This window comes from Pseudomonas psychrophila (genome assembly GCF_001043005.1).
GTDB lineage: Bacteria > Pseudomonadota > Gammaproteobacteria > Pseudomonadales > Pseudomonadaceae > Aquipseudomonas > Aquipseudomonas psychrophila.
Window position 1 is genome coordinate 1 of sequence record NZ_JYKZ01000003.1, and the last position, 113,274, is coordinate 113,274.

A 113,274-nucleotide genomic window follows, 5' to 3' on the forward strand; every position below is an offset into this window, starting at 1 on the left:
GTGAAACGATGCATCGCCGATGGTAGTGTGGGGTTTCCCCATGTGAGAGTAGGTCATCGTCAAGATTAAATTCCAAACCCCCTGTCTGCTAACGCAGACAGGGGGTTTGTTTTTGTGGCGAGAAAAGTATTGGCAGGTTTAAACCGCTTGCATCCTGCCTGTAGCTTTTTTCAAGGCAAAAAAAACCACCCATTCAGGTGGTTTTTTGGCGCAATTGACTCAGTCACCGTAGTAGATGCAACCACTGGTGCAGGTTTCATGGATTCGGATCGCGGATAATTCTGGAAGCAAAGGCTTAAGCTGTTGCCAGATCCACTTGGCCAGCACTTCGCTGGTTGGATTCTCCAGGCCAGGAATATCATTCAGATAGTTGTGATCAAGCAGCTCATAAAGTGGTTTGAAAATCGCCTTGATTTCTGAGAAGTCACGAATCCAGCCGGTTGCCGGATCGATATCACCGCTTAAATGGATTGCCACCTTGAATGAGTGACCATGCAAGCGGCCGCATTTATGGCCTTCAGGAACGTAAGGCAGGCGATGCGCAGATTCGAAGGTAAACTCTTTGAAAATTTCCACAATATTTATAGCTCTTGAAAGGTGACTATCGCCTGAGCGATGAATACAGGGCGGCAGTTTAGCAGTTAACGCCCAGCGCAGGTGTATACCTCCCGCAATCAGAGGGCGAGGGTTAGCTGATTCAGTTTCAATTAAGCCAATACGTTTATGCTCCCTGTTTTTGATATCGCAAAAATGACATTGAACGGAGGCCGCAAAGGCAAGTGATGACAGTGAACCTACGAGTAAGTGGATTTATCGTGCTGGTGTTCTCTGCTTTCTGTTCTATGGCTATTGCGCGAGACTTGGGCCCGGACGAGGCCCTGCGTTTGCGTGAGCAAGGCTTGATCCAGCCGCTGGAGCAGCTGCTTCAAAAAGCCCTTGAGCGTCACCCTGGTGCAAAGTTGCTGGAGGTAGAGCTGGAGGAAGATGACGACGTTTATGTTTACGAGGTTGAGTTGCTGACGACCAGCGGCGTTGTGCGCGAGATCAAGCTGAACGCCAGCAATGGTCAATTGCTTAAAGATGAGGTAGATGATTAATGCGGTTGCTGCTGGTAGAAGATCACGTTCCTTTGGCCGATGAACTGATGGCCGGATTAACACGCCTTGGTTATGCAGTTGATTGGCTTGCCGATGGCCGCGATGCCCTTTATCAAGGACAAAGTGAACCGTATGACCTGATTATTCTTGATCTGGGGTTACCGGGGATGTCCGGCATCGATGTTCTCAAACAATGGCGCACACAAGGGCTGGCGACGCCTGTTCTGATTTTGACGGCCCGCAGCTCTTGGTCCGAACGCATAGATGGCCTTAAAGCCGGTGCAGATGATTATGTGACCAAGCCTTTTCATCCTGAAGAACTGCAATTGCGGGTGCAGGCGCTGTTGCGTCGTTCTCACGGTCAAGCGAATCAGCCTTTATTGAAATCTGCTGGGCTTCATTTGGATGAAGCACGTCAATGTGTAATCAGAGAGGGAACCGAGGTGCAGTTGACCGCAGCCGAGTTTCGCCTCCTGCGGTATTTCATGTTGCATCCCCAACAGATCCTCTCCAAGAGCCATCTGGCCGAACATCTTTACGACGGCGAAACCGAACGTGACTCTAATGTTTTAGAGGTTCACGTGAACCACTTACGTCGCAAACTGGGGCGTGCAGTGGTCGAAACTCGTCGCGGTCAAGGCTATATTTTCGGCGCTGTCGGTCAGTGAGATCCATTCAGAGGCGTTTGAGCCTGGGTTTGGTCAGTGTTCTGTTGGTCGCGGGTCTGGTGGTAGGTCAAGTCAGCCTCTGGCTGTTTGAAAATGGCCTCCAGCGTTATCTGGAATCAGGCCTGAAAAACGATAGCGAGAACTTGCTGATAGCGTTAAGTCGCGGCCCTCAAGGCTTGCAGCTGGATGAACGACGGTTGTCGCCTGCTTATCAGCGGCCATTTTCCGGGCATTACTTCAGTATCGAGTTTGGCGATACTCATTGGCGCTCTCGTTCGCTATGGGACGCTCAATTACCGCGCCCCAGCCAGCCCGGGTTGAGCAGCGAACTGCAACCTGGTCCAGAAGGGCAGATGTTGCTGGTCATGCGCAGTGACTACCAGCGCCTAGGCCAAGCGGTCTCCATCAGTGTTGCCCAGGACTACACCCCCATACGTGAAAGCTTTAAACAGGTTCAGCAGATTGGCCTGGGAATGGGCGTCTTTGCCCTGGTAGTTATTTTACTGTTGCAGCGCGTTACTGTTCGCCGTGCTCTACGGCCATTGGAGACGGCGCGTAAACAAATCGCTCAGTTGCAATCAGGTCAGCGCTCGCAGCTTGATTCGAGAGTCCCCCTTGAGCTTGAACCCCTGGTCACGCAAATAAACCACTTGCTGGCCCATACCGAAGACAACCTTAAACGCTCGCGTAATGCGTTGGGTAATTTGGGGCATGCATTAAAAACACCGCTGGCAGTTTTAATCAGTCTTGCCAGTGACTCGCGACTTGCGGCCTATCCCGAGATACAAAAAACACTCCGCGAACAGTTGGAGCACATTCAGCAGCGCATGAGTCGGGAACTCAATCGTGCCCGGCTGGCAGGTGATGCCTTGCCAGGTGCGCAATTTGACGTTGATGCCGAGTTGCCGGGGCTACTGGCGACTCTTGGGATGATTCATGGTGAGCATCTGGAGCTGTCGCTCAATGCTTCACCGGGGCTGCATCTGCCTTGGGATCGGGAAGACATGCTCGAATTGCTCGGCAATCTATTGGATAACGCCTGTAAATGGGCCGACGCCCAGGTAGACCTGAGCGTGAGCCAAACTCCAGACGGATTTCTGATTGAGGTACAGGACGATGGTCCCGGTATTCCTGAGGCTAAACGTGATCAGGTGTTCAGCCGGGGCACGCGTCTGGATGAACAAACCAGTGGCCATGGCCTTGGCTTGGGCATCGTGCGAGACATTGTTGATGTCTGGGGTGGTGAGATGGCGCTTGAAACGGGCTCATTGGGTGGGCTGATGGTAAGAATCAAGCTCCCCGGGCGTACGCAAAAGGCGACGACGGCGTAAAGCCGTCATCGCACGACGGATCAAACCCTAAATTGATCCATCAATTTTTGCTGCTGGTTAGCCAGTGAGTTCAGGGCCTGGCTCACCCTGGCAGACTCATTGGCCTGTTCAGACAAAGACTCTGTGACATCACGAATAGTCGAAACATTGTTGTTGATCTCTTCTGCCACGGCACTCTGTTCTTCAGCCGCGCTGGCAATCTGCAAGTTCATGTCAGTAATTACCGTCACGGCATCACCGATTTGCTGCAAGGCCGTCACCGCTTGTCCTACCTGCTCCACGCTGCCCTGAGCCTGGCGATGGCTGTTGCTCATGGAGCTCACCACTTCCTGAGTTCCCGCTTGCAGGTGTTCGATGACCTGGCGGGTTTCCTCAACCGATTCCTGAGTCCGGCGTGCCAGGTTGCGCACCTCGTCAGCAACCACGGCAAACCCGCGCCCGGCTTCGCCTGCCCGCGCCGCTTCAATCGCCGCATTCAAGGCGAGGAGGTTGGTCTGTTCGGCAATGGCACGAATGACTTCCAGTACGGAGCCGATTTTTTCGCTATTGGCAGCCAGCCCTTCAACTTGCGCCATGGCCACACTCATATCGGCAGCCAGATGATCAATGCTGGCAGTCGTACGGTCTATGATCGTGAGTCCCTGGCGCGTCGCCTGATCAGCATCACGAGCGGCTTGAGCGGCCTGTGCAGCGCTGCGAGCGACATCCTGCGCCGTTGCACTCATTTCATGGGAGGCTGTGGCCGCCTGGTCGACTTGACGGTACTGCTGCTCCATGCCCGCGCTAGTCTGGGTAGCAATGGCCGCCGATTGATCGGCCGTACTGCGGGCGTCCTGCACCGAGCGTTTGACCTCGGCGATGGTCGGTTGCAGCTTGTCGAGAAACCGGTTGAACCAGCTGGCGAGCTGTCCCAGTTCGTCTTGTTTGTCATACGCCAGGCGACGGGTCAGATCACCTTCTCCACTGGCAATGTCTTCAAGCATGTTGGCCACGCCCAGGATCGGGCGCGTGACACTGCGGGCCATCAACCACACCAGCAGAAGCCCGATAATGGCGGCCAGAGAGCCCCAGGCCATCTCGGTCAAGGCTCCGGCTTTATTGCGTTCGTCCAGTTCTGCCTGCAGGGCCTGGGCAGGCCCGACCAGTACGGCTTCAGGCACGTCGAGCAATACGCCCCAGGGCTTGCTGCCCGGGATCGGCTGGAAAGGCGTCAGGATTTTCAGGCGTTGCTGGCTGCGAATGCTCTGCGCCTGATTGCCTGTGGCCATTATGCGGATCAGTTCAGCGCCATCGCTGGCGTCTACCTGATCAAGGCGCTGGGCAAGTTTGCTGGCGTCAGCGCTGAAACCGGCCAGAATGGCGGCTGAGCTGATAATGCCGACGCGTGTTTGCCCGTCGTACAGCTTCTGACTGGCTTGGACGGTGATGGCTTGCAAGCTGTTGAGGTTGATATCAACCGACAGTGAAGCAATGACCTTTCCGTCAACAATCAGCGGGAAAACGATACTGGTCAGTAGTATGTTTTGCCCGTCGATTTCATAAAAGTAGGGTTCAATAATGCACGGTTTGCGCGTGGTGCGAGGGCAGGTAAACCACGCGTTATTGGCCTGGCCGCTGGGGCCAGTACTGGTGTCGGCCATATCCGATTCGGGCAGGGCCATCGAGCTCAGCTTGCCCGGTGTCGGTTGCGACCAGTAAAGGGCAAAACGCCCTTTATCATTGCTGCCCAGCTCTTTTTGATGGTCGAAGAGTGAATCCTTGCCATCCAGTGCGTTGGCTTCAAATACCAGCGACAGCCCCAGCAAATCCGGATTGGCCTGCAATGCCGCTTTTACCTGTCGTGTCAGGTCTTCGCGCAGGTCGAAAGCATCCAGGAAGCGTTTCTCGGATTGCTCACGTAAAAACAGGACTTGTCGGGCGAACCCGTTGCCGTACTGATAGGCGTCCATAAACTGGCGACTGATTGCCAGTGCCTGGGCTTCACCCTGAGCCTCAATGCGGGCTTGCGCAGACTCATTTAGCATCTGTGAGCTTGAAGCCTCCACCATGTCGGCGGTGTGATCCATGCGATAGAGAGAAAGCCCCACCAGCAAGGTAACAACGCCCAGCAGGCAAAGTCCGGCGAGGAGGGTGATTTTCCATTGGATGGAAAGCTGTCTGAGCGACATGGATACATCCTTAAAAGGGGCTTTCATCGTTAGCGGCCACGCGGCTTTTTTCTTTACGTAAAAACCGGAGTTTTTAGTGTTTTGCCCGGTCTTTAAAAAGCTTATTTAGCCCTTTAAATACTAGGGATAAGGCCGGTTGGGGAAGATTGTCTGGATGCCTTGGGCCTGCGCTTTGACAAGGCGCGGGAGGTGCTGCAAAGTGTGCGCCCTCAAAAAGGTCCACCCTTCCAGATCCGGCGATTGGAACAGTCGTCTTTTGCCCGAAATTTTCCGCTTTACGGTGTTTTATCGTGGTGCGCGCTATGAGGTTGTAATGATGAATGCAGTAATTGCCGCGGTCGGCATCATGCTGGTGCTCAGTTTGTCCCGTGTGCACGTGGTAATTGCACTGATAGTGGGGGCCGTTGTGGGCGGTCTCGTTGGCGGGCTGGGCATCGAGGCAACGCTCAATGCTTTCAACGGTGGATTGGGCGGTGGTGCTCAGGTGGCGTTGTCCTATGCCATGTTGGGTGCATTTGCCGTAGCAATAGCCAAGTCGGGCATGGCCCATGCCCTGGCGGACAAAGCGTTGATGATGGTCAACAAGCAGCATGCGGTCGGTGGCAACAGCGTTAAATGGTTACTGATCGGTCTGTTGTTGGTTGTGGCTGTTTCTTCGCAAAACATTGTGCCGATTCATATCGCTTTTATTCCTTTGCTGGTTCCCCCCCTGTTGTATGTGCTGACCAAGCTGAAAATTGACCGGCGCTTGATCGCTTGTGTCATGACCTTTGGTTTGATCACGCCGTACATGTTTTTGCCGGTGGGCTTTGGCAATATCTTTCTTAATCAGATATTGCTCGCCAACGTCAGCAAAAGCGGCGTGGACATCAGCCAGGTCAATGTCACCCACGCAATGGCAATCCCGGCATTAGGGATGTTGTTCGGTTTGTTGGTGGCAGTTTTTATCAGTTACCGTAAAAAACGCGAATATGACCTGGCCAAGATAGAACAGGTTGAGCAGGTTGCCGTCAGTTATAACCCGCGCACACTGCTGGTAGCCGGTGCTGCCATTGCCTCGGCGTTTATCATTCAGCTATGGCTGGGCTCCATGATCATTGGTGCGCTGGCAGGTTTTCTGATTTTTTCGGCCTCGGGGATCGTGCGTTGGCGCGAGACTGATGATTTGTTCACCGAAGGCATGAAGATGATGGCCATGATTGGTTTCATCATGATCGCAGCGTCGGGATTTGCTGAGGTCCTGAAAGCCACGGGCGAAGTCAAATCACTGGTTGAAGCCTCTGCTGGCTGGATCAACCACAGTAAGGGCGTCGGCGCGCTGCTGATGCTGCTGGTTGGATTGCTGGTGACCATGGGTATAGGTTCGTCATTTTCCACTGTGCCGATTCTGGCGGCTATTTTTGTGCCGCTCTGCGTACAGCTGGGTTTCAGCCCAATGGCCATCGTCTGTATCGTCGGTACAGCGGGCGCCCTGGGTGATGCGGGCTCTCCTGCGTCCGACTCCACGCTGGGGCCAACGTCCGGTCTGAATATTGACGGCCAGCATCACCATATCTGGGACACCGTAGTGCCCACGTTCCTGCATTATAATTTGCCGTTGCTGGCCTTTGGCTGGGTGGCGGCAATGGTGTTGTAAGGCATCTGCGGGCTGGGCTTCAAGGCAGTTCGATACGACCGGTTTCTCCAGGTACTGTCGGCCAATGTCCTGCGGCCCAGCGAGATCGGGCCTGCTCGATCAGGGCGGGATCGCTGGCGACGAAGTTCCAGTTCATGCGGCGCGGACCATCGAGCGCCGTCCCGCCGATTATCACCATATGGCTGTCACTCATGGCACCCAGGGTCATGGCTTCGCCGGGCGGCAACAGTACCAGGCAGCGGGGCTCGATCGTCTGACCTTCCAGTTGCACTTCACCTTCGAGCACATACAGTGCGCGCTCCGGGTGTTCAGCAGGAACCAGCAGCGTAGTGGCTGTCTGCATCTGCACTTCGGCATACAGGGTCGGTGAGAGCACCGGTACCGGTGAGACCAAGCAAAAACCCGTGCCCGCAATCAGGCGAATCATCACGCCCAGACCCTCACTGACCGGCAGGCTGTCCGCATCATGATGGCTGTAGTGGCTTGCGCCTTGTTCATGCTCCTTGGGCGAAGCCAGCCACACTTGCAGCCCGTGCAGGCTAGAACCGTGCGCCAGAATTGAGGCGGGTGTACGTTCAACGTGAGCAATGGCCGCGCCTGCGGTCATCCAGCTGACGTCTCCAGGGCCAACCTGCTGGTCAGAGCCCAGGCTGTCCTTGTGTTGCAGTTGCCCTTCGAACAAATAGGTCAGAGTGGACAGACCGATGTGCGGATGCTGTCTGATATTCATCCCGTGGCCGGGTGGATAGTGGGTAGGCAGCATGTGGTCGAAAAATACAAAAGGCCCGACGCTGCGGCATTTGGCCGAGGGCAGGGAGCGCAAGATCGGCTGGCCTTCGACATCCTCGGCGCGTGGCCGAATCATGGTCAGTGTGAGCATTTGAAGGTCCCTGCAATGGAGAAGCGTTGAGCATAACCCAACGCTTCGCAGGCCTGCAGGTAGAACCGGTGCGTTACTGGCTGAAGGCACCTTCAGACAAATGGGTTTCGATGGTGACCTCGGCGGTGGTCATCAATTTATGCACCGGGCACTTGTCGGCCACATTGTGCAGTTCATCGCGCTGGGCATCGGTCAGTACGCCTTTGAGCGTCAGTTTGACGTGCAGGGCGTATTTACCTTTCTGCTCTTCGCTGGCGTCGTGCTTGACTTCGACGGTCACGCCGGTGAGCGGGATGTCCTTTTTTTGCGCATAGAGCTTGAGTGTCAGCGCCTTGCAGGCGCCTAGGGCCGCATCGAAGTAATCATGGGGGGAGGGAGCGGAGCTTTCGCCTCCCATGGATTTAGGCAAGTCAGTAAACACCTCGTGATCGTCGATTTTAATGCTGTGACGAAAACCTTCGTGGGACTCGGTATTAACGGTAACAGTCATGGCAAACCTCGGAGTGGCAGTGATAAAGGTCCTGATCTTTATAGAGCATACGGCGAGTCATGCGTTCCCTTTGATCCCAAGCTGAAACCTTGCGTGGCCTCGCAGGTCTACTGGAGTCAATAAAACAGGAGGTGGCAGGTGCGATTGAAACACTGCGTTCTGGCGTTGGCCCTGGCGACTTCCGGTGCTTGGGCCCAGTCCCGTGACTACGCCTACAGCGATGCACATCTGCATTACGTCGATTTCTTCCAGGAAACGGCGGGAATGGACAAGTTGCTGGCGGCTATGGCGCAAAACCGTATCGAGCACGTCATGATCTCCGGTATTCCGGTTGCCAAGAAGTGGCATGAAGACGAGCCCAAGCGGCCACGCTACTACGCGGGTGATGATGCGGATGCCTATTGGTTCAGTGCCACGGATGTATGGGTGGCTGCGGCGGTCAAAGGTTTGACTGCAGAGCAGCGTCGGCACTTTCATCCGTTTCTGTCAGGGTTTAATCCCAATGACAAAAACTCGGCGGCACATATCCAGCGCATGCTCGATCTCGACCCCGGGCTGTGGCAAGGCATCGGCGAGGTGTTTACCCGGCATGATGATCTGACAGCTCTGATCGCCGGGGATACGCCGCGAGCCAACAATGAAGCCATGAACAAGATTTACACCTTGGCTGGCGCACATGATTTGCCAGTCTTGCTGCATTCCAACATCACGTCGAAACGTGAGAGGAACCCGCTGTATCTGGCCGAGCTGGAGGAACCCCTGGCTCGGCATCCCGATACCCGCTTTATCTGGGCCCACGCTGGCACCAGCGCCGAGATTCATCGGCATCAAACCCAAATGCCATTTTTGTTGCCGACCCTGGAACGGTTGCTGGCCACTTACCCGAATCTGTACGTAGACCTATCCTGGAGCATGCTCAGGCCGTATCTGCTGGATGAGCAGGGCTTGGCAAGGCCTGAGTGGGTTGCGTTGGTAGAGCGCTTCCCCGGGCGTTTTATGCTGGGCTCGGATGTAGTGGGGCGTTTCGACAATTTGGGTCAGGAATTGCGCAGCTTTGATCCGTTCCTAGATGCATTGCCCCTCAGCGTGGCGCGCCAAGTCGCCAAGGACAACTTTTTGGCGGTATTGCCGAAAAAGCAGCCATGACGCTTTATTCAGGACAAAAAAATGCCCCGGATGTCCGGGGCATTTTTTATCCTGCGAGCAGCAGGCTTATTCAGCCCAGCGCTTCAGTACCAGAGTGGCGTTAGTGCCACCGAAGCCGAAGCTGTTGCTCATCACATTGTTCAGAGTGACGTTCTCGCGGGTCTTGGTCAGGATCGGCATGTCGGCAACGACCGGATCGATTTCATCGATATTGGCCGAACCAGCGATAAAGTTACCTTCCATCATCAGCAAGCAGTAGATCGCTTCGTGAACGCCGGCGGCGCCCAGAGAGTGACCCGACAGGCTCTTGGTAGAGCTGATGGCTGGCGCCTTGTCGCCGAACACCGCGCGAACACCTTCCATTTCCTTGGCGTCGCCTACTGGAGTAGAGGTGCCATGGGTGTTGAGGTAGTCGATCGGGCCGTCAACGGTAGACATTGCCATCTGCATGCAGCGGATGGCGCCTTCGCCGCTTGGAGCAACCATGTCGTAGCCGTCGGATGTCGCACCGTAGCCGACAATCTCAGCGTAGATTTTGGCTCCACGAGCCAGAGCGTGCTCCAGCTCTTCAACCACAACCATGCCACCACCACCGGCGATGACGAAGCCATCACGGTTTTTGTCGTAGGCACGGGACGCTTTTTCAGGCGTGTCGTTGTATTGAGTGGAAAGCGCGCCCATGGCGTCGAACAGGAACGATTGGCTCCAGTGTTCTTCTTCACCACCGCCCGCGAAAACGATGTCTTGCTTGCCCAACTGAATCTGCTCGACCGCAGTACCGATGCAGTGAGCACTGGTGGCGCAGGCAGAGGAAATCGAGTAGTTCACGCCCTTGATCTTGAAGGGAGTAGCCAAGCAGGCAGAAACGGTGCTGCCCATGGTCCGCGTAACGCGGTACGGGCCAACGCGCTTGACGCCTTTTTCGCGCAGGATGTCCAGCGCTTCCATCTGGTTCAAGGTCGACGCGCCACCCGAGCCGGCGATGAGGCCGGTACGCGGGTTGGAGACTTGCTCCTCGGTCAGGCCCGAATCAGTGATGGCGTCTTTCATGGCCAGGTAGGCGTAAGCCGCTGCGTGGCCGACGAAGCGATAGATCTTGCGATCGATCAGCTCTTCGAGAGGCAGGTCAATGGAGCCGGAAACCTGGCTACGCAGACCCATTTCGGCATATTCCGGGTTGAATCGGATGCCAGGGCGACTTGCACGCAGGTTAGCGGAGACGGTCTCTTTGTCATTGCCCAGGCACGAAACGATGCCCAGACCAGTGATAACGACGCGGCGCATGCGGATAACCCTTAAAAGTTGTCAGTGGAAGTAAATACGCCGACCCGAAGGCCTTCGGCAGTATAAATCTCGCGACCGTCGACAGTGACCGAACCATCGGCAATGGCCAGGTTCAGCTTGCCCTTGAGGACGCGCTTGATTTGAATGTTATAGGTGACTTTCTTGGCGGTCGGCAAGACCTGGCCGAAGAACTTCACTTCGCCGGAACCCAGGGCACGACCGCGGCCTGGCAGACCTTGCCAGCCCAGATAGAAGCCGACCAGCTGCCACATGGCGTCGAGGCCCAGGCAACCTGGCATCACCGGATCGCCTTCGAAATGGCAGGCGAAAAACCACAGGTCAGGGGTGATATCCAGCTCGGCGACCAATTCACCTTTGCCGTACTTGCCACCCTCTTCGCTGATATGGGTGATGCGATCAACCATCAGCATGTTAGGGGCGGGCAGTTGCGCGTTACCTGGGCCGAACAGCTCGCCACGGCTACAGCGCAGCAAATCTTCCCGAGTAAAGGCGTTTTGTTTGGTCATGCGAGCTCCTCAATAATCCCATGCGGCAGGGTGGGGCAAATCTTCCCGACCAACTGAAACATACGAGTTCCAGTTCGCCAGCCTACACATAGACTATTGCGTTGTAGTGAAAGTCACAGCGCAAAGGGCAAGAATGTACACTTGTGCACTGAAAATTTAAATCGGGCCGGTTCAGTGGCCCATTCGGGTGCCTAAGACTGCCGCACTTTTGTGTTTAACGCCAGTCGCAGGTGGCCTTTTAGCCATAAGTTACTGGACCCAGCGCAGCAGAATTTGTTCCAGATCAGCTCGTTTGAACGGCTTGGCAAGGTAATCGTTCATTCCGGCTTGCAGACAGGTTTCCCGATCACCCTGCAACGCATTGGCGGTCAGGGCAATAATGGGCAGGGTCATGCACCCGGGCAGTTGACGAATTTGCCGGGTGGCTTCGTAGCCGTTGATGATCGGCAAGCGACAGTCCATCAGAATTGCGGCAAAGCGCTCGGTGTTGGCGAAGTGAATGGCCTGTGCGCCATCACTGACCATGCTCACTTCATATCCCAGGCTGCTCAACATGGCTTCAATGACGGTCTGATTGACCTGATTATCTTCCACCAACAGAATTTTACGCCCTGGCGCGCACGTCGTTTCCGGCTCCAGTGCAGGTCTTTGACTGTGCTCTGCGGGCTGATGCAGTTCCAACGGGATTTCCAGGGTGAACACTGAGCCCAGGGTCTCTTCGCTGGTGGCATGCAACGTGCCGCCCATGCGTTCAGCCAGCGTGCGGGCGATGGGCAGGCCCAGCCCTGTGCCACCGTAGCGCCGCGAAATCGAGCTGTCAGCCTGCTGGAAAGCGGTGAACATGGAATCCAGTTTTTCGCTGCTGATACCAATACCGCTGTCGCGCACGACACAAGTAAACCAGATCAACTCATGATCCAGCCTTTGCCAAAGCGGTTCGATGCTGATCTGGCCATGCTCGGTAAATTTCAAGGCATTGCCGATCAGGTTGACCAGAATTTGCCTGATCCGTGTCGGGTCCCCCAGCACGTGCAAGTCCTGCAAGCCCTCGGGGATTGTCAGTTGCAAGTGCAGGCCGCGTTGCACGGCGCTGTGCTGGAAAGCCTGGGCGCAATTGCTGACCAGCTCTGCGAGGTTGAAGGGGATGCGCTCCAGTTCAAGGGCTGACCGTTCGATGCGCGAGAAGTCGAGGATATCGTTAATGACTTTGAGCAAATGCTCGGTGGACTCAGACGCTAAAGCGGCATATTCAGCCTGCTCTTCAGTCATTTCCGTGGTTTCCAGCAGTTGCAGCATGCCTAGCACGCCATTCATCGGCGTACGAAGCTCGTGGCTCATCATGGCCAAAAAGTCGGTTTTGGCACGGTTGGCCCGTTCGGCTTCTTCACGTGTCTGAATCAGTTGGGCGATGGCGGCATGTTGCTCCCGGCTGGCCTGTTCAAGGCCATCGGCCAGATTGTTGATGTGCTGGGCCAGACTGCCCAGTTCGCCATCGTCGACGACCGGCAGGGGCGTTGTGTAGTCGCCCTGCTGGATGGCCTTGACCGCATTGCTCATATCACTGATGGGCTTGGACAGGTTGGATGCCAGGCGTCTGGCCAGCAGGTAAGTGAAGCCCAGGGCAAACAAGGCGAGAATCACCGCCTTGAGCAGGATTTCTTGCTGGCGGGTGCTGAACGCCTCACCGGACATGCCAACCAGTACCCGTCCCAGATAGTCTTCTGTCGGTGCAGGCGTCTGGTTACTGCTGAGCAAAAAATAATCCCCCGAAGGGTTCTTCTGCAATCTGACGGAAGCCTGGAACACTTCAACCTGCGAGCCCTGCTCATTGCCGGGCGGGGAGTGCTCGGCCTGTGCCAGCACTTCATTGGTACGATTCTGTACCTGCACAAACTGTACGTGTGGGATGTTCAGCGAGGCGTTGATCAGGGGTTCCAGGACGTGGGTATTCCCCGTGATGAGCCCGTACTCGGTAGCGGGTGCCAATTGGTTGGCGATCAATTGGCCGGTGTGCTTGAGTTCCTGACGTAAATCCTGAATGCGTACGAACGTGAAAAAACTGATCAACAGCAAGGTCAACAACAAGGCCGGGCCAAGACTCATCATTTGTGTACGGGTGTGAATATCCCACCGGCTGCGAGTCATCATGGGAACGTGTCTCCGACAGAAACTCTGCGCCCAGCGAATACATCTCCCATATACGTTGTCATCCTTGACCTGCAGTCGTTCATTTTGAAGTGCAGCGAAGCTGCCTCTTGAAGGTGAGTACCTGAGCGGCATGTTAACTGAGGTCTTGCACTTTTTCAGTCAAAGCCATCTATATGCCATAGGGCTGGTCGCGGGGGATGTGCTCCGTATAATGCCGCCATTGCCACTGCTAGATGGAAAACGGGATTGCATATGACTGAACAGCACGCTATTGCGGTCTTGGGAGGCGGAAGCTTTGGCACCGCCGTGGCCAACTTGCTGGCAGAAAACGGTCATCGTGTGCATCAGTGGATGCGCGACCCCGAGCAAGCCGAGGCCATTCGCCTCAATCGCGAAAACCCGCGTTACCTCAAGGGCATCAAAATCCACCCCGCAGTTGAGCCGGTCACTGACCTGCAAGCGACGCTCGATGCCTGCGAGCTGTGTTTTGTAGCCTTGCCGTCCAGCGCCTTGCGCAGCGTTCTGGCCGAACACGCCGAGCGCTTGAGCGGCAAAATGCTGGTCAGCCTGACCAAAGGGATCGAAGCCCACAGTTTCAAGCTGATGAGCGAAATTCTCGAAGAAATAGCCCCTCAAGCGCGTATTGGCGTCTTGTCAGGGCCCAACCTTGCCCGCGAGGTCGCTGAGCATGCGTTGACTGCCACCGTGGTCGCCAGCGCCGATGAAGACCTCTGCAACCGCGTTCAGGCGGCACTGCATGGTCGTACATTCCGGGTCTATGCCAGTGCTGACCGGTTTGGGGTAGAGCTGGGCGGGGCGTTGAAAAACGTTTACGCAATCATCGCCGGCATGGCCGTGGCGCTGGGCATGGGTGAAAACACCAAGAGCATGCTGATTACCCGTGCCCTGGCTGAAATGACCCGATTTGCCGTGAGCCAGGGCGCAAACCCGATGACGTTCCTCGGCTTGGCAGGTGTAGGTGATTTGATCGTTACCTGCTCATCGGCCAAAAGCCGCAACTACCAGGTGGGGTTCGCCCTGGGGCAGGGGCTCAGTCTGGAAGAGGCCGTCACTCGACTGGGGGAGGTCGCCGAAGGCGTTAACACCCTCAAGGTGCTCAAGGCCAAGGCGCAAGAGCTGAACGTGTACATGCCGCTGGTGGCTGGCCTGCACGCGATCTTGTTCGAGGGTTACACCCTGGATCAGGTCATCGGGCAGCTGATGCGCGGCGAGCCCAAGACGGATGTCGATTTTATCTCCACCAGCGGTTTCAACTAAGCACGACAGGAGCAGCACATGAACGACACTAAAAACGCACCCAAGTACGAGTCCCTCGTTTTGCGCGTGCTGTGGATGCTGGTTTTCTTGCTGGTCTGGCAGGTTGCGCAATTGGTGCTTGGCGGGCTGGTGCTGGTGCAACTGATATACCGTGTGGTTTACGGTGCTCCCAATGGCGGCCTGATGAACTTTGGGGATAGCCTGAGCCTTTACCTCGCACAAATAGGTCGATTTGGCAGCTTTCACACCGAGCAAAAACCCTGGCCGTTTGCCGATTGGCCGGCCCCGCGTGCACCAGAAGGTGAAGCTCCCTACGCGCAAACCGCCAAGGGCGAAGAGACCAAGCCATGAAAATCTGGATTCTGCGTCACGGCGAAGCCGAGCCTCACGCCCGGCGTGATGCCGAACGCGAGCTCACAGCCCATGGTCGTGAGCAGGTGCTGCGCAGTGCAGCCCTGTTGATTGGCCAGCCGCTGGACAGCATTCTGGTCAGCCCTTACGTGCGGGCGCAGCAAACCGCCGAGCTGGTGCGCAAGGCACTTGGTTTTACATCCGGCCTCATCACCGTGCCCTGGCTGACACCCGAAAGTGAGCCCAAGTTTGCGGTCAGCAAACTGCCGGACAGCGGTAATGTACTGCTGGTCAGTCATCAGCCGTTTGTGGGCGAGTTGATCAGTCTGCTGGTGCATGGTCATGTGCGTCAGCCCCAGCCGATGCAGACGGCCAGCCTGGTGGAGCTCGAAGGTGAGTGGCCGCTGGCTGGCAGCATGACCCTGCTCGGTGTTCATCACCCCTGATCATTGCAGCGGTTGCGCATTCCGGTCGTAGTGAAAGATAGTTGGGGCGGATCAATGGCATTTTTGCGGCTGCATTGCACGTCAATGACGCCGCCACCAACACTCACAGACCAAGGAATGACTGCATGATTTCGTGGATCACACCGCCCGACCTGGCGCGCCTTAATGAGCTGCGCAAAAACACCATTTGCGACGTCCTGGACATCACTTTCGATGCCTTCGATGACCACTCCATCACGGCGAGCATGGTGGTCGATCATCGTACCCACCAACCTTTCGGCCTGCTGCATGGCGGGGCGTCAGTGGTGCTGGCCGAAACCCTCGGCTCGATGGCCAGTTTTATGTGTGTCGATACCCAAAAATTTTATTGCGTGGGCCTTGAGGTCAACGCCAATCACCTGCGTGGCGTACGCAGCGGCCGGGTGAGCGCTGTGGCCCGCCCGGTGCACATGGGTCGCACGACCCACGTCTGGGATATCCGCCTGAGCGATGACAGCGGCAAACTCAGTTGCATTTCCCGCCTGACCATCGCCGTTGTGCCCCTGGGCGAAACACCGCCGGCCCGGTGATCAAACGGCCAGATAATGGCCGTATTGTCGCCACTCATGGCGCATACGGTCATTGATATGAAGAATCTTCCTGCAGACAATACGGCATACCTCCCGCATCTGGACGCCTTGTATGTCTCGGCAGATTTTTTTCGCCCATGCCAACGGCTTCCCTTCAGCCACGTATGGCAAGTTGTTCAGTGCCCTTGCCCCGGACTTCAGCGTGACTCACCTGCCGAAGCACGGGCATGACCCCCGTTACCCGGTGGACAACAACTGGCATAACCTCGTCGATGAACTGATTTTCCACCTGCAACAACAAGCTGGGCCCGTACTGGGTGTTGGCCATTCCCTGGGCGGGATGCTGCACCTGCATGCCGCCATCCGTTGCCCGCACCTGTACAGGGGCGTGGTCATGCTGGATTCGCCGGTGCTGACACGTACCGATCAGTGGGTGATTCGTGCGGCCAAGCGTTTTGGCCTGATCGATCGCCTGACCCCGGCGGGTCGCACGCTGGGGAGGCGCGAAGAATTTGCGGACCGTGAGTCGGCGCGCGCCTACTTTGCGGGCAAGTCGCTGTTTCGCAGTTTTGACCCTGACTGCTTTGAGGCTTATCTGGAGCACGGATTACAACCGGTTAATGACCGGTTGCGGTTGAGCTTTGATCCGGCGACTGAGATCGATATCTATCGCGGCGTGCCCCACACCAGTCCCGGCAAGGCCTTTCAGTTGCAGGTACCGCTGACCGTTGTGCGTGGGCGCGACAGTCGAGTGGTCATGAACCATCATGCCAAGGCCGTTTCGCGCATGCCCAACGGAGAGTCCCTGAGCGTACCGGGCGGGCACATGTTTCCGCTGGAGCGACCGCAGGACACCGCCCGCCTGCTCAAACAGATTTTTGCCCGCTGGGAGCTTCGTCATTCCGACCTTTAAAGAGCACTTTGCATGAGTCCTGTGGTTGAAGAAATTCGCCTGAGCCTGCCGCATATCGAGCTGGCTGCGCACATTTTTGGTCCAGAGGACGGCCTGCCCGTGATAGCGCTGCACGGTTGGCTGGACAACGCCAATAGCTTCGCCCGGCTGGCGCCAAAGCTTGCCGGGTTGCGCATCGTGGCACTGGATCTCGCCGGACATGGCCATTCGGATCACCGCCCACGAGGGGCAGGGTATGGGTTGGCGGACTATGCCTTCGATGTGTTGTGTGTGGCCGAGCAATTAGGCTGGGAGCGATTTGCGCTGCTGGGGCATTCGCTGGGGGCGATTGTGTCAGTGGTCATCGCCGGATCGTTCCCGGAGCGAGTGACCCGGCTGGCGTTGATTGACGGCATCGTAGCGCGCAGTGGCCCCGAAGGGGATGTGGCTGAGCGCATGGGCCAGGCCTTGCAGGCGCAACTCGACCTGACGCATAAGCGTAAATCGGTGCATCCGACCCTCGACCGCGCCGTGGAAGCGCGGATGAAAGGCCTGGTCGCCGTCAGTCGGGATGCCGCAGAACTGCTGGCTCAGCGTGGCTTGATGCCGGTCCCCGGTGGTTACAGCTGGCGTAGCGACAGCCGACTGACATTGCCGACGCCGTTGCGCATGAATGACGAGCAGGCCATGTCTTTCATTCGCCGGGTGAGTTGCCCGACAGCGTTGGTTGTGGCGGAACAGGGCATGCTGGCCAGCCATCCGGAGCTACTGGATCGACTACCCTTCCACCTGGAGCGGTTGCCGGGTGGCCATCATTTGCACCTGAATGACGAAGCGGGAGCGATCCTTGTTGCAGACTGTTTCAATCGGTTCTTCGCCGTTCCTTGACTTGCGGCGACCAACTGTCGAGGCTTGGCGGGTTGAAATGGGAGACGACCATGATAGATCTCTACACCGCTGCGACCCCGAAAGGCCATCCGGTCTCTATCGTGAGGATGCTGAGCCACACGCTATCTCTCGGTGAAGTACGCCGATGAAAATACCCAATCGTTATATCCTGGCCTTGAGCCTCAGTTGTTTTAGCCCGTTACTCTGGGCCAGCGATGTGCCCGGTAGCCAGGATTTGCCTGACGTACCGCGTCTCGCGGATGCGCAAATTGTCGACTACGCCGTCAAGCCTGACGTCGAACGTATCTATCCGATGGGCTCGATCCGCAAGATCAGCGGCCGCTTGCGATTTGAGGGGCAGGTCAACACCCGTGGTCAAACCACGGCCATCACCTACGAGTTACCCGCCGAACACTCGGCGACTGAAGCCTTTACCGCTGCCCGTGAGGCATTACAGGAGCAGGGCGCAGAGCTGCTGTTCTGGTGCCAGGCCCGTGACTGTGGCGAAAGCAGCCTGTGGGCCAATGAGGTTTTCGGCAACGCCAAGCTGGTCGGCTCCGATGAGCAACAAACCTATTTGCTGTTGCGTCGGGCAGCACCCCGGGAGAACCAGCTGGTTGCCCTGTACGGGATCAATCGGGGCAGTCGCAAAGGCTACCTGCACGTCGAGCAACTCCAGGCGAGCGCCGATCTGGGTGAACTGTTGCCTACTTCGGCTACCTTGCAACGCCAGTTGAAAAGCACGGGTGAGCTGGACTTTCCCAAGCTTGCAGATGAGCCGGATGCACAGTGGCTGACGTTAATCTCCAGGGCATTGAACCTTGATTCAACTTCCCGAGTCAGTTTGACCGGTGCCAAGGCTTCTGCCTGGCGCGATGGGTTGATCAGCAAGGGTGTACGGGCCGCCCGACTGGAGCTGGGTGACAGCGATGCCAAAGGGCTGCGTATCGAGTTACTGCGCTAGCATCTTGTAAACGACGGCTACACTCTGCGTAGTCGTCGTCCTTCTTTGATTTCTGAACTTTCTGTGGAACACACATGCTCAATAACGATCGCCTGCTGGTGCAGATTCTGCTCCTGGTGTTGTTCGGTGCCAGTCTGTGGGTGATGGCACCATTTTGGTCGGCCTTGTTCTGGGGCGCGGTGCTGGCATTCGCCAGTTGGCCCCTGATGCGCCTGCTGACACGCGTGCTCAGAGGGCGCGAGTCGCTGGCTGCGGGCATCCTGACCCTGGGCTGGATGCTGCTGGTCGCCGCGCCCCTGGTGTGGCTGGGGCTCAACCTGGCAGACCATGTGCGCGATGCCACTACCTTCGTCAAAGATGTTCAGCTCGAAGGTTTGCCTGATGCGCCGACCTGGCTGGCCGGTATCCCTATCGTCGGCGAGCGTTTGGTCGGCATCTGGAACACTATCGACGAGCAGGGCGCTGCGCTGCTGCTGGCAGTCAAGCCTTACCTGGGGCAGGTGGGGAACTGGTTTTTGGCCCGCAGTGCGCAGATTGGTGGCGGCATCCTTGAACTGACACTGAGTATTGTCTTTGTGTTCTTTTTCTACCGTGACGGGCCGCGGCTAGCGAGCTTCGTCCATGGCCTGCTTGAGCGGCTGATTGGCGACCGTGCCGATTACTATCAGGAACTGGTGGCGGGCACCGTACAGCGTGTGGTCAACGGGGTGATTGGTACCGCTGCCGCTCAGGCGCTGCTGGCGTTGATCGGCTTCCTGATCGCGGGAGTCCCCGGCGCACTGGTGCTGGGGCTGGCGACGTTCCTGCTCAGCCTGATCCCGATGGGGCCGCCGCTTATCTGGGTCCCGGCCACGGCCTGGCTGGCCTGGAAAGGCGACTACGGGATGGCGGTCTTCCTAGGTATCTGGGGCACGGTGATCATCAGCGGTGTCGACAACGTGCTCAAGCCTTACTTGATCAGCCGAGGCGGCAACCTGCCACTGGTGATTGTTCTGCTCGGCGTGTTTGGCGGGTTGATAGCCTTTGGTTTTATCGGCTTGTTTATCGGACCTACCTTGCTCGCCATTGCCTACAGCCTGCTGGTGGACTGGAGCTCCAGCCAGCAGAACAAAGGCAAGGTCTAGCCGAACTTGGGGCCGGAGCGGGTGTTATTGCCCTTGGCCAGTCGGTCGTAAAGCACCACATTGACCGTGGCTGCGAGGTTCATGCAGCCATTGGTCGGGATGTAAATCACGTCTTCGCACCACTCCAGCACGTCTTTGCCCAGCGAGCCGTCTTCTGGGCCGAAAATATAGATCGCCCGGTCCGGATGCGTGTACTCAGGCAAGGAACGTGCGCCCTCGACCATTTCTACCGCGACCGGAATACAGCCCAGCGGAATGATCTTCTTCAGGTCGTCAATGCCGATCAAAGGGATGTCCTGATGGACTTTCTTGGTGTCGGTGACAAAGTCGCGAGCCCGTTCGTAACGCTTGCCGGTGTAAAACACCGAGGCAACGCTGTAGCAACCAGCCGCACGCATCACCGAGCCGACGTTTTCCGGCGATTTTGGGTTATACAAACCAATGCAGCTGTACCGTTTGTTTGCCACTTGCCCGAGCCCTTGCGAAAAAAAGACGCGAGTATACCTGTGTTGTCCCTAACTCCGTAGCAGCTGCCGCAGGCTGCGTCCGGCGACGTAGTCGTCGTAAAACCTGAGCCATGCGGCCTAAGAGTGAAGTCGCGTGCTCTGATTTTACGATCGCTTCGCAATCGGACGCAGCCTTCGGCAACTGCTACGACAGCGAGGCGCTACTCGTCTTTCTTCATCAAGCCGGCCAGTGCCGCGAACGGGTTGTGGGTGGCCTTGGCAATTTTCGGGCTGCTGGTAGAGCCTTCCGCAAAGTACTGCTGGTCGGTGTAGCGCGAGTGCTCGTTGTCGTGGCAGTACAGGCACAGCAGCTCCCAGTTTGAGCCGTCTTGCGGGTTATTGTCGTGGTTGTGGTCGCGGTGGTGAACGGTCAGCTCGCTCAAGCGCTTGCCGGCAAATTCACGGGTGCAACGGCCGCACACGTGGGGGTACATTTTCAGGGCCTTGTCGCGATAGCCCATTTCACGGTCACGCTGGGCATCAGCCAGAATGCGGTCCAGTTTGGCGGTGTGGGAGGGTGGATTCACCGAACTCATGGGTTCACCTTGTAAGACAAATGACGGTTATGTCGTTAAGTTTAGCTGTTGATCAGCCTTTGATTTTTTCTGCAATCCAGATGGTGTGTCGGGTGCCCTTGTTGCCGTGGGCAAACACCTGGACTTCTTCAGCCTTGAAACCGGCTTTGCGCAACTTGTCCGAAAACTGTTTGTCGGCGCTGGCAGACCACACGGCCAGCACGCCTTTGGGGCGCAGGGCCTTGGCACATGCACTCAGGCCTCCCGCCGAATACAACCAGCTATTGGCTTTTTGGGTCAGGCCTTCGGGGCCGTTGTCGACGTCGAGCATGATCGCATCAAACCCGTTGGGTTCGACTTGCAACACCTTGGCCACGTCTTCCATGCGGATCACGGTACGCGGGTCTTGCAGCGGGTTACCGGATTTTTCGCCCAGCGGTCCGCGATTCCATTCCACCACGCCGGGTACCAGCTCTGCGACCACCACTTCGGCCGTCTTGCCCAAGTGCTTGAGTGCCGAGGCCAGGGTGAACCCCATGCCCAGACCGCCGATCAGTACCCGCGACTGCGGCCGGCCGGCGACTTTCCGGCAGGGGATTTCTGCCAGCGCGTCTTCCGAGCCGTGCATGCGGGTGTTCATCAACTGGCCGCCATCACCGCCCTGAATCTTGATCACGAAGTCTTCGCCATACTCGAACAGGCACAAGGCACCGCCGTTTTCGGGGATCGGAGTGGTGTCGAGCAAAACAAAACGTTTCATGGAAATCTCATTGAAGGGGGCAAAAACCGCAGGTTACGAGTAGCCTGAGGGCAGACAAGCCGGTCTGGCAACGGAGTGATTGATGAAACGCACTATTCTAACGGCCATTGTAGGGAGCGCGCTCTTGATAAGTGCAGCCCAGGCAACGGAATTGACGACTGTTCCGAGTGCCCCCGTGACAGCCGCACCGGGTTCGCCGGGCACTGCCACGCCAACCCCGTACCCGCAAATCACTCCGAGAGCAGTGCCCAAGCCGGTTGCCGGAAGTGGCAGCTTGATCCCGCTGCCACCGATTGATCTGCCGCAACCGCCCAAAGACCAGCCGCTGCCGGGGCTTGAGGTTAAAGACTTGAAGGGCAAAATCCCCCAGGATTGATTGTTCATCCTTGCTGTGGATGCTTCAAGCCCCCCGTGGGAGCGAGCCTGCTCGCGAATGATCTTCGCGAGCAGGCTCGCTCCCACGGTTGAAGTATCTCTAGCCGCCGAAAAGGGGAGTTATCGCGGGGCTGTCAAATCCCCAGTACCTTGAACACAAACGCATATTCCAGTGCTACGTCGCGCAAACCCTGATAACGCCCGCTCATGCCGCCATGGCCAGCCTCCAGCTCAGTCTTGAGCAGCAGCAGATTGTCGTCAGTCTTGGTGGCGCGAAGTTTGGCCACCCACTTGGCCGCTTCCCAATACTGCACGCGGCTGTCGTTGTAGCCGGCAATCACCAGCATCGCCGGATACGCTTGCGCCGTGACGTTTTCGTAGGGTGCGTAAGCCTTGATCCGTTCATACACTTCGGGCTCTTGCGGGTTACCCCACTCGTCGTATTCGGTGACGGTCAGCGGCAAGTCCGGGTCGAGCATGGTGTTGAGCACATCCACAAACGGCACTTCGGCAATCGCCGCCTTGAACAGCTCCGGGCGCTGATTGAGCACTGCGCCAATCAGCAGGCCGCCAGCACTGCCACCACTGATCACCAGCTGTTCGCTACGGGTCAGGCCCTGGTCGATCAGGTGTTCGGCGCAGGCGATAAAGTCGCTGAATGTGTTGTGCTTGTGTTCTTGCTTGCCGGCGCGGTACCAGGCTTCACCCAGCTCACCGCCCCCGCGTACGTGGGCGATGGCAAAGGCTACGCCGCGATCCAGCAGGCTCAGGCGGGCGTGGGAAAACCACGGATCTAGGCTCTCGCCGTAGGCGCCGTAGCCATACAGGTAAAGCGGCACAGGCTTGCCCAGCACGTCGCGCTTGACCACCAGGCTGATCGGCACCTGAATGCCATCGGGAGCGGTGGCCCACAGGCGATGGCTGACATAGTCATCGGCATTAAATGTCCCCAGCACCGGGGTTTCCTTGAGTACGACTTGTTCGCCAGTGTTCAGCGTCAGTTGCCGTACTTGCGCAGGACGATTCAGCGCCTCATAGCGCAGGCGGATGTGCGTGCTGTCAAATTCCAGGCTGTCTTGCACATACAGGCTGTAGGCTGCGTCCGGCAATTGCACGCGATATGACGGCAAACCGTTGGGGCGGACTTCGATGATCGGCAGGCCACCTTCGCGCAGGCTCAGGCACAGGGCCTGGGCGTTCAAACTCAAGCCTTCCAGCATCACGCTGTCGCTATGGGCGATCAATCGCTGCCAGTCATTGCGTGTCGGCACCTCGCCAAAGGCGTAGTAAAGCGCAAAGTTGATTCCGTCCTGATTGGTGCGAATAAACCACGACCATTGCCCCTCGTACAGGCCGTGATCGACGCTGTAGTCGTGCCCCTCAACCCTTTGCGCCAGGCAGCTAAAAGCCTGCTGCGGCTGATTGGCGTTCAGCACCCAGCTCTCACTGGTAGTTTTGCTGTTGAGCAGCAGAATCAGCTGGCGCTCAGAACTCGAACGATAGCAATGCAGGAAAAAACGTCCATCCGGCTCATGAAACACCTCGTGGACGTCTGCCTCGCCCAAGGTATGGCGCAACAGTTTGTGCGGGCGATGGGTGTCGTCCAGTTCGGCAAAAAACAGTGTCTGGCTGTCGTTGGCCCACGTCATGCTGCCATCACATTCTTCAAACGGCAGCTCGGTGACTGCGCCGGTGCTCAGTTCTTTGACAAACAGGCGATAGGTTTCTTCGCCACTGGTGTCCAGGCTATAGGCAAGGCGCTGGTGATCCGGGCTGATACTGAAGGCACCCAGAGAAATAAAACCGCCCTCGGCCAAGGCGTTCGGGTCCAGCAGCAAGTGCTCGGCGTTTTCGTCGACCTGCTGGCTGTCATCGGCCGGGCGCGGGCAGCGGTAATGGCGAGGGTATTCGTCACCGGCGTTGGTGCGGGTGTAATACAGATACGGCCCCCAAGGGGAGGGCAGCGACAGATCAGTCTCGCGAATTCGGCCCTTGATCTCTTGAAACAGCGTCTCACGCAATGTGGCCTGGTCGGCCAACTGCACTTCCTGATAGCTGTTTTCAGCTTTTAGGTAGTCTAGAACCTCTTCGCTATCGCGATTTTGCAACCACGAGTAGGGGTCTGAACCCTCTGCTTTATGTGCGATAGGGGCGCTATTTGCGTAGGCTGATTCGGTCATTGAGTGTTCTCTGAAACCTGCATGAAAAAGAAGAGGGGCTGACGGCGTTGCAGCCGCACTGTCTAAAAGCCGTTATCATAGCGTCTCATTGCCTGCCGACCATGGATACCATGACCGAGAACGACTATCTGATCGCATGGGGCCTTTACGCCTTTGCCGCTTTGGGCTGCCTGCTCGTATGGTGCCGAATGACCCGCTTCATGTGGCGCTGGTTGCGCGAACCGCTGCGTGTGCTAATGGCCGTGCTGCTGTTCAGTCCCACCATCATTGATCCCGTCAAGGAGCAGTTTGCACCCGCGGTGGCGATTACCGCCCTGGACCTGGCCTTTAAGGTTGGCAACAACGCCTGGCGTGCCGTCTCTGATTTGTTGATGTACGCCATCATCGCATTTTGTGTGTACGCCGTATTTGCGCTGATCCGCTGGCCCATCGAGCGCGCCAGCACGGCCCGCAAGGCGCAAGCCGACGCAGCAGCACGCGCCGATAAACACGATCCTGAAGACGACCAGCCGTTCGGCTCGGCGGGCAATGATCGTTATGTGCCACAAAGCGCGTCGCGAACATCGGCCCCGTCCCGGGTCGAGCCGCGGTTGTAATCCTATTTCGTCGAGCCTGAATGCGAGAGTGCGAGCGTGTGTGAATTATTGGGCATGAGCGCCAACGTCCCGACCGATATTGTGTTCAGTTTTACCGGGCTGATGCAGCGTGGCGGGCGTACCGGCCCGCACCGCGATGGCTGGGGCATTGCCTTCTATGAGGGCCGTGGCCTGCGCCTGTTCCAGGACCCGGCCGCCAGTTGCGACTCTGAAGTCGCCTTGCTGGTGCAGCGTTACCCGATCAAAAGCGAGGTGGTCATCGGGCATATCCGTCAGGCCAACGTGGGTAAGGTGTGTCTGTCCAATACTCATCCGTTTGTTCGCGAGCTGTGGGGTCGCAACTGGTGTTTTGCGCACAATGGCCAACTGGCCGATTTGTCGCCGAGCACCCGCTTTTATCGACCCATTGGCGACACCGACAGCGAAGCGGCGTTCTGTGATCTGCTCAACCGTGTGCGCGAAGCATTCCCCGAGCCGGTTGATGTCGAACGCATCCTGCCGGTGCTGGTAGCAGCCTGCGCCGAGTTTCGCAGCAAGGGCGTGTTCAACTGCCTGCTCAGCGACGGTGACTGGTTGTTTTGCTACTGCTCGACCAAGCTGGCGCACATTACCCGCCGTGCCCCGTTTGGTCCGGCGCGCCTGAAAGACGTCGACGTGATCGTCGATTTTCAGGCCGAAACCACGCCCAACGATGTGGTCACCGTGATCGCCACCGAGCCTTTGACCGAAAACGAAACCTGGACGCGCTATGAGCCGGGTCAATGGAGCCTGTGGCGACGCGGCGAATGCGTCAGCCAGGGCACAACCGAATAAGGATGGGCACACATGTTCTTGAGCTACCTGCGGTTGGTGTTGTTTACCATTGGTTTGTTGATGGGTGTGCAAGTGCCAGGCTTTATCAATGACTACGCCAATCGCGTCGAAGCTCATCTGATCGAGGCCCAGACCGGGCTGGTGGGTTTCCAGAACACCGCCAACCAGTTTTTCAAGGGCGACCTGCACGCGTTGGTGGCGCATTACCAGGCCAGCGACGACCCGGTCTTTCGCAGCGATGCCACCAGCCTGGGCACCTTGCTGAACCGCCAGCGTCTGCTTGATGAACAGTTCCAGGCCATGCAAGGCCCGTGGTACATGCGCGCCCTGCAGGTGGCCTATGCCGCTGACCCGGCCATCCGCCAGGAAACCGCCGACAGTTACACCTATCAGGTTTTGCTGTCCCCGAGTGCTATCGGCTGGGCCATGGCGGGCGCCTTGTTGTTCTCCTTCATCATTGAAGGGTTCGTGCGGCTCGTGGATTGGGTCGTGCTGGGCGGCAAACGCCAGCGCGAACGCATTGCCCGCCGCGAGCGCAGCTTTTAGGCGTTGTGGGAGCGAGCCTGCTCGCGAAAATCCCCGGCGACTTTCGCGAGCAAGCTCGCTCCCACAGAAGCAATCAACTTTTTTTTATGCCCGAGTCCGGCTTTTATTAGTTGGACGAACGGCGTGCGCCTGTCGAAAAATGGCTCACACCTAAACTATAAAAAGACCACAGGAGCATCATCGTGAGCCGCCTGTTATTGAATTGCGACATTGGTGAGAGTTTCGGCAGCTGGACCATGGGCCTGGATGCCGACGTCATGCCGTTTATCGATTGCGCCAACATTGCTTGCGGTTTTCACGCCGGCGATCCGAGCATCATGCGCAAAACCGTAGCGCTGGCCCTGGCGCACAACGTGAAAATCGGTGCCCACCCGGCGTATCAGGACCTGGCCGGCTTCGGTCGCCGCTCGATGGCCTACTCGGCGCAAGAGCTGCAGGACCTTCTGCACTATCAGATCGGTGCACTGGACGGTATTTGCCGTGCTCAGGGCGCGCGGGTCAGCTACGTCAAACCGCATGGCGCGATGTACAACGACATGATGGCCAATCCCGCGCAACTGCGGGCAGTGATTCAGGCCCTGGCCGCTTATGACTCAACGTTGCCGCTGATGCTGATGGCCACGCGGGATAACAGCGCCGCGCAGGCCATCGGTGATGAGTTCGGCGTGACCCTGTGGTTCGAAGCTTTTGCCGACCGGGCTTACGACAGCGCCGGGCGTTTGGTCTCCCGACAGTTGCCGGGTGCCGTGCACCACGAAGCCGATGTCATCGTGCAGCAGGCCCTGACCATCGCGGCGGGCAAGGCTCTGGTTGCCAGTGATGGCAGCGCCTTGCACCTGCACGCCAATACTCTGTGTGTACATGGCGATAACGCCAGTTCAGTGGCTGCGGTGCAGCGTATTCGCGATGCCTTGAGTCAGCAGGCGCAGGCATGAAGCCGCGTATCGAAGTGGTGGCGATCGATTGCTTGATGCTGCGTTTGTTCGATGAGATTGCCGAAGCCAACATGCCCTGGATGCTGGCGGCCAGCGAGCGCCTGCGGGCCAGCTTTGCCGGAAACCTGATCGATCTGGTGCCGTCCTACACCACCCTGATGGTGCATTACGACGGGCTGGCGCTGAGCCCGGTTGAGGCTCGCGAGTTGATCGCCCAGGCGCTGACGGACCTGCGCCCGCAAACCCAAAACCTTGGCCAGTGCCATGTTCTGCCGGTGTGGTACGACTTGAGCGTGGGCCCGGAGCTTACGTTACTGGCCCAGCGCGCAAGTTGCCCGGTAAGTGAAGTTATCCGTCGTCACAGCGCGCATGAGTATCAGGTGTTTGCGCTGGGTTTTGCCCCGGGTTTCGCCTTTATGGGCCTGGTCGAAGAAGCCCTGGCCGCGCCGCGCCTGAATACTCCGCGAAAACGCGTCGCCAGCGGAAGCGTCGGCATTGCCGAGCGCCAGACCGCGGCCTATCCGGCGCAATCCCCCGGTGGCTGGAACCTGGTGGGGCGTACACCCAGCGCACTGTTTGACCGCGAGCGGGATGGCTACAGCCTGATGCAACCCGGCGACACGGTTCGGTTTGAGCCTGTGTCCCGCGCTGAATTCATCCGTCTGGGCGGCGATGACACCCCTCAGGAGGCACTGGCATGAGCCGTTTACTGATTAAGGCCAGCACCCCGTTGTGTCTGTTGCAAGACTGCGGGCGGTTTGGCGTGCGGCATTTGGGCGTGACCCAGGGCGGTGCCGCGGACTGGCTGTCGATGGCGTGGGCAAACTGGCTATTGGGTAATTCGCCGGATGCGGCTGTGATCGAAATCACCCTGGGTGGCTTGAGCCTTGTCGCGCAAGACGATTGCACTCTGGCACTGGCGGGCGCCGACCTTGCGGCCACTGTGGACGGTCAGGTGCTGAAGCCTTGGCGCAGTTTTGCCCTGAAACAAGGCCAGACCCTGACATTAAGCCAGCCGCTGCTCGGTGCCCGGGCTTATCTGGCCGCTCCTGGGGGGATTGCAGCGCCTCAAGTATTGGGCAGCTGCGCCACTGTGGCCCGCGAACAACTGGGCGGACCGGACGGCTTTGGCCGTGGGTTGGCGGCAGGCGATGAACTGAGTTTTAACGGGCATGCGCAGCCGTTGCGCGAACTGGCCAGTGAGCAGCAACCCGTGTTCAGTCCCAACCCCGGGCTGGACGTGGTATTGGGGGCGCAAATCGGTGCCTTCAGTGGCCAAAGTACGTTTGATGCCTTCAACAGCCCGTGGACACTGGACACCCGTGCCGATCGCATGGGCATCCGTTTACTGGGCCCCGCACTGGTCTATCAAGGTGCACCGATGATTTCAGAAGGGATACCGCTGGGCGCGATTCAAGTACCGCCCGATGGTCAGCCGATTGTGCTGCTCAACGATCGCCAGACCATTGGGGGTTACCCGCGACTGGGGGCATTGACGCCATTGGCGCTGGCGCGACTGGCCCAGTGCTTGCCGGGGGAGGGCGTGGCCCTGCGCCCGACCACGCAAGAGGCTGCGCAGCGTCAGATGGTGGGGTTTATGCAACGGTTCGGCTGAATCACTTTGTAGATACTCTGTTCCAGGTCAAGCCCCAGTGGGAGCGAGCCTGCTCGCGAAGATCATTCGCGAGCAGGCTCGCTCCCACGCTTGAAGTATCTCTGTAGCCGCTGCGCTGCGCTGCCCATCGCAGCCTGCGGCAGCGGCTTGTATGTTGGCGCTAAACCGTTTTTCGTAGGGTTCTGTGACGTCTGCGATGCATTTTGCTTTTGCTGGAGCCACACGAATGTCCAGACGACGCGAATGCCCAAGACAGTGCCGGAGTGAGGGAACCACCGAGCCTGGGCGAGGCGGCCTACAGGCCGACCTGTTTAGCGAAGCACATTTCTCTAAACAGGCCGGTTGGCAACAGAGTATCTACAAGGTTCATTACTTCGCCAAAAACCGCATCCCGTCTCCCAGCCCCTCAAGGGTCAGCGGGTACATACGGTCTTCTATCAGGTCACGCACGATCCCGATCGAGGCCGTGTAGTTCCACGTGTCCTTGGGATACGGGTTGATCCAGACCAGTTTTTTGTACTTCTCCATAAAACGCTGCATCCACGTGTAACCCGGCTCTTCGTTCCAGTGCTCGACACTGCCCCCGGCGTGGGTGATTTCGTATGGCCCCATCGCTGCGTCGCCGATAAAAATCACTTTGTAATCGGCCCCGTACTTGTTCAGCAGATCCTGGGTCGAGATGCGCTCAACCTGGCGGCGCTGGTTGTTCTTCCACACCGACTCATAAATGAAGTTGTGAAAGTAGTAGTACTCCAGATGCTTGAACTCGGTCTTGCAGGCCGAAAACAACTCTTCGCAGATCTTCACATGGGAGTCCATCGAGCCGCCGATGTCGAACAGCAACAGCAGCTTGATGTTGTTGCGCCGTTCGGGGCGCATCTGAATGTTCAGCAGGCCAGCGTCCCGTGCGGTGTGGTCGATGGTGCTGTCGATATCCAGCTCCTGCGCCGCGCCCTGGCGGGCAAACTTGCGCAGGCGCCGCAACGCGACCTTGATATTGCGCGTGCCCAGCTCGACCTGATCGTCGAGGTTCTTGTACTCGCGCTGTTCCCAGACTTTGGCGGCCTTGCCCTGTCGCGCACCCGCATCCCCCACGCGTATGCCCTCAGGGTGATAGCCACCCGAACCGAACGGGCTGGTGCCGCCCGTGCCGATCCATTTGTTGCCACCGGCATGGCGTTCCTTTTGTTCCTCAAGACGTTGCTTGAATGCCTCGATCAGCTTGTCCAGCCCGCCCAGGGACTGGAGTTGCGCGCGGTCCTCGTCGCTCAGCGAGCGCTCGAACTCCTTGCGCAGCCAGTCTTCGGGGATCAGGGCCTCAAGGTGCTCGTTGAGGTTTTGCAAGCCATTGAAGTAGGCGCCAAAGGCCCGGTCGAACTTGTCGAAATGGCGTTCGTCCTTCACCAGAATCGTACGCGCCAGGTAATAAAACTCGTCCATGTCGGCGAAGGTCACGCGGTTTTTCAGGGCGTTGATCAGGTCCAGCAGCTCACGCACTGAAACCGGCACCTTGGCCGCACGCATTTCATTGAACAGATTAAGCAGCATGCTTATCGCCTTCTTGAAAAATCAGCGATTGGGGCGACGGCTCATAAACGCCAGGCGCTCAAGCAATTGCACGTCCTGCTCGTTTTTCACCAGCGCACCGGCCAGGGGCGGAATGGCCTTGGTCGGATCGCGTTCGCGTAATACCGCTTCGCCGATATTGTCGGCCATCAGCAACTTGAGCCAATCCACCAGCTCTGAGGTCGAAGGTTTTTTCTTCAAGCCAGGCACTTTGCGTACGTCGAAAAAGACGTCCAGGGCTTCGCTGACCAGCTCTTTCTTGATGTTCGGGAAGTGAACATCGACGATTTTTTGCAGCGTGGTGCGATCCGGGAAGTTGATGTAGTGGAAGAAGCAGCGCCGCAAGAAAGCGTCCGGCAGCTCTTTTTCATTATTGGAGGTAATGATGATGATCGGGCGCACCTTGGCCTTGATCGTTTCATCCGTCTCGTAAACGTAGAACTCCATCTTGTCGAGTTCTTGCAGCAAGTCGTTGGGGAACTCGATGTCGGCCTTGTCGATTTCGTCGATCAGCAGGATGACCCGCTCTTGGGCCTCGAAGGCTTCCCACAACTTGCCCTTTTTCAGGTAATTGCGAACATCGTGCACCTTGTCGACGCCCAGTTGCGAGTCGCGCAGGCGGCTGACAGCGTCGTACTCATACAGGCCCTGATGGGCCTTGGTCGTGGACTTGATATGCCAGGTGATCAGCTTGCAGCCAAAGGATTCAGCCAGTTGCTCGGCCAGCATGGTCTTGCCGGTACCAGGCTCGCCCTTGACCAACAGTGGGCGCTCCAGGGTGATAGCTGCGTTGACCGCCAGCTTCAGGTCATCGGTGGCCACATAGGCGCGAGTGCCTTCAAACTTCATTTGCTATTCCTCAAACCATGACCCGGGCCCTGCAAGGGGCAGGGCGGGAGAACTGAAAAGTATGTCCGACTATAACGCGCCGCCCGCCGAACTTGAACGCAGACGCACCATTCAGTCTCTGAATGAAGCGTCACGTCATGACTGGACGCATGGGAACGTGAGGCCTACCCTTGGGATCTTCCCAAAAGGTGCATAAGGACCCCGCCATGAGCCGCATTTTTGCAGATAACGCCCAATCCATCGGTAACACGCCTTTAGTGCAGATCAACAGCATTGCACCGCGTGGCGTGACTATCCTGGCCAAGATCGAAGGCCGTAACCCGGGCTATTCGGTGAAGTGCCGGATCGGCGCCAACATGATCTGGGATGCCGAAAGCCGGGGCTTGCTCAAACCGGGTATGACCATCATCGAGCCGACCTCGGGCAACACCGGTATCGGCCTGGCGTTTGTGGCGGCGGCGCGGGGTTATAAAATGGTGTTGACCATGCCTTCGTCGATGAGCATCGAGCGGCGCAAAGTGCTCAAGGCGCTGGGCGCCGAGTTGGTGCTGACGGAGCCCGCGAAGGGCATGAAAGGCGCCATCGAAAAGGCCACCGAGATCCAGGCCAGCGATCCCGCGCAATACTATATGCCACAACAATTCGAAAACCCGGCCAACCCGGCGATTCACGAGAAGACCACCGGCCCGGAAATCTGGAACGACACCGATGGCGGGGTTGATGTGCTGGTTTCTGGCGTCGGTACCGGCGGTACGATTACCGGCGTTTCGCGCTATATCAAACACACCCAGGGCAAGCCGATCCTGTCGGTTGCGGTCGAGCCTATCACCTCGCCGGTGATCACTCAGTCGCTGGCAGGGGAAGAAATCAAACCTTCTCCCCACAAGATCCAGGGCATCGGCGCCGGTTTTGTACCGAAAAACCTCGACCTGTCGATCCTCGACAAAGTTGAACTGGTCAGCGATGACGAGTCCAAGGCCATGGCCCTGCGCCTGATGCAGGAAGAGGGCATTTTGTGCGGTATCTCCAGTGGCGCGGCCATGGCCGTGGCGGTACGTCTGGCAGAGACCCCGGAAATGCAAGGCAAAACCATCGTCGTGATCCTCCCCGACTCGGGTGAGCGCTACTTGTCGAGCTTTCTGTTCAGCGACATGTTCAGCGAACAGGAGCTGCACCAGTAACACACTACGCTGTAGCCGCTTGCGCCAGCGGCTACAGTTTTTGGCTGACCCACATCAAGCCTCTTTCTCACGGCTTATGCTAAAAAAGCGCTGTTACGTATTACTTAAGACTGATTGTTGGAATACGCGGGTTTTGTCCTGCGCCGGTAGTGTTTATCATGGCCGGCTGCCACGTCGGGCTATTGGTGCCGCACGGTATTTTCGAGGAGTTGTTGCATGACCTTATCCTTCGCCATCAAGGCCGGGCTCATACTGCTGTTTGTCGGCAGCATCCTTTACGTGCATTTTCGCGGCAAGGCACGGTTGCCGGTGTTACGTCAGTTCGTCAACCACTCAGCGTTCTTTGCACCCTACAACGCCTTGATGTACCTGTTCTCCGGCGTGCCGTCCAAGCCGTACCTGGACCGCAGCAAGTTTCCCGAGCTGGATGTCCTCAAGGACAACTGGCAAGCGATCCGCGAAGAAGCCATGCATCTGTTCGATGAAGGCTATATTCGCGCCGCAGAAAAAAACAACGACGCCGGCTTTGGCTCGTTCTTCAAAAAAGGCTGGAAGCGTTTTTACCTCAAGTGGTACGACAAAGCGCTGCCATCGGCCGAGTTGCTGTGCCCGAAAACCGTTGAGCTGGTCAACAGCATCCCCAATGTCAAAGGCGCAATGTTTGCCTTGCTGCCGGGCGGCAGTCACCTCAATCCGCACCGTGACCCGTTTGCCGGATCGCTGCGTTATCACCTGGGGCTGTCGACTCCCAACTCGGATGCCTGCCGTATTTTCGTCGATGGCGAGGAGTACGCATGGCGCGATGGTGAAGACGTGATGTTCGACGAGACCTATGTGCATTGGGTCAAGAATGAAACCGACATCACTCGGGTCATCCTGTTTTGCGATATCGAACGACCGCTCTCCAGCCCCTTCATGACCCGCGTCAACCGCTGGGTCAGCGCACAACTGGGCAAAGCCACGGCGCCGCAGAACCTCGATGACGAGCGCGTAGGCGGGATCAACAAGGCCTATGCCTGGAGCAAAACCTTCAGCGACCGCTTCAGCGGCGTGGTCAAGCAGTGGAAGCGCCGTAATCCCAAGCTGTACCGCATCGCCCGCCCGATCCTGGCCGTGCTGGTGCTGGTAGTGCTATGGCGGTGGTTGTTCGGTTAAGTCGTTGCAATTTGTATCGGGCGCTGGTTATAGTCGGCGCTCGTTAATCCTCTTCAAAAAGATCAGCCCATGCCGGTTTCCTTTGCACATAGCGTCGTCGATTCAGCAGTCACTGCTGGCGTCGTGCCGTGCGGGAACCAACAGCCTGCGCAGATCAGTCACTACCCCCCTCCTGTCAGCCGCACTGTGGCGTACGTCGCCGTATCGCCACCGGGTGTTGTTGCGGGCTGAGCTGATCGTTCGGCTGCCCGTACCCGTCTAAAAAACCATTGAACTTCAGCTTCGGCTGAGTCGGCTTTTTTGGCCTGATGACAGGTGCTTTCCATGTTTTTGATTTCTAAAGAGTCCGCGATGGCGGCTGCTTCCACGTGTCTGTTCGTACTGCTGTGGAGCAGCGGTGCGATTTTCTCCAAGTGGGGGCTGGCTCACGCCTCGCCCTTTGCCTTTTTGTTGATGCGTTTCGCCATCGCCCTGATGGCATTGGTGCTGATCATTCCGTTGATGAAGTTTCAGATGCCCCGTGGCGTCAGGGCGATCAGTTATGCCATGGCTACGGGTGTGGTGTTGCTGGCCGCTTACCAGATCTTTTATCTGCTGGCGCTGGACCTGAAAGTGACCCCCGGAGTGATGGCCACCGTTATGGGCGTGCAGCCGATTCTCACGGCTGTGATCATGGAGCGTAAACACTCCTTCAGCCGTTCCCTCGGGTTGTTGCTGGGGCTTGCCGGGCTGGTTCTGGTGGTGTACCAGAGCATCGGTCTGGCGGGTTTGTCGTGGGCCGGGATGTTGTTTGCCCTGTTGGCACTTGCCAGCATGACGGCAGGGACTTTGATGCAAAAACGCATCACCCAGAACCCGCTGGGCACGCTGCCGTTGCAATACCTTGCCGGTTTGCTGGTGTGCGCGGTGTTTGTGCCGTTCCAGCCGTTTCACTTCGAACACAGTGCGGGCTTTGTGGTGCCGGTGTTGTGGATGGGGCTGGTGGTGTCGGTGCTGGCAACCTTGCTGCTGTACCGGATGATTGCCAGGGGCAATCTGGTCAACGTCACCAGCCTGTTCTATCTGGTTCCCGCCGTGACCGCGATCATGGACTACCTGTTTTTCGGCAATAAACTGGCAGCGTTAAGTGTGCTCGGGATGGCCATGATTATCGTCGGGCTGATGTTTGTGTTCCGTAAAACCCGCTGAGTAAACCAAGACCCGTAGCAGCCTTCGTACCTCGGCAGCTGCTACGGGTGGAAAGGCTCAGGCTGGTTGTCTGGCCGCAGGCTTGAGCACCAGCCACAGCGCCACAGCGATCAGCAGCCCGCCATACAGGTGGGCCATCGACAGCGGCTCACCCAGGAACAGCGCGCCCCATAGCACGCCAAACGGCGGGATCATGAACGTCACGGTCATGGATTTGACCGGGCCAATGCTGGTCAGTAAACGGAAGTACAGGATGTAGGCAAACGCCGTACACACCAGGCCCAGCCCCAGCAACGATAACCACACACTCATTCCGCCCCAGCTCACGGGTGGCTGATTCATCACGCTCAGCCCAAACAGCGGCAACAGGAACAGGGTTGCACCCAGCATGCTGCCCAGCGCCGAAAGCCGTGGGTCAAGACCGCCTTGCTGATCCAGCCAGCGGCGCGCCAGAAAACCGGCAAAGCCATAAAAGGTGGTAGCCAGCAGGCAGGCGAGGGCGCCCATCAGCAAGTCCATATTGAAAGCAACTGGCCCGGCCCGGGTCAAAATACCGACACCGAGCAACCCCAGAAATACCCCGGCCATTTTGGTCAGGGTCAGTTTTTCGCTGAAAAACAGCCCGCCAATCAACACGCCCATCAACGGGGTGGTCGCGTTGAAAATGGACGAGTAACCGGCAGGCAATACCTGAGCCGCCACTGAATAGAGGGTGGCCGGAACCCCGGAGTTGATCACCCCCAGAATCAGAATGACCTTGAGCTTGCCACCGAAATCCCAGCGCACGCGCATCAGCGCCAGAATAACCACCAGGCCGGTAGCGGCGATGGAGACCCGAAAGAATGCGGTAGGAATAGTCCCCAGTACTGGTGCAATGATCCGCATAAACAGAAAGCTGGCGCCCCAAATGCCTGCCAACGACAGCATGCGCACCAAATCGACAAGTCTCACGGGATTTTCCTTACAAGGTTTAAGCCGCGCAGTGTAGGGGATGCTGCGCGCAAGGCAATGGTTGCGCCTGCTAACAATTGGCCACTAAGCTCAGGCGTGTAACAAAACCCTCACCGACAGCTGTGCAGAGGTTCCACCATGCCCCACTCCTGGCCGGCGGCCGCTATTGCTCAGATGATCCTCGATGGCTTCGATGATTACCGCGAGCACTTTCGCCAGATCACCGAAGGCGCCCGTGCCCGGTTTGAAGGGGCGTTGTGGCAAGCCGCACAGCTTGCCTCGGCCGCACGGATCAATCTGTACGAGCATAAAGTCAGTGAAATCAGCCAGGCTTTGCGCAGCACCTTTGCCGGTCAGGATTTGCTGGATGCTGATCAATGGCCGCGGGTCAAAAGTGCTTATATCCGGCTTATAGATTTGCGCTTTGACGATGAGCTGGCCGAGACCTGGTACAACTCGACCTTTTGCAGCCTGTTCAGTCATGACCTGATCAGCGATGGCTGTATGTTTATTCACACCACCCGACCCGCTTTGCGTCAGGCCCGCGCCGCGCAAACCCGCACCTATCGGCCTGCCGGGCAATTGAATCAGGCGCTGGCGCAAATTTTTTCCGATTTTGCCTTCGATGAGCCTTACGCCGACTTGCCGGGCGACCTGCACCGGCTCGAAACACTCTTGCGCGAAAACCTGCCGGATTGGGTGTGTAAAGACCCGCAGTTGAGCATCGAGCTGTTTTCGTCAGTGCTGTACCGCAACAAGGGTGCGTATCTGGTGGGGCGTCTATATACACGCGACGAGCAATGGCCGTTGGCGATCGCTTTGCTGCACCGTGAAGGTCAGGGGGTCCAGATTGATGCGCTGATCACCGACGAGGCCGAAGTGTCGATCATCTTTTCGTTCACCCGCTCGTATTTCATGGTGGATGTGCCGGTGCCTGCAGAGTTCATCGGCTTTCTCAAACGCATCCTGCCCGGCAAGCATGTGGCTGAGCTGTACACCTCGATCGGCTTTTACAAACACGGCAAGTCCGAGTTTTACCGGGCGCTTATCAATCATCTGGCGACCACCGACGACCGCTTTGTCATGGCGCCCGGGGTGCGCGGCATGGTCATGACGGTGTTCACCCTGCCAGGGTTCAACACGGTGTTCAAACTGATCAAGGACCGCTTTTCACCGTCGAAAAACGTCAGTCGCGCCACGGTGATTGAAAAGTACCGACTGGTAAAAAGTGTCGACCGGGTAGGGCGCATGGCGGATACCCAGGAGTTCGCCGACTTTCGCTTCCCGTTGAGCAAATTCGAGCCCGAGTGCCTGGCCGAGTTGCTGGAAGTCGCGCCTTCAACCGTGGTGGTTGAAGGCGATAACGTATTGATTCGCCACTGCTGGACCGAGCGACGCATGACTCCGCTCAATCTGTATCTGGAAAACGCCAACAGCGCGCAAATCCGCGAAGCGCTGGACGATTACGGGCTGGCGATCAAGCAACTGGCTGCGGCCAACATTTTTCCCGGTGACATGCTGCTGAAAAACTTCGGTGTCACCCGCCATGGGCGCGTGGTGTTCTATGACTACGACGAAATCTGTTACCTGACCGAGGCCAACTTCCGACATATCCCGCAGCCGCGGACCCCTGAAGACGAAATGGCCAGTGAGCCCTGGTACTCCATCGGCCCGTTGGACGTGTTCCCCGAAGAGTTTCCGCCGTTCCTGTTCGCCGATGCAGGGCAGCGCCGCCTGTTTAACGAGCTGCACGGCGAAATCTACGACGCCGATTACTGGAAAAGCCTGCAAGCGGCGATTTTGGAGGGCAAGGTGATTGATGTGTTTCCCTACAGGCGCAAGGGACTGGACGCAGCCTGATGATTGTGTGGGCGCGGGCATGCCCGCGCCCACCGTTATCCCCGTGTCTGTAGAGCCCAAATCTGCGACAATCCGCCCCCTGCATTTACGAAGAATTCTGCGTACCTGATGACTGACGAATCGCCTGCTATCGACCAACTGTTGAAAAACCTTGATCAAGCCATGATTGCCGATCGCCATAAGCTGCGGCGGCAACTGCATGAGCTGCGCAAAAAGCCTGACGAGGCCAAGCTGGCCGTCTGGGCCGAGCGGGTGCAGGCGTCCTGTGCGCAGGTGACCGCGCGGGCGGCCAGTGTGCCGTTGATTCGCTATGACGAAAACCTGCCGATTGCCGCCAAGCGCGATGAGATCAAGGCAGCATTGCTCAAGCATCAGGTGCTGATTCTGGCGGGTGAGACCGGTTCGGGCAAAACCACCCAGTTGCCGAAAATCTGCCTTGAAATCGGCCGTGGTCAGCACGGCCTGATCGGCCACACCCAGCCACGCCGGATTGCTGCGCGCAGTGTCGCGAGCCGTGTGGCCGAAGAACTGGGTACGCCCCTGGGTGCTTTGGTCGGCTATCAGGTACGGTTTGAGGATCAGAGCGACTCCAATACCCTGGTCAAGCTGATGACCGACGGTATCCTGCTGGCCGAAACCCAGCACGACCGCTATCTCGAACGCTATGACACGATCATCGTCGACGAAGCCCACGAACGCAGCCTGAACATCGACTTCCTGCTGGGCTATCTGAAGATTCTGCTGCCGCGCCGTCCAGACCTGAAAGTCATCATCACTTCGGCGACCATCGATCTGGAGCGCTTCTCCAAACACTTCAATGACGCACCCATCGTCGAAGTGTCGGGCCGTACCTTCCCGGTCGAAACCTGGTATCGCCCGCTGACCTCCGAGCAGGACGAAGAGGGCAACAATGTCGAAGAAGACCTGAGTGTCGATCAGGCCATCATTGCCACCCTGGACGAGATTGCAGCCTTCGAACGCAGCGAGCGCAAAAGCCCGGGCGACGTGCTGGTGTTTCTGCCCGGAGAGCGCGAGATTCGCGATGCCGCCGACATGCTGCGCAAGGCCCAGCTCAAGCACACCGAAATCCTGCCTTTGTATGCGCGGCTGTCACCTGCCGAACAACAGCGGATTTTCCAGTCCCACCCGGGGCGCCGTGTGGTGCTGGCCACCAACGTGGCCGAAACGTCGCTGACGGTGCCTGGTATTCGCTATGTGATCGACAGTGGTACTGCACGTATCAGCCGTTACAGCTATCGGGCCAAAGTGCAGCGTTTGCCGATCGAGGCGATTTCCCAGGCCAGTGCCAACCAGCGCAAAGGCCGTTGTGGTCGAGTCGAGCCCGGGATTTGCGTACGTTTGTACGCTGAAGAAGACTTTAACGGTCGCCCGGAGTTTACCGATCCGGAGATTTTGCGTACCAACCTTGCGGCAGTAATCCTGCAGATGCTGAACTTGCGTCTGGGCGAGATTACGGCGTTTCCGTTTATCGAGCCGCCAGATGGCAAGGCGATCACCGACGGATTCAACCTGCTGCAAGAGTTGTCGGCAGTGAACCGTGAAAATCAGCTGACCCCGCTGGGACGCCAGCTGGCGCGCTTGCCGGTGGACCCGCGCATGGGTCGTATGCTGCTCGAAGCCGCCAAGCTGGGCAGCTTGCAGGAAGTGTTGATTGTCGCCAGTGCGATGTCGGTGCAAGACCCGCGTGAACGTCCGCCTGAGCGTCAACAAGCGGCGGATCAGGCCCACGCACAATGGAAAGATGTTGACTCCGATTTCGCTGGTTTGATCAACGTCTGGCGTGGTTTTGAAGAGCAACGCCAGGCCCTGACAGCCAGCCCGTTGCGCAACTGGTGTCGCAAGAACTTCCTCAATTACCTGCGGTTGCGCGAGTGGCGTGATTCCCATCGTCAGTTGAGCCTGATCTGCCGTGACATGCAGCTCACGGTCAACCAAGAGCCGGCCGACTACCCGAAATTGCACAAGGCGGTGCTGTCCGGTTTGCTGAGCCAGATCGGTCAAAAAACCGAAGACGGCGATTACCTGGGCGCGCGTCAGCGCCGGTTCTGGATTCATCCTTCCTCTGGCCTGGGTAAAAAACGCCCGCAGTGGTTGATGACTGCTGAACTGGTAGAAACCACCAAGCTGTATGCGCGCATGGTGGCCAAGATCGAACCTGACTGGATCGAGCCGCTGGCCGGGCATTTGATCAAAAAGAATTATTTCGAACCGCACTGGGAGAAGAAGCGCGGGCAAGTGGTGGCTTACGAGCAAATCACCTTGTTCGGCCTGATCGTGGTCGGCCGCCGTGCCGTGCACTACGGGCCGATTGACCCCGTGATGTCCCGTGAGCTGTTTATCCGAGAAGGGTTGGTGCGAGGCGAGATTCAGTCCCGTGCCAAGTGCCTGACTGCCAATGCGCAGTTGCTGGAGCAGCTCGACGAGCTGGAGGCCAAGGCCCGTCGTCGGGATATCCTGGCCGACGAAGAAACCCTGTATGCGTTCTATGACGCCCGTCTGCCCGCCGAGATTCATCAAACCGCGACCTTTGACAGCTGGTACCGGGTTAACAGTCAGAAAGACCCGCAGCTGTTGATCATGCGCGAAGAAGACGTGCTGGCCCGCGAAGCCACTGAAATCACCGCCAGGCATTATCCGGACACTCTGCACTTGGGTGATTTGACCCTTGAGCTGAGCTATCACTTTGAGCCCAACCACCCCCGTGACGGGGTGACGGTCAAGGTGCCTGCGCCGCTGCTGCCGGTATTGCCGCCCGAGCGCTTGGAATGGCTGGTGCCCGGCATGATCGAAGCCAAGTGCATTGCTCTGGTGCGCAGTTTGCCCAAGGCGTTGCGCAAAAACTTTGTACCGGTGCCTGACTTCATCAAGGCGGCCCTGGAGCGCATGGAGTTTGCTCAAGGCTCACTGCCGCAGACCCTGGGCCGAGAACTGCTGCGCATGACGGGCGCACGGGTGAGTGACGAGGCGTGGGCAGAAGCCGCGCTGCAGGTCGAGAATCACCTGAAGATGAACATTGAAGTGGTCGACGCGGACGGCAAGTTCCTGGGCGAAGGCCGTGATCTGGCCGAGTTGACGGCGCGCTTCGCCCAGGCCAGCCAGGCGGCACTGGCCGTACCGCAAACAGCCAAGAACCAGCTGCCGGTCGAGGCCAAGGTGTTCGCCCCGGTTGCCGAAAAGACCCAGCAGAAGATCGCGGGCCTGTCGATGACGGTTTACCCGGCGCTGGTGGAAGAGGGCAACACGGTCAAGGAAGGACGCTTTTCGACCCCGGCCGAGGCTGAGTATCAGCATCGCCGTGCGTTGCAGCGTTTGTTGATGCAACAACTGGCTGAACCCGCGAAGTTCCTGCGCGGCAAATTGCCGGGGCTGACCGAGCTGGGCTTGCTATACCGCGAACTGGGCCGGGTTGAAAGCCTGGTTGAGGACATTCTGCTGGCCAGCCTCGACAGCTGCATCCTTGAAGGCGAAGCGGTATTGCCCCGTGATGGCGCCGGGCTGGCGTCGCTTGCCGAGCGCAAGCGTGGTGCCTGGACCGAGCATGCGGAAAAACTGGCCAGACTGACGCTGGATATCCTCAAGCTTTGGCACGGTCTGCAAAAGCGTTTCAAGGGCAAGATCGATCTGGCCCAGGCCGTTGCCCTGAATGACATCAAGCAGCAGTTGAGCCACCTGGTGTATCCGGGGTTTGTCCGCGAAACTCCGGCCCTGTGGCTCAAGGAGCTGCCGCGCTACCTCAAGGCGATAGAAATGCGCCTCGAAAAACTGCCGGGCCAGGTGCAGAAAGACCGGGTCTGGAGTGGTGAGCTCAGCGGGTTGTGGGCGCAGTATCAAGCCCGTGCCACCAAGCATGCCCAGGAAGGCAAACGCGACCCGCAGCTTGAGCTGTACCGCTGGTGGCTGGAGGAATACCGCGTATCGTTGTTCGGCCAGCAACTGGGCACCAAGGTGCCTATTTCGGACAAGCGCCTGAGCAAGCAGTGGAGTGCGGTGGACGCATAGAGGCCACTGATAACGGGATGCCTTGTTACCGGCCAAGGCCCCCTGTGGGAGCGAGCCTGCTCGCGAAAGATCTTTGCGAGCAGGCTCGCTCCCACAGTTTAAGTTTCTGCAGTGGCGCTCATCGCGCGTGCAAATGACGCCAAATGCTGGCGTTTATGGCAAACTTCGCGGCTATCGACACCTGAATACCTATAGAGGAACGACCGTGCATAACGTCGTCATCAGCGGCACCGGCCTGTATACCCCGGCCAACAGCATCTCCAACGAAGAGCTGGTGCAGTCTTTCAATACCTACGTGCAACAGTTCAATGCGGACAACGCCGCGGCTATCGAGGCCGGTGAAATCCAGCCTCTGGCCGAATCGAGCGCTGCATTTATTGAAAAGGCATCGGGCATCAAAAGCCGGTTTGTGATGGACAAGGACGGCATCCTCGACCCACAACGCATGCGCCCGCACTTGTCGGCCCGCAGCAACGACGAAATGTCCGTGCTCTGCGAAATGGCCGTTGGCGCCGCCAAACAGGCGCTGGAACGAGCGGGCAAAACAGCTGCCGACATCGACGGCGTGATTGTGGCGTGCTCTAACCTGCAACGTCCGTACCCTGCGATTGCCATTGAAGTGCAACACGCGCTGGGTATCCAGGGTTTTGGTTTTGACATGAACGTGGCCTGTTCTTCGGCAACCTTCGGCATCCAGACCGCCAGCAACAGCGTCCAGTTGGGGCAAGCCCGCGCAGTGCTGCTGATCAGCCCTGAAGTGTGCACCGGTCACTTGAACTTCCGTGACCGTGACAGCCACTTCATCTTTGGTGATGCGGCGACTGCGGTGGTTGTCGAGCGCGCAGATCTGGCGACGTCCGAGCATCAGTTCGATATCGTCAGCACCAAATTGCTGACCACGTTCTCCAACAACATCCGCAACAACTTCGGTTTCCTTAACCGTGCTTCTGACGAGCCTGCCGACAGCCCGGACAAACTGTTCGTTCAAGAAGGCCGCAAGGTATTCCGCGACGTGTGCCCGATGGTGGCTGAACTGATCGGTCAGCATCTGCAAGAAAACCAGCTGGACGTGGAACAGGTGAAGCGGTTTTGGCTGCACCAGGCCAACCTGAGCATGAACCACTTGATCGTGCGCAAGCTGCTGGGGCGCGAAGCTTCGATCGAAGAAGCACCGGTCATTCTCGACACCTACGCCAACACCAGTTCGGCCGGTTCGGTTATTGCTTTTCACACGTATCAGGATGATCTGCCAAGCGGTGCGCTGGCGGTACTCAGCTCGTTCGGTGCAGGTTATTCGATCGGCAGTGTGATTTTGCGCAAGCGTTAATCGACAACTCCCCGCTCCAACAGACTCCAGGCAGACGAGGTATCCATGTCAGTTGCTGACGACTCTCAACTGCTCAAGCGTCTGTTGGCGGGCGAGCAATCGGCTTTTCGCGAGTTGGTCACTACCTACCAAAGTGCCATGCGTGCAGTGGCTTATGCCATCGTCGGCAGCCGTCATGCCGATGAAGCCGTGCAAGATGCGTGGCTGTCAGTTGTGCGCAATCTGGCCGGATTCGAAGGTCGCTCCAGCCTCAAGACCTGGCTGCTGACCATCACCGCCAACTCGGCGAAAAACCGCTACAAGCAAAATCGCCGCGAAGTGTTGCTCGACGATCTACCCTCGCCCCACGGCACCATCGATGACGACCGGTTCAGCGGCGATGGCCACTGGTTGCTGGCGCCGTTTGCCTGGCATCAAGACACGCCTGAAGCCTTGCTCACAGAAGATGAATTGCGTGAATGCCTGGAGCACACGATGCTCAGCCTGCCGCAGTTACAAAGCAGTGTGCTGCTGTTGCGCGAGCGCCAGGGGCTGGAGCTGGAGGAGATTTGTAATTTACTGGAGATATCGCTCTCTAATGCTCGAGTGCTGGTGCATCGAGCCCGGCTTAAAGTCTTTGCCACTGTGGAGCATTTTGAGGAAACCGGCGAATGTTGACCTGCAAACAGCAAGTAGCACGCTCAAGCGACTATCTGGATGGCCAGCTGAGTATTCGTGAGCGGCTGTTGGTGCGTCATCACCTGATGTTTTGTCCGAACTGCCGACGTTTTATCAAGCACATGCGCTTGATGAGCGTCACGTTGAAAAAGCTTCCCGAACCGTTGCCCGCAGACCTTGAGCAAACAGTTGAGCGGATGATGCGCGAGCAATCGCGCTAAGAAGGGGCAAGAGCGAGGCTGCCGTCGGTGGATGTCAGGGGGGCCGACGCCAACCTCGCTTTGCTTTCAGACACAAGACGCCGAATAAGTTCGGCGTCCTGTTTGTTACGTGAAACGCTTTGTCATTGGATCTTAGAACTTGGCTTCCAGGTCCAGCTGCAAGGTGTTGGCCTTGGCATCTTTTTGCGTGGACGTTACGTAGTCAGCCTTGGTCAGGAAGTAAGTCAGGCCGACACCAAAGTTCTTGTCGATTTCGTAACCCACTTTGAACTTGTGACCGCGCGAACCAGTAGTACCGTTGGCAAAGTCAGAGTCGGTGAAGGCGCCGACCACTGCGTTACGCTGAAGGTCGCGGTAGTTATAGTCCAGGCTGAAGGCGTTGAGCTTGCTCTTGAAACCCACCAGCCAGGCGTCGTCCTGGTCGCTGTCGGTGGCTGCGTTGTGTACGTACTGGCCATACAGCGACAGAGGCAGCGGCAGGTTGGCGATATCGACCTGGCCGAAACCTTCGTACAGGCGGAACTCGCTGGTGCTGTTGCCGTTAACGGCCAGGGCGCAAGGGGTCGTCTTGGTCCCGGTGGCAGGGCAGGCGCTGTCCTTGTCATTGTCGTAGCTGTAAACGCTACCGCCCAAGGTAACTTTCAGGCTGTCTGTGGGTGCGAATTTTGCACCCAACTGACCTGCGTATAGACGCAAGTCATGACGAAATTGCACGCCGTCGCCGTCGACGTTGTCCTTGAGGGTGTAGTAACCGGCGCTACCGAACATTTCGACGCCGCTGTTACCCAGATTGTGCTTGTAAGTGGCAGCCAGGCCTTCCGGGTTGATATCACTATCCCAGATCACATCACCCATGCTGACCCAGGGCTGTGCCATCTTGCCGGCGATCAAGTGCAGGTCCTTGACGGCGGTCGGGTGGTAGTCGATGAAGGCCATGTCCAGCCACAGCTGCTTCTTGTCGAAGTAGTTGTCCAGATCCTGGTTGGTGGAGCGCGCATCGTCGCCGCCGCCTGTGGCGATACGAATACCGGTGTTCACTTGCGGATTGATCTCGGTGTAAGCGCCCAGACGGGCACGAATGCGCTGACGGTCCTTGTTCTTGCCATCGGACTCGCCGTCGATCTTGATGTTTTCGTGACGAACCCGGACATCCCCCTTGAGTTCGGTTTTGGCTGCCCAGGCGACTTTTTGTTCAAAGGCGGTGAGGTCGGATTTTTTGACCTGATTGGCAGCAGCTTCTTGCTTGGCTTGATTCTCACTGGCGAGTTCGGTTTGCAGTTCGGAGTATTGGGCCGGCGAAATGGAACCGTTGGCTTTAAGCATTTCGAGCAGTTTGGCATCGACCGCAGCGCTGGCCGGAACGCTCATGGCCAGTACCAGGCCACCACACAGTCCAGCCGCAACCCGTGTAGAAACAAAACGCATTGTGAATCTCCCAGTGCTGAGATGGCCCTAGCCACCCCAATAAAAATCGGCCCTTAGCGGGCTCACGTTAACGAGGCTTGGGTGTGTCATGAGCGTGTTGGCAAACAGGTCACTCATAACCTCGTGATCTAAGAAGCGGCGCCAGTATCGCGGCTGGATATGACAGAAAAGTGGCAGTCTGATAGCAAGTCCGTGACACTCGCTGACCGCGCTGCAGAGGCCAGAAAACCTGTTGGAGCCGGGTTTGCTCTCAAAGACCTCACCGCAAGATGCGCGGCAAACCGTTGCGCCTGTATCGCCGGCAAGCCAGCACCCACCTGGGTTGCGGTGCTACCATCGCGGCTCACATGCCACGCTCCGGGGACTCTCAATGCCGTTACAACGACTGGACAGCCTGTCCGCTATCACCGCTCAGGAATGGGATGCGCTGGTGCCGGTGGAGCAGCCGTTCTTGCGGCATGCCTTTCTCAGTAGTCTGGAAGACAGTGCCTGCCTGGGCCCGCATTCCGGCTGGCAGCCCGAGCACTTGCTGCACTATGAAAACGGGCGGTTGCAGGCGGCGTTGCCGAGCTACCGCAAGTGGCATTCCTACGGTGAGTACGTGTTCGATCACGAGTGGGCGCAGGCCTGCGAGCGGGCGGGTATCGAGTACTACCCCAAGCTGTTGACGGCAATCCCGTTCAGCCCGGTCAGCGGTCCCCGTTTATTGGCCGCCAGTGCCCAGGACGGGCTTGAGTTGCTGGCCGCTTTGCCCGGCTATCTGGAGATAGAAGGGCTGTCCAGCGCGCACATCAATTTCACCGACACCCTGGCCGATACGGCCCTGGCGCAACAGCCCGGCTGGATGCAGCGGCTCGGTTGCCAGTTTCATTGGCAGAACCGTGAGTACCGCGACTTTCAGGATTTTCTGGATGCCTTGAGTTCCCGCAAGCGCAAGCAGATGCGCAAAGAACGCGAGCAAGTGGCCGGGCAGGGGTTCGAGTTCGAATGGCTGGAAGGCCAGCAGGTCACTGAGGCGCAATGGGATTTTGTCTACGCCTGCTACGCCAACACCTACGTCGTACGGCGACAAACACCCTACCTGACGCGAGCGTTTTTCAGCTTGCTGGCCGAGCGCATGCCCGAGTCGATTCGTGTCGTGCTGGCCAGGCAGGGGTCGACCCCGGTAGCGATGGCGTTCAGTCTGATCGGTGGCGACAGCTTGTATGGGCGTTACTGGGGATGCCTGGCCGAGTTTGATCGCCTGCATTTCGAGACGTGCTTCTATCAGGGTATGGGTTACGCCATTGCTCAGGGTATCAAGCGTTTTGATGCCGGCGCTCAGGGCGAGCACAAACTGATCCGCGGTTTTGAACCGGTGATCACTCACTCATGGCATTACCTGCGCCATCAGGGCCTGAAATCCGCCGTCAGTGACTTTCTGCAGCGTGAGCGGGTCGGGGTGCTGGCGTATGCAGAAGAGGCGAGGTCGGCGCTGCCCTATCGTCAGGCCTGATCCTCGCCATTTCGGTTGTCAGTCGTCCTGCTTGCCCAGCCATCGATAGGTCAGTGCGCCAAGGGTTGCGCCCACCAGGGGGGCCAACCAGAACATCCACAGCTGTTGAAGTGCCCAGCCGCCCACGATCAGGGCCGGGCCTGTGCTGCGAGCCGGGTTGACCGAGGTGTTGGTGACCGGGATAGCGATCAGGTGGATGAGCGTGAGCGCCAAACCTATGGCGATCGGGGCGAAACCTGCCGGGACTCGCTTGTCAGTGGCACCCATGATGATGAGGATGAACATGGCCGTCATTACCACTTCGCATACCAGCCCTGAAATCATCGAGTAGCCACCGGGGGAATGGTCGCCATAGCCATTGGCTGCCAGGCCGCTGGCAGCCAGATCAAACCCGGGTTTGCCGCTGGCAATGAAGTACAGCAGTGTGGCGGCAATGATGCCCCCCAGTACCTGGGCCACGATGTAAGCGGGTAGCTCTTTTGCAGGGAACCTGCCCCCCACCCACAGCCCGAACGACACGGCGGGGTTCAGATGACAGCCGGATATATGGCCGATCGCGAATGCCATGGTCAGTACGGTAAGGCCAAAAGCCAGTGCGACCCCCAGCAGTCCAATACCAACGTTGGGGAAAGCCGCAGCGAGTACTGCGCTGCCACAGCCGCCAAGAACCAACCAGAAGGTGCCTACCAACTCGGTTGCTGAACGTTTGAGCAAGGTCATGTGAAGGTCCCGGATAGATAAATCTATCGAGCAATTGAAGCGGCGTAGCGTCCTGCGATTAACAACAGAGCTCTCCCGAGCCCTGATTTAAGTACAGCACTCGCCCGGGTTTTTTCCAGCGCCATAAAAAACGCCAGAGCCCTTTAAAACCGGGCGCTGGCGTTGTGTTACACGGGCTTTGCAGGTGCCGGTTGTAGGCCTCAGTCGATGCCTACAAAACCACCTGTTTGATGTTGCCAAAGGCGGGCGTACAGACCTCCCTGGGCGAGAAGTTCGCTGTGGGTACCGGTTTGAGCGATATGGCCGTTTTCCAGCACCACCAGACGGTCCATGCGGGCGATGGTTGAAAGGCGGTGAGCGATTGCAATCACGGTCTTGCCTTGCATCAGGGTTTCGAGGCTTTCCTGAATCGCAGACTCGACTTCGGAGTCCAGTGCCGAGGTGGCTTCGTCCATGATCAGGATCGGTGCATTCTTGAGCAGGACCCGTGCAATGGCGATCCGCTGGCGTTGACCGCCAGACAGTTTGACCCCGCGCTCGCCCACGTGGGCGTCAAACCCGGTGCGGCCCTGAGCATCGGACAGCAGCGCAATAAATTCATCGGCCCGGGCTTTGCGCACGGCTGCCCACAGTTCTTCGTCGGTAGCGTCCGGTTTGCCATAGAGCAAGTTGTCGCGGATCGAACGATGCAACAGCGAGGTGTCCTGGGTAATCATTCCGATCTGTTCGCGCAGGCTCTCCTGGGTTACTTCAGCGACGTTTTGATCGTCGATCAGGATACGACCGCCTTGCAGGTCATACAGGCGCAACAAGAGGTTGACCAGCGTCGACTTGCCCGCACCGGAAGGTCCGATCAGGCCGATTTTTTCACCGGGTTTGATCACCAGATTGAGGTCGCTGATGATGCCGCTGCGTTTTCCATAATGGAAATCGACGTGCTCAAAGCGCACTTCGCCACGGCTGACCGTAAGGCGGGGTGCCTGTTCGCGGTCTTGGACGGCGATGGGTTGTGCAATGGTTTGCAGGCCATCTTGCACCATGCCGATGTTTTCAAAAATGCCGTTGACCACCCACATGATCCAGCCGGACATGTTGACGATACGGATGACCAGACCGGTGGCCAGGGCGATGGCACCGACGCTGATAAGCGACTGGCTCCACAACCACAACGCCAGGCCGCTTGTGCTGACGATCAACAGGCCGTTCATGGTGGTGATCGTCACGTCCATGCTGGTGACTACGCGGCTGGCCAACCGGGTTTTTTCGGTTTGCTCGATAATGGCTTCGCGGGCGTATTGCTGCTCAAAATGGGTGTGGGCAAACAGCTTCAGGGTCGTGATGTTGGTGTAGCCGTCGACAATACGGCCCATCAATTTTGAGCGCGCATCGGAAGACACCACCGAGCGCTCTTTGACCCGGGGGACGAAGTAGTAAAGGGCGCCGATGTAGCAAAGGATCCAGGTCAGCAACGGAATCATCAGGCGCCAGTCGGCTTCGGCAAACAGCACCAGTGAGCTGATGGCGTAGATCAACACGTGCCACAGGGCATCGACCGCCTGCACGGCCGAGTCGCGCAGCGAGTTGCCGGTTTGCATGATGCGCTGGGCAATGCGCCCGGCGAAGTCGTTCTGGAAGAAGTTGAGGCTTTGCTTGAGCACGTAGCTGTGGTTCTGCCAGCGGATCATGCTGGTCATGCTCGGGCTCAGGGTCTGGTGCACCAGCAGGTCATGGAGGCCGAAGAACACCGGGCGGATGATCAGCGCGACTACGGCCATCCAGATCAGTTCGCCGCTATGGACCTTGAAGAATTCGGTGTTGGGTGTGCCCTGGGTCAGGTCAATCAGCGTGCTCAGATAGCTGAACAGCGAAACTTCGATCAGTGCCGCTATCAGCCCGATCACCAGCAAGGCGGCAAACATGGGCCAGACTTGACGCAGGTAGTAGAAGTAAAACGCCCAGACGGTGCTGGGAGGAGCGGCAGAGGGGGCTTCGCGGAATATATCGATCAGTTGTTCGAAACGGCGGTAAAGCATGGGCACTGACGCCCGCAGCGCGGGCTCTCCTTTAGTTGACGTTACCCCTCCCGTAGCAGTTGCTTCGTTCCTTCGGCAACTGCTACGGGGCACAGGTCAAAGCTCCCTGCAGTGTGCAGCCTGTCAGTCGATACGTTTGGCCGACTTGATCAGCACCGGGTCGATTGGCACATTCTGCATGCCTTGTTTGGTGGTGGTTTGCGAGTTGACGATCTGGTCAACCACGTCCATGCCATTCACCACCTTGGCGAATACGGCGTAGCCGGCGTCGCGGCCCGGGTCCAGGAACGCGTTGTCTGCCACGTTGATGAAGAACTGGCTGGTGGCAGAGTTAGGGTTGGAAGTGCGGGCCATCGACAGCGTGCCGCGCACGTTATGCAGGCCGTTGCTGGCTTCGTTCTTGATCGGGTCACGGGTCGGCTTTTGCGCCATCTGCGAAGTGAAACCGCCGCCTTGCACCATAAAGCCCGGGATCACACGGTGAAAAATGGTGTTGTTATAGAAGCCGCTGTCCACATACTTGAGAAAGTTGTCAGTGCTGATCGGAGCCTTGACCGGGTCCAGTTCGATTTCAATCTTGCCGAAGCTGGTGTCCAGTACGACATGAGGTGCCTTGGACGTGTCGGCAGCCATTAGGTTGGCAGCGAACAGCATGGCGCCAGCGGCAAGTGCAATTTTTTTAAGCATGGCTCAGTGATCCTGAAAAGTGGGGTGACTGTTCAATGCCACACAGGCAGTAACGCCAGGTGCGTTGAACCAATGCCCGTGCCACATCCGTTAGTGGCGGATGTTCACGGGCGGCGGGTGTTGGACAGGATATTCTCGAATCGGGTTCCTGCCCACTGATCTTCACGCTTGCTGTGGCGCGGCAAACGGCGCATCCAGCGGTGCCGTGTCAAAAGTTTGCAGCAGTTCGACCAGGATTTGTGTCGCCGGGCCCAGCGGTTTGTCCTTGTTGGCGTACAGGAAAAACACCGGATGACGGTTACCACCCTGGTTGAGGGGCAACGGCTTCAGGACACCTTCCTTGAGTTCTCGCTCGATCATGTGCCGTGGCAACCAGGCAAAGCCCAGCCCGCTGCCCACAAAGGCGGCCGCCGTCGCCAGGCTGCCGACGGTCCAGCGCTGTTCTGAGCCGAGCCAGCCCACGTCACGGGGTTGTTGGCGGCCGGAGTCACGAATCACCACTTGCAACTGGCTTTCGAGGTCCTGGAAATGCAGTTCGCGTTGCAGGCGATGCAAGGGGTGCTCGGGGTGGGCCACGGCCACAAATTCGACGGTGCTCAACTCGGTGCCCAGGTAGCCGGGAATATTGAAGCTGCTGATGGCCAGGTCAGCCACGCCTTCGAGCAGGACTTCTTCGACGCCGGACAATACCTCTTCGCGCAGGCGCACGCGGCAACCACGACTTTGCGGCATGAAGGCGGTCAAGGCGCGCACCAGTCGTGCATTGGGGTAGGCCGCGTCGACGACCAGCCGGACCTCGGCTTCCCAGCCTTGCTCCATATGGTGGGCGAGGTCTTCGAGCTGACTGGCCTGCTTGACCAGTTGCCGTGAACGGCGCAGCAACACGCCGCCCGCCTCGGTAAGCACCGCCTTGCGCCCATCGATCCGGAGCAGCGGCACGCCGAGTTGATCCTGCATGCGGGCCACGGTGTAGCTGACAGACGACTGCGAACGATGGAGTACTTCTGCGGCTTGAGCAAAACCGCCGTGGTCGACCACCGCTTGCAGGGTGCGCCATTGATCAAGGGTCACGCGGGGCGCTTTCACGATGAATTCCTCTGAATTGGAGTGGTTGCAGGATACCGTTAAACAACAGGTTTATAGATAGGTTGTAGCAAATTAATGCGCTTTTTTATCGAGTTGATGATCTCTATTCTCTACTCCATCGCCTTACCGTATTTACAGATGGAGTCTTATCCGCCATGTCCAACGTTCTGATCATTGAAAGCAGCGCCCGCCAGCAGGACTCATTCTCACGACAGTTGACCCGGCAGTTCATCAGTCAGTGGCAAGCGGCGCATCCGGCTGATCAAGTGACCGTTCGTGACCTGGCCCTGGCCCCGGTGCCGCATCTTGACGCCAGTCTGTTGGGCGGCTGGATGAAGCCAGAAGGGCAACGCAATGCTGACGAACAGATTTCCCTGCAACGTTCCAACGAGCTCACTGATGAGCTGCTGGCAGCTGATGTGCTGGTGCTGGCGGCCCCCATGTACAACTTTGCGATCCCGAGCACGCTCAAGGCCTGGCTTGATCATGTATTGCGGGCTGGGGTGACCTTTAAATACACCGAAACCGGTCCTCAAGGACTGCTGGTCGGCAAGAAAGCATACGTTTTGACTGCGCGGGGCGGGCTATATGCGGGTAGCACCTCGGACCATCAGGAACCCTATCTGCGTCAGGTCATGGCTTTTATCGGCATTCACGATGTGACCTTCATTCATGCAGAGGGCATGAACCTGGGCGGTGACTTCCAGGAAAAAGGTTTAAACCAGGCCAAGGCAAGACTGTCTGCAATTGCATAGGCTGTTAATCGACAGATAATCGCAGGATGGCTTAATCGTTTCATTGCTCCTTCAAGCATGCGGTTCGCGCATCGAACCTCCCTTTGCACTTTTTTGAGTGCTCGTACCCGATCAGCCCTTGCGCCGGATCGGGTTTTTTTTTGCCCGCTTTTTGCGGGGTGATGGTCAAGGCTGATGAAAAACCGCTAAGGTCGCGCACATTCTTATGGGTTCACGGGCGTTTTACCGCGAAGCTATTTCGACTTTCTGAGCGAGAGATTCATGGGCTATCTGTTGTTTGTCACCTTGATTCAGGCGTTTTCCTTCAGCCTGATTGGTGAGTATCTGGCGGGGCACGTCGACAGTTACTTTGCGGTACTGGTACGCGTAGTCCTGGCGGGGCTGGTGTTTATTCCGCTGACGCGCTGGCGACAGGTCGAACCCGGCTTCATGCGCGGCATGTTACTGATCGGGGCCTTGCAGTTCGGCATCACCTACGTGTGTCTGTACCTGAGCTTTCGGGTGCTGACGGTGCCTGAGGTGTTGCTATTCACCATCCTGACACCGTTGCACGTGACATTGATCGAAGACGCTCTGAACCGGCGTTTTAACCCCTGGGCGCTGGTGGCGGCACTGGTGGCCGTGGCGGGTGCCGGGGTGATTCGCTTTGACAGCATCAGCCCGGATTTCTTCAAGGGATTCTTGTTGCTGCAACTGGCCAACTTCACCTATGCAGCCGGGCAGGTCTTGTATCGTCGTCTGGTGGCCCGTTACCCGAGTGATTTCCCCCATTACCGGCGCTTTGGTTTCTTTTATCTTGGCGCTCTGGCGGTGGTGTTGCCGGCATTCATGCTGTTTGGCAAAGCCAACTTCCTGCCTGAAGCGCCCTTGCAGTGGGGCGTGCTGGTGTTTCTGGGCCTGGTGTCGACGGCCCTTGGCCTGTACTGGTGGAACAAAGGCGCCTGCATGGTCAGTGGAGGCACTCTGGCGGTGATGAATAATCTCCATGTGCCGGTGGGCCTGTTGCTCAACCTGTTGATCTGGAACCAGCATGAGCCTCTGGGGCGACTGTTCATCGGCGGGCTGGTGATTGTCCTTGCCGTCTGGATAAGCCGGCTAGACCGCAGGGCTGTGACGGTCTAAGGTCAATCACAGTCCATCTAGCGCCTTAAGGGAGAGTCGGAATGACAGTCAGGGTGTTGATCTTGCCGGGCCTGTTCAATTCAGGAACAGAGCATTGGCAATCTCACTGGGAACAGCACTACAGCGGGCTGCACCGGGTCAAGCAGGAAAACTGGGAGACCCCCGTTTGTACGGATTGGGTGCAGAACCTGCAGAAAAAGATCACCAAAAGCGAGCGGCCCGTCGTGCTGGTGGGCCACAGCTTGGCGTGTACGCTGATTGCCCGTTGGGCGCTGCAGTACCCCAAAGAGGCAAGGCGTGTACGCGGGGCGCTGTTGGTCGCGCCCAGCGACACCGAAGCCGACAGTTACCCGGCCGGCACAACGGGTTTTAGTCCGATGCCGCTCAACACCCTACCTTTTGATGCAATCACTGTCGCCAGCACCAACGACCCGTATGTGACTCAGGAACGCGCCAGCGCCTTCAGCGATGCCTGGGGCAGTGAACTGGTGTGGCTGGAAAATGCCGGGCACATCAATGGTGATGGGGGCTATGGCAACTGGCCGCAGGGGATCGAGTTGCTGTTCAAGCTCACTGGCGACCCTCAGTTCAAGCAAGCCTGAACTCATGCTGTGACCGCTTGGGTTGACGGGATCTGTGGGAGCGGGCTTGCTCGCGATGGCATCACCCTGTTTCTCTGGAGAATCGTGTTGCCCGAATCGCTAGAAGGCCCGCCCCCACCAGGTTCAGTCGTCTTCGGGCAGCGCCAGCGGAGTTTGCAGCTTGCTCAGCAGCCCTTTGCGCAGGTCATTGCCGCTCGGTTGCTGGTACATGCTGAGTCCGAATTCTGGGAGTACTGACAGCAGATAGTCAAAAATGTCGCCCTGGATCTGCTCGTAATCACTCCAGACCGTGGTCCGGGTAAAACAGTACACCTCAAGTGGCACGCCCTGTGGCGTGGCTTGCATTTGGCGAACCATGCAGGTCATGTTGGGCTGAATGTCGGCATGGCTTTTCAGGTAGGCCAAGGCATAGGCGCGGAAAGTCCCGATGTTGGTCATGCGGCGACGGTTGGCAGACATTGCCGCAACATTGCCTTGGGCTTCGTTCCAGCTTTTGAGCTCTGCTTTCTTGCGATGAAGGTAATCATTCAGCAGGTGTACCTGTTCCAGGCGCTGTTCCTGCTCATCGGTCAAGAAAGCAATTTCAGAGGCGTCAATAAACAGGCTGCGCTTGATTCTGCGCCCGCCGGACTGCTGCATGCCGCGCCAGTTTTTAAACGATTCGGACATCAGGCGCCAGGTCGGGATCGACACAATGGTTTTGTCGAAGTTCTGCACCTTGACGGTGTGCAAGGTGATGTCGATCACATCGCCATCGGCGCCGACCTGCGGCATCTCGATCCAGTCGCCCACGCGCAGCAAGTCATTGCTGGTCAGCTGCACGCTGGCTACGAACGACAGCAGTGTGTCTTTGTAGACCAGCAAAATGACCGCAGACATCGCGCCCAGACCGGAGAGCAACAGCATCGGTGAGCGATCAATCAGTGTTGCAACGATGATGATTGCGGAAAACACATACAGCAGCATTTTAGTCAGCTGAATGTAGCCCTTGATCGGTCGGGTCTTTGCGTAGTTGGTACGCGAGTAAATATCGAGCAAGGCATCCAGTAGTGAGCTGATCACCCGGGTGAGCACAAAAATGGTAATGGCCAGCGCCAGGTTGCCGAGGAAGTGGCGACCGTTGTCGCTCATGTCCGGCACCAGATTGCGCCCGAACTGCACCATCAGGGAGGGGGTCAGTTGCGCCAGACGATGAAACACTTTGTGTTCGCGTAAATCGTTGATCCAGTGCAAGGCCGGCTGACGGCCCAGGATTTTGGTCACGCGCAACACGATGATGCGTGCGATATGACCGGCAAGCAGGGCAATGCCCACCAGAACGATCAGACCCAACATGGCGCTGACCCAGGGATGTTGATCCAGGTTGGCCCACAGGGTCTGGATTTGGGTCCAGAGTGGTTGAGTTTCCATAAGCTAAAACGATATCCCAGTAATAAATGGCCATGGGATTAGAGCACTTCAGAGCAATTTATGGGCCCTGGTTGGACTAAAGACCCTAAAAAACCATTTGTTTCATGCCGTTCGTGCAAAGTAACTCGGCCTTGGCGCTCGAAACCGTTACTCTATGCCGCTGATTTTTTGTATTTCTTCGAGGTAGCACCCGTGTTTTCCGATTTCGCCCTGCACGAACGCCTGCTTAAAGCTGTGGCCGAGCTTAAATTTGTCGAGCCTACGCCTGTGCAAGCAGCGGCCATCCCGCTCGCGCTCGAAGGGCGTGACCTGCGGGTTACAGCTCAAACCGGGAGTGGTAAAACTGCCGCTTTCGTACTGCCGATTCTGAATCGTCTGATTGGTCCAGCCAAAATCCGCGTAAGTATCAAAGCGTTGATTTTGCTGCCGACCCGCGAGCTGGCACAACAAACGCTCAAGGAAGTTGAGCGCTTTTCGCAGTTCACGTTCATCAAGTCCGGCCTGATCACCGGCGGTGAAGACTTCAAGGTCCAGGCCGCCATGCTGCGCAAGGTGCCGGATATCCTGATCGGCACCCCGGGTCGTTTGCTGGAGCAACTGAACGCCGGCAACCTCGACTTGAAAGAAGTTGAAGTGCTGGTACTCGACGAAGCCGACCGCATGCTCGACATGGGCTTCTCCGAAGACGTTCAGCGTCTGGTCGACGAGTGCCCTAATCGCCAGCAGACCATGCTGTTCTCGGCCACCACCGGTGGTTCGGGTCTGCGCGAGATGATCGGCAAGGTGCTGAACAATGCCGAGCACTTGCAGCTCAATCAGGTCAGCCAGCTGAACGCAACGACGCGTCAGCAAATCATCACGGCCGACCACAACCAGCACAAAGAGCAAATCGTTAACTGGTTGCTGGCTAACGAGACGTATCAAAAAGCTATCGTTTTCACCAATACCCGCGCCATGGCAGACCGTATCTACGGTCGTTTGGTCGCTCAGGACTACAAGGCGTTTGTCTTGCATGGTGAGAAAGACCAGAAAGATCGCAAATTGGCCATCGATCGCCTGAAGCAGGGCGGCGTCAAGATTCTGGTGGCTACTGACGTTGCAGCCCGTGGTCTGGACGTTGAAGGCCTGGATCTGGTGATCAACTTCGATATGCCACGCAGCGGCGACGAATACGTACACCGTATTGGTCGTACGGGTCGTGCGGGTAACGAAGGCCTGGCGATTTCGTTGATCTGCCACGGCGACTGGAACCTGATGTCCAGCGTTGAGCGCTACCTGAAGCAAAGCTTCGAGCGCCGCACCATCAAGGAAGTCAAAGGCGTTTACGGCGGTCCGAAAAACGTTAAGGCCTCGGGTAAAGCTGTTGGTGTGAAGAAGAAGAAAACTGACGCCAAGGGTGTCAAGAAGAAGTCGGGCGCCAAGGCACCGACCAAGCGCAAAATAGCCAACCGCCCGAAGACCGACGCCCTGTCGCTGGTCAGCAAGGACGGCATGGCTCCGCTCAAGCGCCGTAAGCCAGAAGCGCCGGCTGCTGAATAAAGCGCAGGTGTAACTCACAAAAAACCCGGCCAGTGCCGGGTTTTTTGTTGCCTGCAAAACCGCTGGGCTGCCACCGCGAGAAGACCCGCTCCCACAAAAAATTACGGGTCAGTAAAAGGCTCGCTCAGCCTTGAATGTCAGCAGGCCATCGCACTGGGTGTTTTGCCCTGAGTAGGCTGAACAGTCGGTACCGTCCAGGCTTGAGTCGCTGTAGATCAGATCCAGGTCGATGCCCATCCAGGGGCGGGAGAGCTTTATCGACCAGTCATTGAAAGCGCTCACGCTGCCACCATCGACAATGGACACGGGCGAGCCGAGTTGGTGAGTGGTGTATTTCATGCTCACTCCGATACCGAAGGGCTGGTTGACCCCCAGGTCGGCAAACAGGGTGCTGTCGCGTCGGTCCGGGTCGTTACTGAAGGCGGCGCCAAAGCGTGTGCCCAGTATGGTCAGGCCGGCAAAGATCTGCTGGCTGTCCAGTGAGCTGAGTTTGGGGTAGCTATAATGGATTACCCCCAACTCATAGCTCAGGGTTTGGTCGAAGGGGTGCTTGTAGCCGAGGTAGGAGTCTACTTCCAGATTGCTGCCTGGCTTGATACCCATGGTCGGTGCCCATTGGCCGGCATACCAGCCACTGTCATGGGCCAGGTCCAGGCCGCCATGAAAGGTCGAGCCGGGGCTTGTAGGCTTGACCAGGCCTTGAGCCATGCTGCGGCTTGGCTGTGTGGCCAGTTTAAGGTCGAAGCTGCCCAGTTCGCGGGAAAAGACCTGTGCATCTACAATCGTGCTGGCCAGCAACGTGCCAGTCAGCATTACAGCCCGTGTGAGCATAATCGGCTCCCTATATGGGCTCAAAGGCTTGATTCAGAGCCTTTGGAGCATACGCAGGAATACCGGCAATAAAGTGCCGTTCGTCGATTTATCGATTCGAATCAGAGGTATAGCGAGGGAACCAGGGATGAATCGATAGTCCTAGCGCCTTGGAAGGCAAAGCGCATAAGGACCAGATGAGGCGAGGGGTATTACTTCTTGCCCAGCGTGATTTGCTTGGACGGGCCAAAAGTTTGGCCGCTGACGCCTTTGTTGATTTGCTGGATCTCGCCGCCCGATTTCAGGAATGCTTCGATTTGAGCATTGATGGAATCACTGGTTTCAACTGCGGGAGCTGGCTTTGCTTTGCTGGCGGATGCTTTTACACGCATGGCGGCTATTGACCTGTAGAAAATAACTTGGCCAGCGATAGTACCTGAAATACTTGACAATTGCTTGTTAAATATCTTCGTAAAATAATAGAGGCGCTGTGCTCGATGACATATACACGCGTCTAATTGTCCGCTAACTCGCTGTTTTAATTCATATCACGGGAGGGATCTTATACATGTTCAGACGCTGATGGATGGGAGGTCAGCCCCTCGCAGGCTGACGAGTGGCAGCCAAGGTGCTCCAGAAAATCCTGATAAATCAAACCTTTCGCAGATTTTTTGAATACCGGCTCGCGGCGCTCCAATTCGCCCCCCTAAACTCGGGTAGAATGCCGCCTACGTAATGAGGGTATTGGACATGGCTTTAATCGGTCGCTACAACAGTTTACAAGTGGTTAAACATACAAGTTTTGGTTTGTATCTCGACGGTGGGGCGGACGGCGAAATCCTGTTGCCCAATCGTTATATTCCCAAAGATATTCCCAGTGAAGATGAAGACTGGCTCAACGTATTTGTTTATTTGGACAGCGCTGACAAGTTAATTGCCACCACTGAAAAACCAAAAGTTCAGGTCGGTGAGTTCGCCAGTCTTAAAGTGGTTGAAGTTAACAGCATTGGTGTATTCCTCGATTGGGGTCTGCCAAAAGATTTGCTGCTGCCGTATTCCGAAGAAAAACGCCAGATGACCGCCGGCGAATATGTCGTCGTGCACGTCTATCTCGACAAGCACACTCGCCGTATCACCGCGACTGCGCGTCTGGATCGTTATCTGGACAAGACCCCGGCCAACTATGAAGTAGGTCAGGAAGTTGATCTGTTGGTGGCCGAGGCCACGGACATGGGCTTCAAGGCCGTGATCAACAACAAGCATTGGGGCTTGATCCACAAGAATGAAATCTTCAAGTTCATGCGTGCGGGCAAGCAAGAAAAAGGCTATATCAAGGAAATTCGTGCTGACGGCAAAATCAGCCTGAGCCTGCAACCCGTCGGTCAGGAAGCCGCCAGCAGCCTGAACTCGAAAATCCTCAGCAAGTTGCGCGACAACAACGGCGTGCTGGCGGTTAGCGATAAAAGTGCTCCAGAAGTGATCAGCAACCATTTTGGCGTCAGCAAGGGCAACTTCAAAAAAGCCATTGGCGCGCTGTACAAGGAAGGCAAGATTGCGATCCACCCGGACCGCATCGAATTGATCTGAACTGACCCAGGAGGGCTGACGACATGAGCAAGGCAGTGTGGGCGTATATCGGTGCGTTACTGGCTTTTCTGGTGCTCGACGGCCTTTGGCTCGGCGTGCTCATGACCTCTACCTATAAAGAGCTGTTGGGCTCGTTGATGCTGGCACAGCCCAAGTGGGGTCCGGCCATCGTGTTTTATCTGGCGTACGTGCTGGGCGTAGTGTTCTTTGTCGTGCTGCCGGCCCTGGCCCGGGCCAGTGCGCGCAGGGCTGCACTGACCGGCGCGTTCTTCGGGTTGGTGGCCTATGGCACCTATGACATGACCAATTGGGCGACACTGCAAGGCTGGTCTGCCCAGTTGGCATTGATGGACATGGCGTGGGGCGGGTTGTTGACCTGTCTTGCATCATTGTCGGGTTACTGGGCGGCCCGCAAGCTGGCGTCCTGATTCCTTTCTTCTTGCACGTTAAACACTGTGCTGTTTTGAACCTGTGCGGGCGTGGCTTTTTTTTCGGGTGGACTATGAGTGTTTCTCGACGTGCAACGGATGCCTTTGCACTGCAGGTCATGTTGGGGTTATGCCTGATCTGGGGCGTGCAACAGGTCATCATCAAAGTTGCAGCACCCGACATCGCGCCCGTCATGCAAGCCGCGTTGCGCTCCGGTATATCGGCGCTGCTGGTGGGTTTGTTGATCTGCTGGAAGGGTGGCTGGAACCAGGTGCCCGCCACGTGGCGTGGCGGCGTGCTGGCCGGTAGCCTCTTTGGTCTGGAGTTCTTCTTTATAGCCGAAGGCCTGCAACTGACCAGCGCTGCGCATATGTCGGTGTTCCTCTATACCGCGCCCATTTTTACCGCCCTGGGGATCAACTGGTTGTTACCCAGCGAGCGTTTGCGGCCATTGCAATGGTTGGGGATCATTCTCGCGTTCGTCGGGATCGCCTTTTCCTTTGCTGGCGGTATTTCGTTTTCCGATATGGACCGCAACATGCTGCTGGGCGACGTCTACGGGATTCTGGCAGGCATGGCCTGGGGCGCAACCACTGTGGTGGTACGCGGCTCCCGATTGTCGGAAGCACCAGTCACCCTGACTCTGTTCTACCAGCTTGTCGTAGGCTTTTTCGGGTTGCTGGTAATTGCAGCCTTCAGCGGCCAGATCACCCATGTCAGCCTGACCACCGTCGCAGTGGCCAGCGTGCTGTTTCAGGGGCTGGTGGTGTCGTTTTTTAGCTACCTGGTGTGGTTCTGGCTGCTCAAGCGCTATATGGCCTCCAATCTGGCGGTGTTCTCATTTATGACGCCCCTGTTTGGCGTGACCTTCGGTGTGCTGGTGCTTAACGAACCTTTAAGCGTCAACTTTGTGGTGGGCGCGATTTTTGTGTTGTGCGGCATCACATTTGTCAGCGCTGAACAGTGGGTGCGTCGCAAAGTGCGCGCTCTGCTGGGGAACTGACCGACGTCCAGGCAAGCATGCCAGCCAGCAGCAGCCCGCTGGCGGCAATGATCAGCGCCGGTTGCAGGCCACCGCTGAAATAGCTGCTGAGTGCTGCCAGTAACGGCCCGGACAACTGGCCCACGGCAAAGCAGGCGGTCAGCAGGGCGGCGTTTCGAGCGGTGGCGTGGGGCGCCAGATCCCGTGAGCGCTGCATGACCAGTGGCATGCAGGCCAGAAACGGCGTGCCGCACAGGATCACGCCAAGTGCCAGGCCCGTACTGCTCGGCAGCAGGCATGCCAGTACGCCAAGGGCTTGAACCCATAGCCCGCCCATTAGCCAGAAGCGCGTAGTGGCAGGGCGGGGTCGACGAAAACTGATCAGTACTACGCCAATCGCGGCGCATAGCCCGAAAGCCGGCCAAAACAGATCGGCCTGCCACTGGCCGTGAAAACGGGCATTGGCCATTTGTGACAAAAATGTCGCAGGAATGATGTAACCCAGACCATACAGCCCATAAATCGCCCCCAGGCGCGCGATTCCGGGTTGGCGGCTGCCAGTTGGCGCAGTGTGAGTCTGGGCAGCCGCCGCGGCCGGTTGTGGCAGGGCGGGCCAAATCACAAGCAGCATCAACAGCGCCGCCACGGCATAAATCATCCAGAGGGTGGCCGAACCTTGCCCGGTTACATTGGCTGCCAGTGCCAATAAACCGGTGAGCATCACGCCAAGGCCGGGCCCGGCAAACACTAGGGCGCCCAGGCGTGGGCGATTGTCTGTGATAGCTATGTGCTGGCTGAGCGCGGTAATCATCACCATCACCCAAGCACTGGCGACACCGGAACCAAATCGCAAGAGCAGATGTGGCCAAAAACCGTAGGCCCAGTACGAAACCAGTGTCAGCAGCACGCATAGCCACAGGCCCGTGTGCAAACGGCCTCGAACCTGTTCTGGGCGTCTGGCGCGCATGGCATCCAGTGCGCCGATCAGATAGCCAAGGTAGTTGGCGGCAGCAATCAGTCCGGCGCCGGTCAGGTCAATCTGCCCCTCGCTGATCAGGTGCGGCAGTTGCGGAGTCAGGGAGAAGCGGCCAATGCCCATGGCCATCATGAGCGCGATAAAGCTGGCGAGTAAGCGGATCAGGGGTGACATGCTGCAGGTTCCAGGGTGAAGGCAATGACCGTCAGGCTAATGCGGATTGACTTTCTTCAAAAATGAATAATAGTGAGTAACTTGTTCAGTTTTGGAGAAAGGCGTGGAGTTTAGCCAACTACGGATTTTTCAGGCCGTGGCTCAGGAAGGGTCGATCACTCGTGCCGCTGAGCGCCTGCATCGCGTGCCATCGAACCTGTCGACCCGGCTCAAGCAGCTTGAAGAGCAGATGGGCGTCGAGTTGTTCGTCCGAGAGCGCCAGCGCTTGCAGTTATCTCCCGCGGGGCAAGTGTTGCTGGACTACACCGCGCGGCTGTTTGCACTGCACGATGAAGCCCTGAGTGCTGTGCAAGGTGGCGTGCCTTCGGGCAAGTTCACGCTGGGTACCATGTACAGCACGGCGGCGATCCATTTGCCGGGTTTGCTTGCGCACTATCACCGCACTTATCCGGCGGTGAATCTGCACGTTCAATCGGCCCCCAGCGGCGAGTTGCTTGAGGGGCTGTTGACGGGGCGTCTGGATGCCGCGCTGGTAGATGGTCCGCTGGAGCTGGCCGGGCTGGACGGTGTGGAGTTCTGCGAAGAAAGCCTGGTGCTGATCAGCGATCTGGATCATCCGCCGATTGGTCGTGCCCGGGACGTGCAGGGCAGGGCGGTATTCACCTTTCGTCAAGGCTGCTCGTATCGCACCCGACTCGAAGCCTGGTATGCCAGCGACCGCGCCACGATGGGGAGGGTGATGGAAATCGAGTCCTATCAAGGCATGCTGGCGTGTGTGGTGGCGGGTTCGGGTGTGGCGCTGATGCCTGCCTCGATGCTGGGCAGCTTGCCAGGGCGAGAAAATGTCAGCATACATCCCTTGCAACAACCTTTTGCAAGCGCCACAACATGGCTGATGTGGCGAAAAGGCATGATGGGCGCCAACTTGAATGCATGGATAGAGCTGCAGCAGACGGCGCCGTTGTCAAATGGAGCAGCGTCGTCGCAACTCAAGGTGGAACATTGAGTCAGATGTGTAGGGCATTAGCCTAAAGTTCATTGACCTTAGGCAAGCATTGCGTAGGACTTAGGACTATTATCTGTGTGAAGCGACCACAGAATTCCCGTCGCCAGAGTGACCCCAAGGGGGATATATGAAAGACAAACTGCAAACCTGGCTTCATGACGTTGGTGTTGCGCTTGGCCTGATCGAGCCGCCACTGCAGCCTGTGCCGATCCCTGTCGATGACACGCGCCGCCGTCCACAACGTCGCCGTTAAGGGCGCAGCTGCACGTTACGCCGGTTGTCTGGCCATGTTTTTTTCGGTCCTGGATCGCCGGAAGGGTGTCGGGCTGGAAAAAGAAAAGGGCAGTGCGAGCTGCCCCTCCCTCCAGGGCTGTGTTAGCCCATGGTGAAGCGCACGCTGTAATCCAGTGGCACTTTGTCTGTTTTCTCCGTAACCCGCGCTTCACACTTCACATCGTCTATACCCGTCGAGGTTGCACTGGCTGACCGCGTTGAGCTCAGTGCCGGCTTGAATACACCGAATGACTGGGTAACTCTCAGCGCCGTGGTAAAGGTGCATTCCCGATTGCCAGTGGCATATGAAATGACTTCGCGCAGTGTCGCGGGTGTTTTTCGCGGGTAGCCAAAGCTGGTTTTATAGTTCGCTTCATATGAATGCTCGCTATACGGATCGACATCAAAGAAACCGGGGGCGGCCAGTGAGAGGTCCCAGCTCGAACGATTGAGCTTGAGCGGTTCGGAGGTGTTATTGACGATTTCGAATGTCAGCGTGGTGACATCAGCTTGAGCGTTGACGCCGGTGAGCGCCAGGCTGATAGCCATTACCGCGGTGGCCAGATATTTATTTACGTGGGTCATGTCGTTAAGTCCATTTAGTGAGTCGAAGTGGCTTGAGGGTGTGCGGCTACATCCCATGTGGCCGCTTTTCAAGCGTAGTTGGACTCATTAATGGGCTGGCAGCGATAAGGCGCTGTATGGACGAGGTATTGGTGTTCGGGGCTGTGTGAAAGGGGCAGGGTTAAAAGCGGATACGACCTGCCACGTCGTACCCGTCTTATAAAGCGTTGATCAGGCGACGCTCACTACTGTAGCGGGGCGTCGATCCAGCAGGCTGACCACGATAAAACTGATCAGCGCCACGGCCAGGCTGTAATAAATGGGCGTGTTGGCTTCCAGCCCATCCTTGAACATGAATACCAGTGCGGTGACAAACCCCAGGCTCATGCTGGTAATGGCGCCTGCTGTGGTGGCGCGCTTCCAGAAAATCGCCCCGATCAATGGCACCAGCATGCCACCGACCAACAAGTTGTAGGCCAGGGTGAGAGCGCTGATGACATCAGAGACCACCAGTGCGATTCCCAACACGGCAAAACCGGTCAGCATGGTAAACAAGCGATTGATACTGAGGCTTGATTGCTTGCCCCCGCGCAGCCTAGGCAGCAGGTCCTCGGTCAGCACCGTGGAGGCCGCCAGCAAGCCCGCGCTGGCGGTCGACATCATGGCGGCCAGGGCAGCAGCAATCACCAGGCCGCGAATGCCGTCAGGCAGCGAGACTTTCACGATGGCGGCGAAGGCGTTGTTGACGTTGTCCAGATCCGGGAGCAATACATGCGCCGCCATACCGATCAGCGCGCACGTCAGGCCGTAGAGGATGCAGTACAAGCCTGCGAATGTACCGGCGTACTTCGCCACCCGGGCGGTTTTGGCGGTAAATACGCGCTGCCAGATGTCCTGGCCGATCAGGATGCCGAAGAAGTAGATCATGAAGTAGGTGACGATCGTGTCCCAGCCGATGCTGGTGAAGCTGAAGTTCGATGCCGGCAGCTTGCTGACCAGTTCGTCCCAGCCGCCGACGCGGTACAGGCATATCGGCAGCAGCACGAACATCAGGCCGATGGTCTTGATCGCAAATTGCACGATATCTGTCAGCGTCAGCGACCACATGCCGCCAATGGTCGAGTAAACCACCACCACGCCACCGCCGAGCAACACAGAGATCCAGAAAGGAAGGTCGAACAGAACTTCCAGTACGGTACCAATGGCCAGAATCGAGGTCACGCCGATCATCAGTGCGTAAGCCAGCATGATCACCGCGCTGGCCTGGCGGGCCATGGGGTTGTAACGCTTCTCCAGGACCTGGGTCACGGTGAATATTTTCAGCTTGAGCAGCGGCTTGGCCAGGAACAGGTTGAGCGCGATGATCCCGCAACCGAGGGCGGCGCATAGCCAAAATCCAGAAATCCCGTGCACATAACCCAGGCGCACGGTGCCGACGGTGGAAGCGCCGCCCAGTACCGTAGCAGCCATGGTGCCCATGTAGAGCGTAGGGCCCAGGTTGCGGCCTGCGACTAGATAATCTTCGTGGGTTTTAGCCTTGCGCATGCCGTAGTAACCCAGCACCAACATTGCCGCAGCGTAGATAAGGACGACCAGTAGATCTAAAGCCATGATGGCGAATCTCCGATTATTTTTTTTATGGATGCAGCAGGCTCGGTGGCTTGGTGCCGTTAAGCGCAAGGCTTGATGGCACCGCAAAGATGTCCTTATCGGTGCACTACGCCGGGTAGCACGCAGAGCATTTCGTACAGCAGGTTGGCGCCCAATAACGAGGTGTTGCCGGTGGTGTCGTACGGCGGCGAGACTTCTACCAGATCGCAGCCGACCAGGTCGAGGCCCTGGCAGCCGCGGATGATTTCAATCGCCTGAATGGTGGTCAGGCCGCCGATTTCCGGCGTTCCGGTACCGGGTGCCCAGGCGGGATCAATGCCATCGATATCAAAGCTCAGATACACCGGGCCATTGCCGACTTTTTCGCGCACCTGTGCCATCAGCGGTTCCAGGGACTTGTGCCAGCATTCTTCTGCCTGCACCACGCGAAAACCCTGGTTACGACTCCAGTTGAAGTCATCGGCGGTGTAGCCCTGGGCGCGCAGGCCGATCTGAACTACGCGGTCACAGTCCAGCAGTCCTTCTTCCACGGCGCGGCGGAAAGTAGTGCCATGGGCAATTTTCTCGCCGAACATATGGTCGTTCACATCAGCGTGAGCATCGATATGCACCAGCCCGACCTTGCCGTGTTTTTTGTGAATGGCCCGCAGAATCGGCAGGGTGATGGTGTGATCGCCACCCAGGGTCAGGGGGATTACATCGTGCTCTAGGATTTCGTCGTAAGACTCTTCGATGATGCGCACGGCATCCAGCAGATTAAAGGTATTGATTGCCACGTCGCCAATATCGGCCACTGACAGCGAGTCGAACGGCGCAGCGCCGGTGGCCATGTTGTAGGGGCGGATCATCACCGATTCAGCGCGAATTTCGCGAGGCCCGAAGCGGGTGCCGGGGCGCAGCGAGGTGCCGATGTCTAGGGGCACCCCGATAAAGGCTGCGTCCAGGCCCTTGGCCGATGGCAGGTGTGGCAGGCGCAACATGGTGGCGATGCCGGCGAAGCGCGGCATTTCATTACCGCCCAGTGGTTGATGAAGAATTTTGTCCACGGGTAAGGCCTCGTCGTTTGTTGTGGTTATGGCGTTCGATTCTGCGAAAGGTACGCGGTGGGAAGAATCGCTGTAGGCAAATACTTAGTTCAGGTTTTTCTAAACTAATGGCGGTAGACTCTGATGCCCAAGACCGCCTGTATCGCGAGCAAGCCCGCTCCCGCAGTGGCAAGTGAGAGTTTGATGGCCAACGCTTTACCTGATCTGAAACTATTACGAATATTTGCCAGCGTGGTCAGGCATCAGGGGTTTGCCAATGCGCAGCAGGCGCTAAACCTTTCTACATCGGCCATCAGCACCTATATGAGCCAGCTCGAAGCCAATCTCGGCCTGGTGCTGTGCCATCGCGGGCGCGGTGGGTTCAGCTTGACCAGCAAAGGCGAGCTGTTTCATCAGGAAACTCTGCGCCTGTTGGGTGAGCTGGAAGGTTTTGAGCAGTACGCTGCTGCGCTCAAGGGTGAATTGCGCGGCACTTTGAACCTGGGCGTTATCGACTCCACGGTCAGCGACAAGGCCTTGCCCTTTGCCGAGGCGATTGGTGCCTATAGTCAGGAACACCCGGCGGTGCACCTGCATTTATCAGTGATGAGCCCTTATGAATTGCAGCTAGGCGTGCAAGACAATCGCCTGGATCTGGCCATCGGTGCGTTTTCGACACGCATGAGCGGGTTGGTCTATCAGCCGTTGTATCGTGAGCAACACTGGTTGTACTGCAGCACGCGGCATCCCCTGTTCAGCGAGCGTCGTATTCCCGAGCAGGTGATTACTCAGCAGAGGATGGTCGGTCGCGGTTATTGGAGCCAAGCAGAGCTGGCGCGCCACGGCTTCAAACACAGCGCGGCGACGGTGGACAGCATGGAGGCGCAGCTGATCCTGGTGCTTTCGGGTGCTTACATTGGTTACTTGCCAGAGCATTACGCAGAGCCCTGGGTAGAGAAGGGCGACCTGCGTGTGCTGCTCCCTGCGACCTTTGGTTATCAGGCACCGTTTTCGATGATCGTGCGCCGTGGTCGCAGCCGTGAACCGCTGATTCAAACCTTTCGCGACCTGCTCAAAGCACAGCTTAATCAACCTTGAACGAGAGCTTTAATTTCATGTCACGAGCCCAATGCCCTCGCTGCATGCGCCCGCAATCTCACTGTTTATGCGAGTTGATTACGCACCTGGACAGCCGCACCCGGGTGTTGCTGTTACAGCATCCCAGCGAGGTCAATCATGCGCTGAACACCGCGCGGTTGGCAGCGCTGGGGTTGATCAATGCCGAGCTGCTGGTGGGCGAAGTGTTTGAGGATCTGGACAGGTTGCTCAGCCCGCCGGGGTACCAGGCGCGGTTGCTGTTTCCGGGGGCTGATGCGCAGTTGCTGCAGGCAAGCGCTGCGTCAGGCGAAAACTTGCCAGTGCTGCTGGTGGTGCCCGATGGCACGTGGCGCAAGGCCCGCAAGCTATTGCACCTGAATCCCTTGCTGGCACAGTTGCCCCGGGTCACGCTGCCTGAAGGTGCGGTGTCCCGTTACCGCCTGCGCAAAGCGCCGGGGCCGGGAGCCCTGTCGACCCTGGAAGCCATCGTGCAGGCGCTTGAAATCCTTGAGCCGGCCACTTCGTTTGCGCCCTTGCTGCGTCCGTTTGAGGCGTTGATCGAAGGGCAGATCGAGGCAATGGGTGCTGAAACCTATCTGAAAAATCACGGGGACAAGTCGTAACGTGTGGGAGCGGGCTTGCTCGCGATGCAGGCAGCGGGGTATGTCAGGGAAGCCGGGTTGATGCGATCGCGAGCAAGCCCGCTCCCACAAAGGGTTCAGGGTTTTTCGAGGGTTTTTTGACGCAGGATGTAAATGCTCACCAGCACCGCGCTGGTCAACATGAACCCCCTTGCCCAGGGCAAAGGCACCAGGTAACAGGACACCCCGATACTCAGCCACATCAGGCCAATGGCGTAGACCTTGCCTTTGAGCGGAATGCCGTTGCCATCAAGGTAATCGCGGATCCATGGCCCAAGTCGAGGGTGCTCGACCAACCATTGATAAAAGCGCGGCGAACTGCGAGCAAAGCACGCGGCAGCCAATAGCAGAAAGGGAGTCGTGGGCAGAACAGGGAGGAAGATGCCGATCACTCCCAGCGCCACGCTCAGCCAGCCGATGGCAAACAGAACGTGGCGCAGCAACCGCGAGCGGTTGCTGAAATCGGGAGGTGTCACTGAATCAGTGGTGACGAGGCTTGAGGATCGCAGGCTTTTCGTCTGGCGCCTGGCACAGCAGGTACAGGGCAGTCAGCGCTTCCGGGATCTGGACGATCATGTCGTCCATCAAGTTGGCATCCTTGGCGATGTCTTCGAACTCAGGCTGGTCATCGAACAGACCCGAACCCACCATGATTGGCAGCAGCATTTCGCTGACTTCTTCTTCGGCGGTTTCAAACCAGGCGGCTTCGCGCATAAATACGCCTTCCATGAAGCCTACACACCAGCCACGCAGGTCGGAGTCATCCGGCTCGTCACCCAGATCCAGGTCGCAAGGCAGTTCGAACTCTTCGTCGGACGCCAGTTGGCGAGCGATGTGGGCCTTGAGTTGAATCAGCGTGCCTTCGATCTCTGCGCGCTGGGCGTCGTCCTTGTAATGCGGGGCTTCAGAGAAGATCGCATCGATCCATTCACGCTCAGGAACCTCTTCAGAGCAGATGGACAGGGCCGTCAGATAGCCGTGGGTGGCCACGTAGTCCAGCGCCTCGTCATGCAGCTCGTCGGCGTCGAGGAAGACTTGCAGGCGGGTTAGTTGCTCAGCGAAGGACATTAATGTGCTACCTAGTAAATAAACGATAGTGAATTCTAGGCTTTCTTGAGCTCCCAAGCCAGTCGCAGGGCACATTTGCCATCAGTTCCCGGTTATCAGTGTTGCAATTACACAACCCGCAGCGGGGGAGTGCTCGGGTATACTGCCGCGTTTTGTGATGCCCTGCGATGAATGTAGCGCACCGGCGCCTTGTGCCCGAGCCTTTAAAAGGCTTGCGGCCGTGCCGGATCGCGCTGGCGCAGGGGTGTTTCGGCGATTTCTGGAGTTTCTATGCTCGAACAGGCTCAACGCGTACTCAAAGACATCTTCGGCTACGACAGTTTCCGTGGTCGTCAGGGTGACATCATTGAGCGCGTGGCCAGTGGTGGTGACGCCTTGGTGCTGATGCCGACCGGCGGCGGCAAATCCTTGTGCTTCCAGGTGCCGGCACTGCTGCGCGATGGTCTGGCGGTAGTGGTCTCGCCATTGATCGCCTTGATGGACGATCAGGTGGCAACCCTTGAAGAACTCGGGGTGGCAGCTGCAGCCTTGAATTCGACCCTCAGCGCCGAACAACAGCGTGATCTGGCCAACCGCATCAAGCGCGGTGAAGTCAAAATGCTTTACCTGGCCCCCGAACGTCTGGTGCAACCGCGCATGATGGCGTTTTTGCAGAGCCTGGATATCGCCCTGTTTGCCATCGACGAAGCCCATTGCGTATCGCAGTGGGGTCACGACTTCCGCCCGGAATACCTGCAATTGGGCCAGTTGGCCGAAGTGTTCCCCAATGTGCCGCGTATCGCCCTGACCGCCACGGCAGACAAGCGTACTCGCGAAGAAATCGTCACCCGCCTGCATTTGCAGAACGCAGAACGTTTTTTGTCGAGCTTTGACCGTCCCAACATCTTTTACCGCATTGTGCCTAAAGAACAGCCGCGCAAGCAGTTGCTGGCGTTTCTATCGGAGCGCCGCAGCGACGCAGGCATCGTGTACTGCCTGTCGCGCAAAAAGGTCGATGAGGTGGCGAAGTTTCTGTGCGAGCAGGGCTTCCCGGCCTTGCCGTATCACGCCGGTTTGCCGAGTGAAACCCGCGCCGCCAACCAAAAGCGCTTCCTCAATGAGGAAGGGCTGATCATGGTAGCGACCATCGCGTTCGGCATGGGTATCGATAAATCCAACGTACGTTTTGTCGCGCATCTGGATCTGCCCAAGTCCCTTGAGGCTTATTACCAGGAGACCGGTCGTGCAGGGCGCGATGGCCTGCCGGCTGATGCCTGGATGGCCTACGGTCTGCAAGACGTGGTGATGCTCAAGCAAATGCTGCAAAACTCCGAAGGCGACGAGCGCCATAAGCGTCTTGAACACCACAAGCTCGATGCGATGTTGTCGTTGTGCGAAGAAACCCGCTGCCGTCGTCAGACCCTGCTCGCGTATTTTGATGAAGATATGCCACAGCCTTGCGGGCATTGCGATAACTGCATGGATGGCGTTCAAACCTGGGATGCCACCGAGCCTGCACGTCAGGCACTCTCGACGATTTATCGCACGGGTCAGCGTTATGGCACCGGGCATTTGATCGACGTGCTGCTGGGGCGAGAAAACGAAAAGACCCGCAGCATGGGGCATCAGCACCTGGCCGTGTTCGGTGTCGGCAAAGACCGTAGCGAAGGCGAATGGCGCACGCTGTTCCGCCAGTTGGTGGCCCGTGGTCTGGCCGATATTGATATCGAAGGCTTTGGCGGTTTGCGTCTGAGCGACAGCTGCCGGCCTTTGCTGCGTGGCGAAGTGACCCTGGAACTGCGCCGCGAGCTCAAGCCGCAAACTACAGTCAAGAGCAGCTCTGCCAGCCCGGCCAGTCAATTGGTGCGTGGCGAAGAGCGAGAACAGTGGGAAGCCCTGCGCGCGTTGCGGCGCAAGTTGGCCGAAGAACACGGTGTGCCGCCTTACGTCATCTTTCCCGACTCAACCTTGCTCGAAATGTTGCGTAGCCAACCCACCTCCCTGTCCGAGATGGCAACGGTCAGTGGTGTGGGTGCGCGTAAGCTGGAGCGTTACGGTGAGGCGTTCCTCGAAGTGTTGGGCGGGCAAGCCGAAACGCCCAAAGTGGTGGCCGATATTCGCCACGAGCTGATCAGCCTGGCCCGTGCCGGCATGACCCCAATGCAGATCAGCGGACAATTGCAGTGTTCGGAAAAGAACGTTTACACAATGCTGGCCGAAGCCATTGGTCGTCAGGAGCTATCGCTGGAACAGGCGCTGGACTTGCCTGAAGACCTGATGGAAGAAGTACAGGATGCGTTCCTGGATGGTGAAGGCGAACTGCCGAGCGTTGCCAGCATCGCCGAGCAGTTCAAGGGGCGTGTCCCGGAAGGTGTGCTGTATTGCGTGCGTGCAGCGCTGCAATCTGAGTTAGAAATGTGACCATGTAGCTGATTATGTAACGATTGATTGACTTGCACCTCTTGCCTATGAGCAAGCGGCATGCTTAGCTGACTAATAATTAGCTTCACTCTATTTTCAGTCTAATCATCGAGTTTTTTATGCCGTTAACCGATCAGCACCGTTTTGGTATGCAACTGGCCCAAATGTCCCGTGGCTGGCGTGCCGAGCTGGATCGTCGTCTTGCCGGTCTGGGGTTGTCCCAGGCGCGCTGGTTGGTGCTCTTGCATCTGGCCCGTTTTGACGAGGCGCCTACTCAGCGCGAACTGGCCCAAAGCGTTGGCGTTGAAGGCCCGACCCTTGCTCGTTTGCTCGACAGCCTTGAAGCCCAGGGCCTGGTTCAGCGTCACTCGGTGGTCGAAGACCGCCGCGCCAAGAAAATCGTCCTGAGTGACTCCGCCCGCCCGTTGATCGAGCAGATCGAAGCCATCGCCACGGCCTTGCGCCAAGAGTTGTTTGTGGGCGTCGACGAAGAAGAGCAGCGTATTTGCCTGCGCGTTCACAAGCGCATTCTGGATAACCTCGAAAAGCACTGATCCCTGCACATTTCCCCTTGTGGGAGCGAGCCTGCTCGCGATGGCATCACTGCGGTCTCTTTGGAAGACCGTGCTGCCAGCATCGCGAGCAGGCTCGCTCCCACATTGGTTTGAATCGTCAGAACGTCTGCCCCAAATTCAAATACAGCGCCTTTTGGTCATCATCGTTAAAGCCATAGCTGAAGTTCAGCGGGCCCAGCGGTGTGTCGAAACCGATAAAAATACTCGCCGCATTGATATAGCCGCTGTCGAACTCGTTGTCGTTGTTCCAGGCGCGCCCGCGTTCCAGCGAGGCACCGGCATACAGCGGGAAATCAAACGGCAAGTATGAGCGCGGCGTGAGACGGCGATAGTACACGGCACGCATCAGGCTGATGTTCTGCCCCGAAATCCCGTCTTCCCTGAACCCAGACAACTGCCGTGCGCCGCCGAGCAGGAAGCTCGATGTCACCACATTGGCCTTGTCCAGCGTGCGCCCGTAGCGTCCGCCCAAAATCCAGGTGTCGGGTCCCGAACTCAGGGCCTTGTCCAGATTGAACTCCCATTGACGATAACGCTCGTCCGAACCGATGCCCGGATCGAATTGACGCACGCTCAGGTTGATGTCTTCACCGGAGTGGGGGAAGTACACGTTATCCAGAGAGTCGAAGGAGTATTTCAGGTCGTAGAAGCCTTCATTGAAGCTGGTGCTTGGCAAGTCACGCTCGCCAATTCGCACGTCGGCCTTGCCCCATGCCTCGCCCACACCCAAGCGGATCTCGCCGCTGTTGCCGATTTGACGACCAAAATTCAGGCCAAAGCCGTAACGCTCAAGTCGGTACTCGGCAATAGGGTCGTTATCGAGGATGGCTTCCACGTTTTGTGACTGGGCGTTGATGTAGGGCGCTACAAAGTACCTCGAGCCCGCATCCAGCGGCTGATAAAACTCGCTGTACAGCTCTTGCTTGTCGCCAATCTGTACCCGAGTCAGCCACTCGGCACCCAGGGTGTTGATGCCGTTGATGCGGTAACTGGCGCCGATATTGAACGCGCTGTCGCCGCGCATATCGTCAGACAGGTTCAGCCCCAGGCGAAGATAGTCAGTACCGCTGCGTTTGCCACGGGCGCTGATGACCAGCGTGCGGTCCTGGCCTTTGTGCACCACGCGGTACTGCACCTGATCGAAGTAGTCCAGCCCGTACAGCGTGCCCATATCCCGTTGCAAACGGCCCAGGTCCAGCGGCTCGCCAATGGGTTGGCGAATGTAATAGCGGATCACCGAGTCGCCGATTTTCGAATCGTTTTCGATCTTGATCGCGGTAATGACCGGGGTGCGTTCTTCGGGGGTTCGGGCCTCAGCCAACTGAGTGTTGGAGTCATGGTGCAAGCTGGCCAGGCGCTTTTCGAGTATCTGCGTGGCGCGGTAGCCGGCGTTGATGATGTCTTGCGAGCGACCAAAATCGGTGGCGCCATAACTGGCCAGCGCGGGCTGGATCAGGATGTCGTCCGGTTTGAGCGACGCCAGCTGCACTTCGGAGTTGCTGCGGGTCATCAGGGTAATGGACTGGTTGAGGATATCGAACACGGTGTTGAGTTCTTTGCGCCCCCGAAGCGGGGTGCCGATGTCCACCACGATGACCATGTCCACGCCCATCTCGCGGGCTACATCCACGGGAATATTGTCGACCATGCCCCCGTCAACCAGCAGCTGCCCGTTGATCTCAACCGGGGCGAATACCGCCGGGATCGACATACTCGCGCGGATCACCTGGGGCAGATGGCCCTTGCGAAACACCACCTTTTCGCCATTGACGATATCGGTGGCCACGGCACGAAACGGGATCGGCAGCTTGTCGAAATCACGGATGTCGCTGCTATGAGCTAGCAAACTTTCGAGCAGCAACGACAGGTTCTGGCCCTGGATCACGCCCAATGGCAAGCCCAGACTGCCATCATCGCGAAAACTGAGTTTTTGTTTGACCAGAAAATCACGGTCATCCTGCTTGCGCCGGAACGGTATGTCTTCGCGGGCCGGAGCGTCTGACAGGGCTTCCTGCCAGTCGATGCCCAGCGCGAGTTTTTCCAGCTCATCGATCTTGTAGCCCGAGGCATACAGCCCGCCGATCACTGCCCCCATGCTGGTGCCCGCGATGGCATCGATATGAATGCCTTGCTCTTCGAGCGCCTTGAGTACGCCGACGTGGGCCAGGCCACGGGCCGCCCCTCCGGACAGTACCAGGCCGATTTTTGGCTTGGCCGCTTCGGCAGCAAACAGCACCAAGGGGCATAAACACAGGAGTAAACAGCTCAGCAGGCGGCGCATCATGAATCTCTGGGCAAGCGACAAAGGCGGTTATTATAGCGGCGCCTTTCCTTCAAGAGCCTTTGAAATCATGTCGTCAAACAAACCCGAAATTGTCATCACCTACTGCACCCAATGCCAGTGGCTGTTGCGCGCTGCCTGGCTGGCCCAGGAGTTGCTCAGCACGTTTGCCGAAGACCTTGGCCGGGTCGCGTTGGAGCCGGGCACCGGTGGGGTATTTCGCATCACTTGCGATGGCGTACAGATCTGGGAGCGCAAGGCCGATGGCGGCTTTCCCGAGGCCAAGGTGCTCAAGCAGCGCGTTCGCGACCAGATCGATCCACAGCGCGACCTCGGGCATAACGATCGGGTTCAGTGAGCGGCGGCGTCCAGTGTTGACTTGCCCGTAGCGGGGCCGCTGGCCATGCGGCTCGACACCACAATCGCGACAATAATCAGCACCCCGCCCAGTAGCATGCGCAGCGAAGGTGTTTCGTGGAACAGCAGCCATGCCAGAGTGATGCCGTAGACCGGCTCCAAGGCAAAGACCACGGCAGCTGTACGCGCTTTGATCACCGCCAGGCTTGCGACGAACAGGCTGTGAGCCAGCCCGGTGCAAAGTACGCCGAGCAGGCAGATCCACAGCCAGTCCAGCGGGCGAACATCGTTCAGCTGCGGGGCGGCAAATGGCAGCAGGCAAAAGGCGACTACCACGTTCTGCCACATGGCTGCCTGCACGGCCGGAACTCGTCCCGCGTTGGCGCGGTTGTTCAGCGACAGCAAAGAGAACAGCAGCCCCGAGGCGATTGACCACAGCAGCCCTTCGGTGGCCTGGCTGGCCAGATCGAAACTGGGGGTGACGAGAATCAGCCCGACGCTGACCAGAACCACCAGAATGATTTCGTTGAGCCGGATGCGTTCGCGAAAAATCAATCCTTCGAGAATCACCGTAAACGCCGGAAAACTGGCAAAGCCCAAGGTCGCAATCGCGACCCCGGCGATCTTGACCGAAACAAAAAAACTCACCCAGTGCCCGGCCAGCAGCAAACCGCTTAACAGCAGATTGCGGGCATCGCGCAGGGTCAGTTTGTACCAGCAGCCTTTGGCCAGCCCGGCGAAACAGACCAGCGCCAGCACCGCAAATGCGGCGCGACCAAAAACGATGACCGAAGCTGAAGCGGCCGCAAGCTTGCCGAAAACGCCAGTCAGGCCAAACAGCAAGGCGCCGATATGCAGAGCGCCCAAGGCGGTACGCGGAGTCATTGCATTCCTTAAATCAATACGGGCAAGACGTGCAGTCTAAGGGGCAGGGCGGGGGGCTGTCTGTCGTGAGACTGGCGTCAGTTGTCGCCAGACTCGCGGCGCAGCACCGAAGGCGAGGCGCCGAATTCCCGGAGCATGGCGGCTGCAAAAGCGCTTTGTGAACTGTAACCGACGCGGCTGGCGACTTCGCCAATGGGCAGAGCGCTGTGGCGTAACAGCGTCAAGCCGCTGTACAGGCGGCGTTGGCGAATGTAGTCCATGGGAGTCTGCCCGCTCTCGCTGACAAAACGACTGTGCAAGCGGGCGCAGGATAGGCCAGCGATGTGTGCCAGGTCCGCGACCTGCAGCGGGTAGGCGGCGTTTTGCTCGATGTAGGCATCCATGGCGGCATAGGGCAGGCGTTTGGGTTGAACCTGTTCGGGTGCAAGCTGGTTCAAACTGGCCAACAGCAGGATCGCACCCTGGCGGGCAATCAGCGGATCACTCACAGGACTGCTGGCCAGCCAGCTCACCAATTGATGTTGCCTGGGGTCCAGGATCAGGTGACCGGCCGTGTCGAGCAAGCGACGGCTGGCATCGGCGTGCTCGCCCAGGGTTTGCCCGAGCCAGTTTTGCCCCGGAACATCGAGCACCAGGCAGTGGCTGCCTTGCGGGCTGCCGCAGGTGTGGTGGGCACCTGCGGGAATAATGATCAGGTGTTGCTGGCGCAACAGGCTGGCGCGCCCGTCCACTTCGAAATCGAGTTTGCCGGACAGACTGATCACCACCTGCGCGTGCTCATGGCTGTGAGCAATCACCTCTTGGCGGTAATGACGCAGTGACAGGATTTGGTCCATGGCGACCTCATGTGTGGATCAGTGCCGCCAGAATGCCGGAATGCACAGTACGAACACGGTAATGATCTCAAGGCGCCCCAGCAACATGCCCAGGGACAGAATCCACTTGGCTGCATCCGGCAGGCTCGCGAAGTTGCCGGAGGGGCCAATGGTTTCGCCCAGCCCCGGTCCAACGCCGGACACGGTACTGGCAGCGCCGGTGAGGGCGGTCATCCAGTCCAGCCCCAGCAACGAAAGGGCCAGGGCGATCACGCAAATGGTGATGGCAAAGAAGAACGAAAAGGTCAAAATCGAGCGTACGATTTCTTCGTCGAGGCGGTGGCCGTTGTACTTCTGCTTGATCACCGCGCGGGGGTGGATCAGCTGATTAAGGTTGGCCTTGAGCAGGATATAGGCCACTTGAAAGCGGAAAATCTTGATTCCGCCTGCGGTCGAGCCCGAACACCCGCCAATAAAGCCCAGATAGAAAAACAGCATAAGCGAGAAATTGCCCCACAGGCTGTAGTCGCCCAGCGCAAAGCCTGTGGTCGTAACAACCGAAGTTACGTTCAGCGCCACATGGCGAAAGGCGTCCCAGTAGGGCATGTTGGTGGTCCACCACAGCCAGGCGCTGAGTACGATCCAGGTCACCAGCAGCAAACCGAGCAAGCCTTGTACCTGTTGGTCCTTGATCAGCGCCTTGCGATGGCCGCGCAGGGTGGCGACATACAGGGTAAACGGCAAGCTGCCCATGATCATTACGGCAATGGCTACCCAGTGCACCGCCGGTTGTGACCATTTGGCCAGCGACTGGTCAGAGGTCGAGAATCCACCGGTGGAAATGGCCGACATGGCGTGGTTGATCGCGTCAAACACACTCATGCCCGCCCACCAGAACGCCAGGCTACCGATGATGGTGATGCCGATATAGGCGGCCACTATCAGTCTGGCCACCATGTGCGAGCGGGGCATGACCTTTTCCGAACGGTCAGAAGATTCGGTCTGGAACAGGCGCATGCCACCGATTCGCAGCAAGGGCAAAATCGCTACCGCCATACCGATAAAGCCAATGCCCCCGAGCCAGTGGAGCATTGAGCGCCACATCAAAATGCCGGGGGACATGGTGTCCAGCCCGCTCAATACCGTGGAACCGGTGGCGGTAATGCCGGACATGCTTTCGAAAAAAGAGTCGGTGTAGCTGATGTGCTGCGTCAGCAAAAATGGCAGCGCGGCGAAGATACACACGATGACCCAGCTGGACACTGTCAGCAGGTACATGTCCCGGGGGCGCAGGTGAACCTGCTCGGGGCGTCCAGGTACCACCAGCGCCAAACCGGCAATAAAGGTAATCAGGCTGGCCCACAGGAAAGACGGCAAGTCGCCCAAGTGGTCGTAAATCACCAGGGTCAGCATGGGCACAGCCATGCTGATCGCGAGCGTAATCAGGAAGATGCCGATAATAAAACCGATGATGCGTAAGGTCGGCAACGCCATGAAGTCAGCTCGGGCATGAAAGAGGGGCGCCATTCTACCTGTGGTCTGGGCTATGTAAACCGCCAGGCCTTAGGGAGATACCGTTAGAATAGCTGCACATTTTCTTCAGGAGGTGGCCAATGGAGGCTCTCGACGCTTTGCTCAACCGTGTTTCTGCCCCGCGCTTGCTTGATCCGGCGCCAACGGCTGAGCAACGTGAAGTACTTTTTGCGGCCGCACTGCGTGCGCCGGATCACGGCCAGTTGCGTCCTTACCGTTTTTTGACGGTTGAAGGCGAAGCGCGCAATCAATTGGGTGAAATACTTGCCGAGGCCGTGCAGGCCCAGGGTGGCGAGGTGACACAAGCGGCGTTGGACAAGGCTCGCGCCATGCCTTTGCGTGCACCTTTGGTGGTAGTGGTGATTGCCCGTTTGCAGGATCACTTCAAAGTACCGAAGTCTGAGCAGTTGATTACTGCAGGCTGCGCGGCCCATGCCATTGAACTGGCGGCTTATGCCCAGGGCGTTGGCGCGGTATGGCGCACGGGCGAGTTATCCTATGCACCGCACGTCGCCAAAGGTTTGGGCTTGGGCGAAGGCGAAGAAGTAGTGGCGTTTTTGTATCTTGGGACACCGCAGAACGAACTGCGTACCGCGCCGAAAGTGGATAGCGCCGAGTTCGTGAAGGCGTGGTCGGTCAATTAAGAAGCACACATACTCGTAGCAGCAGCCTCGCGGAGCTCGACAGCTGCTACGCATTGAGTGAAAGCGCAACCTTCACAGATTGCCGTTGGGCTCCAGCGGTAACTCCAGGGTGGCGATAAACCCGCCGTCCGGGTGATTGCCCAGTACCAGGCGGCCGCCATGACGTTCCGCCGCACGGCGTGCAATCGCCAGTCCCAATCCGTGCCCGGCGGCTGTCTGGCCGGGTGCGCGGAAGAACGGTTCGCCCAGCTGCGTCAAATGCTCTTCAGCCGCTCCAGGTCCGTGGTCGCGAACCTTGATGGTGATGTGCTCGCCCTCGCGCGCCGCACTCAACTCGATCGGCTGGCCGGGCGGGTTGAAACGTTGCGCATTGCGCAGCAGATTATCCACCGCACGCTCGATCATCAAAGGCCAGCCATTGAGGCTCAAATCCGGCTCGGCATGCAATTGCACGGGTTGCTCAGGGACCGCCATCGACGCATCCTTTTGCACTGAGTAGAGCAGGGCATTGAGCTCGACGTGCTCCGCGCTCGCCTGATCGGCATCAACCCGGGCCAGGGTCAGGATCTCGCTGATCAATGACTCGAGCCGATCGCATTCGCGGGTCAGCCGCGGCCACAGTTTTTCCCGCTCTTCAGGTCCGGCGCGCTCAGCCAGTGCCAGGGCGATTTTAAGGCGGGCCAGTGGCGAGCGCAGTTCGTGGGACACGTCGCGCAGCAGCTGGCGCTGACTGCTGATCAAACTCTGCAGGCGGGCACCCATGCGGTTGAAGTCGGTGGCCAGGACGCCAAACTCATCGCGGCGCGAGGCCAGGCGCGCCAAGCTGTTCTGTTGATAGGTGGTTTGCCCCAGATCGTGCACCGCCACCCGCAGGCGGCTAAGTGGCCGGGTGATCGACAACGTGACCACCAGGCTGAACAGGGTCAGCACCACCAGGGCAATTCCCAATGCGCTCAGCGGCCAGAGCAGGCTCTGGCGATGCCAGGCATCCAGTTCCGGGTGCGGAATGCGATAAATCAGCAGGTAAGTTTCGGCGGTTTTCGGGCTGGTGTATTCGACCGTCAGGCGGCGCCACGGCAACTGCTCTTCGCCCGGGTGCTGGCGAGCTTCCCAGGCGGCTGCCCGGCGCGGGAAGGTGCCGCGTACTACGGGGTCGCCACTTTCGTTAAGAACCTGCACATCGATGTGGTAACGACGTTTGCGTTTTTCGAGGAAGTCTTGCGCCGCGTCGGCGCCCTGGGTTTCGTAGCGCTCAGTCCATTGTTGCGCCAGATTGGCGATCCCCGGGTGGCGGGAAAGAATCCACGCGTCCTGATTGAGCATATGCCCCAGCAGGATCGACAGCCCTGCGACCAAGGCAATTGCCAGCCAAAAGCTGGCAAGAATGCGCCAAAACAGTGATCGCACGGTAATTCCTCACGAGTTGTGGTTTAAAACGAGTAAAGCCCAACGGCCAGGGGCCGTTGGGCTTGATGCACGCGCGGTTTATTGCGCTTTAGTAGCTTGCTGTGCTTTCCATTCCTTGAACTGCTTCCACTCGGCCTGACGGTCGGCACGTTTCTTTTGCATCTCGTCGAAACGTTTCTGCTGATCAGGCTTGAGCACGGCGCGGATATCGCTCTGGGTCTTGTCCTTCTTGGCCTTGATCTCGTCTTTCAGCGCTTTTTGATCAGCGGCTGGCAGTTTTTCCAGGTACTTCTCGACCAACTGCTTGCGATCATGCATTTGCTCGCCCATCAACTTGCCAATCTGCTGGCGCTGTTCGCGGCTCAGGTCCAGTTGGCTGTAAGGAGCATCGCCGCGACCGTGGTGTTCGCCACCGTGACGTGGGCCCATTGAGCCGTCGCCACCAGGCATGGCCATTGCGACGGTTGGCAGTGCTGCAGCAAACATCAAAGCAATTAGAGTCTTGCGCATGGTGTGTCTCCTTCGATTACGGTTCCGGTGAATCCGGATGCGCCCAGTTTAGGGAGATCAAGGTCAAGCGCTGTCAGCCCTGCGTAAAGCTTTGGTAAAGAGGGTTTTTCGGGGTCTTTACATACGCTGCCGGCAAAAAGGGGTTATGCGCTGTAAAAGTAACCACGGCTGCGCAGGGCCACAATACGGGGGCTGCCGTCGGGGTGGGGGCCAATCTTCTTGCGCAGGTTGCTGATGTGCATGTCCAGGCTGCGGTCATACAGGGTCAGCTTGCGGCCCAGGGCTATCTGCGCCAGTTCCTGCTTGTCCAGCGGCTCGCCCGGTTGACGCAGCAAGGCTTCAAGAATCCGGCTTTCAGACACCGTCAGCGTGATGTCGCGCTGGTCGATCGTGACCACGCCGCGCATGGGGCTGAAGCACAAATCCCCCAGCTCCATCTGGCTGGATACCGCTGCCGGGTGGCTGCGGCGCAATACAGCGCGCAGGCGGGCCGTCAGCTCTCGGGGGTCGCACGGTTTGGCCAGGTAGTCATCGGCGCCCAGTTCGAGCCCCAGAATGCGGTCCAGCGGTTCGCCACGGGCCGACAGCATCAGCACGGGCAGGTCCGGATGATCGTTGCGCAGTTGTTTGAGTAGCTCAAGACCACTGCCATCTGGAAGCATGACATCCAGTACCACGGCATCGGGGCTGGATTCGTTCAACGCCTTGCGGGCGCTTGAACCGTCGTGGCAAGCGCGAACCTGAAAGCCTTCCTGGCTCAGCCAACTGACCAGAAGCTCACACAGCTCCTCATCATCATCTATCAGTAACAGGTCGCTCATGACTTACTCGATTTAACCAGTGCCGACGCTGTCTACGTCGGCCACCGGCAAAGATACCGCAGGCAGGCAGGCAGGTTATGGCAGGACTTGCTTGAACGGCTTGACGCTGACATTGGCATACACGCCAGCAGCAATGTACGGGTCGGCATCGGCCCAGGCCTGAGCGAGGGTCAGAGACTCGAACTCTGCCACGATCAGGCTACCGGTGAAACCGGCTGCGCCCGGATCATTGCTGTCGATGGCCGGGTGCGGGCCGGCCAGCACCATGCGTCCTTCGGCTTTCAGTTGTTGCAAGCGCTCAAGGTGCGCTGGGCGAGCAGCCAGGCGAGCTTCGAGCGAATTGGCGACGTCAGTTGCAATGATGGCGTAGAGCATGTCAGTCCTTGGTCTTGGGGGTGGTTGGATCGGTGTCATGCAGATGGCGCGACAAGTAGATACCTTGGGCAATCAGGAACAGCACGGTCATGCCCAGGCTGCCGAACACTTTAAAGTCGACCCAGATGCTTTGATAGGTGAACGCAACGAACAGGTTGGCGGCACCGCAGAACAGGAAAAACGCGATCCAGGCCAGGTTCAGGCGGGCCCAAACGGCGTCCGGAAGGGTCAGTGCGTGGCCCATGATGCGTTTGATCAGCAGCTTGTCACCAATGAAATGACTGCCGGCAAACGCCAGTGCAAACAGCCAGTTCACCACTGGAGCTTTCCATTTAAGGAAAGTTTCGCTGTGGAAGGCGAGGGTCAGGCTGCCGAACACCAGGCAGGCAACCAGGGTCAGCCATTGGCTTTTTTCGAGTTTGCGCTGTTTAAAAAACAGAATCCCGTACACCACCAGCGAACTGGCAATCAACATCGCCGTAGCGCTGTAGATACCCCCTACCGACAGGCTGTGCCCGCCGATTTCGATGACGCGTGGGTCGGTTTTGTAAACGATGAAAAACAGTAACAGCGGGATGAAGTCGATGAATTGTTTCACAGTGGCAGCCAGAAGCAGGATGTGGCGGCATAATAACAAACATCAATGACAGCGAAAGTGTCAGCTAGAGGTTATTAAATCCCCGTGGAAATTGACTTGCATTGCCATAGCACAGCTTCCGATGGCGCCCTGGCGCCTGCGGTACTGGTCGCGCGTGCGTTCGAGAAAGGTGTGCGAGTCCTGGCCCTGACCGATCACGACACACTTGAAGGCCTCGACGAAGCCCGCACAGCGGCGCAGGCGTTGAACATGACCCTGATCAATGGCGTCGAATTGTCGTGTACTTGGGGCGGTGCCACGATCCATGTGCTTGGCTACGGTTTTGATGTCCATGCCCCGGCGTTGGTCGAGGCCATTGCCAAGCTTCATGAGGGGCGCTGGCTGCGGGCCGAGGAGATCAGCCGCAAACTGGCGCTTAAGGGCATGCCCGGCGCGCTTGAAGGCGCAAGGGCCATCCAGCAAGGGCTGGGTGACAGCGGTAATGCTCCGGCCCGCCCGCACTTTGCCGACTTCCTGGTCGAGGCCGGTTACGTCAAGGACCGGGCCGAGGCGTTTCGCAAATGGCTGGGCGCTGGCAAGTTGGGTGACGTCAAACTGCATTGGCCAACCCTTGAAGACACGGTTGCCACCCTGCGTGCAGCCGGGGCCTGGGTCAGCCTGGCGCACCCGTCGCACTACGATTTCACCCGCAGCAAGCGCCGACGTCTGATTGGCGACTATATTCAAGCTGGGGGTCACGCTATTGAAGTGGTCAACGGGTATCAGCCAGCCGATCAGGTGGGCAGCCTGGCGATCCTTGCGCGTGAGTTCGGTCTGCTGGTCAGTGCCGGCAGTGATTTTCATGGTCCGGGAGGTTGGTCCGAGATAGGCGAATACCGCCCAGTCCCGGAAGATCTGCCGCCATTGTGGTGTCGATTCAAATATGAACAGCCCACTGCTAACGTCTGAACAGGTAAACACTGTGAGTCAATTTTTCCAGATTCATCCGGAAAACCCTCAGGCGCGCCTGATCAAGCAGGCCGTCGAGATCATTAAAAAGGGTGGGGTGGTGATTTACCCCACCGATTCGTCCTACGCCGTGGGTTGCCAGATGGGTGACAAGAGTGCGATCGAGCGGATCAAGCGCCTGCGAAACCTGGACGACAAGCACAACTTCACCCTGATGTGCTGCGACCTTTCGCAGCTGGGGCTGTTCGCCAAGGTTGATACCGGCACGTTTCGTTTACTCAAGGCCCATACGCCGGGTCCTTACACTTTCATTCTCAACGCCACCCGCGAAGTACCGCGGCTGCTGCTGCATCCCAAGCGTCGTACCATCGGCCTGCGGGTGCCGAGCCATCCGATTGCGCTGGCACTGCTTGAAGAGCTGGGCGAACCGCTGATGAGCGTGACGCTGATTCTGCCGGGTGAGAGCGAGCCGATGGAAGACCCGTACGAGATCCGCGATGCCCTCGAAAAACAGGTCGACCTGATTATTGATGGCGGTTTTGGCGGCAACAAGGCGTCGACCGTGATCAGCTTGGTAGACAGCGGAGATCCCGAGATTGTCCGGGTAGGTTGCGGCGACCCTGAACCGTTTATGGTCGAGGCCTGATGTCTGAAGTTCAAGCCCCTGAGGCGGTAGAGGCCCAGGCCGGTGCCCAGCAAGAACTGTCCCTCGCTATGGTCTATGGCCAGGCGGTCATCGAAATGCCGCAAGACCTGTACATCCCGCCGGATGCACTGGAGGTGTTTCTTGATGCCTTTGAAGGCCCGCTCGACCTGCTGCTCTACCTGATCCGCAAGCAAAACATCGACATCCTCGACATTCCTGTGGCGGAGATCACCCGCCAATACATGGGGTATGTCGAGCTGATGAAAACCGTGCGCCTGGAACTGGCCGCCGAGTACCTGGTCATGGCCGCCATGCTGGCCGAGATCAAATCCCGGATGCTGCTGCCTCGTTCGGTCGAGATCGAAGAGGACGAAGGCGACCCACGCGCCGAACTGATTCGCCGCTTGCAGCAATACGAGCGTTTCAAGGCTGCTGCTGAAGGGATTGAAGGATTGAGCCGGGTAGGGCGCGAGGTCTTCGTGCCCAAACTCGATGCCCCTGAAGCGCGGGCCCGCAAGCTGGTGCCGGATGTAGCCCTGGAAGAGTTGCTGATGTCCATGGCTGAAGTGCTGCGCCGAACCGACATGTTTGAAAGTCATCAGGTCAGCCGTGAGGCTCTGTCGACCCGCGAACGCATGAGCGATGTCCTCGAGCGCCTCAAGGGCGGTGGCTTTGTGCCGTTTGTCGAGCTGTTTACCGCCGAAGAAGGCAAGTTGGGCGTGGTGGTGACTTTTATGGCCGTTCTTGAACTGGTCAAGGAGTCGCTGGTCGAGCTGGTGCAAAATGAACCCTTCGCGCCGATCCACGTGCGGGCAAGAGCCGAATAAAGAGCTGAAACCATGAATTTGACTGAACCCCGCGAGCTGGCCTCCTTGCTTGAGGCCTTTCTGTTGGCCTCGGGAAAGCCGCAAAGCCTTGAACGCCTGTTTGAACTGTTTGAAGAGGGCGAACGCCCGGAACCGCCCGTATTCAAAAAGGCCCTGGAACTGCTGCGCAAATCCTGTGACGGCCGCGCGTTTGAGCTCAAGGAAGTTGCCTCAGGCTATCGCCTGCAGATCCGCGAAAAGTACTCGCCGTGGGTCGGGCGTTTGTGGGAAGAGCGCCCGCAGCGCTACTCGCGAGCCATGCTTGAAACCATGGCGCTGATTGCCTATCGCCAGCCCATTACTCGGGGCGAAATTGAAGATGTGCGAGGTGTGGCGGTCAACAGCCATATCGTCAAAACCCTGCTTGAGCGCGAATGGATCCGCGTGGTGGGCTATCGCGACGTGCCGGGCAAACCCGCGATGTTCGCGACCACCAAGGGGTTTCTCGATCACTTCAACCTCAAGAGCCTCGACGAACTGCCGCCGCTGGCGGAGTTGCGTGAGCTGGAACCTGATCCGATCCTCGATTTCGACGACGCTCCGGTGCCTGCGCATCTTCAGGCCCTGGCCGACGAAAGTGCCGAGCCGGAAGAACCCAAGGATGAAACCAGCTTCCGCACCCTGCTGACGGAACTGGACACCATGGAAGAAGGTCTTAAAACCGACTTTGATGACCTGTTGCGTGACGTTGCGCCCGTTGATGTTCCGGAGCCGGAAGTAGCGGTAGAGGTAGAGGTAGAGGTAGAGGCGCAACCACAACCGCATCAACCCTCTGCCGCCGAACTGGCCCGCGAGCGATTGCGCGCTGCCGTTGCAGCCCTTGAGCAGCGATCGACCATGAGCGACGAAGAGCTTGAGGCCCAGGCACTGGCTGAAGCCATCGAGCAAGAGCGCCGCGAGCTGGAGGACTGACACGCTCTTGTAGCAGCTGCCGAAGGAACGAGGCTGCGTTCGGCTGCGAAGCAGTCGTGAATTCAGTGCGTGTGGTTTGTCAGAAACGCCGGATTTTCATTATTACGACCGCTTCGCGCCCGAACGCAGCCTCGTTCCTTCGGCAGCTGCTACGGACCTTGGCCAGCTTCTGATTGAGAGGTTTAACCATGACTTCACCCAAAGACCCCTGCATAGGCGTCTGCAAATTCACCGATGACATGTGCATCGGTTGCGGTCGCACCAAGCGTGAAATCAAGGCCTGGAAGAAGCTCGACAAGGACGAAAAGCGTGCGGTGCTGGCCGAGTCGGCTCTGCGTTTGCTGGCATTTGAAGCCACCGGCCGGCGGAAAAAGAAGTAAGTCAGCCACTTCGTGGCTAGCCTTTGATGCGCAATGGCCAACATCAGCGTATGATTCGCGACCCTCTGGCGCTCGATAGAGCCCCAAGGCCCATTTTTTACACTTCAGGCGTTCGCCTGAATTGACACACCGGGAGGTGCCCAGATGAGTGATCTAGACCCTAAAGACAGCCAGGAAATTGGCCCAGCAGGCGAAAAACTGCAAAAAGTCCTCGCCCGTATTGGCGTTGGCTCGCGTCGCGACGTAGAGAGTTGGATCAGCCAGGGCCGCATCAAGGTCAATGGCAAAGATGCAACCCTGGGTCTGCGCGTAGACCTGCACGACGCCATCTCCATCGATGGCAAGGTGATCAAGCGTGAAGAGGCAGCCGAATCGGTTCGCCGCGTGATCATGTACAACAAACCAGACGGCGAAATCTGCACCCGTGACGACCCTGAAGGCCGTCCGACCGTGTTCGACAAATTGCCGCGTCCAAAAGAAGGCCGCTGGATCAATATCGGTCGTCTGGACATCAACACCACCGGCTTGCTTATGTTCACCACCGACGGTGAGCTGGCTAACCGCCTGATGCACCCTTCCTACGAGATGGACCGTGAATACGCGGTACGTGTGCGTGGCGAAGTGGACGACGAGATGATCGAGCGCCTCAAGGCCGGCGTTGTGCTGGAAGACGGCCCGGCGCGTTTCACCGACATCAAGCAGGCTCCGGGCGGCGAAGGCTTCAACCATTGGTACCACTGCGTAGTGATGGAAGGCCGTAACCGTGAAGTACGTCGCTTGTGGGAATCCCAGGGCCTGGTGGTCAGCCGCCTGAAGCGCGTGCGTTTCGGTCCGGTGTTCCTCAACTCCGACCTGCCGATGGGTCGCTGGCGCGAAATGAGCCAGTTTGAGGTTGATATCCTCAGCGCTGAAGTTGGCCTCACGCCGGTTGCCATGCCGCAAATGAACGCCAAAAGCAAAGACAAGCTTGAGCGTATGCAACGTAAATCCTCGCGCCCTGTGGCTCGTGGCGATCGTGTTGCCCGCGTTCTGCGTCCTGCCGAAGGTGCTCCGCTGGCTCCGCGCCCGGCGCGTCAGCCGCACATCGAAGGCGAGCGCCCGGCGCGTCCTGCCCGCGATGAGGCTGCTCGTCCGGCACGCAAGCCAGCGGGTCGCACTGACCGCGTACCTGCGGGTCGTGGCGCGCCAGTGGCCGAGCGTCCGAGCGAAGTCAACAAGCGTCCAACCAAGCCAAGCCGCTCAGGCCCCAAGCTGGTTGAAGATGCACCGTCGGGCAAGCGTCGTGGCGCCCCGGCCGGTTCCGGCCAGCGTCCAGGCTTCGGCCGTCGCAAGCCGCAGTAAGCTTTAAGCGCTGTACAAAAAACGCCAACCCCTCGGGGTTGGCGTTTTTTTATGCCTGACGGATTGATGCCATTTTGGTCATGAACGGCTGCAGAGATACTTCGACCGTGGGAGCGAGCCTGCTCGCGAAGAGCATTCGCGAGCAGGCTCGCTCCCACAAGGGGCCTTGTACAGGTTGTGCGGTTGTTTTTTAAGTGGCAATTTTTCGTTACGCCGCGTCAATAAATCCATACGAATTCAGCCACTTACCGACCTTAAACCGCTGAAATCACCTCGCTGTAATGAAAATCTTCCGAGTTTTATAGATTTAGGACACTTCCTACCGATATGGCGGCTTGTTTCGTCTTGCTATCGGCTGTGTGATGGGATCTTGCCTTCGTGCGGGTGTACAATGCGCCGCGTTTTAACTGTGACTCAATTGCGTACCCGCGCATTTTGCCAAGGCCGTACGCCTTGATAATTCCGCAATGCCACAAGCGTTGCGGGTTCGATTCCGTCACAGATAAAAACAAACAGGTGACGCATGACTCGTGAAACAACCTTGGATTCCTGGCGCCTGCGCTGGGGTTTGATTTGTGTTGTAGACCCTTCGATCACTGCCTCTGGTGCTCAAGCTACAACGCACTGAATCACATCAAACCTTGTGTGGGACCTTTTCAATGAGTGGAAATACCTCGCATTCGGGCGAGCTTAAACGCGGCCTGAAAAATCGTCATATCCAGCTGATCGCCCTCGGTGGCGCGATTGGTACTGGCCTGTTCCTCGGTTCGGCCGGGGTGCTGAAGTCAGCCGGTCCATCGATGATTCTGGGCTATGCGATCTGCGGCTTCATTGCCTTCATGATCATGCGCCAGCTCGGCGAAATGATCGTCGAAGAGCCGGTCGCCGGTTCCTTCAGTCACTTTGCCCACAAGTACTGGGGCGGTTTTGCCGGCTTCATGTCGGGCTGGAACTGCTGGGTGCTGTACATCCTGGTGGGCATGTCGGAACTGACCGCCGTCGGCAAGTACGTGCACTACTGGTGGCCGGAGATTCCGACCTGGGCCTCGGCGGCAGCGTTCTTCGTCCTGATCAACCTGATTAACCTGACCAACGTCAAAGTGTTTGGCGAGGCCGAGTTCTGGTTCGCGATCATCAAGGTCGTGGCGATCGTCGGCATGATCGCCCTGGGCAGCTACCTGCTGGTCAGCGGCAGCGGCGGTCCTCAGGCATCGGTCAGCAACTTGTGGGAGCACGGCGGCTTCTTCCCGAACGGAACGACCGGTCTGATCATGGCCATGGCCTTTATCATGTTCTCCTTCGGCGGTCTGGAAATGCTCGGTTTCACCGCAGCAGAAGCCGACAAACCACGCACCGTGATCCCCAAGGCGATCAATCAGGTGATCTACCGCATCCTGATTTTCTACATCGGTGCCCTGGTGGTTCTGCTGTCTCTGACGCCGTGGGACTCGTTGCTCGAAACCCTGAACGCCGGTGGCGACAGCTACAGCAGTAGCCCGTTCGTGCAAGTGTTCTCGATGCTGGGCAGCAACACGGCTGCGCATATCCTCAACTTTGTGGTCCTGACCGCAGCGTTGTCGGTGTACAACAGCGGCACCTACTGCAACAGCCGTATGCTGTTGGGGATGGCGCAGCAGGGTGATGCACCCAAAGTGCTGGCCAAAATCGACAAGCGCGGTGTGCCGGTCAACTCGATCCTGGCTTCGGCAGCGGTCACGGTGATTGCGGTCCTGCTCAACTACCTGATGCCCCACGATGCGCTGGAGCTGCTGATGTCGCTGGTAGTGGCCACCCTGGTGATCAACTGGGCGATGATCAGCTTCTCCCACGTCAAGTTCCGCCAGCACATGGACAAAACGGCACAGACGCCGCTGTTCAAGGCCCTGTGGTATCCCTACGGCAACTACATCTGCCTGGCATTTGTCGCGTTCATTCTGGTGATCATGTTGTTGATCCCGGGCATTCGCGTGTCGGTGTATGCGATTCCGGTGTGGGTGGTCTTTATGTGGGTGTGCTACCTGATCAAAAACAAGCGCGCGGTGCAGGCATCGGCTGCGGCCTACAGCTCTGCCAAATAAGCTGAGCGGTTAATGCAACAAGCCCGGCCATTGAGCCGGGTTTGTTGTTTGTGGGGTATCCTGCACGCCCCGAAGACGGACCCATTTTTGATGCTGGTGATTTCCAACAACGTGCATATCCCCGATGCCGAGATCGAGCTGACGGCAATTCGCGCCCAAGGTGCGGGCGGGCAGAACGTCAACAAGGTGTCGAGCGCCATGCACTTGCGCTTCGATATACCCAACTCTTCGTTGCCGCCGTTTTACAAGGAGCGGCTGCTGGCGCTGCGTGACAGTCGGATCACCAGCGATGGTGTGCTGATCATCAAGGCTCAGCAATATCGCACCCAGGAGCAAAATCGGGCGGATGCGCTGGAGCGCCTGGTCGAGTTGATCGTCAGCGCGACCAAAGTCGAGAAAAAGCGCCGTCCTACCAAGCCGACCCTGGGCTCAAAAAAGCGTCGCCTGGAATCCAAGACCAAGCGCGGCAGCATCAAGGCCGGGCGAGGCAAGGTGGACTTCTAGAGAGTCCTCCAATACCCCCAAAGGCATTAAGTGACTCTCGCTCTCTGCGCCTGGCGGTACAGGTAAACACTCAGCAACAACCCGCTAAATGCCGCCAGTGCCGCGAACAGAAAGATCGAAGCAAAGCCGAAGCCTGCCGCCACGGCACCCACCAGCGGGCCGGTGATGCCCAGTGACAGGTCGATAAACAGCGAGTACGCGCCCACTGCCGCACCCCGGCTGGAGGCGGGAACCAGGTTTACCGCTTCAACGCCCAGCGCCGGGAATACCAGCGAGAAGCCGAAACCGCTCAAGGCTGCGCCCGCCAGCGCCAGTTCAGGGTTCGGTGCCAGCCAGAGGAGCAGCAAGCCCAGGGTTTCGACGCTCAGGCAGGCAATCGCCACCCTGAAACCGCCGATACGGTTGATAAAGTTGCCGAATATCAGCCGTGCACCAATAAAGCTGGCGCCGAACAGGCTCAGGCACAGCACCGCGTTTTCCCAGTGATTGGTCGCGTAGTACAGGGTGATAAAGGTCGCAATGGTGCCAAAACCAATCGAGCCCAACGCCAGCCCGGCACCGTGGGGGAATACACGCCCCAGCACATGCAGGAACGGCAGGCGCACACCACTGACGATGGGCGCCGCGCGCTTGGGCCATGCCAGCAGCAAGCCCACCAGCGCCAGCAAAATAATGCTCACGCCCATGCTCCACATGCCCAAGTGGCTGACCATCACCACGCCCAATGGCGCGCCAATGGCAATTGCGCCGTAACTGGCAATGCCGTTCCACGAAATTACTTTGGCGGTATTGGCCGCACCGACCCGGCCAATGCCCCAGCCGATGGAGCCGGAGCCCACCAGGCTTTCAGCGCTGCCCAGCACCAGTCGCCCGATCAGCAGGCAGGTAAGGCTTACGGCCGGCATCGATGCTGTCCAGCTCGATGCGAGCATCAATACGCCGCTCAGGCCGCAGCCCGCCAGGCCGTACATCACCGCGTGCTTGCTGCCCAGGTTGTCGATGATACGGCTGGCATAAGGGCGGCTCAGTAGCGTGGCCAGATATTGCACACTGATCACCAGCCCGGCGATGACGGTGCCATAGCCAAGGTGGTTGTGTACGTAACCGGGGAGCACGGCCAGCGGTATGCCGATATTCAGATAGCCGATAAAGGTAAACAGAACGATGGAAACCACTTGCAGAGTGATCGCCATAGGACGCTGTGTTTCGGGCATGGGGTAGGGGTCCTGCGGGGTGCGGTTGAGGCAGATTACAGTGGTGCAACCAATTGTGTCGCGATTAAAGCGGCCAAGGCGTTTTCCTGAGTGCCGAAACGCTTGAGCAGGGTCGCCTGCTTCTCGGGGCTGAGACGCTCCCAGAGGTCGATCATTTTTTCGGCGGTGCCGATCAGAACGCTGGCTTGGGTTTCGCTGAAAGTGTCAGTCACGCATTAATCCGGAATAGAGGGGGTGGAGCGATTGTGTCAGACGGTGTGAAAAACAAGCTGCTTTTCGCACCGTCTGAGTGTATGCCGTCAGTCTTCGCTGTCGGCCTGGAGGCTTTCTGAAGCCTCATCCAGAGCGCTGTTTTCGCCACTGGTGTGTTGCGGGATTGGCTGCTCGGTTTCGTGCAGGCTTGGGAAGGGGAGGTTTGGGATCTCGTGCATCGTCGCGCTCCTCGCAAGGTGTGTTTTAAGTAGCTTGCTAAGGATACAGGAGGGAGTGTGACAATTTGTCTTTTTATTGCGTCTGGGGGGAATTTAGACCTATGGCTGGGGCAGGCCGCGCAGTCTGCCAGTTCTGTGGGAGCGGGCTTGCTCGCGATGCAGGCGGCGCGGTCTCGCAATCGAACCGCGCTAATGCCATCGCGAGCAAGCCCGCTCCCACAGAGTGCCCGCTAGCGGGTACACACCTGCGCAATCGCCTTGGCCAGCAGGCTCAGGCGCGTGCCGTCCACGCCGGCCATGTTGGCGCGGCCAGAACCGACCATGTACACGCTGTGCTTCTCGCGTAATAACTGGACTTGTTCTGCCGTCAGGCCGGTGTACGAAAACATCCCGCGTTGCTCATTGATATGAGCGAAGTGTTCCGCCAGCCCGAACGGCGCCAGTGCTTCGACCAGGCCGCTGCGCAAGTGCGCGATACGGCTGCGCATGGCTTCGACTTCGTCGGTCCAGAGGTTTTTAAGCTCTGCATCGCCGAGGATGGTCGCCACCACTGCCGCGCCATGATCCGGCGGGTTGGACCACAGGTTGCGAGCCAGGTACGCCAGCTGGCTGCGGATATCCGTCAGCTTTTCGCTGTCATTGGCACACACGATCAAGGCACCAACCCGTTCGCGGTACAGACCGAAGTTCTTCGAGCATGAACTGGTGATCAGTACTTCCGGCAACTCGCTGACGAACAGACGAGTCGACCAGGCATCCTCCTGCAAGCCGTCACCGAACCCCTGGTAAGCGAAATCGATCAGCGGCAGAAGTTCGCGACGGCGAACCACGTCCAGCACGTTTAGCCAGTCAGCTTGGGACAGGTCGAAACCGGTCGGGTTGTGACAGCAGGCGTGAAGCAGCACCACATCGCCTTTTGGCGCGTGTTCCAGCGCTTCGAGCATTGCCGCCACGTTGAGCTTGTTGTCGCGGCCCACGTAGGGGTAGTGGCTGATCTTCAGCCCGGCAGCGGCAAAGATGGTTTCATGGATCGGCCACGTCGGATCGCTCAGCCAGATACCGCGGCCCGGCAGGCATTGCGCGATAAAGTCGGCGCTCAGGCGCAGCGCACCGGTGCCGCCCGGGGTTTGGGTGGCTCCAGCACGTTTGCCCGCCAGCAGCGGCGAATCCTCGCCCAATACCAGCTCGGTGATCAATTGCCCAAAGCGGCTGTCGCCATGACCGCCGATGTACGTTTTGGTCAGTTGCTGGTCCACCAGGCGCTGTTCGGCCTTTTTGACCGACTGCAAGATCGGCGTCAGGCCATTCGCGTCTTTGTAGACGCCCACGCCCAGGTCGAACTTGTCCGTATTGGTGTCTTGCTGGTAGGCGTCCATCAAACCGAGAATCGGGTCGCCCGGCACCCGACCTATGGCGTCGAAGTGCATTATTTGCGGCCTTCTGCAGTTTTTGCGACGTCGTCAGTGCGTGCGGCCATGATGAAATCGTTACGGTGCAGGCCTTTGATCGAATGGCTCCACCAGGTCACGGTGACCGAGCCCCACTCGGTCAGCAGGCCCGGGTGATGCCCTTCGGCTTCGGCGATTTCGCCCACGGCATTGGTAAAGGCCAGTGCGAACTTGAAATTCTTGAACAGAAACACCTTTTCCAGCTGCATGACGCCGTCGCGAACTTCGATGTTCCAGTCTGGGATCTGCTTGATCAGTACCGGCAGTTCTTCATCGCTGACTTGAGGAGCATCGGCGCGGCAGGCTTCGCAATGGGCTTGGTTCAGAGCGTTCATGGTGGATTCCTGAATTCATTTTTTATTGATAGGTAAAAAGACGTGTTATGCCGCTTTCGGTTTAGGCGCAAATTTGGGCGCGTGCAGGCCCATTGTCATGCCTTTTTCGACCATGCCCATGATGTCTTCGTGGGCCAGGTCAAACAGTCGCTTCAAGTCCGGGAGGACAAAATACAGCGGCTGCAAAATATCGATGCGATACGGCGTGCGCATGGCTTCCAGCGGATCGAAGACCTGATGTTCCGGTTCTGACGACAGGCTGTAAACCGTTTCTTTGGGCGACGAAAGAATCCCGCCGCCATAAATGCGTTTGCCTTCTGGCGTGTCCACCAGGCCGAACTCGATGGTCATCCAGTACAGGCGCGCCAGATATACCCGTTGCTCCTTGCTCGCTTGCAACCCCAGCTTGCCGTAGGTGTGGGTGAACTCGGCAAACCACGGGTTGGTCAGCAGCGGGCAGTGGCCGAAAATTTCGTGGAAAATATCCGGCTCTTGCAGGTAATCCAGCTCTTCGGGGGTACGAATAAAGGTCGCTACCGGGAATTGCTTAGTGGCGAGCAACTCAAAGAAGGTCTGGAAGGGGATCAGCGCGGGAACGCGGGCTACTTGCCAGCCAGTGGTGGCACCCAGTACCTGATTGATTTCGCTCAGTTGCGGGATGCGGTCGTGGGGCAGGCCCAGCTTTTCGATGCCTTCCATGTACTCTGGGCAGGCGCGGCCTTCCAGCAGTTTCAGCTGGCGGGTGATCAGCGTTTTCCACACCGCGTGTTCGGCTGGTGTGTAGTCGATAAAGCCACTGGCATCCGGCTCACGGGCGACGTATTTCGTTTGCTTCATGGGGCTCTCCGCAAGGAAATCGTTTTTATTATTCGGTGTTGTTGCGATGCCTTAGTGATACCCCAAGTGATTGCTCCGTGCAGCTAGCCTAAAGCCAGTAATGCTGGGATGATGCGGGTTATTCGTAAAGTATTCGTTACGATGTGCGCTTCGGGCTGTCATTATTGAGTGTGCGACAGCACAACTGTCACAAAATCGTGACGATGAAATGCCCCTGAAGTATGAAAACTTCTCTGTGGGAGCGAGCCCGCTTGCGAAAGGCGCTCTTGAGGCCTTCGCGAGCAGGCTCGCTCCCACACTGGATCTCCATTGTTAGTTATCTCCGAGCCTTGCCCATGCGTATCAAAGTCCACTGCCAAAACCGGATTGGCATCCTTCGCGACATTCTTAACCTGTTGGTTGCCTACGGCATCAACGTGAAGCGTGGGGAGGTCGGGGGGGATCAGGGCAACGCGATTTATCTGTACTGCCCGAATTTGATCAACCTGCAATTCCAGGCCTTGCGCCCGAAGTTTGAAACCATCGCCGGGGTGTTTGGGGTCAAGCGCGTAGGCTTGATGCCCAGCGAGCGCAGGCATATGGAGCTCAATGCCTTGCTCGGGGCGCTGGAGTTTCCGGTGTTGTCCATCGACATGGGGGGCTGCATCGTTGCCGCCAACCGTGCGGCTGCACAGTTGCTCGGGGTGCGGGTCGACGAGGTGCCGGGGATTTCCCTGTCCCGTTATGCCGAAGACTTCGACCTGCCCGAGCTGGTGCGGGCCAACAAGTCGCGGATCAATGGCTTGCGAGTCACGATCAAGGGGCTGGTGTACCTGGCCGATATCGCGCCGCTGCAACTGGAACATGATGAAAGCGAGGCCATGGCCGGCGCCGTCCTGACCCTGCACCGCGCCGACCGCGTGGGCGAGCAGATCTACAACGTGCGCAAGCAAGAGTTGCGCGGTTTTGACAGCATCTTCCAGAGCTCTAAAGTCATGGCCGCCGTGGTGCGTGAAGCCCGGCGCATGGCGCCCCTTGATGCGCCGCTCTTGATAGAAGGCGAAACCGGCACCGGCAAAGAACTGTTGGCCCGCGCCTGTCACCTGGCCAGCCCCCGTGGCCAGTCGCCACTGATGGCGCTCAACTGTGCAGGGCTGCCGGAGTCGATGGCTGAAACCGAGCTGTTCGGGTACGGCCCGGGGGCGTTTGAAGGCGCGCGGGCCGAAGGCAAACTCGGCCTGCTGGAGCTGACAGCGGGCGGTACGTTGTTTCTCGATGGCGTAGGCGAAATGAGCCCGCGTTTGCAGGTCAAGCTGCTGCGCTTTTTGCAGGACGGTTGCTTCCGGCGGGTCGGCAGCGATGAAGAGGTCTACCTCGATGTGCGGGTGATGTGTGCCACCCAGGTCGACCTGTCCGAGTTGTGCGCCCGGGGCGAGTTCCGCCAGGACCTGTACCACCGGCTTAACGTGTTGTCGCTGCATATCCCGCCGTTGCGCGATTGCTTGGACGGGTTGGAGCCTTTGGTCGAGCACTTTCTGGATCAGGCCAGCCGACAGATCGGTTGCCCGCTGCCCCGCCTGGCGCCTGCCGCGATGGACCGGTTGAGCCACTACCACTGGCCGGGCAACGTGCGCCAACTGGAAAACGTGCTGTTTCAGGCGGTGTCGCTGTGTGATGGCGGGGTGGTCAAAGCCGAGCATATCCGCCTGCCGGACTACGGCGTGCGCCAGCCGTTGGGCGAGTTCTCCCTGGAAGGCGGGTTGGACCACATTGTCGGCCGTTTCGAAAAGGCGGTGCTGGAGCAGCTGTATTCCGAGCACCCGAGCAGCCGATTGCTGGGCAAGCGGCTGGGGGTTTCCCACACCACCATCGCCAACAAACTGCGCGAGTACGACATTATCAAACCGGCCTAAATTTCTGTGACCTGAGGTGTAGCCCCAAGTACAGCTCGGCAACTAGCCCTTTAAGCTCTGCGCCATGCCCCTCGCCTGATCCAGCCAGCCCTTGGTCGGCTCAGCCTGGGGCGTTTGTGTTTGCAGCGCTTGCTCCAACAGGCTGTTGGTTTCAAGCGCTTGAGAGGCTTTGAGGATCGCGATCAAGTCAGCCGTAGTGGCGGTTTTTTCGGTCAGCGCAGGTGGCACGGGCAGCGCCTGGGCCGCTTTCACGGCGTCGCCGGTGTTTTTGGTAAAAGCGCATACGGCTTCTATGCCTTCGATCATCGGCAATGCCAGGCCTGTCACGGTGTCAAAAGCACTGATCTGCGGGAACCCCACCTTGCCGCGAAGCACCGGGGTGCCCAGGCTTGGCAGAATCAGCCCCACTAAAAAGCGCGGGTCCTGGCGCCTGATCGTCAGGCCGACACTGGCCACCGCCAGGGCGACACCCACCACGCGTCCGGCGTTCACCAGTAGCGACAGTTCGTTGTTGGATTGAGTGTCGAAGAAGATCCCGCGGTACCGAAAGTAGTCGCTGAACACCTCCCGCTCGTTCAAGGCCGCGTTCATGAACCAGGCGCGGGAATCATGCACATGCTCGTCAAACAGGTCCACGATCGCCCAGGCTTTGTCGTTCACCGGCTTGCCGTTGGCGCCGAACAGCAGGGCGTAATTCGCTTCACCGGCCTGGCGCAGTTCGGCATAGTGCTCGGCCTCATCCTGGCCGTTGGTCATATACACCAGTCCGCCCACCAAGGTGTTGAAGAGGGTGCCCAAACTGATCATCTCGCTGAAGGTCAAGTTCCACTCCGGCACGTAGTCACGCCGAAAATCGGCCATGGCGTTGCGCAACTGGCGGTAATCCAGGTTGGGTTCATACATCTTGCTAGTGTTGAACGAGTCGGCAGGTTGGGTGCCGGTGCGCTTTGCATAAGCCACTTTTGTGGCTTGATGTTTTTTTTGCGATGCCAGCTCGGCTTCGGACCATACCGGCGCTTGAGAGCCGGCGCGCATGGCGGCGTCTTCTTCGAGTTGCCTGGCGTGCAAGGCTATGAACGCGTCGACTTCGTCGCCGTCCATATCGCTCGCGGGGCCGTTTTGCAGCACCCGCCTATAGATATTCGTCCAATTGATCCGGTCCATGGCGTAGCGGCTGATGCGCCAACCGGTAATCAACCCGGCTTCGCGGGCCATGACCTCTTCAAGCGGGCCGTTGTCCATGTTGTCGAGCCAGGTGTTGAAACGTTCGATCAGGGTGGGGGCGACCTGGAATTCGATAGACGTTGAGTCGCTCATCACCAGCCAAGGTCGATCATGTTTCAATGCCATGTTGAAAGCTTCTGGAGGTGCCTGCAACGGCGCGCCAACTTTGTAGGCCTCGTCATACATATGGTGCAGGGCAATCTGCGATAGCACCTCTTTTCCCCCTGCTGCAGCTTTGCCCTGATCGCCGGGCGGGTAACCGCCACCCACGTCGGAGTGCATGCCGGGGTAGAGGTACTCCGCCGTACCGTTGCGGTAGGTCGAAGGGCAATTCGGATCGTCGGGGTTGGCCTGGCGCCGGATCGAGTCCAGGGGGAAGCAACTGCGCTGCTCGTGGGCTGCCACCATATGTACGCAGCGCTCCAGAAAGTCTTCGGAGTCGGACAGGCGCAGGGTGCCGTCGGCCCAGCCCAAATGGCCTGCGGCAAATGGCGCCAGATAGGGGATACCCACTGAGGCCACGGTGTCGAACAGCCCCATGAACACAATCTTGATCGGCAGCCCGGCGAACAGGTAGCAGGTGGTGCCTTTCACTTCGACCTTGGTCAGGGCTTCCAGCCAGTTGGCAAATGCCCGCGCCTGGGCGGCGCCCCGTGAAAAGCCGTACACGAACAGGCGTATGGCCTTGATCTCAGCGATGGTCTTGCCGGCATGGGCGGCGTCGATCTGGGCTTTGAGTTCGGCCAGGGGCTGGGCCAGCACTTCCTTGCGGCGGGTATAGCTGTTTTTGAAAATCGATGCTGCGAGCATATCTTCGGTGAGACTGGTGCCCATTTTTTGTACCAAAGCGTAGCTTTCTGACATGGTCGGCGGCTTTTGATGGCACGCTTTTTTTAGCGCATCTATCAAACGGGTCAGTCCCCAATTGATCCGGTTCTCGCCGCCTGTCGACATCGTCAAACCTTGGCTATCCGGTTTGAACTCGCCTATTTCCTTGAACTCGGTGCCGACGCCTTGCATGTAATAGCGATAAAAACCCTCTCTCTGTTCTGCTTCATGTTCAGAGCCTCCCAAACTCGCATGAAACAGACGTGCCACATTGGTAGTGGTCGAAGGTAAAGCCAGGCTGTCCGTCGGTTCATGGTTGTTGGTGCCGTCAAAGCAAAGCGTGATCGTCACGATCTGCATGCAGGGCCGGCCCGCGTAAGCCCATCCGGCTGCATAAGCAGCATCCATCGCCTGTTGTTCGAACGGGTCAAAGGCTTGCTGTTGCTTTCGATAATTGAAAAGCACATCTCCCGGTGCTTGCGGTAAAAGCCCGTCCATTTTGAAATCAGGGGTCAGGCTGAGAAATTCGCCAGTGGATCTTTTAGGGCGCGGCGTCATGGTTTCGGACATGTTGCAGGCTCCTGCATTTTTTGAGGGTAATGAAACGGATAGTCCGGTAGGCCGGGATAGGTCGCTCCAGCCGATACCGCGACCTGGTTACACGGCAAGAAATGCACGTTCACAAGTCCCAGATCTTCATACGGCGCAACTGCCACAACGGCGCGATGGCGGGTGTAGTGGGTGTCGTGCTCATCCATACGTTTTCGCCACCCATCAGAAAACATCGGCTCAGACCATCTTCCGTAAGCATACGGATCAGGGTCTTTCTCCCACTCGACCACCACGGTCAAGCCGGGGTGCCATTTCACGGGAAGCGTCGCGCAGCACATCTGGCCGCCGCTGTATCCGTAGGGCGCCAGATTGGGTCCGCCATTGCCATTCACCGAAAACCGGTTGATCGCCGCCGAGGTATGGCTATAGCCCTCGATTGGTGCGCCGAGTCGGTCAGGCAGGGAGTCGGCACAGCCCAGAAGCGCAATCCCGGCGATAAACATCACCAGCAGTGAGCGAGTCACGGCTTCGGACATGTGGCAGGCTCCTGCATTTTTTGAGGGAATTTAAATGGGTAGTCCGGACGACCTGGGTAGGTGGCACCTGCCGAAACCGCAACTTGGTTACACGGTAAAAAATGCACGTTCACAAGCCCCAACTCTTCATACGGCGCAACCGCCACAACGGCACGATGGCGGGTGTACTTGGCTTCGTGCTCTCGGGCGGCCTTGGACCAAGCATCGGAATAGCGGGGTTTGGGCCAGTTGGCGGAATCAAACGGATCAGGGTCTTTCTCCCACTCGACCACTACCGTCAAACCGGGGTGCCATTTCACGGGAAGCGTCGCACAGCACATTTGCCCGCCGCCGTATCCGTAGGGCGCCAAATTGGGCCCGCCATTCTTATTCACCGAAAACCGGTTAATCGCTGCCGAGGTATGGCTGTACCCCTCGATGGGCGCGCCTAACCGGTCAGGTATGGCGTCGGCGCAGCCCTGCAGCGAGAGGGCGCTGATTAATATCAAAAGGGGCAAGCGGTTCATGAGTGGGTCTTGTCTCTTGTCAGGCTTATTGAAAGAAGAGCACCCAGTGCAATGCCAGTGGGTGTTTGCTAAGTGCCTTTAAAGTGTTAGTGAGAATATTGAAACGCCCGCGAGGGTGGCTGGAGTTCAGGCGTCTTGTAACTATCAAGTCTAGTGTTGGCAAAATCAAATGCTCTTTATGGTGTTCATAAAAGTTTGCCAATGCAGGGGCGGCTAAAGTGTATAAACAAATAAACGAAACTTATAAAAGTGCGCAAGAAGTTGCACAGTGTTGGTCGGTTTCTTGTGTTTTAGTCTGCAGATAACTGTTCGCCAGTTTGTTCTTGTAATAAGTGTGCAACTTCTTGCGCACTGGTTAATACCGAGCATTTGCGTGAATTGTCGGCGCCAGGACTTTCAGAGGCAGGTTGGGGCAAGGGAAGTGCAAGGTTTGCCGGATTTTGCCTCGTCAGCGACACGTTTCTGGCCATGCATTGCCGCAACCGGCATAACCCCGCCGTTTTCATCCCGCTGATCTTGCCCCGTACCTCACCCCACCCCCTCGCAAACCCGCGCTGCATGGCGTCAAAAAATAGTTGGTGCGCAAATTGCTTTAGCCATCGCAGTACAGCGGTGGGCGGCAAGCGTCCGTCAGACAGAGGAAAGACTGTGGACAAGTACCTTTATGTGGCAATGACCGGCGCCAGTCAGAACGCACTGGCGCAAAAGGCCCATGCCAACAATTTGGCGAACATCTCGACCAACGGTTTTCAGCGTGACCTGGAACAGGCCCGCTCGATGCCGGTGTTTGGTGACAGCTTTCCGGCGCGTGCCTTTGCTCTGAGCGAACGCCCCGCGACCGACTTCACTCCCGGCGCTCTGGTTGAAACAGGGCGGGATCTGGATGTGGCCGTGTCCGGCGATGGCTGGCTGGCCGTGCAGGCACCTGACGGCAGTGAAGCCTATGTGCGTACCGCGAGCATGAATGTGGATGCCCTGGGCATTCTGCGTGCTGGCAACGGGATGCCGATCATGGGCAACGGCGGGCCGATCGCGGTACCGCCCCAGCAACAGATCGAAGTCGGCCAGGACGGCACCATCAGTATTCGTGCCCAGGGCGAAGGCCCGCGGGTGATGGCGCAAGTGGACCGCATCAAGCTGGTCCAGCCCGACCTGAAAACCATGAGCAAGGGCCTGGACGGTCTGATCCACACCAACGACGGTCAGCCGGCGCCAGCCGATGCCAACGTGCAGGTGGTTTCGGGGTTTCTGGAGGCGAGCAACGTCAATGCCGTCGATGAAATGACCTCGGTGCTGGCCCTGTCCAAGCAGTTCGAGTTGCACATCAAAATGATGAACACCGCCAAAGAAGACGACCAGGCCATGACTCGCGTCTTGTCCATCAGCTAATTACTTGAACGCAGCGCCGAAAAACCGGCGCGCGAGGAGAGCACCATGCTTCCGGCACTGTGGGTTGCAAAAACAGGTTTGGCTGCGCAAGACACCAACCTGACCACCATTTCCAACAACCTGGCCAACGTGTCGACCACCGGTTTCAAACGTGATCGCGCGGAGTTCCAGGACTTGCTCTACCAGATCAAGCGCCAGCCAGGTGCCCAGTCGACCCAGGACAGCGAACTGCCGTCGGGCCTGCAAGTGGGCACCGGGGTGCGCATCGTGGGCACGCAAAAGAACTTCGCCGCCGGTAGCCTGCAGACCACCGACCAGCCGCTGGACATGGCAATCAATGGCCGTGGTTTCTTCCAGATCATGCAGCCCGACGGGACCACGGCCTACAGCCGCGACGGTACTTTCCACCTGGACGCCAACGGCCAGATCGTCACCGCCAGTGGCTTTGCCCTGGAACCGGCGATTGTGGTGCCCGCCGATGCCCAGACCTTCACCGTCGGCCAGGACGGTACCGTGTCGGTGACCATCGCCGGCAACCCGGCCGCCCAAGTGATCGGCAACGTGCAGACCGCCGACTTCATCAACCCGGCCGGTTTGCAGTCCCAGGGCGGCAACCTGTTCCTGGAAACCGCCTCCAGCGGCGCGCCGCAGATTGGCACCCCGGGCCTCAACGGTTTCGGTCTGACCATGCAGAGCATGCTTGAGACTTCGAACGTCAGCACCGTGGAAGAAATGGTCAACATGATCACCACTCAGCGCGCCTACGAGATGAACTCAAAAGTGATCTCCACCGCTGACCAGATGTTGTCGTTTGTCACGCAAAACCTGTAATTACGTGAAATAGCGGGAGAGCTCATGAAGCGCTTGTTTTCTGTTCTGGCACTGGGCGCCATTACCTTTGTGGCGGGGTGCGTCAGTCCGCCTCCGCGGGCCAACGACCCGTACTACGCCCCTGTCCTGCCGCGCACGCCGCTGCCGGCTGCGGCCAATAACGGTTCGATTTACCAGGCTGGCTTCGAGCAGAACCTGTACAGCGACCGCAAGGCGTTCCGCATTGGCGACATCATTACCATCACCCTGAACGAGCGGACGCAGGCGAGCAAAAACGCCAACTCGGCGATCGGTAAAAACAGCAATACCAGCATCGGCCTGACATCTTTGTTCGGCAGCGGCCTGACCACCAACAACCCGCTGGGCAGTGGTGACCTGAGCCTCAATGCCGGTTACAGCGGCAGCCGTGCCACCAAGGGCGACAGCAAGGCGGGGCAGGGCAACAGCCTTACCGGCTCGATCACCGTGACCGTGGCCGACGTGCTACCCAACGGCATCATCGCCGTGCGTGGTGAGAAGTGGATGACCCTGAACACGGGCGACGAACTGGTACGCATTGCCGGTCTGGTGCGGGCGGATGACATCGCCACCGACAACACCGTGTCTTCGACTCGCGTGGCCGATGCGCGCATTACCTATTCGGGGACCGGCTCGTTTGCCGATGCGAGTCAGCCAGGCTGGTTTGACCGATTCTTCCTTAGTCCGTTATTCCCTTTTTAACCGAGTCTTTCCAAGTGAATCGAGCCATGCCCAACCTCAAGCATTTGCTGGCAGCCGTGTTGCTGTTGTCGACCTCCCTGGGCGTTCACGCCGAGCGGTTGAAAGACATCGCCAGCATTTCTGGCGTGCGCTCCAACCAATTGATTGGTTACGGCCTGGTGGTCGGGTTGAATGGCACGGGCGACCAGACCACGCAAACCCCGTTCACCCTGCAAACGTTCAACAATATGCTGTCCCAGTTCGGCATCAAGGTACCGCCGGGCTCGGGCAATGTGCAGCTTAAAAACGTGGCCGCGGTGTCCATCAGTGCCGACTTGCCAGCGTTCGCCAAGCCGGGGCAGGTGATCGACATCACCGTTTCGTCCATCGGCAACTCCAAAAGCCTGCGCGGCGGTACGCTGTTGCTGACGCCGCTCAAGGGCATCGATGGCAACGTGTATGCGGTCGCCCAGGGCAACCTGGTGGTGGGCGGTTTTGATGCAGAAGGCCGTGACGGCTCGAAGATCACCGTCAACGTTCCGTCAGCCGGACGCATTCCGGGCGGCGCGTCGGTGGAGCGTGCGGTGCCCAGTGGCTTCAACCAGGGCAACAGCCTGACCCTGAACCTCAACCGTTCTGACTTCACCACGGCCAAGCGCGTAGTGGACAAGATCAACGACCTGCTCGGCCCGGGTGTGGCGCAGGCAATTGACGGTGGCTCGATCCGTGTGACCGCGCCGCTGGACCCAAGCCAGCGGGTGGATTACCTGTCGATCCTGGAAAACCTCGAAGTCGATCCGGGGCAGGCGGTGGCCAAGGTCATCATCAACTCGCGCACCGGCACCATCGTGATTGGCCAGAACGTCAAGGTCTCGCCTGCCGCCGTGACCCACGGCAGCCTGACCGTGACCATCACCGAAGACCCGATTGTCAGCCAGCCCGGCCCGCTGTCCAACGGCGAAACCGTGGTAGTGCCGCGCTCGCGCCTCAATGCCCAGCAAGAAGCCAAGCCCATGTTCAAGTTCGGCCCGGGCACCACCCTGGACGAGATCGTAAGGGCGGTGAACCAGGTCGGCGCGGCGCCAGGGGACTTGATGGCGATTCTCGAAGCACTGAAACAGGCCGGCGCCTTGCAAGCCGACCTGATCGTGATCTGAGGCCGACGTTATGGACATGCGCAAGAGCGGGGTGGTCAGTGGCAGCGATTCGGGAGCGTTTACCGACCTTAATCGGCTGAACAACCTGAAGGTCGGCGACCGCGAAAGCGACGCCAATATGCGCAAGGTGGCGCAGGAATTCGAGTCGCTGTTCCTCAACGAAATGCTCAAGTCCATGCGCTCGGCAAACGAAGTGCTGGGCAAGGACAATCCGCTCAACACCCCTGCGGCCAAGCAGTATCAGGAAATGTACGACCAGCAACTGTCGGTGACGCTGTCCCGGCAGGGCGGTGGTATCGGCCTGGCAGACGTGCTGATGCGCCAGATGTCGAAAAACAAGTCCGCCGTGCCGGGGGAGTCTGCGGTGACCACGGCGCTGACCGCTGAAGTTAAAACTCCTGCGGCCACCCCTGCGGTGGACAGTCCTTTTGTCCGTTCCAGTGGCCAGCGCCCGTTGTGGGCTTCGCGGGTTGCTATCGCGCCGGATGCGGCAGCGGGCGGGCACAAAAATGACATGGCCATGCTCAATCAGCGACGCCTGGCGTTGCCGACCAAGCTGACCGACCGCTTGTTGGCCGGGATCGTACCTTCCGCCGACCCGGCCCGTTCAACCCTCAATACAGGCGCAGTGCCGGAGCGCACTTCGCCGGGGCTTGATGCTGTGCTCAAGGGCGGCCGCCAGCCGATGCTCAGTGCCAGTGGTGCGCATGGGCGGATGCAGATTTATGGCCGTGCCGTGGCGCAGCCGCCATTGGCTCCGGCCAAGCAGGCGTTCAGCTCCCCCGATGCGTTCGTCGCGACGATGTTGCCGATGGCGCAGCAGGCTGCCGACCGCATTGGTGTCGATCCGCTGTATTTGGTGGCGCAAGCGGCACTGGAAACCGGCTGGGGCAAGTCGGTGATGCGCCAGCAGGACGGCAGCAGCAGCCATAACTTGTTCGGCATCAAGGCCACCGGCAACTGGCAGGGTGCGCAAGCGCGGGCCATCACCAGTGAGTTCAAGGGCGGGCAGATGGTCAAGGAGACGGCGGACTTCCGTTCCTACGATTCCTATCAGGACAGCTTCCACGATCTGGTCACGCTGTTGCAGAGCAACAATCGTTATAAAGAAGTACTCAACGCGGCCGATAAACCGGAGCAGTTTGTACGTGAGTTGCAGAAGGCCGGTTACGCAACCGACCCTGAATACGCGAGCAAGATTTCTCAGATAGCCAAGCAAATGAAAACCTACCAGAGCTACGCCTCGACGGGTTCTCTCACGAATTTATAAGGTTTGAACCATGGCGAGTTTGATCAACATCGGGATGTCGGGGCTAAACGCCAGCCAGGGCGCATTGGCCACCGTGGGCAACAACATTGCCAACGCCAATACCTCGGGCTATTCGCGTCAGCAAATTGTCCAGGGCAGTGGCGCTTCGCAGCAGGTGGGCGGGGTGTTTATCGGCACCGGCACCACCCTGGCCGACGTGCGCCGCGTGTACAACTCATACCTCGACGCCCAGTTGCAAACCACCACCTCGCTCAACGGCGATGCTCAGGCCTACCTCGATCAGATCGGTACGGTCGACAAACTGCTGTCGGATAAAAACACCGGCGTTTCGGCCGCCCTCAGCAGCTTTTTCAGCTCGTTGCAGACTTCCGCCGCTGCCCCCGGTGATATGTCGGCGCGCCAGTTGCTACTCACCAGCGCGCAAACCCTGAGCAACCGTTTCAACTCGATTTCGTCCCAGCTCAATCAGCAGAACGAAGGCATCAACAGCCAGCTGGACACCCTGACCTCGATGGTCAACCAGCACACGGCCACCATTGCTTCGCTGAACAAGCAGATCGCCCAGGCCACCACGGCGGGCAATACCCCGAACAACCTGCTGGATGCGCGCAACGAAGCGGTGCGCACGCTCAATGAGCTGGTCGGGGTAACGGTTCAGGAACACGACAACGTTTACGACATTACGCTGGGCACCGGTCAGACCCTGGTGCAAGGCTCTACCTCCAATACCTTGTCGGCGGTGCCGGGCCAGGTCGATAAAAGCCAGTTCAGCATCCAGATCAATTACCAGCAGTCCAGCTCCGATGTGACCTCGGTGCTCAGCGGCGGCAAGATCGGCGGCCTGCTGCGTTATCGCGATGATGTGCTTGCGCCCGCGATCAACGACTTGGGGCGTACTGCGATTGTGGTTGCCGATGCGATCAACAAGCAGTTGGGCCAGGGCCTGGATGCCAATGGCGAGTTCGGCTCGTCGATGTTCAACAACATCAACAGCGAAAAAGCCATCACTCAGCGCAGCCTGGCGGCAACGGGCAACAGTGCCGGTTCGAGCAACCTGAACGTAAGCATCAGCGACAGTAGCCAACTGACGGCCTATGACTACAAGGTGACGTTAACCAGTGCCACCGAATACACGGTCCAGCGCTCTGACGGCCAGGATGCCAAGGGCCCGTTCAAGCTCGGCGACAAGCAGGTGATTGACGGTTTTACCCTCCAGCTCCCGAAGGACGGTGCGGTCGCGGCGGGCGACACTTTCAAAGTCAGCCCCACCCGCAGCGGCGCGAGCAATATCGGTGTGCAAATGACCGATGCCAATAAGTTGGCGTTTGCCGGGCCTTTGGTGGCGGGGGCGGGCGGTTCCAACAGTGGTACGGGCGCGGTGGGTGGCCTGAGCCTGTCCTCGGTGCTGGATATTTACGGCGGCGTCGATCTGGGCAAGTCGCAAAGTGATATTGAAGGCGCAATGCCGGTACGGATTGCCTTTGACGAAGCCGGCGCCGACGGCACCCAGACTTATCGGGTGCTGAACGAAGCGGGCAAGGAAATCGGCAAAGGCAGCATCGTGCCGGGGCAGGACAACAAGGTCACGATCAATGTGCCCGTCACCAACGCGGACGGCACCACGACCAACGTCGGTTTTGACACTGTTATCAGCGGCTCGCCGGGCAAGGGCGACAGCTTCGATATCAAGTTCAACAAGGACGGCAAGGCCGACAACCGCAACGGCAACGAACTGTTGGCCCTGCAAACCAAAGCCACAGTCGGTGTAGGCAAGGACGGCACTGGCGGTGTCAGCATGGCGACCTCCTACAGCCAGCTTGTGTCAAAGGTGGGCGGCAAGGCCAGCCAGGCGGCTGTCGACGGCACTGCAAACGGCGCGGCACTGGCCTATGCCAAGGAAGTGCGCAACTCGGTGTCACAGGTCAACCTGGATGAAGAAGCGTCCAACCTGGTCAAGTTCCAGCAGTACTACACCGCCTCGTCGCAGATCATCAAAGCGGCGCAAGCAACCTTCAGCACGCTGATCAACAGTCTTTAAGGGAGCCCGCGACGATGCGTATTTCTACCTCGCAGTTTTTTGAATCGACCAGTGCCACCTACCAGAACAACTTCTCGTCGGTGATCAAGACCCAGGGCCAGATCGACTCCGGCGTGCGTATCCAGACGGCCGCGGATGATCCGGTGGGCGCTGCGCGTTTGCTGCAACTGCAACAGCAAAAAGACATGCTGGGCCAGTACAGCACCAACATGAACAGCATCAAGGCGTCGCTGGGGGCTCAGGAAGCGGTGCTCGACAGCATCAACACCGCCTTGCAAAAGGCCGGTGAACTGGCGCTTGGGGCGGGCAGCGGTAAAAGCGACGCGGACCGCACTGCAATCGCCAACGAGCTGGGCAGCATTGAGGAGCAGGTGTTCAGCCTGCTCAACAGCAAGGACGTCGCGGGCAACTACATGTTCTCGGGCTCCAGGACCGATACCCCGCCCTATACCCGAAACAATGACGGCACCTACAGCTATCAGGGCGACGACACCCAGCTCAACCTGAAAGTCTCGGACACCCTGACCCTGGCCAGCAGCGACACGGCCAAAAGCTTTATGGAGAACTCTGTCAATACCGGGCGTACCCAGGCCACCTTTGTGCCGGGGGTGGACGCCAATGGCGAGCCTACGGTCAATGATGGCAAGCTCTCCGTCTCTGCCGGCCTGGTCACTTCAAGTCCTGTGTTCAACAAGAGCTTTGCCGAGGGCCAGCCGTACACGCTGACATTCAGCAGCAGCACCCAGTACACCGTGACCGACCGCGACGGCAACGACCTGACCTCGCAAATGGCGGGCAATGGCGTGTTCGACCCGACCAAGGATGGCGCACAGAGCATCAGCCTGCGTGGCGTGTCCTTTGACATCACCCCCAACCTCAAGGACGTTCCGGCAGCGGACCGGGATGCAGCAGTGGCGGGGCGTACCTTTACCCTTGAGGCCAAGCCGGACTCGTTCAATGCCTCGCGCACGCCGAGCAACGGCTCGACCGCGCAGATCACCAGCGCGACGGTGACCGACCCCGGGGTCTACGGCGATAGCTTTCCGAGCAATGGCGCGGTGATCAAATTCACCAGCGCCACGGAGTACGACGTCTATGCCCAGCCGCTGACGGCCGACAGCAAGTCGATTGCTCAAGGCAACGTTGCCGACGGTGCGCTCGGGATTACGTTCGACTTTGCCGGCACGGCACAGGCGGGTGACCAGTTCTCGATCAACCGCAACAACCACCAGAGCCAAAGCGCGCTGGACACCATCAGTGAGCTGCGCAAGGCGCTGGTGATCCCGAGTGACAAAGATCCGCTGGCCCAGCAAACGCAAAAAGACGCGATCAACTCGGCGATCGGCAACCTGAAAAACGCCAGTGCGGGGGTCGACAGCGCCCGGGGTTCGATTGGTGCGCGCTTGAAGGCGGTGGACATCCAGGCTGACGAAAACATCAGCCTGGGCCTGGCCAACGACTCCACCACGGCGGCGATTGGCAACACCGACATGGCCGGGGCCTCCATCGAACTGGCGTTCCAGAAGGCCATGCTCGAAGCCTCGCAACTGGCGTTCGTCAAAATCTCCCAGCTGAGCCTGTTTAACCAGCTTTAAACAGCTGCGCAGAGACCTCTATGTGGGAGCGAGCCTGCTCGCGATAGCCATAACGCGGTGATTCAGGCATACCGCGTTGAGGTTATCGCGAGCAGGCTCGCTCCCACAGGGAATCCCTGTGTTCTCGTAATGTTTTGTATAAAACCACACAAAATAGCGTGACCTATGAGTCATTACGCGCATCTTCACTGTATCGTGTGAAACGTACGGGCGGGTGCCGGGCCTTTTTCAGGCTGTTTTGTCTATTTTCATGCACCCACATTCGCCGCATTCCTGCGCGATAAAGCCCTTTTATTGTCAACGCCCCTCGGTTGTACGAGCGGGTGATCTCCAGCTATTCAGTATTGGGAAGCCACAATGATTGGCATTAAAAGCATCGCCAGTTACGTGCCAGCAAGCGGTGTAGACAACTACGCGCAAGGCGCGAAGTTCTCCAAGGACGAAGAATTCATTCTGGGCAAGATCGGTTCGGCCTTTCTGCCGCGCAAAGCCGCTGACCAGGAAACCTCGGACCTGTGTGTCGAAGCGGTCAACGCGCTGTTCGCCAACAATCCGCAGCTTAAACGCGAATCCATCGACGCGCTGATCGTCGTCACCCAGAACGGCGACGCCGAAGGCCTGCCGCACACGGCCGCTATCGTTCAGGACAAGCTCGGTCTGCCGACCCACGTGGCTGCCTTTGATATTTCCCTGGGGTGCTCGGGCTATGTCTACGGCATCTACGCGATGAAAGGCTTTATGGAGGCCACGGGCCTGAAAAACGGCCTGCTGATCACCGCAGACCCGTACTCGAAAATCGTTGACCCCGAAGACCGCAACACCACCATGCTCTTCGGCGACGCGGCCACCGCCACCTGGATGGGCGAGGACGCGCCCTGGCAGCTGGGCAAGGCCAAGTTCGGCACCGACGGCTCCGGCGCTCCGCACCTGAAAGTCAGCGATGGCGTGTTCTTCATGAACGGCCGCCAGGTCTTCAACTTCGCGCTGCTCAAAGTGCCTGCGCACCTGAACGAGCTGCTGGAAGAGTCCGAACTGACCTCTAAGGACATCGACGCTTTCTGCATCCACCAGGGCAGTGCGGCCATTGTCGACGCCGTGGCCCGCCGTTTTGAAGGCGAGCCCGAGAAGTTCATCAAGGACATGGTCGAGACCGGCAACACCGTGTCGTCGAGCATTCCTCTGCTGCTGGAAAAACACGTCATGGAAGCCAGCTGGAAGCGCGTAGCGCTGAGCGGCTTCGGCGTGGGCCTGTCGTGGGGTTCGGCGATCATCTATCGCCCATAAGCTTCACGCCGACACACAAAACGCCCGTGGCCCAAAAAGCCACGGGCGTTTTGCGTTCTGATAGGGGCTGATGCCATCTGTGGGAGCGGGGGATGCCTGGCAGGTCATCCCTCGCTAACCCCCTGAAATACAAGGGATGGCCTCCGGCCAGTAAAAAAATTCAAAAAAACCCTCAAGCAACCCGCTTTGACGACGATAACTATTACGAAGGTTCTCTAGGCCACACCCGGCGGTTGCCAGGGCCGGAAGCCGCAGTATTCATCCAATGAGGATTTCGTCATGGCTTTATCAGTAAACACTAACATCACGTCCCAGACCGTTCAGAAGAACCTGAACAAAGCCGGCGATGCACTGAGCACCTCGATGACTCGTCTGTCTTCCGGCCTGAAAATCAACAGCGCCAAAGACGATGCTGCTGGCATGCAGATGGCCAACCGTCTGACCTCTCAGACCAAAGGCATGACCGTTGCCATCGCCAACGCCAACAACGGCACCTCGATCGCGCAGACCGCTGAAGGCGCGATGCAAGAATCGACCAACATTCTGCAACGTTTGCGTGAACTGGCCCTGCAGTCCGCGAACGGTGATAAAAGCGACGCCGACCGTGCGTCCCTGCAACAAGAATTTACTGCGAAAACCGGTGAACTGACCCGTATCGCACAAACCACTACCTACGGTGGTCGTAACATCCTGGACGGTTCGTTCCAGAACCAGGCGTTCCAGGTGGGTGCTGATGCCAACCAGACTATTTCGTTTGGTATGAACGATATCAGTGCTGCAGGCCTGAAAGGTTCTTACAGTGAAGCTAATGCGACTGGTGGGTTGACTAAGCTATCGGCTTCGGTCACAGCTAGTGCTGCTGTGCTACCTGGTGCGCCAGCTGTAACCGCGACAACTCCGTTTGTGCAGACAGGTGCTGCTTACGTCGCTCCTACTGCAGGTAATCCTCAAACATTCCAAATTAATGGCACGTCCGTTACCGTTGCAGCAAACGCTGATATTGATGCTGCTTTGGGCGCAATCACGGCTGCTGGCATTACAGGCGTAACTAAAAACGCTGGGGATACTGCGCTTGTTCTGACAAGTGCCACGCAAAGTACTATCACCGGTACTAACACAGTATTTGGCACCACTACCGCTAGCGGCGGTGTTACATCTACAGTAACTCCAGCTATACCTGAAGGTCAGCTGGGCTCTGCAGCTGAGATTAATATCAACGGAACTAATGTTACTTTCGCAGCTGCAGACAATTTGGCCGCTATTGCTGGAAAAATTAACACTGCTAATGGTACAAGTAATTTTGGTGTGAGTGCGGCTATATCGGCTGAAGGTCGACTGGAGTTGACTTCGGCCGATGGGAAGGCAATTAAATTGGGTAATGGTACTGGTGCTGCTGCAAACGGCGGCTCAGGTGCTCTTGCTAAACTTGGCCTGTCGTCTGGTACGACTGAAGCCAAGCTGGATAAGACTACATCTATAAGTTTGAACGGTACTGAGGTTAAGTTCTCTACTGGTTCAACTATGGCTGATATTGTTTCATCTATAAACAGTGCGAGCACAGGCGTCACCGCTAGTGTCAATAAAGATGACGGTAGCTTGAAGCTGTTCTCCACCCAAGACATCACAATTGCTGATGGAAGCTCCGGTACTGGTCTTGATAAGTTGGGCTTGACTGGTACTCCAGCTTCCACTAATGCTGTAAAAATGGAGACTACCGTTTCTGACCTAAGTGTTTTAACTGCCGCTGACTCCCAGCGTACCGTCCAGGCGCTGTCTGACGCGATCCAGCAGATAGACACTCAACGTTCCGCGCTAGGTGCCGTACAAAACCGTTTCACCAGCACCGTGGCCAACCTGCAGAGCATTTCCGAGAACTCCACCGCTGCACTGGGTCGCGTTCAGGACACTGACTTCGCTTCCGAAGCTGCCGAGCTGACCAAGCAACAAACCCTGCAACAGGCTTCCACCGCGATCCTGTCCCAGGCTAACCAGCTGCCTTCCGCTGTGATGAAATTGCTTCAGTAATTTCAGCGCTGGGTTGAGAACAAAAGGGCGCGTTTACGTGCCCTTTTGTTTTTTCAGCGTTTGGTACTTGAAGGTGGCACGAAATGTGAAGCTGCCTGCAGCCTTGGCACTTGCTTCGTCAATAAAGCGATAGCCACCGTACAAGGAGAATACAGATGGCCAGTTCAACGATTACCGGTGTCGGCTCGGGTTTTGACACCATCGGGATTGTGAAAGCCTTGGTGGATGCTGAAAAAGCGCCCAAGCAAAGCCAGATTACTGCGCAACAAAAAGACACCACGATTCAGCTGTCCGCTGTTGGCACGGTCAAAGCTTCGCTCGAAACCTATCGCGCAGCCATTGCCAAACTTAACAGTGTCTCCAGTTTCAACGGTTTGACCGCTTCGTCCAATGACGAAAAAATTTCTAAAGTCACCATCGATGACAAGGCGTCCAGCGGCAAGTACGCGCTGAACGTCACTCAGTTGGCGACCGCATCAAAAATCACCAGCAAGGTGTTTGAAGGGGGCGCATCGGCGTCGGTTAACTCCAGCGAGCAAGACCAGACCCTGACCATCTCGCAGTCCGGTGACAGCTATGACGTCAAGATCCCGGCTGGCGCGACCATGCAGCAGACCCGGGACGCGATCAACACGCAGCTGCAGTCCAAGGGCATCAGTGCCAACGTATTGACCGACGCCAATGGCTCGCGTCTGGTGATCGGCTCGCAGACCACGGGCAAGGGCACCGATATCACCGTCAGCGGTGATTCGGAGCTGGCCACCGGGTATGACGCCGGTAAGCCGCCGATGAATGCCGAGTACACCATCGATGACATCGCCATGGAGTCGTCGAGCAACAAGATCACTTCGGCCATCAGTGGCGTGACCCTTGAGCTGCTCGATACCAAGGCGTCCACCATCACCGTGGCCTCCAACACCGACACTCTGAAAACCTCCGTACAGTCGTTTGTCACGGCCTACAACGCGCTGCTGACCAGCATCAACACCCAGACCAAGGTCACCGCCACCGGTGATGCGGCGACCACCACTGCAGGTGCCTTGACGGGTGACGCGTCGATGCGTCAGCTGGTTAACGGTTTGCGCGGCGAGCTGCTGCAAAACTCGGGTACGTCGAGTGTCGGCAACCTGTCCCAGATGGGCATCAGTACCGATCAGAAAACCGGGCTGTTGACCCTGGATGACACCAAGTGGAAAGCAGCGGTTGCAACGCCCAATGGTGCAATCGAGATTGCCAAGGTGTTCACCGGCGATACCGGCCTCATAACCCGTATGACCAAGGCCACCGAAAGCTATGTCGGCAGCAGCGGGTTGCTGGCGGCGCGGGCCACGGATCTGAACACCAAGCTGACTACGCTGACCACTCAGCAAGCAGACCTGGACCGGCGTATGGAATCCATGAAAAGCACCCTGACCGCCAAATACACGGCCATGGACGGTCTGATCGCCAAAATCAACGCCAGCAGCTCCAGCATCATGACTACGCT

109 protein-coding genes and 1 pseudogene (1 of these 110 only partly in view) are annotated in these 113,274 nt (G+C 58.1%); 63 read left to right on the forward strand and 47 right to left on the reverse strand.

Annotated features, from left to right (window positions below; all coding sequences use genetic code 11):
- Window positions 1–219: 219 nt before the first annotated feature.
- On the reverse strand, window positions 220–576 hold the full coding sequence (gene queD, locus TU76_RS09060) for a 6-carboxytetrahydropterin synthase QueD (RefSeq protein ID WP_019410510.1): 357 nt from the start codon (window positions 574–576) through the stop codon (window positions 220–222).
- A gap of 206 nt (window positions 577–782) precedes the next feature.
- Between queD and TU76_RS09065 the strand changes: the two genes are divergently transcribed.
- The 3 genes from TU76_RS09065 to TU76_RS09075 are packed head-to-tail and all read left to right on the forward strand — an operon-like array spanning window position 783 to window position 3,096.
- Window positions 783–1,097 carry a PepSY domain-containing protein gene (locus tag TU76_RS09065; protein ID WP_037032730.1) on the forward strand — a complete coding sequence of 105 codons (315 nt, stop codon included), beginning with the start codon at window positions 783–785 and terminating at the stop codon, window positions 1,095–1,097.
- Window positions 1,097–1,765: a response regulator transcription factor gene (locus TU76_RS09070; RefSeq protein WP_019828683.1), complete on the forward strand. Its 669-nt coding sequence runs from the start codon at window positions 1,097–1,099 to the stop codon at window positions 1,763–1,765. Before TU76_RS09065 ends, TU76_RS09070 begins: the two co-directional genes overlap by 1 nt.
- On the forward strand, window positions 1,762–3,096 hold the full coding sequence (locus TU76_RS09075) for an ATP-binding protein (RefSeq protein ID WP_037032732.1): 1,335 nt from the start codon (window positions 1,762–1,764) through the stop codon (window positions 3,094–3,096). Before TU76_RS09070 ends, TU76_RS09075 begins: the two co-directional genes overlap by 4 nt.
- A 20-nt stretch (window positions 3,097–3,116) precedes the next feature.
- On the opposite strand, the gene TU76_RS25840 is transcribed toward TU76_RS09075, so the two are convergent.
- Together TU76_RS25840 and TU76_RS25845 are read right to left on the reverse strand one after the other, a co-directional pair.
- Window positions 3,117–3,872, reverse strand: a complete 756-nt coding sequence (locus TU76_RS25840; protein WP_404688903.1) for a methyl-accepting chemotaxis protein — start codon at window positions 3,870–3,872, stop codon at window positions 3,117–3,119.
- Window positions 3,873–3,974: 102 nt separating this feature from the next.
- Window positions 3,975–5,291, reverse strand: a pseudogene (locus TU76_RS25845) (methyl-accepting chemotaxis protein); the annotation flags it as partial.
- Window positions 5,292–5,580: 289 nt separating this feature from the next.
- Between TU76_RS25845 and TU76_RS09085 the strand changes: the two are divergent.
- Window positions 5,581–6,900 carry a Na+/H+ antiporter family protein gene (locus tag TU76_RS09085; RefSeq protein WP_019828686.1) on the forward strand — a complete coding sequence of 440 codons (1,320 nt, stop codon included), beginning with the start codon at window positions 5,581–5,583 and terminating at the stop codon, window positions 6,898–6,900.
- Between the two features lie 19 nt (window positions 6,901–6,919).
- Here TU76_RS09085 and TU76_RS09090 read toward each other — a convergent pair whose 3' ends face one another.
- Both TU76_RS09090 and TU76_RS09095 read right to left on the reverse strand, forming a co-directional pair.
- The gene (locus TU76_RS09090) at window positions 6,920–7,780 is read right to left on the reverse strand and encodes a pirin family protein (protein WP_048351519.1); all 861 of its coding nucleotides are present in this window, start codon (window positions 7,778–7,780) and stop codon (window positions 6,920–6,922) included.
- Window positions 7,781–7,853: 73 nt separating this feature from the next.
- Entirely contained in the window at window positions 7,854–8,270 is a 417-nt protein-coding gene (locus TU76_RS09095) for an OsmC family protein (protein ID WP_019828688.1), read from the reverse strand.
- Window positions 8,271–8,408: 138 nt separating this feature from the next.
- Between TU76_RS09095 and TU76_RS09100 the strand changes: the two genes are divergently transcribed.
- On the forward strand, window positions 8,409–9,416 hold the full coding sequence (locus tag TU76_RS09100; RefSeq protein WP_019828689.1) for an amidohydrolase family protein: 1,008 nt from the start codon (window positions 8,409–8,411) through the stop codon (window positions 9,414–9,416).
- Between the two features lie 66 nt (window positions 9,417–9,482).
- On the opposite strand, the gene fabB is transcribed toward TU76_RS09100, so the two are convergent.
- The 3 genes from fabB to TU76_RS09115 form a co-directional block, all read right to left on the reverse strand.
- Entirely contained in the window at window positions 9,483–10,700 is a 1,218-nt protein-coding gene (fabB, locus tag TU76_RS09105) for a beta-ketoacyl-ACP synthase I (RefSeq protein ID WP_019828690.1), read from the reverse strand.
- Between the two features lie 11 nt (window positions 10,701–10,711).
- Complete coding sequence (fabA, locus tag TU76_RS09110) at window positions 10,712–11,227, reverse strand: 3-hydroxyacyl-[acyl-carrier-protein] dehydratase FabA (RefSeq protein ID WP_003210552.1); 516 nt, start codon at window positions 11,225–11,227, stop codon at window positions 10,712–10,714.
- 249 nt (window positions 11,228–11,476) lie between these two features.
- Window positions 11,477–13,375 (reverse strand): response regulator, encoded by a 1,899-nt coding sequence (locus TU76_RS09115; protein WP_019828696.1) that lies wholly within the window; start codon window positions 13,373–13,375, stop codon window positions 11,477–11,479.
- A 252-nt stretch (window positions 13,376–13,627) separates the two neighbouring features.
- Between TU76_RS09115 and TU76_RS09120 the strand changes: the two genes are divergently transcribed.
- The 8 genes from TU76_RS09120 to TU76_RS09155 all read left to right on the forward strand — a co-directional run bounded on the left by TU76_RS09120 (window position 13,628) and on the right by TU76_RS09155 (window position 19,887).
- On the forward strand, window positions 13,628–14,653 hold the full coding sequence (locus tag TU76_RS09120) for an NAD(P)H-dependent glycerol-3-phosphate dehydrogenase (protein WP_019828697.1): 1,026 nt from the start codon (window positions 13,628–13,630) through the stop codon (window positions 14,651–14,653).
- An 18-nt stretch (window positions 14,654–14,671) separates the two neighbouring features.
- A complete protein-coding gene (locus TU76_RS09125) occupies window positions 14,672–15,004 on the forward strand; it encodes a DUF4389 domain-containing protein (protein WP_019828699.1) in 333 nt (110 codons plus the stop codon).
- Entirely contained in the window at window positions 15,001–15,450 is a 450-nt protein-coding gene (gene sixA, locus TU76_RS09130) for a phosphohistidine phosphatase SixA (RefSeq protein ID WP_048351520.1), read from the forward strand. Before TU76_RS09125 ends, sixA begins: the two co-directional genes overlap by 4 nt.
- Window positions 15,451–15,575: 125 nt before the next feature.
- The gene (locus TU76_RS09135) at window positions 15,576–16,019 is read left to right on the forward strand and encodes a hotdog fold thioesterase (RefSeq protein ID WP_019828701.1); all 444 of its coding nucleotides are present in this window, start codon (window positions 15,576–15,578) and stop codon (window positions 16,017–16,019) included.
- 112 nt (window positions 16,020–16,131) lie between these two features.
- The gene (locus TU76_RS09140; RefSeq protein WP_048351521.1) at window positions 16,132–16,932 is read left to right on the forward strand and encodes an alpha/beta fold hydrolase; all 801 of its coding nucleotides are present in this window, start codon (window positions 16,132–16,134) and stop codon (window positions 16,930–16,932) included.
- A gap of 12 nt (window positions 16,933–16,944) precedes the next feature.
- Window positions 16,945–17,799: an alpha/beta hydrolase gene (locus TU76_RS09145; protein WP_048351522.1), complete on the forward strand. Its 855-nt coding sequence runs from the start codon at window positions 16,945–16,947 to the stop codon at window positions 17,797–17,799.
- A gap of 145 nt (window positions 17,800–17,944) precedes the next feature.
- On the forward strand, window positions 17,945–18,763 hold the full coding sequence (locus TU76_RS09150; protein WP_019828704.1) for a DUF4892 domain-containing protein: 819 nt from the start codon (window positions 17,945–17,947) through the stop codon (window positions 18,761–18,763).
- A gap of 74 nt (window positions 18,764–18,837) precedes the next feature.
- Complete coding sequence (locus tag TU76_RS09155) at window positions 18,838–19,887, forward strand: AI-2E family transporter (protein ID WP_019828705.1); 1,050 nt, start codon at window positions 18,838–18,840, stop codon at window positions 19,885–19,887.
- On the opposite strand, the gene TU76_RS09160 is transcribed toward TU76_RS09155, so the two are convergent.
- The 3 genes from TU76_RS09160 to TU76_RS09170 all read right to left on the reverse strand — a co-directional run bounded on the left by TU76_RS09160 (window position 19,884) and on the right by TU76_RS09170 (window position 21,668).
- Complete coding sequence (locus TU76_RS09160; RefSeq protein ID WP_019828706.1) at window positions 19,884–20,354, reverse strand: RNA methyltransferase; 471 nt, start codon at window positions 20,352–20,354, stop codon at window positions 19,884–19,886. The two genes, TU76_RS09155 and TU76_RS09160, sit on opposite strands and share 4 nt — an antisense overlap.
- A 200-nt stretch (window positions 20,355–20,554) precedes the next feature.
- Entirely contained in the window at window positions 20,555–20,929 is a 375-nt protein-coding gene (locus TU76_RS09165; RefSeq protein ID WP_019828707.1) for a YajD family HNH nuclease, read from the reverse strand.
- Between the two features lie 52 nt (window positions 20,930–20,981).
- Entirely contained in the window at window positions 20,982–21,668 is a 687-nt protein-coding gene (locus tag TU76_RS09170) for a spermidine synthase (protein WP_048351523.1), read from the reverse strand.
- A gap of 82 nt (window positions 21,669–21,750) precedes the next feature.
- Here TU76_RS09170 and TU76_RS09175 point away from each other — a divergent pair, with 82 nt between their 5' ends.
- On the forward strand, window positions 21,751–22,044 hold the full coding sequence (locus TU76_RS09175) for a hypothetical protein (protein ID WP_019828708.1): 294 nt from the start codon (window positions 21,751–21,753) through the stop codon (window positions 22,042–22,044).
- Between the two features lie 133 nt (window positions 22,045–22,177).
- On the opposite strand, the gene TU76_RS09180 is transcribed toward TU76_RS09175, so the two are convergent.
- Window positions 22,178–24,223 carry a S9 family peptidase gene (locus TU76_RS09180; RefSeq protein WP_048351524.1) on the reverse strand — a complete coding sequence of 682 codons (2,046 nt, stop codon included), beginning with the start codon at window positions 24,221–24,223 and terminating at the stop codon, window positions 22,178–22,180.
- A 101-nt stretch (window positions 24,224–24,324) separates the two neighbouring features.
- On the opposite strand from TU76_RS09180, the gene TU76_RS09185 reads away from it, so the two are divergent.
- The 6 genes from TU76_RS09185 (at window position 24,325) to TU76_RS09210 (ending at window position 28,728) form a co-directional block, all read left to right on the forward strand.
- Complete coding sequence (locus tag TU76_RS09185) at window positions 24,325–24,819, forward strand: hypothetical protein (RefSeq protein ID WP_037032736.1); 495 nt, start codon at window positions 24,325–24,327, stop codon at window positions 24,817–24,819.
- A 36-nt stretch (window positions 24,820–24,855) separates the two neighbouring features.
- Complete coding sequence (locus TU76_RS09190; RefSeq protein ID WP_046809797.1) at window positions 24,856–25,632, forward strand: class II glutamine amidotransferase; 777 nt, start codon at window positions 24,856–24,858, stop codon at window positions 25,630–25,632.
- Window positions 25,633–25,644: 12 nt separating this feature from the next.
- Window positions 25,645–26,178: a DUF2937 family protein gene (locus tag TU76_RS09195; protein WP_048351525.1), complete on the forward strand. Its 534-nt coding sequence runs from the start codon at window positions 25,645–25,647 to the stop codon at window positions 26,176–26,178.
- Between the two features lie 182 nt (window positions 26,179–26,360).
- A complete protein-coding gene (locus TU76_RS09200) occupies window positions 26,361–27,113 on the forward strand; it encodes a 5-oxoprolinase subunit PxpA (RefSeq protein WP_048351526.1) in 753 nt (250 codons plus the stop codon).
- Window positions 27,110–27,814 (forward strand): 5-oxoprolinase subunit B family protein, encoded by a 705-nt coding sequence (locus tag TU76_RS09205; protein WP_048351527.1) that lies wholly within the window; start codon window positions 27,110–27,112, stop codon window positions 27,812–27,814. The genes TU76_RS09200 and TU76_RS09205 overlap by 4 nt, the downstream gene beginning before the upstream one ends.
- Window positions 27,811–28,728 carry a 5-oxoprolinase subunit C family protein gene (locus TU76_RS09210; protein WP_048351528.1) on the forward strand — a complete coding sequence of 306 codons (918 nt, stop codon included), beginning with the start codon at window positions 27,811–27,813 and terminating at the stop codon, window positions 28,726–28,728. The genes TU76_RS09205 and TU76_RS09210 overlap by 4 nt, the downstream gene beginning before the upstream one ends.
- 369 nt (window positions 28,729–29,097) lie before the next feature.
- Here TU76_RS09210 and TU76_RS09215 read toward each other — a convergent pair whose 3' ends face one another.
- Both TU76_RS09215 and TU76_RS09220 read right to left on the reverse strand, forming a co-directional pair.
- Window positions 29,098–30,276, reverse strand: a complete 1,179-nt coding sequence (locus TU76_RS09215) for a vWA domain-containing protein (protein WP_048351529.1) — start codon at window positions 30,274–30,276, stop codon at window positions 29,098–29,100.
- Window positions 30,277–30,297: 21 nt separating this feature from the next.
- A complete protein-coding gene (locus TU76_RS09220) occupies window positions 30,298–31,143 on the reverse strand; it encodes an AAA family ATPase (RefSeq protein ID WP_019828719.1) in 846 nt (281 codons plus the stop codon).
- A 206-nt stretch (window positions 31,144–31,349) separates the two neighbouring features.
- Here TU76_RS09220 and cysK point away from each other — a divergent pair, with 206 nt between their 5' ends.
- From cysK to TU76_RS09235, 3 genes are all read left to right on the forward strand, one after another.
- Window positions 31,350–32,324, forward strand: a complete 975-nt coding sequence (gene cysK / locus TU76_RS09225) for a cysteine synthase A (RefSeq protein ID WP_019828721.1) — start codon at window positions 31,350–31,352, stop codon at window positions 32,322–32,324.
- Between the two features lie 216 nt (window positions 32,325–32,540).
- The gene (locus TU76_RS09230; RefSeq protein WP_019828722.1) at window positions 32,541–33,479 is read left to right on the forward strand and encodes an aspartyl/asparaginyl beta-hydroxylase domain-containing protein; all 939 of its coding nucleotides are present in this window, start codon (window positions 32,541–32,543) and stop codon (window positions 33,477–33,479) included.
- Between the two features lie 324 nt (window positions 33,480–33,803).
- A complete protein-coding gene (locus TU76_RS09235; protein WP_019828723.1) occupies window positions 33,804–34,667 on the forward strand; it encodes a DMT family transporter in 864 nt (287 codons plus the stop codon).
- A 57-nt stretch (window positions 34,668–34,724) separates the two neighbouring features.
- Here the strand turns inward: TU76_RS09235 and TU76_RS09240 are convergent, their stop codons facing one another.
- The gene (locus tag TU76_RS09240; protein WP_046809876.1) at window positions 34,725–35,618 is read right to left on the reverse strand and encodes a DMT family transporter; all 894 of its coding nucleotides are present in this window, start codon (window positions 35,616–35,618) and stop codon (window positions 34,725–34,727) included.
- A gap of 138 nt (window positions 35,619–35,756) precedes the next feature.
- Here TU76_RS09240 and aceK point away from each other — a divergent pair, with 138 nt between their 5' ends.
- The 5 genes from aceK to TU76_RS09265 all read left to right on the forward strand — a co-directional run bounded on the left by aceK (window position 35,757) and on the right by TU76_RS09265 (window position 43,703).
- A complete protein-coding gene (gene aceK / locus TU76_RS09245) occupies window positions 35,757–37,478 on the forward strand; it encodes a bifunctional isocitrate dehydrogenase kinase/phosphatase (RefSeq protein WP_046809875.1) in 1,722 nt (573 codons plus the stop codon).
- A 108-nt stretch (window positions 37,479–37,586) separates the two neighbouring features.
- Window positions 37,587–41,498, forward strand: a complete 3,912-nt coding sequence (gene hrpA / locus TU76_RS09250; RefSeq protein ID WP_048351530.1) for an ATP-dependent RNA helicase HrpA — start codon at window positions 37,587–37,589, stop codon at window positions 41,496–41,498.
- A 205-nt stretch (window positions 41,499–41,703) separates the two neighbouring features.
- Window positions 41,704–42,825 (forward strand): beta-ketoacyl-ACP synthase III, encoded by a 1,122-nt coding sequence (locus TU76_RS09255; RefSeq protein WP_019828728.1) that lies wholly within the window; start codon window positions 41,704–41,706, stop codon window positions 42,823–42,825.
- A gap of 45 nt (window positions 42,826–42,870) precedes the next feature.
- Window positions 42,871–43,482 (forward strand): RNA polymerase sigma factor, encoded by a 612-nt coding sequence (locus tag TU76_RS09260; RefSeq protein ID WP_019828729.1) that lies wholly within the window; start codon window positions 42,871–42,873, stop codon window positions 43,480–43,482.
- Window positions 43,476–43,703 (forward strand): anti-sigma factor family protein, encoded by a 228-nt coding sequence (locus TU76_RS09265; RefSeq protein WP_019828730.1) that lies wholly within the window; start codon window positions 43,476–43,478, stop codon window positions 43,701–43,703. The genes TU76_RS09260 and TU76_RS09265 overlap by 7 nt, the downstream gene beginning before the upstream one ends.
- Before the next feature lie 132 nt (window positions 43,704–43,835).
- Here the strand turns inward: TU76_RS09265 and TU76_RS09270 are convergent, their stop codons facing one another.
- Entirely contained in the window at window positions 43,836–45,128 is a 1,293-nt protein-coding gene (locus TU76_RS09270) for a putative porin (RefSeq protein WP_019828731.1), read from the reverse strand.
- A 370-nt stretch (window positions 45,129–45,498) separates the two neighbouring features.
- Here TU76_RS09270 and TU76_RS09275 point away from each other — a divergent pair, with 370 nt between their 5' ends.
- The gene (locus tag TU76_RS09275) at window positions 45,499–46,623 is read left to right on the forward strand and encodes a GNAT family N-acetyltransferase (protein WP_048351531.1); all 1,125 of its coding nucleotides are present in this window, start codon (window positions 45,499–45,501) and stop codon (window positions 46,621–46,623) included.
- A gap of 18 nt (window positions 46,624–46,641) precedes the next feature.
- Here the strand turns inward: TU76_RS09275 and aqpZ are convergent, their stop codons facing one another.
- The 4 genes from aqpZ to TU76_RS09295 all read right to left on the reverse strand — a co-directional run bounded on the left by aqpZ (window position 46,642) and on the right by TU76_RS09295 (window position 51,149).
- On the reverse strand, window positions 46,642–47,343 hold the full coding sequence (gene aqpZ, locus TU76_RS09280; protein WP_019828733.1) for an aquaporin Z: 702 nt from the start codon (window positions 47,341–47,343) through the stop codon (window positions 46,642–46,644).
- A 200-nt stretch (window positions 47,344–47,543) separates the two neighbouring features.
- Window positions 47,544–49,376, reverse strand: a complete 1,833-nt coding sequence (locus TU76_RS09285) for an ABC transporter ATP-binding protein (RefSeq protein ID WP_048351532.1) — start codon at window positions 49,374–49,376, stop codon at window positions 47,544–47,546.
- Window positions 49,377–49,499: 123 nt separating this feature from the next.
- Complete coding sequence (locus TU76_RS09290) at window positions 49,500–50,063, reverse strand: peptidylprolyl isomerase A (RefSeq protein WP_019828735.1); 564 nt, start codon at window positions 50,061–50,063, stop codon at window positions 49,500–49,502.
- Between the two features lie 162 nt (window positions 50,064–50,225).
- Window positions 50,226–51,149: a PA3225 family LysR-type transcriptional regulator gene (locus tag TU76_RS09295; protein WP_019828736.1), complete on the reverse strand. Its 924-nt coding sequence runs from the start codon at window positions 51,147–51,149 to the stop codon at window positions 50,226–50,228.
- Window positions 51,150–51,304: 155 nt separating this feature from the next.
- On the opposite strand from TU76_RS09295, the gene TU76_RS09300 reads away from it, so the two are divergent.
- The 3 genes from TU76_RS09300 (at window position 51,305) to TU76_RS09310 (ending at window position 53,628) form a co-directional block, all read left to right on the forward strand.
- Window positions 51,305–51,904: an FMN-dependent NADH-azoreductase gene (locus TU76_RS09300; protein WP_019828737.1), complete on the forward strand. Its 600-nt coding sequence runs from the start codon at window positions 51,305–51,307 to the stop codon at window positions 51,902–51,904.
- A 261-nt stretch (window positions 51,905–52,165) separates the two neighbouring features.
- Window positions 52,166–53,026 carry a carboxylate/amino acid/amine transporter gene (locus TU76_RS09305; protein ID WP_048351533.1) on the forward strand — a complete coding sequence of 287 codons (861 nt, stop codon included), beginning with the start codon at window positions 52,166–52,168 and terminating at the stop codon, window positions 53,024–53,026.
- 41 nt (window positions 53,027–53,067) lie between these two features.
- Window positions 53,068–53,628: an RBBP9/YdeN family alpha/beta hydrolase gene (locus TU76_RS09310; protein ID WP_048351534.1), complete on the forward strand. Its 561-nt coding sequence runs from the start codon at window positions 53,068–53,070 to the stop codon at window positions 53,626–53,628.
- 123 nt (window positions 53,629–53,751) lie between these two features.
- Here the strand turns inward: TU76_RS09310 and TU76_RS09315 are convergent, their stop codons facing one another.
- Window positions 53,752–55,038 carry a mechanosensitive ion channel family protein gene (locus tag TU76_RS09315; protein ID WP_019828740.1) on the reverse strand — a complete coding sequence of 429 codons (1,287 nt, stop codon included), beginning with the start codon at window positions 55,036–55,038 and terminating at the stop codon, window positions 53,752–53,754.
- 192 nt (window positions 55,039–55,230) lie between these two features.
- Here TU76_RS09315 and TU76_RS09320 point away from each other — a divergent pair, with 192 nt between their 5' ends.
- Window positions 55,231–56,577 (forward strand): DEAD/DEAH box helicase, encoded by a 1,347-nt coding sequence (locus TU76_RS09320; RefSeq protein WP_019828741.1) that lies wholly within the window; start codon window positions 55,231–55,233, stop codon window positions 56,575–56,577.
- A 108-nt stretch (window positions 56,578–56,685) separates the two neighbouring features.
- Here TU76_RS09320 and TU76_RS09325 read toward each other — a convergent pair whose 3' ends face one another.
- The gene (locus tag TU76_RS09325) at window positions 56,686–57,408 is read right to left on the reverse strand and encodes a TorF family putative porin (protein WP_048351535.1); all 723 of its coding nucleotides are present in this window, start codon (window positions 57,406–57,408) and stop codon (window positions 56,686–56,688) included.
- Window positions 57,409–57,599: 191 nt separating this feature from the next.
- Entirely contained in the window at window positions 57,600–57,779 is a 180-nt protein-coding gene (locus TU76_RS09330) for a hypothetical protein (RefSeq protein ID WP_003441690.1), read from the reverse strand.
- Between the two features lie 358 nt (window positions 57,780–58,137).
- Here TU76_RS09330 and TU76_RS09335 point away from each other — a divergent pair, with 358 nt between their 5' ends.
- The 3 genes from TU76_RS09335 (at window position 58,138) to TU76_RS09345 (ending at window position 60,406) form a co-directional block, all read left to right on the forward strand.
- On the forward strand, window positions 58,138–58,974 hold the full coding sequence (locus TU76_RS09335; RefSeq protein WP_019828743.1) for a CvfB family protein: 837 nt from the start codon (window positions 58,138–58,140) through the stop codon (window positions 58,972–58,974).
- 23 nt (window positions 58,975–58,997) lie between these two features.
- Window positions 58,998–59,402, forward strand: a complete 405-nt coding sequence (locus TU76_RS09340; protein ID WP_019828744.1) for a DUF2177 family protein — start codon at window positions 58,998–59,000, stop codon at window positions 59,400–59,402.
- A gap of 74 nt (window positions 59,403–59,476) precedes the next feature.
- A complete protein-coding gene (locus TU76_RS09345) occupies window positions 59,477–60,406 on the forward strand; it encodes a DMT family transporter (protein ID WP_046809869.1) in 930 nt (309 codons plus the stop codon).
- Here the strand turns inward: TU76_RS09345 and TU76_RS09350 are convergent.
- Window positions 60,354–61,535, reverse strand: a complete 1,182-nt coding sequence (locus tag TU76_RS09350; RefSeq protein WP_019828746.1) for an MFS transporter — start codon at window positions 61,533–61,535, stop codon at window positions 60,354–60,356. The genes TU76_RS09345 and TU76_RS09350 overlap by 53 nt on opposite strands.
- Before the next feature lie 103 nt (window positions 61,536–61,638).
- On the opposite strand from TU76_RS09350, the gene ptrR reads away from it, so the two are divergent.
- Together ptrR and TU76_RS25750 are read left to right on the forward strand one after the other, a co-directional pair.
- A complete protein-coding gene (gene ptrR / locus TU76_RS09355) occupies window positions 61,639–62,541 on the forward strand; it encodes a putrescine utilization regulator PtrR (RefSeq protein ID WP_048351536.1) in 903 nt (300 codons plus the stop codon).
- A gap of 127 nt (window positions 62,542–62,668) precedes the next feature.
- Entirely contained in the window at window positions 62,669–62,794 is a 126-nt protein-coding gene (locus TU76_RS25750) for a PA1414 family protein (RefSeq protein WP_019828748.1), read from the forward strand.
- Window positions 62,795–62,916: 122 nt separating this feature from the next.
- Here TU76_RS25750 and TU76_RS09360 read toward each other — a convergent pair whose 3' ends face one another.
- From TU76_RS09360 to speB, 3 genes are all read right to left on the reverse strand, one after another.
- Window positions 62,917–63,399, reverse strand: coding sequence for a hypothetical protein (locus TU76_RS09360; RefSeq protein ID WP_046809866.1), 483 nt, complete (start codon window positions 63,397–63,399; stop codon window positions 62,917–62,919).
- A gap of 210 nt (window positions 63,400–63,609) precedes the next feature.
- A complete protein-coding gene (locus TU76_RS09365) occupies window positions 63,610–64,989 on the reverse strand; it encodes a sodium:solute symporter family protein (RefSeq protein WP_046809865.1) in 1,380 nt (459 codons plus the stop codon).
- Between the two features lie 95 nt (window positions 64,990–65,084).
- On the reverse strand, window positions 65,085–66,035 hold the full coding sequence (gene speB, locus TU76_RS09370; RefSeq protein WP_019828751.1) for an agmatinase: 951 nt from the start codon (window positions 66,033–66,035) through the stop codon (window positions 65,085–65,087).
- Window positions 66,036–66,218: 183 nt separating this feature from the next.
- Here speB and TU76_RS09375 point away from each other — a divergent pair, with 183 nt between their 5' ends.
- Both TU76_RS09375 and TU76_RS09380 read left to right on the forward strand, forming a co-directional pair.
- Complete coding sequence (locus tag TU76_RS09375) at window positions 66,219–67,112, forward strand: LysR family transcriptional regulator (RefSeq protein ID WP_019828752.1); 894 nt, start codon at window positions 66,219–66,221, stop codon at window positions 67,110–67,112.
- 17 nt (window positions 67,113–67,129) lie between these two features.
- Entirely contained in the window at window positions 67,130–67,735 is a 606-nt protein-coding gene (locus tag TU76_RS09380) for a tRNA-uridine aminocarboxypropyltransferase (RefSeq protein ID WP_037032741.1), read from the forward strand.
- A 95-nt stretch (window positions 67,736–67,830) separates the two neighbouring features.
- Here the strand turns inward: TU76_RS09380 and TU76_RS09385 are convergent, their stop codons facing one another.
- Complete coding sequence (locus tag TU76_RS09385) at window positions 67,831–68,229, reverse strand: YbaN family protein (RefSeq protein ID WP_173667403.1); 399 nt, start codon at window positions 68,227–68,229, stop codon at window positions 67,831–67,833.
- 4 nt (window positions 68,230–68,233) lie between these two features.
- Entirely contained in the window at window positions 68,234–68,821 is a 588-nt protein-coding gene (locus TU76_RS09390; protein ID WP_019828755.1) for a UPF0149 family protein, read from the reverse strand.
- 270 nt (window positions 68,822–69,091) lie between these two features.
- Here TU76_RS09390 and recQ point away from each other — a divergent pair, with 270 nt between their 5' ends.
- Window positions 69,092–71,221 carry a DNA helicase RecQ gene (gene recQ, locus TU76_RS09395; protein WP_048351537.1) on the forward strand — a complete coding sequence of 710 codons (2,130 nt, stop codon included), beginning with the start codon at window positions 69,092–69,094 and terminating at the stop codon, window positions 71,219–71,221.
- Window positions 71,222–71,340: 119 nt separating this feature from the next.
- Window positions 71,341–71,775 (forward strand): MarR family transcriptional regulator, encoded by a 435-nt coding sequence (locus TU76_RS09400; protein WP_019828757.1) that lies wholly within the window; start codon window positions 71,341–71,343, stop codon window positions 71,773–71,775.
- A 118-nt stretch (window positions 71,776–71,893) separates the two neighbouring features.
- On the opposite strand, the gene TU76_RS09405 is transcribed toward TU76_RS09400, so the two are convergent.
- Entirely contained in the window at window positions 71,894–74,077 is a 2,184-nt protein-coding gene (locus TU76_RS09405; protein WP_019828758.1) for a patatin-like phospholipase family protein, read from the reverse strand.
- Window positions 74,078–74,147: 70 nt separating this feature from the next.
- On the opposite strand from TU76_RS09405, the gene TU76_RS09410 reads away from it, so the two are divergent.
- The gene (locus tag TU76_RS09410) at window positions 74,148–74,435 is read left to right on the forward strand and encodes an Rdx family protein (protein ID WP_019828759.1); all 288 of its coding nucleotides are present in this window, start codon (window positions 74,148–74,150) and stop codon (window positions 74,433–74,435) included.
- Here TU76_RS09410 and TU76_RS09415 read toward each other — a convergent pair.
- The 3 genes from TU76_RS09415 to TU76_RS09425 form a co-directional block, all read right to left on the reverse strand.
- Window positions 74,429–75,319, reverse strand: a complete 891-nt coding sequence (locus TU76_RS09415; RefSeq protein WP_046809862.1) for a DMT family transporter — start codon at window positions 75,317–75,319, stop codon at window positions 74,429–74,431. The two genes, TU76_RS09410 and TU76_RS09415, sit on opposite strands and share 7 nt — an antisense overlap.
- Window positions 75,320–75,396: 77 nt before the next feature.
- On the reverse strand, window positions 75,397–76,155 hold the full coding sequence (locus TU76_RS09420) for a helix-turn-helix transcriptional regulator (protein WP_019828761.1): 759 nt from the start codon (window positions 76,153–76,155) through the stop codon (window positions 75,397–75,399).
- An 18-nt stretch (window positions 76,156–76,173) separates the two neighbouring features.
- Window positions 76,174–77,628, reverse strand: coding sequence for a TrkH family potassium uptake protein (locus TU76_RS09425; RefSeq protein WP_048351538.1), 1,455 nt, complete (start codon window positions 77,626–77,628; stop codon window positions 76,174–76,176).
- A gap of 119 nt (window positions 77,629–77,747) precedes the next feature.
- Between TU76_RS09425 and TU76_RS09430 the strand changes: the two genes are divergently transcribed.
- On the forward strand, window positions 77,748–78,311 hold the full coding sequence (locus TU76_RS09430; RefSeq protein ID WP_019828763.1) for an NAD(P)H nitroreductase: 564 nt from the start codon (window positions 77,748–77,750) through the stop codon (window positions 78,309–78,311).
- Between the two features lie 72 nt (window positions 78,312–78,383).
- On the opposite strand, the gene TU76_RS09435 is transcribed toward TU76_RS09430, so the two are convergent.
- The 5 genes from TU76_RS09435 to TU76_RS09455 all read right to left on the reverse strand — a co-directional run bounded on the left by TU76_RS09435 (window position 78,384) and on the right by TU76_RS09455 (window position 82,022).
- Complete coding sequence (locus TU76_RS09435) at window positions 78,384–79,718, reverse strand: sensor histidine kinase (RefSeq protein ID WP_048351539.1); 1,335 nt, start codon at window positions 79,716–79,718, stop codon at window positions 78,384–78,386.
- A 78-nt stretch (window positions 79,719–79,796) separates the two neighbouring features.
- Entirely contained in the window at window positions 79,797–80,228 is a 432-nt protein-coding gene (locus TU76_RS09440; protein WP_019828765.1) for a Spy/CpxP family protein refolding chaperone, read from the reverse strand.
- 143 nt (window positions 80,229–80,371) lie between these two features.
- Window positions 80,372–81,049, reverse strand: a complete 678-nt coding sequence (locus TU76_RS09445) for a response regulator transcription factor (RefSeq protein ID WP_019828766.1) — start codon at window positions 81,047–81,049, stop codon at window positions 80,372–80,374.
- A gap of 75 nt (window positions 81,050–81,124) precedes the next feature.
- Window positions 81,125–81,424 carry a YciI family protein gene (locus TU76_RS09450; protein WP_019828767.1) on the reverse strand — a complete coding sequence of 100 codons (300 nt, stop codon included), beginning with the start codon at window positions 81,422–81,424 and terminating at the stop codon, window positions 81,125–81,127.
- Window position 81,425: 1 nt separating this feature from the next.
- A complete protein-coding gene (locus TU76_RS09455) occupies window positions 81,426–82,022 on the reverse strand; it encodes a septation protein A (protein WP_019828768.1) in 597 nt (198 codons plus the stop codon).
- A gap of 84 nt (window positions 82,023–82,106) precedes the next feature.
- Here TU76_RS09455 and TU76_RS09460 point away from each other — a divergent pair, with 84 nt between their 5' ends.
- The 8 genes from TU76_RS09460 to arfB all read left to right on the forward strand — a co-directional run bounded on the left by TU76_RS09460 (window position 82,107) and on the right by arfB (window position 89,697).
- Window positions 82,107–82,970, forward strand: coding sequence for a PHP domain-containing protein (locus TU76_RS09460; protein WP_019828769.1), 864 nt, complete (start codon window positions 82,107–82,109; stop codon window positions 82,968–82,970).
- A 13-nt stretch (window positions 82,971–82,983) separates the two neighbouring features.
- Window positions 82,984–83,616, forward strand: coding sequence for an L-threonylcarbamoyladenylate synthase (locus tag TU76_RS09465; RefSeq protein ID WP_019828770.1), 633 nt, complete (start codon window positions 82,984–82,986; stop codon window positions 83,614–83,616).
- A gap of 128 nt (window positions 83,617–83,744) precedes the next feature.
- On the forward strand, window positions 83,745–84,443 hold the full coding sequence (locus TU76_RS09470) for a segregation and condensation protein A (RefSeq protein ID WP_162207958.1): 699 nt from the start codon (window positions 83,745–83,747) through the stop codon (window positions 84,441–84,443).
- 12 nt (window positions 84,444–84,455) lie between these two features.
- The gene (scpB, locus tag TU76_RS09475; protein ID WP_048351540.1) at window positions 84,456–85,394 is read left to right on the forward strand and encodes an SMC-Scp complex subunit ScpB; all 939 of its coding nucleotides are present in this window, start codon (window positions 84,456–84,458) and stop codon (window positions 85,392–85,394) included.
- A 188-nt stretch (window positions 85,395–85,582) separates the two neighbouring features.
- Entirely contained in the window at window positions 85,583–85,774 is a 192-nt protein-coding gene (locus TU76_RS09480; RefSeq protein WP_048351541.1) for a DUF1289 domain-containing protein, read from the forward strand.
- A 144-nt stretch (window positions 85,775–85,918) separates the two neighbouring features.
- Window positions 85,919–87,115 (forward strand): 23S rRNA pseudouridine(2605) synthase RluB, encoded by a 1,197-nt coding sequence (rluB, locus tag TU76_RS09485; RefSeq protein ID WP_046809855.1) that lies wholly within the window; start codon window positions 85,919–85,921, stop codon window positions 87,113–87,115.
- Window positions 87,116–87,774: 659 nt separating this feature from the next.
- A complete protein-coding gene (locus tag TU76_RS09490; protein ID WP_019828781.1) occupies window positions 87,775–89,193 on the forward strand; it encodes an amino acid permease in 1,419 nt (472 codons plus the stop codon).
- A gap of 90 nt (window positions 89,194–89,283) precedes the next feature.
- Window positions 89,284–89,697 (forward strand): alternative ribosome rescue aminoacyl-tRNA hydrolase ArfB, encoded by a 414-nt coding sequence (gene arfB, locus TU76_RS09495; RefSeq protein WP_019828782.1) that lies wholly within the window; start codon window positions 89,284–89,286, stop codon window positions 89,695–89,697.
- 26 nt (window positions 89,698–89,723) lie between these two features.
- Here the strand turns inward: arfB and TU76_RS09500 are convergent, their stop codons facing one another.
- The 6 genes from TU76_RS09500 to phhA form a co-directional block, all read right to left on the reverse strand.
- On the reverse strand, window positions 89,724–90,911 hold the full coding sequence (locus tag TU76_RS09500) for an MFS transporter (protein WP_019828783.1): 1,188 nt from the start codon (window positions 90,909–90,911) through the stop codon (window positions 89,724–89,726).
- Between the two features lie 35 nt (window positions 90,912–90,946).
- Entirely contained in the window at window positions 90,947–91,123 is a 177-nt protein-coding gene (locus TU76_RS25390; RefSeq protein WP_019828784.1) for a hypothetical protein, read from the reverse strand.
- An 87-nt stretch (window positions 91,124–91,210) separates the two neighbouring features.
- Window positions 91,211–91,342, reverse strand: a complete 132-nt coding sequence (locus TU76_RS25755) for a hypothetical protein (RefSeq protein WP_019828785.1) — start codon at window positions 91,340–91,342, stop codon at window positions 91,211–91,213.
- A 230-nt stretch (window positions 91,343–91,572) separates the two neighbouring features.
- Window positions 91,573–92,769, reverse strand: coding sequence for an amino acid aminotransferase (locus TU76_RS09505; RefSeq protein WP_048351542.1), 1,197 nt, complete (start codon window positions 92,767–92,769; stop codon window positions 91,573–91,575).
- Window positions 92,769–93,125, reverse strand: coding sequence for a 4a-hydroxytetrahydrobiopterin dehydratase (locus TU76_RS09510; RefSeq protein ID WP_019828788.1), 357 nt, complete (start codon window positions 93,123–93,125; stop codon window positions 92,769–92,771). The genes TU76_RS09505 and TU76_RS09510 overlap by 1 nt, the downstream gene beginning before the upstream one ends.
- A 45-nt stretch (window positions 93,126–93,170) precedes the next feature.
- Window positions 93,171–93,962 carry a phenylalanine 4-monooxygenase gene (gene phhA, locus TU76_RS09515; RefSeq protein ID WP_046809853.1) on the reverse strand — a complete coding sequence of 264 codons (792 nt, stop codon included), beginning with the start codon at window positions 93,960–93,962 and terminating at the stop codon, window positions 93,171–93,173.
- A 335-nt stretch (window positions 93,963–94,297) separates the two neighbouring features.
- Here phhA and TU76_RS09520 point away from each other — a divergent pair, with 335 nt between their 5' ends.
- Window positions 94,298–95,854, forward strand: coding sequence for a sigma-54-dependent phenylalanine hydroxylase transcriptional regulator PhhR (locus TU76_RS09520; protein ID WP_019828791.1), 1,557 nt, complete (start codon window positions 94,298–94,300; stop codon window positions 95,852–95,854).
- A gap of 42 nt (window positions 95,855–95,896) precedes the next feature.
- On the opposite strand, the gene TU76_RS09525 is transcribed toward TU76_RS09520, so the two are convergent.
- The 3 genes from TU76_RS09525 to TU76_RS09535 are packed head-to-tail and all read right to left on the reverse strand — an operon-like array spanning window position 95,897 to window position 99,500.
- Complete coding sequence (locus tag TU76_RS09525; RefSeq protein ID WP_048351543.1) at window positions 95,897–98,476, reverse strand: T6SS phospholipase effector Tle1-like catalytic domain-containing protein; 2,580 nt, start codon at window positions 98,474–98,476, stop codon at window positions 95,897–95,899.
- Window positions 98,461–98,994 (reverse strand): Tli1a family immunity protein, encoded by a 534-nt coding sequence (locus TU76_RS09530; protein ID WP_048351544.1) that lies wholly within the window; start codon window positions 98,992–98,994, stop codon window positions 98,461–98,463. The genes TU76_RS09525 and TU76_RS09530 overlap by 16 nt, the downstream gene beginning before the upstream one ends.
- Complete coding sequence (locus tag TU76_RS09535) at window positions 98,979–99,500, reverse strand: Tli1a family immunity protein (RefSeq protein ID WP_048351545.1); 522 nt, start codon at window positions 99,498–99,500, stop codon at window positions 98,979–98,981. The genes TU76_RS09530 and TU76_RS09535 overlap by 16 nt, the downstream gene beginning before the upstream one ends.
- Window positions 99,501–100,148: 648 nt before the next feature.
- Between TU76_RS09535 and TU76_RS09540 the strand changes: the two genes are divergently transcribed.
- From TU76_RS09540 to fliD, 10 genes are all read left to right on the forward strand, one after another.
- The gene (locus TU76_RS09540) at window positions 100,149–100,889 is read left to right on the forward strand and encodes a flagellar basal body rod protein FlgF (protein WP_019828794.1); all 741 of its coding nucleotides are present in this window, start codon (window positions 100,149–100,151) and stop codon (window positions 100,887–100,889) included.
- Window positions 100,890–100,934: 45 nt separating this feature from the next.
- The gene (gene flgG / locus TU76_RS09545; RefSeq protein ID WP_019828795.1) at window positions 100,935–101,720 is read left to right on the forward strand and encodes a flagellar basal-body rod protein FlgG; all 786 of its coding nucleotides are present in this window, start codon (window positions 100,935–100,937) and stop codon (window positions 101,718–101,720) included.
- A gap of 24 nt (window positions 101,721–101,744) precedes the next feature.
- Window positions 101,745–102,440 carry a flagellar basal body L-ring protein FlgH gene (gene flgH, locus TU76_RS09550; RefSeq protein ID WP_019828796.1) on the forward strand — a complete coding sequence of 232 codons (696 nt, stop codon included), beginning with the start codon at window positions 101,745–101,747 and terminating at the stop codon, window positions 102,438–102,440.
- Between the two features lie 26 nt (window positions 102,441–102,466).
- Entirely contained in the window at window positions 102,467–103,576 is a 1,110-nt protein-coding gene (locus tag TU76_RS09555) for a flagellar basal body P-ring protein FlgI (protein ID WP_019828797.1), read from the forward strand.
- A gap of 10 nt (window positions 103,577–103,586) precedes the next feature.
- Entirely contained in the window at window positions 103,587–104,846 is a 1,260-nt protein-coding gene (flgJ, locus tag TU76_RS09560) for a flagellar assembly peptidoglycan hydrolase FlgJ (protein ID WP_048351546.1), read from the forward strand.
- Between the two features lie 10 nt (window positions 104,847–104,856).
- Window positions 104,857–106,884, forward strand: a complete 2,028-nt coding sequence (gene flgK, locus TU76_RS09565; RefSeq protein WP_048351547.1) for a flagellar hook-associated protein FlgK — start codon at window positions 104,857–104,859, stop codon at window positions 106,882–106,884.
- 14 nt (window positions 106,885–106,898) lie between these two features.
- Complete coding sequence (locus TU76_RS09570; RefSeq protein ID WP_048351548.1) at window positions 106,899–108,479, forward strand: flagellar hook-associated protein 3; 1,581 nt, start codon at window positions 106,899–106,901, stop codon at window positions 108,477–108,479.
- 357 nt (window positions 108,480–108,836) lie between these two features.
- Window positions 108,837–109,763, forward strand: a complete 927-nt coding sequence (locus TU76_RS09575) for a ketoacyl-ACP synthase III (RefSeq protein WP_048351549.1) — start codon at window positions 108,837–108,839, stop codon at window positions 109,761–109,763.
- 279 nt (window positions 109,764–110,042) lie between these two features.
- Window positions 110,043–111,788, forward strand: a complete 1,746-nt coding sequence (locus tag TU76_RS09580; RefSeq protein ID WP_048351550.1) for a flagellin N-terminal helical domain-containing protein — start codon at window positions 110,043–110,045, stop codon at window positions 111,786–111,788.
- A gap of 155 nt (window positions 111,789–111,943) precedes the next feature.
- Window positions 111,944–113,274: the 5' portion of a flagellar filament capping protein FliD gene (gene fliD, locus TU76_RS09585; RefSeq protein ID WP_048351551.1), read on the forward strand. The gene runs 31 nt beyond the window's last position; 1,331 of the gene's 1,362 nt are visible here — the first part of the coding sequence; the start codon lies at window positions 111,944–111,946; its stop codon lies off the right edge, out of view.

Excerpts from the sequence above, each read along its gene's own strand:
- TU76_RS09315 (WP_019828740.1), bottom strand. The coding sequence starts at position 55,038 with ATGGAAACTCAACCACTCTGGACCCAAATCCAGACCCTGTGGGCCAAC.
- fabB (WP_019828690.1), bottom strand. The coding sequence starts at position 10,700 with ATGCGCCGCGTCGTTATCACTGGTCTGGGCATCGTTTCGTGCCTGGGC.
- rluB (WP_046809855.1), top strand. The coding sequence starts at position 85,919 with ATGAGTGATCTAGACCCTAAAGACAGCCAGGAAATTGGCCCAGCAGGC.
- TU76_RS09095 (WP_019828688.1), bottom strand. The coding sequence starts at position 8,270 with ATGACTGTTACCGTTAATACCGAGTCCCACGAAGGTTTTCGTCACAGC.
- TU76_RS09175 (WP_019828708.1), top strand. The coding sequence starts at position 21,751 with ATGAAACGCACTATTCTAACGGCCATTGTAGGGAGCGCGCTCTTGATA.
- TU76_RS09195 (WP_048351525.1), top strand. The coding sequence starts at position 25,645 with ATGTTCTTGAGCTACCTGCGGTTGGTGTTGTTTACCATTGGTTTGTTG.
- TU76_RS09235 (WP_019828723.1), top strand. The coding sequence starts at position 33,804 with ATGTTTTTGATTTCTAAAGAGTCCGCGATGGCGGCTGCTTCCACGTGT.
- TU76_RS09345 (WP_046809869.1), top strand. The coding sequence starts at position 59,477 with ATGAGTGTTTCTCGACGTGCAACGGATGCCTTTGCACTGCAGGTCATG.
- flgH (WP_019828796.1), top strand. The coding sequence starts at position 101,745 with ATGAAGCGCTTGTTTTCTGTTCTGGCACTGGGCGCCATTACCTTTGTG.
- TU76_RS09450 (WP_019828767.1), bottom strand. The coding sequence starts at position 81,424 with ATGCTCTACGCCATCATTGCAACTGACGTCGCCAATTCGCTCGAAGCT.
- TU76_RS09405 (WP_019828758.1), bottom strand. The coding sequence starts at position 74,077 with ATGCGCCGCCTGCTGAGCTGTTTACTCCTGTGTTTATGCCCCTTGGTG.
- TU76_RS09440 (WP_019828765.1), bottom strand. The coding sequence starts at position 80,228 with ATGCGCAAGACTCTAATTGCTTTGATGTTTGCTGCAGCACTGCCAACC.
- hrpA (WP_048351530.1), top strand. The coding sequence starts at position 37,587 with ATGACTGACGAATCGCCTGCTATCGACCAACTGTTGAAAAACCTTGAT.
- TU76_RS09120 (WP_019828697.1), top strand. The coding sequence starts at position 13,628 with ATGACTGAACAGCACGCTATTGCGGTCTTGGGAGGCGGAAGCTTTGGC.
- TU76_RS09415 (WP_046809862.1), bottom strand. The coding sequence starts at position 75,319 with ATGACTCCGCGTACCGCCTTGGGCGCTCTGCATATCGGCGCCTTGCTG.
- TU76_RS09125 (WP_019828699.1), top strand. The coding sequence starts at position 14,672 with ATGAACGACACTAAAAACGCACCCAAGTACGAGTCCCTCGTTTTGCGC.
- cysK (WP_019828721.1), top strand. The coding sequence starts at position 31,350 with ATGAGCCGCATTTTTGCAGATAACGCCCAATCCATCGGTAACACGCCT.
- TU76_RS09520 (WP_019828791.1), top strand. The coding sequence starts at position 94,298 with ATGCGTATCAAAGTCCACTGCCAAAACCGGATTGGCATCCTTCGCGAC.
- TU76_RS09220 (WP_019828719.1), bottom strand. The coding sequence starts at position 31,143 with ATGAAGTTTGAAGGCACTCGCGCCTATGTGGCCACCGATGACCTGAAG.
- TU76_RS09340 (WP_019828744.1), top strand. The coding sequence starts at position 58,998 with ATGAGCAAGGCAGTGTGGGCGTATATCGGTGCGTTACTGGCTTTTCTG.
- aceK (WP_046809875.1), top strand. The coding sequence starts at position 35,757 with ATGCCCCACTCCTGGCCGGCGGCCGCTATTGCTCAGATGATCCTCGAT.
- TU76_RS09390 (WP_019828755.1), bottom strand. The coding sequence starts at position 68,821 with ATGTCCTTCGCTGAGCAACTAACCCGCCTGCAAGTCTTCCTCGACGCC.
- TU76_RS09330 (WP_003441690.1), bottom strand. The coding sequence starts at position 57,779 with ATGCGTGTAAAAGCATCCGCCAGCAAAGCAAAGCCAGCTCCCGCAGTT.
- TU76_RS09410 (WP_019828759.1), top strand. The coding sequence starts at position 74,148 with ATGTCGTCAAACAAACCCGAAATTGTCATCACCTACTGCACCCAATGC.
- flgJ (WP_048351546.1), top strand. The coding sequence starts at position 103,587 with ATGGACATGCGCAAGAGCGGGGTGGTCAGTGGCAGCGATTCGGGAGCG.
- TU76_RS09205 (WP_048351527.1), top strand. The coding sequence starts at position 27,110 with ATGAAGCCGCGTATCGAAGTGGTGGCGATCGATTGCTTGATGCTGCGT.
- TU76_RS09090 (WP_048351519.1), bottom strand. The coding sequence starts at position 7,780 with ATGCTCACACTGACCATGATTCGGCCACGCGCCGAGGATGTCGAAGGC.
- TU76_RS09325 (WP_048351535.1), bottom strand. The coding sequence starts at position 57,408 with ATGCTCACACGGGCTGTAATGCTGACTGGCACGTTGCTGGCCAGCACG.
- TU76_RS09310 (WP_048351534.1), top strand. The coding sequence starts at position 53,068 with ATGACAGTCAGGGTGTTGATCTTGCCGGGCCTGTTCAATTCAGGAACA.
- TU76_RS09275 (WP_048351531.1), top strand. The coding sequence starts at position 45,499 with ATGCCGTTACAACGACTGGACAGCCTGTCCGCTATCACCGCTCAGGAA.
- TU76_RS09305 (WP_048351533.1), top strand. The coding sequence starts at position 52,166 with ATGGGCTATCTGTTGTTTGTCACCTTGATTCAGGCGTTTTCCTTCAGC.
- TU76_RS09140 (WP_048351521.1), top strand. The coding sequence starts at position 16,132 with ATGTCTCGGCAGATTTTTTTCGCCCATGCCAACGGCTTCCCTTCAGCC.
- TU76_RS09430 (WP_019828763.1), top strand. The coding sequence starts at position 77,748 with ATGGAGGCTCTCGACGCTTTGCTCAACCGTGTTTCTGCCCCGCGCTTG.
- TU76_RS09505 (WP_048351542.1), bottom strand. The coding sequence starts at position 92,769 with ATGCACTTCGACGCCATAGGTCGGGTGCCGGGCGACCCGATTCTCGGT.
- TU76_RS09230 (WP_019828722.1), top strand. The coding sequence starts at position 32,541 with ATGACCTTATCCTTCGCCATCAAGGCCGGGCTCATACTGCTGTTTGTC.
- sixA (WP_048351520.1), top strand. The coding sequence starts at position 15,001 with ATGAAAATCTGGATTCTGCGTCACGGCGAAGCCGAGCCTCACGCCCGG.
- TU76_RS09570 (WP_048351548.1), top strand. The coding sequence starts at position 106,899 with ATGCGTATTTCTACCTCGCAGTTTTTTGAATCGACCAGTGCCACCTAC.
- TU76_RS09180 (WP_048351524.1), bottom strand. The coding sequence starts at position 24,223 with ATGACCGAATCAGCCTACGCAAATAGCGCCCCTATCGCACATAAAGCA.
- TU76_RS09150 (WP_019828704.1), top strand. The coding sequence starts at position 17,945 with ATGAAAATACCCAATCGTTATATCCTGGCCTTGAGCCTCAGTTGTTTT.
- TU76_RS09480 (WP_048351541.1), top strand. The coding sequence starts at position 85,583 with ATGACTTCACCCAAAGACCCCTGCATAGGCGTCTGCAAATTCACCGAT.
- TU76_RS09335 (WP_019828743.1), top strand. The coding sequence starts at position 58,138 with ATGGCTTTAATCGGTCGCTACAACAGTTTACAAGTGGTTAAACATACA.
- TU76_RS09575 (WP_048351549.1), top strand. The coding sequence starts at position 108,837 with ATGATTGGCATTAAAAGCATCGCCAGTTACGTGCCAGCAAGCGGTGTA.
- fabA (WP_003210552.1), bottom strand. The coding sequence starts at position 11,227 with ATGACCAAACAAAACGCCTTTACTCGGGAAGATTTGCTGCGCTGTAGC.
- TU76_RS09085 (WP_019828686.1), top strand. The coding sequence starts at position 5,581 with ATGAATGCAGTAATTGCCGCGGTCGGCATCATGCTGGTGCTCAGTTTG.
- TU76_RS09400 (WP_019828757.1), top strand. The coding sequence starts at position 71,341 with ATGCCGTTAACCGATCAGCACCGTTTTGGTATGCAACTGGCCCAAATG.
- TU76_RS09215 (WP_048351529.1), bottom strand. The coding sequence starts at position 30,276 with ATGCTGCTTAATCTGTTCAATGAAATGCGTGCGGCCAAGGTGCCGGTT.
- TU76_RS09070 (WP_019828683.1), top strand. The coding sequence starts at position 1,097 with ATGCGGTTGCTGCTGGTAGAAGATCACGTTCCTTTGGCCGATGAACTG.
- aqpZ (WP_019828733.1), bottom strand. The coding sequence starts at position 47,343 with ATGACCTTGCTCAAACGTTCAGCAACCGAGTTGGTAGGCACCTTCTGG.
- TU76_RS09380 (WP_037032741.1), top strand. The coding sequence starts at position 67,130 with ATGTCACGAGCCCAATGCCCTCGCTGCATGCGCCCGCAATCTCACTGT.
- flgK (WP_048351547.1), top strand. The coding sequence starts at position 104,857 with ATGGCGAGTTTGATCAACATCGGGATGTCGGGGCTAAACGCCAGCCAG.
- flgG (WP_019828795.1), top strand. The coding sequence starts at position 100,935 with ATGCTTCCGGCACTGTGGGTTGCAAAAACAGGTTTGGCTGCGCAAGAC.
- TU76_RS09375 (WP_019828752.1), top strand. The coding sequence starts at position 66,219 with ATGGCCAACGCTTTACCTGATCTGAAACTATTACGAATATTTGCCAGC.
- TU76_RS25750 (WP_019828748.1), top strand. The coding sequence starts at position 62,669 with ATGAAAGACAAACTGCAAACCTGGCTTCATGACGTTGGTGTTGCGCTT.
- TU76_RS09350 (WP_019828746.1), bottom strand. The coding sequence starts at position 61,535 with ATGTCACCCCTGATCCGCTTACTCGCCAGCTTTATCGCGCTCATGATG.
- arfB (WP_019828782.1), top strand. The coding sequence starts at position 89,284 with ATGCTGGTGATTTCCAACAACGTGCATATCCCCGATGCCGAGATCGAG.
- TU76_RS09270 (WP_019828731.1), bottom strand. The coding sequence starts at position 45,128 with ATGCGTTTTGTTTCTACACGGGTTGCGGCTGGACTGTGTGGTGGCCTG.
- TU76_RS09065 (WP_037032730.1), top strand. The coding sequence starts at position 783 with ATGACAGTGAACCTACGAGTAAGTGGATTTATCGTGCTGGTGTTCTCT.
- TU76_RS09510 (WP_019828788.1), bottom strand. The coding sequence starts at position 93,125 with ATGAACGCTCTGAACCAAGCCCATTGCGAAGCCTGCCGCGCCGATGCT.
- recQ (WP_048351537.1), top strand. The coding sequence starts at position 69,092 with ATGCTCGAACAGGCTCAACGCGTACTCAAAGACATCTTCGGCTACGAC.
- TU76_RS09265 (WP_019828730.1), top strand. The coding sequence starts at position 43,476 with ATGTTGACCTGCAAACAGCAAGTAGCACGCTCAAGCGACTATCTGGAT.
- TU76_RS09145 (WP_048351522.1), top strand. The coding sequence starts at position 16,945 with ATGAGTCCTGTGGTTGAAGAAATTCGCCTGAGCCTGCCGCATATCGAG.
- TU76_RS09210 (WP_048351528.1), top strand. The coding sequence starts at position 27,811 with ATGAGCCGTTTACTGATTAAGGCCAGCACCCCGTTGTGTCTGTTGCAA.
- phhA (WP_046809853.1), bottom strand. The coding sequence starts at position 93,962 with ATGAAGCAAACGAAATACGTCGCCCGTGAGCCGGATGCCAGTGGCTTT.
- TU76_RS09500 (WP_019828783.1), bottom strand. The coding sequence starts at position 90,911 with ATGCCCGAAACACAGCGTCCTATGGCGATCACTCTGCAAGTGGTTTCC.
- TU76_RS09170 (WP_048351523.1), bottom strand. The coding sequence starts at position 21,668 with ATGAAACGTTTTGTTTTGCTCGACACCACTCCGATCCCCGAAAACGGC.
- TU76_RS09525 (WP_048351543.1), bottom strand. The coding sequence starts at position 98,476 with ATGTCCGAAACCATGACGCCGCGCCCTAAAAGATCCACTGGCGAATTT.
- scpB (WP_048351540.1), top strand. The coding sequence starts at position 84,456 with ATGAATTTGACTGAACCCCGCGAGCTGGCCTCCTTGCTTGAGGCCTTT.
- TU76_RS09155 (WP_019828705.1), top strand. The coding sequence starts at position 18,838 with ATGCTCAATAACGATCGCCTGCTGGTGCAGATTCTGCTCCTGGTGTTG.
- TU76_RS09300 (WP_019828737.1), top strand. The coding sequence starts at position 51,305 with ATGTCCAACGTTCTGATCATTGAAAGCAGCGCCCGCCAGCAGGACTCA.
- TU76_RS09185 (WP_037032736.1), top strand. The coding sequence starts at position 24,325 with ATGGATACCATGACCGAGAACGACTATCTGATCGCATGGGGCCTTTAC.
- TU76_RS09530 (WP_048351544.1), bottom strand. The coding sequence starts at position 98,994 with ATGTCCGAAGCCGTGACTCGCTCACTGCTGGTGATGTTTATCGCCGGG.
- TU76_RS09555 (WP_019828797.1), top strand. The coding sequence starts at position 102,467 with ATGCCCAACCTCAAGCATTTGCTGGCAGCCGTGTTGCTGTTGTCGACC.
- TU76_RS25755 (WP_019828785.1), bottom strand. The coding sequence starts at position 91,342 with ATGCACGAGATCCCAAACCTCCCCTTCCCAAGCCTGCACGAAACCGAG.
- TU76_RS09425 (WP_048351538.1), bottom strand. The coding sequence starts at position 77,628 with ATGGCGTTGCCGACCTTACGCATCATCGGTTTTATTATCGGCATCTTC.
- TU76_RS09290 (WP_019828735.1), bottom strand. The coding sequence starts at position 50,063 with ATGCTTAAAAAAATTGCACTTGCCGCTGGCGCCATGCTGTTCGCTGCC.
- TU76_RS09365 (WP_046809865.1), bottom strand. The coding sequence starts at position 64,989 with ATGGCTTTAGATCTACTGGTCGTCCTTATCTACGCTGCGGCAATGTTG.
- TU76_RS09360 (WP_046809866.1), bottom strand. The coding sequence starts at position 63,399 with ATGACCCACGTAAATAAATATCTGGCCACCGCGGTAATGGCTATCAGC.
- TU76_RS25840 (WP_404688903.1), bottom strand. The coding sequence starts at position 3,872 with ATGGAGCAGCAGTACCGTCAAGTCGACCAGGCGGCCACAGCCTCCCAT.
- TU76_RS09580 (WP_048351550.1), top strand. The coding sequence starts at position 110,043 with ATGGCTTTATCAGTAAACACTAACATCACGTCCCAGACCGTTCAGAAG.
- TU76_RS09165 (WP_019828707.1), bottom strand. The coding sequence starts at position 20,929 with ATGAGTTCGGTGAATCCACCCTCCCACACCGCCAAACTGGACCGCATT.
- TU76_RS09535 (WP_048351545.1), bottom strand. The coding sequence starts at position 99,500 with ATGAACCGCTTGCCCCTTTTGATATTAATCAGCGCCCTCTCGCTGCAG.
- TU76_RS09260 (WP_019828729.1), top strand. The coding sequence starts at position 42,871 with ATGTCAGTTGCTGACGACTCTCAACTGCTCAAGCGTCTGTTGGCGGGC.
- TU76_RS09115 (WP_019828696.1), bottom strand. The coding sequence starts at position 13,375 with ATGATGACTCGCAGCCGGTGGGATATTCACACCCGTACACAAATGATG.
- TU76_RS09420 (WP_019828761.1), bottom strand. The coding sequence starts at position 76,155 with ATGGACCAAATCCTGTCACTGCGTCATTACCGCCAAGAGGTGATTGCT.
- TU76_RS09445 (WP_019828766.1), bottom strand. The coding sequence starts at position 81,049 with ATGAGCGACCTGTTACTGATAGATGATGATGAGGAGCTGTGTGAGCTT.
- TU76_RS09285 (WP_048351532.1), bottom strand. The coding sequence starts at position 49,376 with ATGCTTTACCGCCGTTTCGAACAACTGATCGATATATTCCGCGAAGCC.
- TU76_RS09490 (WP_019828781.1), top strand. The coding sequence starts at position 87,775 with ATGAGTGGAAATACCTCGCATTCGGGCGAGCTTAAACGCGGCCTGAAA.
- TU76_RS09135 (WP_019828701.1), top strand. The coding sequence starts at position 15,576 with ATGATTTCGTGGATCACACCGCCCGACCTGGCGCGCCTTAATGAGCTG.